At 38.5% G+C, this 115,343-nt stretch carries 90 protein-coding genes and 9 pseudogenes (1 of these 99 running past the window's edge); 50 read left to right on the forward strand and 49 right to left on the reverse strand.

The genetic code is table 11. The features are described from left to right. Positions 1-250: 250 nt before the first annotated feature. The 17 genes from ACFIN0_RS02100 to ACFIN0_RS02180 form a co-directional block, all read right to left on the reverse strand. On the reverse strand, positions 251-1,018 hold the full coding sequence (locus ACFIN0_RS02100; RefSeq protein WP_375701811.1) for a type IV secretion system protein: 768 nt from the start codon (positions 1,016-1,018) through the stop codon (positions 251-253). Beyond that, on the reverse strand, positions 1,015-3,486 hold the full coding sequence (locus tag ACFIN0_RS02105; protein WP_375610335.1) for a VirB4 family type IV secretion/conjugal transfer ATPase: 2,472 nt from the start codon (positions 3,484-3,486) through the stop codon (positions 1,015-1,017). Before ACFIN0_RS02105 ends, ACFIN0_RS02100 begins: the two co-directional genes overlap by 4 nt. Positions 3,487-3,488: 2 nt before the next feature. Beyond that, on the reverse strand, positions 3,489-3,797 hold the full coding sequence (locus tag ACFIN0_RS02110; RefSeq protein ID WP_375610334.1) for a type IV secretion system protein VirB3: 309 nt from the start codon (positions 3,795-3,797) through the stop codon (positions 3,489-3,491). Positions 3,798-3,809: 12 nt separating this feature from the next. Next, entirely contained in the window at positions 3,810-4,118 is a 309-nt protein-coding gene (locus ACFIN0_RS02115; RefSeq protein ID WP_375649698.1) for a conjugal transfer protein, read from the reverse strand. A gap of 125 nt (positions 4,119-4,243) precedes the next feature. Then, entirely contained in the window at positions 4,244-4,564 is a 321-nt protein-coding gene (gene trwL / locus ACFIN0_RS02120; RefSeq protein WP_375701812.1) for a VirB2 family type IV secretion system major pilin TrwL, read from the reverse strand. Positions 4,565-4,680: 116 nt separating this feature from the next. Further along, complete coding sequence (gene trwL / locus ACFIN0_RS02125) at positions 4,681-4,995, reverse strand: VirB2 family type IV secretion system major pilin TrwL (RefSeq protein WP_375615003.1); 315 nt, start codon at positions 4,993-4,995, stop codon at positions 4,681-4,683. A gap of 114 nt (positions 4,996-5,109) precedes the next feature. Next, entirely contained in the window at positions 5,110-5,421 is a 312-nt protein-coding gene (trwL, locus tag ACFIN0_RS02130; RefSeq protein WP_375615004.1) for a VirB2 family type IV secretion system major pilin TrwL, read from the reverse strand. A 127-nt stretch (positions 5,422-5,548) separates the two neighbouring features. Then, the gene (gene trwL / locus ACFIN0_RS02135; protein WP_375612569.1) at positions 5,549-5,872 is read right to left on the reverse strand and encodes a VirB2 family type IV secretion system major pilin TrwL; all 324 of its coding nucleotides are present in this window, start codon (positions 5,870-5,872) and stop codon (positions 5,549-5,551) included. Between the two features lie 56 nt (positions 5,873-5,928). After that, positions 5,929-6,255: a VirB2 family type IV secretion system major pilin TrwL gene (gene trwL / locus ACFIN0_RS02140; protein WP_375612570.1), complete on the reverse strand. Its 327-nt coding sequence runs from the start codon at positions 6,253-6,255 to the stop codon at positions 5,929-5,931. Positions 6,256-6,312: 57 nt separating this feature from the next. Further along, positions 6,313-6,630, reverse strand: coding sequence for a VirB2 family type IV secretion system major pilin TrwL (trwL, locus tag ACFIN0_RS02145; protein WP_375612571.1), 318 nt, complete (start codon positions 6,628-6,630; stop codon positions 6,313-6,315). Between the two features lie 56 nt (positions 6,631-6,686). Continuing rightward, a complete protein-coding gene (gene trwL / locus ACFIN0_RS02150) occupies positions 6,687-7,004 on the reverse strand; it encodes a VirB2 family type IV secretion system major pilin TrwL (protein WP_375612572.1) in 318 nt (105 codons plus the stop codon). Between the two features lie 128 nt (positions 7,005-7,132). After that, on the reverse strand, positions 7,133-7,444 hold the full coding sequence (gene trwL, locus ACFIN0_RS02155; RefSeq protein WP_375615007.1) for a VirB2 family type IV secretion system major pilin TrwL: 312 nt from the start codon (positions 7,442-7,444) through the stop codon (positions 7,133-7,135). A gap of 76 nt (positions 7,445-7,520) precedes the next feature. Next, the gene (gene trwL, locus ACFIN0_RS02160; protein WP_375615008.1) at positions 7,521-7,838 is read right to left on the reverse strand and encodes a VirB2 family type IV secretion system major pilin TrwL; all 318 of its coding nucleotides are present in this window, start codon (positions 7,836-7,838) and stop codon (positions 7,521-7,523) included. 135 nt (positions 7,839-7,973) lie between these two features. Further along, a complete protein-coding gene (gene trwL / locus ACFIN0_RS02165) occupies positions 7,974-8,294 on the reverse strand; it encodes a VirB2 family type IV secretion system major pilin TrwL (protein WP_375649716.1) in 321 nt (106 codons plus the stop codon). Positions 8,295-8,438: 144 nt separating this feature from the next. Next, the gene (trwL, locus tag ACFIN0_RS02170) at positions 8,439-8,756 is read right to left on the reverse strand and encodes a VirB2 family type IV secretion system major pilin TrwL (protein WP_375701813.1); all 318 of its coding nucleotides are present in this window, start codon (positions 8,754-8,756) and stop codon (positions 8,439-8,441) included. Further along, a complete protein-coding gene (gene korA, locus ACFIN0_RS02175) occupies positions 8,719-9,018 on the reverse strand; it encodes a KorA family transcriptional regulator (protein ID WP_015857010.1) in 300 nt (99 codons plus the stop codon). The genes trwL (ACFIN0_RS02170) and korA overlap by 38 nt, the downstream gene beginning before the upstream one ends. A 117-nt stretch (positions 9,019-9,135) precedes the next feature. Then, positions 9,136-9,765 carry a TrwN protein gene (locus ACFIN0_RS02180; RefSeq protein ID WP_375701814.1) on the reverse strand — a complete coding sequence of 210 codons (630 nt, stop codon included), beginning with the start codon at positions 9,763-9,765 and terminating at the stop codon, positions 9,136-9,138. A 743-nt stretch (positions 9,766-10,508) separates the two neighbouring features. Between ACFIN0_RS02180 and ACFIN0_RS02185 the strand changes: the two genes are divergently transcribed. Then, positions 10,509-10,796, forward strand: a complete 288-nt coding sequence (locus ACFIN0_RS02185) for an H-NS family nucleoid-associated regulatory protein (protein WP_015857007.1) — start codon at positions 10,509-10,511, stop codon at positions 10,794-10,796. A 1,539-nt stretch (positions 10,797-12,335) separates the two neighbouring features. On the opposite strand, the gene ACFIN0_RS02190 is transcribed toward ACFIN0_RS02185, so the two are convergent. Next, a complete protein-coding gene (locus ACFIN0_RS02190; RefSeq protein ID WP_375610322.1) occupies positions 12,336-13,613 on the reverse strand; it encodes a ubiquinone biosynthesis hydroxylase in 1,278 nt (425 codons plus the stop codon). A gap of 743 nt (positions 13,614-14,356) precedes the next feature. Between ACFIN0_RS02190 and ACFIN0_RS02195 the strand changes: the two genes are divergently transcribed. The 9 genes and pseudogenes from ACFIN0_RS02195 (at position 14,357) to ACFIN0_RS02235 (ending at position 32,128) form a co-directional block, all read left to right on the forward strand. After that, positions 14,357-16,798 carry a DNA translocase FtsK 4TM domain-containing protein gene (locus tag ACFIN0_RS02195; RefSeq protein WP_375701815.1) on the forward strand — a complete coding sequence of 814 codons (2,442 nt, stop codon included), beginning with the start codon at positions 14,357-14,359 and terminating at the stop codon, positions 16,796-16,798. A gap of 707 nt (positions 16,799-17,505) precedes the next feature. Then, positions 17,506-17,772, forward strand: a pseudogene (locus ACFIN0_RS02200) (DNA translocase FtsK); the annotation flags it as partial. A gap of 121 nt (positions 17,773-17,893) precedes the next feature. Next, positions 17,894-18,502, forward strand: coding sequence for an outer membrane lipoprotein carrier protein LolA (locus ACFIN0_RS02205; RefSeq protein ID WP_375701816.1), 609 nt, complete (start codon positions 17,894-17,896; stop codon positions 18,500-18,502). A 33-nt stretch (positions 18,503-18,535) separates the two neighbouring features. Beyond that, positions 18,536-19,351: an exodeoxyribonuclease III gene (locus ACFIN0_RS02210; protein WP_375701817.1), complete on the forward strand. Its 816-nt coding sequence runs from the start codon at positions 18,536-18,538 to the stop codon at positions 19,349-19,351. 61 nt (positions 19,352-19,412) lie between these two features. Continuing rightward, positions 19,413-20,894, forward strand: coding sequence for an efflux transporter outer membrane subunit (locus tag ACFIN0_RS02215; RefSeq protein ID WP_375606599.1), 1,482 nt, complete (start codon positions 19,413-19,415; stop codon positions 20,892-20,894). Beyond that, the gene (locus ACFIN0_RS02220; RefSeq protein ID WP_375606598.1) at positions 20,891-22,117 is read left to right on the forward strand and encodes an efflux RND transporter periplasmic adaptor subunit; all 1,227 of its coding nucleotides are present in this window, start codon (positions 20,891-20,893) and stop codon (positions 22,115-22,117) included. The genes ACFIN0_RS02215 and ACFIN0_RS02220 overlap by 4 nt, the downstream gene beginning before the upstream one ends. 3 nt (positions 22,118-22,120) lie before the next feature. Then, entirely contained in the window at positions 22,121-24,109 is a 1,989-nt protein-coding gene (locus ACFIN0_RS02225; protein WP_375701818.1) for a MacB family efflux pump subunit, read from the forward strand. 1,707 nt (positions 24,110-25,816) lie between these two features. Continuing rightward, positions 25,817-30,769, forward strand: coding sequence for a DEAD/DEAH box helicase (locus ACFIN0_RS02230; RefSeq protein ID WP_375701819.1), 4,953 nt, complete (start codon positions 25,817-25,819; stop codon positions 30,767-30,769). A 1,209-nt stretch (positions 30,770-31,978) separates the two neighbouring features. Then, entirely contained in the window at positions 31,979-32,128 is a 150-nt protein-coding gene (locus tag ACFIN0_RS02235) for a hypothetical protein (RefSeq protein WP_375606595.1), read from the forward strand. Between the two features lie 3 nt (positions 32,129-32,131). Here the strand turns inward: ACFIN0_RS02235 and ACFIN0_RS02240 are convergent, their stop codons facing one another. The 6 genes from ACFIN0_RS02240 to ACFIN0_RS02265 form a co-directional block, all read right to left on the reverse strand. Continuing rightward, entirely contained in the window at positions 32,132-32,800 is a 669-nt protein-coding gene (locus ACFIN0_RS02240) for a YdcF family protein (protein ID WP_375606594.1), read from the reverse strand. Positions 32,801-32,803: 3 nt separating this feature from the next. Further along, positions 32,804-33,757 (reverse strand): cell division protein FtsX, encoded by a 954-nt coding sequence (locus ACFIN0_RS02245; protein WP_375606593.1) that lies wholly within the window; start codon positions 33,755-33,757, stop codon positions 32,804-32,806. Then, positions 33,750-34,409, reverse strand: coding sequence for a cell division ATP-binding protein FtsE (ftsE, locus tag ACFIN0_RS02250; protein ID WP_273723097.1), 660 nt, complete (start codon positions 34,407-34,409; stop codon positions 33,750-33,752). The genes ACFIN0_RS02245 and ftsE overlap by 8 nt, the downstream gene beginning before the upstream one ends. Before the next feature lie 532 nt (positions 34,410-34,941). Beyond that, on the reverse strand, positions 34,942-36,885 hold the full coding sequence (gene acs, locus ACFIN0_RS02255) for an acetate--CoA ligase (RefSeq protein WP_375701820.1): 1,944 nt from the start codon (positions 36,883-36,885) through the stop codon (positions 34,942-34,944). Between the two features lie 637 nt (positions 36,886-37,522). Next, complete coding sequence (locus ACFIN0_RS02260; protein WP_375701821.1) at positions 37,523-37,816, reverse strand: hypothetical protein; 294 nt, start codon at positions 37,814-37,816, stop codon at positions 37,523-37,525. Positions 37,817-38,915: 1,099 nt separating this feature from the next. Then, on the reverse strand, positions 38,916-39,605 hold the full coding sequence (locus ACFIN0_RS02265) for a YggS family pyridoxal phosphate-dependent enzyme (RefSeq protein WP_375701822.1): 690 nt from the start codon (positions 39,603-39,605) through the stop codon (positions 38,916-38,918). 165 nt (positions 39,606-39,770) lie between these two features. Here ACFIN0_RS02265 and leuS point away from each other — a divergent pair, with 165 nt between their 5' ends. Continuing rightward, on the forward strand, positions 39,771-42,413 hold the full coding sequence (gene leuS, locus ACFIN0_RS02270; protein WP_375701823.1) for a leucine--tRNA ligase: 2,643 nt from the start codon (positions 39,771-39,773) through the stop codon (positions 42,411-42,413). Then, positions 42,400-42,996 (forward strand): hypothetical protein, encoded by a 597-nt coding sequence (locus ACFIN0_RS02275; RefSeq protein WP_375610312.1) that lies wholly within the window; start codon positions 42,400-42,402, stop codon positions 42,994-42,996. Before leuS ends, ACFIN0_RS02275 begins: the two co-directional genes overlap by 14 nt. Here ACFIN0_RS02275 and fsa read toward each other — a convergent pair. Beyond that, positions 42,993-43,646, reverse strand: a complete 654-nt coding sequence (fsa, locus tag ACFIN0_RS02280) for a fructose-6-phosphate aldolase (protein WP_375701824.1) — start codon at positions 43,644-43,646, stop codon at positions 42,993-42,995. The genes ACFIN0_RS02275 and fsa overlap by 4 nt on opposite strands. A gap of 680 nt (positions 43,647-44,326) precedes the next feature. Between fsa and ACFIN0_RS02285 the strand changes: the two genes are divergently transcribed. The 4 genes and pseudogenes from ACFIN0_RS02285 to ACFIN0_RS02300 all read left to right on the forward strand — a co-directional run. Next, positions 44,327-44,452, forward strand: coding sequence for a hypothetical protein (locus tag ACFIN0_RS02285; RefSeq protein ID WP_375610310.1), 126 nt, complete (start codon positions 44,327-44,329; stop codon positions 44,450-44,452). Positions 44,453-45,365: 913 nt separating this feature from the next. After that, positions 45,366-45,488, forward strand: coding sequence for a hypothetical protein (locus ACFIN0_RS02290; RefSeq protein ID WP_375608608.1), 123 nt, complete (start codon positions 45,366-45,368; stop codon positions 45,486-45,488). Positions 45,489-45,635: 147 nt separating this feature from the next. Beyond that, complete coding sequence (locus tag ACFIN0_RS02295; protein ID WP_375701883.1) at positions 45,636-47,843, forward strand: primosomal protein N'; 2,208 nt, start codon at positions 45,636-45,638, stop codon at positions 47,841-47,843. A 129-nt stretch (positions 47,844-47,972) separates the two neighbouring features. Next, positions 47,973-48,156: pseudogene (locus tag ACFIN0_RS02300) on the forward strand (hypothetical protein); the annotation flags it as partial. An 892-nt stretch (positions 48,157-49,048) separates the two neighbouring features. On the opposite strand, the gene ACFIN0_RS02305 reads toward ACFIN0_RS02300, so the two are convergent. Continuing rightward, positions 49,049-49,267, reverse strand: coding sequence for a hypothetical protein (locus tag ACFIN0_RS02305; protein ID WP_375701825.1), 219 nt, complete (start codon positions 49,265-49,267; stop codon positions 49,049-49,051). A 739-nt stretch (positions 49,268-50,006) separates the two neighbouring features. On the opposite strand from ACFIN0_RS02305, the gene atpH reads away from it, so the two are divergent. The 7 genes from atpH to ACFIN0_RS02340 all read left to right on the forward strand — a co-directional run bounded on the left by atpH (position 50,007) and on the right by ACFIN0_RS02340 (position 57,920). Beyond that, the gene (atpH, locus tag ACFIN0_RS02310; protein ID WP_375606584.1) at positions 50,007-50,591 is read left to right on the forward strand and encodes an ATP synthase F1 subunit delta; all 585 of its coding nucleotides are present in this window, start codon (positions 50,007-50,009) and stop codon (positions 50,589-50,591) included. Continuing rightward, positions 50,591-52,126 (forward strand): F0F1 ATP synthase subunit alpha, encoded by a 1,536-nt coding sequence (gene atpA, locus ACFIN0_RS02315; protein ID WP_375606583.1) that lies wholly within the window; start codon positions 50,591-50,593, stop codon positions 52,124-52,126. Before atpH ends, atpA begins: the two co-directional genes overlap by 1 nt. A 20-nt stretch (positions 52,127-52,146) precedes the next feature. Continuing rightward, positions 52,147-53,058: a F0F1 ATP synthase subunit gamma gene (locus tag ACFIN0_RS02320; RefSeq protein ID WP_375701826.1), complete on the forward strand. Its 912-nt coding sequence runs from the start codon at positions 52,147-52,149 to the stop codon at positions 53,056-53,058. Between the two features lie 19 nt (positions 53,059-53,077). Then, positions 53,078-54,703, forward strand: coding sequence for a F0F1 ATP synthase subunit beta (atpD, locus tag ACFIN0_RS02325; RefSeq protein ID WP_375701827.1), 1,626 nt, complete (start codon positions 53,078-53,080; stop codon positions 54,701-54,703). 109 nt (positions 54,704-54,812) lie between these two features. Next, positions 54,813-55,229 (forward strand): ATP synthase F1 subunit epsilon, encoded by a 417-nt coding sequence (atpC, locus tag ACFIN0_RS02330; RefSeq protein ID WP_375606580.1) that lies wholly within the window; start codon positions 54,813-54,815, stop codon positions 55,227-55,229. Between the two features lie 24 nt (positions 55,230-55,253). Continuing rightward, positions 55,254-56,882 carry an MFS transporter gene (locus tag ACFIN0_RS02335; RefSeq protein ID WP_375606579.1) on the forward strand — a complete coding sequence of 543 codons (1,629 nt, stop codon included), beginning with the start codon at positions 55,254-55,256 and terminating at the stop codon, positions 56,880-56,882. A 30-nt stretch (positions 56,883-56,912) separates the two neighbouring features. Beyond that, a complete protein-coding gene (locus tag ACFIN0_RS02340) occupies positions 56,913-57,920 on the forward strand; it encodes an HlyD family secretion protein (protein WP_375701828.1) in 1,008 nt (335 codons plus the stop codon). A gap of 701 nt (positions 57,921-58,621) precedes the next feature. On the opposite strand, the gene ACFIN0_RS02345 is transcribed toward ACFIN0_RS02340, so the two are convergent. Next, entirely contained in the window at positions 58,622-58,906 is a 285-nt protein-coding gene (locus ACFIN0_RS02345) for a hypothetical protein (RefSeq protein ID WP_375701829.1), read from the reverse strand. A gap of 850 nt (positions 58,907-59,756) precedes the next feature. Between ACFIN0_RS02345 and ispG the strand changes: the two genes are divergently transcribed. The 3 genes from ispG (at position 59,757) to ACFIN0_RS02360 (ending at position 64,025) form a co-directional block, all read left to right on the forward strand. Next, entirely contained in the window at positions 59,757-60,998 is a 1,242-nt protein-coding gene (gene ispG / locus ACFIN0_RS02350) for a flavodoxin-dependent (E)-4-hydroxy-3-methylbut-2-enyl-diphosphate synthase (RefSeq protein WP_375701830.1), read from the forward strand. 500 nt (positions 60,999-61,498) lie between these two features. Beyond that, positions 61,499-62,650 carry an MFS transporter gene (locus tag ACFIN0_RS02355; RefSeq protein WP_375701831.1) on the forward strand — a complete coding sequence of 384 codons (1,152 nt, stop codon included), beginning with the start codon at positions 61,499-61,501 and terminating at the stop codon, positions 62,648-62,650. Positions 62,651-63,425: 775 nt separating this feature from the next. Further along, on the forward strand, positions 63,426-64,025 hold the full coding sequence (locus tag ACFIN0_RS02360) for a hypothetical protein (RefSeq protein WP_375701832.1): 600 nt from the start codon (positions 63,426-63,428) through the stop codon (positions 64,023-64,025). Between the two features lie 1,714 nt (positions 64,026-65,739). On the opposite strand, the gene ACFIN0_RS02365 is transcribed toward ACFIN0_RS02360, so the two are convergent. Further along, on the reverse strand, positions 65,740-66,642 hold the full coding sequence (locus ACFIN0_RS02365) for a polyprenyl synthetase family protein (RefSeq protein ID WP_375701833.1): 903 nt from the start codon (positions 66,640-66,642) through the stop codon (positions 65,740-65,742). 424 nt (positions 66,643-67,066) lie between these two features. Between ACFIN0_RS02365 and rpmF the strand changes: the two genes are divergently transcribed. From rpmF to ACFIN0_RS02380, 3 genes and pseudogenes are all read left to right on the forward strand, one after another. Beyond that, the gene (rpmF, locus tag ACFIN0_RS02370) at positions 67,067-67,246 is read left to right on the forward strand and encodes a 50S ribosomal protein L32 (protein ID WP_005774555.1); all 180 of its coding nucleotides are present in this window, start codon (positions 67,067-67,069) and stop codon (positions 67,244-67,246) included. A 131-nt stretch (positions 67,247-67,377) separates the two neighbouring features. Continuing rightward, positions 67,378-67,572 carry a hypothetical protein gene (locus tag ACFIN0_RS02375; RefSeq protein WP_375701834.1) on the forward strand — a complete coding sequence of 65 codons (195 nt, stop codon included), beginning with the start codon at positions 67,378-67,380 and terminating at the stop codon, positions 67,570-67,572. A gap of 1,284 nt (positions 67,573-68,856) precedes the next feature. Beyond that, positions 68,857-69,598 (forward strand): annotated as a pseudogene (locus ACFIN0_RS02380) (tyrosine-type recombinase/integrase); the annotation flags it as partial. A gap of 906 nt (positions 69,599-70,504) precedes the next feature. Here the strand turns inward: ACFIN0_RS02380 and ACFIN0_RS02385 are convergent. The 3 genes from ACFIN0_RS02385 to ACFIN0_RS02395 all read right to left on the reverse strand — a co-directional run bounded on the left by ACFIN0_RS02385 (position 70,505) and on the right by ACFIN0_RS02395 (position 73,342). Beyond that, on the reverse strand, positions 70,505-71,089 hold the full coding sequence (locus ACFIN0_RS02385) for a CarD family transcriptional regulator (RefSeq protein ID WP_273790499.1): 585 nt from the start codon (positions 71,087-71,089) through the stop codon (positions 70,505-70,507). A 303-nt stretch (positions 71,090-71,392) separates the two neighbouring features. Then, the gene (fdxA, locus tag ACFIN0_RS02390) at positions 71,393-71,734 is read right to left on the reverse strand and encodes a ferredoxin FdxA (RefSeq protein WP_015856977.1); all 342 of its coding nucleotides are present in this window, start codon (positions 71,732-71,734) and stop codon (positions 71,393-71,395) included. Positions 71,735-71,755: 21 nt separating this feature from the next. Continuing rightward, the gene (locus ACFIN0_RS02395) at positions 71,756-73,342 is read right to left on the reverse strand and encodes a hypothetical protein (protein ID WP_375701835.1); all 1,587 of its coding nucleotides are present in this window, start codon (positions 73,340-73,342) and stop codon (positions 71,756-71,758) included. Positions 73,343-73,919: 577 nt separating this feature from the next. On the opposite strand from ACFIN0_RS02395, the gene ACFIN0_RS02400 reads away from it, so the two are divergent. Continuing rightward, positions 73,920-74,831, forward strand: a complete 912-nt coding sequence (locus tag ACFIN0_RS02400) for an RNA polymerase factor sigma-32 (protein WP_142415995.1) — start codon at positions 73,920-73,922, stop codon at positions 74,829-74,831. Between the two features lie 304 nt (positions 74,832-75,135). Here the strand turns inward: ACFIN0_RS02400 and ACFIN0_RS02405 are convergent, their stop codons facing one another. Further along, positions 75,136-76,698: a M48 family metalloprotease gene (locus tag ACFIN0_RS02405; protein ID WP_375701836.1), complete on the reverse strand. Its 1,563-nt coding sequence runs from the start codon at positions 76,696-76,698 to the stop codon at positions 75,136-75,138. A 146-nt stretch (positions 76,699-76,844) separates the two neighbouring features. Here ACFIN0_RS02405 and ACFIN0_RS02410 point away from each other — a divergent pair, with 146 nt between their 5' ends. The 5 genes and pseudogenes from ACFIN0_RS02410 to rimJ all read left to right on the forward strand — a co-directional run bounded on the left by ACFIN0_RS02410 (position 76,845) and on the right by rimJ (position 80,952). Next, the gene (locus tag ACFIN0_RS02410) at positions 76,845-77,480 is read left to right on the forward strand and encodes a thiamine diphosphokinase (protein WP_375606569.1); all 636 of its coding nucleotides are present in this window, start codon (positions 76,845-76,847) and stop codon (positions 77,478-77,480) included. A 100-nt stretch (positions 77,481-77,580) separates the two neighbouring features. Then, a complete protein-coding gene (locus ACFIN0_RS02415) occupies positions 77,581-77,967 on the forward strand; it encodes a hypothetical protein (protein WP_375606568.1) in 387 nt (128 codons plus the stop codon). Next, positions 77,967-79,829 carry an ABC-F family ATP-binding cassette domain-containing protein gene (locus ACFIN0_RS02420; RefSeq protein ID WP_375701884.1) on the forward strand — a complete coding sequence of 621 codons (1,863 nt, stop codon included), beginning with the start codon at positions 77,967-77,969 and terminating at the stop codon, positions 79,827-79,829. The genes ACFIN0_RS02415 and ACFIN0_RS02420 overlap by 1 nt, the downstream gene beginning before the upstream one ends. A 45-nt stretch (positions 79,830-79,874) precedes the next feature. Continuing rightward, positions 79,875-80,068 (forward strand): annotated as a pseudogene (locus tag ACFIN0_RS10255) (ABC transporter ATP-binding protein); the annotation flags it as partial. 320 nt (positions 80,069-80,388) lie between these two features. Continuing rightward, a complete protein-coding gene (gene rimJ / locus ACFIN0_RS02425) occupies positions 80,389-80,952 on the forward strand; it encodes a ribosomal protein S5-alanine N-acetyltransferase (protein ID WP_375701837.1) in 564 nt (187 codons plus the stop codon). A gap of 533 nt (positions 80,953-81,485) precedes the next feature. On the opposite strand, the gene ACFIN0_RS02430 is transcribed toward rimJ, so the two are convergent. Then, entirely contained in the window at positions 81,486-81,746 is a 261-nt protein-coding gene (locus ACFIN0_RS02430) for a DUF2312 domain-containing protein (RefSeq protein ID WP_005774567.1), read from the reverse strand. 261 nt (positions 81,747-82,007) lie between these two features. Between ACFIN0_RS02430 and ACFIN0_RS02435 the strand changes: the two genes are divergently transcribed. Together ACFIN0_RS02435 and pyk are read left to right on the forward strand one after the other, a co-directional pair. Next, the gene (locus tag ACFIN0_RS02435) at positions 82,008-82,496 is read left to right on the forward strand and encodes a DUF1036 domain-containing protein (protein ID WP_375610295.1); all 489 of its coding nucleotides are present in this window, start codon (positions 82,008-82,010) and stop codon (positions 82,494-82,496) included. Continuing rightward, positions 82,493-83,929 carry a pyruvate kinase gene (pyk, locus tag ACFIN0_RS02440; RefSeq protein WP_375701838.1) on the forward strand — a complete coding sequence of 479 codons (1,437 nt, stop codon included), beginning with the start codon at positions 82,493-82,495 and terminating at the stop codon, positions 83,927-83,929. Before ACFIN0_RS02435 ends, pyk begins: the two co-directional genes overlap by 4 nt. Positions 83,930-85,394: 1,465 nt before the next feature. Here pyk and ACFIN0_RS02445 read toward each other — a convergent pair. Both ACFIN0_RS02445 and ACFIN0_RS02450 read right to left on the reverse strand, forming a co-directional pair. Next, on the reverse strand, positions 85,395-85,778 hold the full coding sequence (locus ACFIN0_RS02445) for a cell division protein ZapA (RefSeq protein WP_375636496.1): 384 nt from the start codon (positions 85,776-85,778) through the stop codon (positions 85,395-85,397). 12 nt (positions 85,779-85,790) lie between these two features. After that, the gene (locus tag ACFIN0_RS02450) at positions 85,791-86,066 is read right to left on the reverse strand and encodes a DUF4164 domain-containing protein (protein WP_005774573.1); all 276 of its coding nucleotides are present in this window, start codon (positions 86,064-86,066) and stop codon (positions 85,791-85,793) included. 334 nt (positions 86,067-86,400) lie between these two features. Between ACFIN0_RS02450 and tkt the strand changes: the two genes are divergently transcribed. From tkt to ACFIN0_RS02480, 6 genes and pseudogenes are all read left to right on the forward strand, one after another. Then, on the forward strand, positions 86,401-88,407 hold the full coding sequence (tkt, locus tag ACFIN0_RS02455) for a transketolase (protein ID WP_375701839.1): 2,007 nt from the start codon (positions 86,401-86,403) through the stop codon (positions 88,405-88,407). A gap of 203 nt (positions 88,408-88,610) precedes the next feature. Continuing rightward, positions 88,611-89,618 (forward strand): type I glyceraldehyde-3-phosphate dehydrogenase, encoded by a 1,008-nt coding sequence (gene gap / locus ACFIN0_RS02460; protein ID WP_375701840.1) that lies wholly within the window; start codon positions 88,611-88,613, stop codon positions 89,616-89,618. 513 nt (positions 89,619-90,131) lie between these two features. Then, entirely contained in the window at positions 90,132-91,325 is a 1,194-nt protein-coding gene (locus ACFIN0_RS02465) for a phosphoglycerate kinase (RefSeq protein WP_375701885.1), read from the forward strand. 111 nt (positions 91,326-91,436) lie between these two features. Continuing rightward, positions 91,437-92,468 carry a class I fructose-bisphosphate aldolase gene (locus tag ACFIN0_RS02470; protein ID WP_375615023.1) on the forward strand — a complete coding sequence of 344 codons (1,032 nt, stop codon included), beginning with the start codon at positions 91,437-91,439 and terminating at the stop codon, positions 92,466-92,468. A gap of 757 nt (positions 92,469-93,225) precedes the next feature. Next, positions 93,226-93,567, forward strand: a complete 342-nt coding sequence (locus ACFIN0_RS02475; protein ID WP_375610290.1) for a hypothetical protein — start codon at positions 93,226-93,228, stop codon at positions 93,565-93,567. Positions 93,568-94,639: 1,072 nt separating this feature from the next. After that, positions 94,640-94,932, forward strand: a pseudogene (locus ACFIN0_RS02480) (integrase arm-type DNA-binding domain-containing protein); the annotation flags it as partial. Between the two features lie 1,178 nt (positions 94,933-96,110). Here the strand turns inward: ACFIN0_RS02480 and ACFIN0_RS02485 are convergent. Next, positions 96,111-97,901 carry an ABC transporter transmembrane domain-containing protein gene (locus tag ACFIN0_RS02485; protein ID WP_375615981.1) on the reverse strand — a complete coding sequence of 597 codons (1,791 nt, stop codon included), beginning with the start codon at positions 97,899-97,901 and terminating at the stop codon, positions 96,111-96,113. A gap of 190 nt (positions 97,902-98,091) precedes the next feature. On the opposite strand from ACFIN0_RS02485, the gene rpmE reads away from it, so the two are divergent. Continuing rightward, entirely contained in the window at positions 98,092-98,313 is a 222-nt protein-coding gene (gene rpmE / locus ACFIN0_RS02490) for a 50S ribosomal protein L31 (protein ID WP_005774581.1), read from the forward strand. Positions 98,314-98,789: 476 nt separating this feature from the next. Here the strand turns inward: rpmE and ACFIN0_RS02495 are convergent. Further along, positions 98,790-99,104 (reverse strand): annotated as a pseudogene (locus tag ACFIN0_RS02495) (integrase arm-type DNA-binding domain-containing protein); the annotation flags it as partial. Positions 99,105-99,276: 172 nt separating this feature from the next. Here ACFIN0_RS02495 and ACFIN0_RS02500 point away from each other — a divergent pair. From ACFIN0_RS02500 to ACFIN0_RS02510, 3 genes and pseudogenes are all read left to right on the forward strand, one after another. Then, a pseudogene (locus tag ACFIN0_RS02500) lies at positions 99,277-99,524 on the forward strand (ABC transporter); the annotation flags it as partial. Positions 99,525-99,916: 392 nt separating this feature from the next. After that, complete coding sequence (locus ACFIN0_RS02505) at positions 99,917-100,042, forward strand: hypothetical protein (RefSeq protein WP_375701841.1); 126 nt, start codon at positions 99,917-99,919, stop codon at positions 100,040-100,042. 310 nt (positions 100,043-100,352) lie between these two features. Further along, on the forward strand, positions 100,353-101,906 hold the full coding sequence (locus tag ACFIN0_RS02510) for a hypothetical protein (protein WP_375701842.1): 1,554 nt from the start codon (positions 100,353-100,355) through the stop codon (positions 101,904-101,906). A gap of 469 nt (positions 101,907-102,375) precedes the next feature. Here ACFIN0_RS02510 and ACFIN0_RS02515 read toward each other — a convergent pair. The 10 genes and pseudogenes from ACFIN0_RS02515 to ACFIN0_RS02560 form a co-directional block, all read right to left on the reverse strand. After that, positions 102,376-103,062, reverse strand: a pseudogene (locus ACFIN0_RS02515) (inositol monophosphatase family protein); the annotation flags it as partial. Positions 103,063-103,070: 8 nt separating this feature from the next. Next, positions 103,071-103,862 carry an inositol monophosphatase family protein gene (locus ACFIN0_RS02520; RefSeq protein WP_375701843.1) on the reverse strand — a complete coding sequence of 264 codons (792 nt, stop codon included), beginning with the start codon at positions 103,860-103,862 and terminating at the stop codon, positions 103,071-103,073. Between the two features lie 11 nt (positions 103,863-103,873). Beyond that, a complete protein-coding gene (gene efp / locus ACFIN0_RS02525; protein WP_375606557.1) occupies positions 103,874-104,449 on the reverse strand; it encodes an elongation factor P in 576 nt (191 codons plus the stop codon). 480 nt (positions 104,450-104,929) lie between these two features. Beyond that, positions 104,930-105,280 (reverse strand): annotated as a pseudogene (locus tag ACFIN0_RS02530) (helix-turn-helix domain-containing protein). Further along, positions 105,241-105,423: a hypothetical protein gene (locus ACFIN0_RS02535; protein WP_375606555.1), complete on the reverse strand. Its 183-nt coding sequence runs from the start codon at positions 105,421-105,423 to the stop codon at positions 105,241-105,243. The pseudogene ACFIN0_RS02530 and the gene ACFIN0_RS02535 overlap by 40 nt, the downstream one beginning before the upstream one ends. A 196-nt stretch (positions 105,424-105,619) precedes the next feature. Then, positions 105,620-106,018 (reverse strand): hypothetical protein, encoded by a 399-nt coding sequence (locus tag ACFIN0_RS02540; protein WP_375610286.1) that lies wholly within the window; start codon positions 106,016-106,018, stop codon positions 105,620-105,622. Positions 106,019-106,645: 627 nt separating this feature from the next. Next, positions 106,646-107,014 carry a helix-turn-helix domain-containing protein gene (locus tag ACFIN0_RS02545; protein ID WP_375610285.1) on the reverse strand — a complete coding sequence of 123 codons (369 nt, stop codon included), beginning with the start codon at positions 107,012-107,014 and terminating at the stop codon, positions 106,646-106,648. 605 nt (positions 107,015-107,619) lie between these two features. Further along, positions 107,620-108,663 carry a tetratricopeptide repeat protein gene (locus tag ACFIN0_RS02550; protein ID WP_375701844.1) on the reverse strand — a complete coding sequence of 348 codons (1,044 nt, stop codon included), beginning with the start codon at positions 108,661-108,663 and terminating at the stop codon, positions 107,620-107,622. A gap of 1,290 nt (positions 108,664-109,953) precedes the next feature. Continuing rightward, positions 109,954-110,352, reverse strand: a complete 399-nt coding sequence (locus ACFIN0_RS02555; protein ID WP_375610283.1) for a hypothetical protein — start codon at positions 110,350-110,352, stop codon at positions 109,954-109,956. 632 nt (positions 110,353-110,984) lie between these two features. Beyond that, positions 110,985-111,353: a helix-turn-helix domain-containing protein gene (locus ACFIN0_RS02560; RefSeq protein WP_375701845.1), complete on the reverse strand. Its 369-nt coding sequence runs from the start codon at positions 111,351-111,353 to the stop codon at positions 110,985-110,987. 538 nt (positions 111,354-111,891) lie between these two features. Between ACFIN0_RS02560 and ACFIN0_RS02565 the strand changes: the two genes are divergently transcribed. Further along, complete coding sequence (locus tag ACFIN0_RS02565; protein ID WP_375701886.1) at positions 111,892-112,038, forward strand: antitoxin; 147 nt, start codon at positions 111,892-111,894, stop codon at positions 112,036-112,038. Between the two features lie 93 nt (positions 112,039-112,131). Then, entirely contained in the window at positions 112,132-112,326 is a 195-nt protein-coding gene (locus ACFIN0_RS02570) for a type II toxin-antitoxin system RelE/ParE family toxin (RefSeq protein ID WP_375701846.1), read from the forward strand. Between the two features lie 278 nt (positions 112,327-112,604). Here ACFIN0_RS02570 and ACFIN0_RS02575 read toward each other — a convergent pair whose 3' ends face one another. Then, complete coding sequence (locus ACFIN0_RS02575; RefSeq protein WP_375701847.1) at positions 112,605-113,360, reverse strand: TIR domain-containing protein; 756 nt, start codon at positions 113,358-113,360, stop codon at positions 112,605-112,607. Between the two features lie 311 nt (positions 113,361-113,671). Continuing rightward, the gene (locus tag ACFIN0_RS02580; RefSeq protein WP_375701848.1) at positions 113,672-114,334 is read right to left on the reverse strand and encodes a thiamine phosphate synthase; all 663 of its coding nucleotides are present in this window, start codon (positions 114,332-114,334) and stop codon (positions 113,672-113,674) included. Between the two features lie 365 nt (positions 114,335-114,699). Here ACFIN0_RS02580 and ACFIN0_RS02585 point away from each other — a divergent pair, with 365 nt between their 5' ends. Continuing rightward, positions 114,700-115,343 carry the 5' portion of an OpgC family protein gene (locus ACFIN0_RS02585; protein ID WP_375701849.1) on the forward strand. Its footprint extends 499 nt past the window's final position, so 644 of the gene's 1,143 nt are visible here — the first part of the coding sequence; its start codon is at positions 114,700-114,702; the stop codon falls past the right edge of the window.

A 115,343-nucleotide genomic window follows, 5' to 3' on the forward strand; every position in this document is an offset into this window, starting at 1 on the left:
ACATATGTTTTTGTTATCTGATCAATTTTATTGAAAAGTTGCGTGAACACTGTAAAGTCCATGGAATTCCTCTTTAACGAATTTTCAACTTTTTATATGATTTTTAAGCATTTTTCGTTGAACTTTTTAAGGATAAAATGAAACTTCGTAGACCTTTTCGATCTATGAGAGAGAATTGAGTATTACGCATTAACGTTTTCTTTTTACGAGCATACAGGGAAATAATATACAAAATGTTATTATAAAAGCTTTACCTAATAAATCTTATGGTAGGCATTTTCGTGTTTTTACTATTCAAAATTTTTATGTTATGCTTATCTTTCTGTTGTTTGATAAGTGTATGTTCAGCATTGCGTAAATGTGTAACCATTTGTAGTTTTGCTGTTTCATTTTGTAGCATAGCAAGCATTCCAACTATATGTGCTTGTAACTCGGCAATACTTTTTAGATCTTTTGTTGTCGTGATTTCTTTTAATAGTTCTTCAATTTGCTGAAAACGATTGTTTGCTTCTTGAAAAGTTTTTAAACTTACGGCTTTATCAGTGATGGCTGCATATTGGATGCGCTTGTTGATAAAACTGCTAGATTCATGGATAGTGACAGGAATTTCTTCTTCTTTTAAAATATTTTCAAGTGATGTAGATAGAGCAGAAGTTTTATTTCTATTGTAGAGATTCTCTGGATTTTTGAGAAAAAAGCTACTGTGATCTGTTTGTACATTTTTAAGCTTTTTAGTGTCGAATTTTTGGCTTCCCGTTATAGATTCGTGTATCTTTTTTGTTTCCTCAAGTTGTTTTTTTAGCATATCGAGAAGTTGGGCATCAGGTGGCGCTTTCTTTTGCTGTGGAGTTTTTTTAGGCTTTGATCTATTTGAAGATGACTTTCCAAAAAAATTGGGCCACGTCGTTGGGACTGATGCTCCCAAATCCGCCGCCCCAGCGCCCCAAACCCAAGCCATCGCTGGGTTTGAAATCCCTAAAGTTATTACAACTACTATTGAAATGACCTTTTTTTTCATGTTTCCCTCCTGTCATTTTTTGCGTGCTGTAAGAAAATTGGCAACCATATTGCTGGATCATCACCAACTTCTGCGATAATGCTTTCGGCTAACTCTGCGTTATCAGGCGTTCCTGATAACACCAAGAGCTCGTCACTAAAATCGTGTTCGATGGTTTTTCCATCGCGTGTCAGATGGAATTTACCAAGATTCAGTTCTGCAAGCGCAGATTGATCACCCTGCTTAATGAGGAATTGGCGACTAAACTCACCAAGTCCTTTAACGAGTTCAAATTCGGCATCTGTTAGTTTAAAGCCTTTAGTATAATCTTCATAATTTGCTTTGGGATTGGCTAGAAAAATGTAAGTTGCACACTGTTGAATGAGTGTTTTGGCAATATTACTTTCCAAGGCATCGCTAGGCTCTTGTGTTGCATAAACAAAAATACCATTTTGTTTACGGATAGTCTTTTGTTTATTTTTCGCTAAATCTTCAAAGTACGGATCTTGCAAAGGCTTCCAAAACTCGTCAAAGATATACATAAATCGCTGTCCGCTAATCATGCCTTCTGTGCGGTAAAGCAAATACATCATCACTGGAGTGCGAGTTTCAAAATTATCTAAGAATTCCGTGATATCAAAGCCGTAAATTTGATGTGTTGAGAGATCAAGAGCATCATGGGGATTATCAAACAACCACCCATAATCACCACCTTCACACCATTTTAGTAAGCGAGCATGAACAGATGGGTGAGCATTATAATCACTTAAACGTGGATTTGGTAAAAATTGTACTAGAAAGGACAAACGACGGAGTGATCGGTCAATGTTAGCACTCATAACAGACATAACTGCTTTGTTAATTTCTTCTTCGTCGTGATGCGTGACTTCACCACCAGCTTCTGCCAATTTTTTAACAAATTGTTTCAGAAAAATAAGATTTTCTTGTGTGGGTGGGAGTTGGAAAGGATTGAAACCACTTTTTCTGCCTGGCTTGAATGTTAAATATTTTCCACCCATCGCCCGAATGGCAATTTCCATACCACGATCTTTATCAAAAACAACAGTTGTCGGCTTAAATTTTTGTGCTTGTGCTAACAAAAAGCCGAGTAACACGGTTTTACCCGAACCAGATTGTCCGATAAGCGCGGTATTACCAAGTAAACGTTTATCTGTCGAGTCCTCTTCAAGTTTGGAGGCATGAAAATTGAAATAAAGCGGCGTTTTACTGGTTGTTTTAAGAATTGTGACGGCTGGTCCCCATGGGTTGCCAGTGGGTTTTCCTGACATAAAATTATGAAAAGATGAAAATGATAAAAAGTTCAATGATGTAATCGGAGCAGGACGCGGTCTCCATTTCCAATTGCCAGGAAGTTGTGCCCAATAGCCAGCCTCTATTGCTAAGTCTACAGGTTTGGGCAGTACCGCAACGTCTAGTAATGCTGCACTTGCTTTGGCCATATGGTCGCGAACTTGTTGAATTGTATCACCATAGATCGTCAATGTGCAGTGATGTTCTCCCATGACAAAATGCCCACTGATAAGCTGGTTTAGTGCTTCGTCAATTTGTTCAATTTGGCTCGTTGCCACATCTCGTGCATCAATCAGATTACGCTGATGCCGTTGTAAATAATCTTTAGCAGCATGTCGGGAGAGAACTGAAAAGCTCTGCGTCAATACGAACTCGAAGTCACTTTCCAACAAAACATTCAATTGTCCTGGTTTGGTTGTTGCATCATATTCTTTAATTTCCAGCATTCCAAATCGACGCATTCCACTGGTTGTTCGCAGTTCACCAAGAGCGCCCCATTTTGAGAAAAAAGGTCGATTGACAGACATATAGTCAGCAAAACGGTCATGGCAAATTGGCATAGGGCGATATTCACCATTGACAAGCATTCCAAGGAATTCAAGTGCAGAAGAATAAGCATGCCCATTTTTTTCATAAGCACCAAGAAGTTCTGCACCGTAACGGTTTAAAGATTGACCTAAAGTACGATTGATGTCATTGAGTTCTTTTATACATGTGTCTTGTCGCATCTTTTTTTGATCAAGCGTTTCACGTTCATGCTTAGAAAAGAACGACATAATTTTATCCGCTATCGGTTGAAAAATGACAGTCAGATATAAATCATTGACCATCAAATTATAACCAGTAAAGCTTTGTCGATATTTTTCATCAAGCTGATAGCAAAACATTTGATCAAATGTTGAATCAGGATATTCATAAACACGGCGGCGCACAATATGTGCCCAAAATGATAAATTGGCCGATGCAAGCCCCCGTAGAGTATTGTTAAGCTCTTTTATCCATTGAAAAATATCTTCTTCTGAAGCGCTTTGATGCGAACGCCCGTCAATTTTCCAAATTGACAAATATTCCGCATTTTTAGTAGAAATAATCGTATCTGTAATATGATGTGAATAAGGCAGAAACAGGCTTACAGGTGCCTCTGATGCAAGGCGTTTGCTGCTTTCAACAGCTGTCATGTTTATCTCCTTTTACTATAATCAGAGGGACTATAACTTGATGCGCCCCAAAAACTTTTGTTGCGATTGCGAAATTTAGTATCGATCCATAACCACCAGATACGAAACGCCTTATCATCGTTTTTAGTAATTTGCACCATAATAAACCATAATGGAGGTGCTATAATCCACAAAAAGATACTTACTGTCATAGCAATAACAGCAACCCCCATAACCATAATGATAAATGGCATCATGGGGACACCCCATATCGTTGGAACACGTGTTGCTCCCTTGAATAGGGGGAATTCTTTTTTTTCTTGCGATTTCATGAAATGTTCTCGTCACTGGAGGTGAAATAATATGTGGCTGATATAAAAAGCTGCACCAGCAATAATGACACTGAATGCCCATCGCATAAATGTAGCTTTTGCGATAATGCGAAATATATAAATAAGCAAAAGTAATAAAAGCATGATAGCAGCAACGATAGGAATAATTATACTTAATCCATATTGCATCCCTATGAAAACATCTAGACTCTTTGTTTCCGTCTGAGCATATGCAGATTGAGTTATTAATAACATAATAAAAGTTATAAAAATATCACTAATCTTACATATTTTTGATTGAAGTGTATTTAACTGTTTCATATCTTTTATCCCCTTTTAATTAAAGTTGCTATAAATAATATTCCTTTTTTCGTAGTGTGAGCGATATTATTACTGGTAAAAATCTATAATCAACGAACATTAAAAACATTACGTATTATACTAATTTATGCTTGACCTGTAAATAGCAATTTAGCAAGTTGGGTTGCCGAGCCAGCAATGACAACGCCGATTGCCCACCGTACAAACGTATCTTTTCCTATGTAGCGGCCTGCGTAACCAATTGCTAAGCACAAAAGTATCACGGCAGCAGCAACAGGAATAATGTGATCAATAAGATCTGTTTTTAGAGCACTTAAAGCTTTTTCAGCAGGAGCTAATTTTGCATTTGCATATGCAGACTGTGTTATAAAAAATGCAATTATAGCTGCAGAAATTACTATGATTCTGTTGTTATTTTGTGTTTGGACATTAATTAAGTTTCGCATATCTTACTTTCATGAATATTTTATATTTTTTAAAATAAACAAATTACTATCTTTATATATTACAATTAGAAAATATAAACTCTTAATTTAAAAACATTATGGATTATATCAGTTCATTAGTTACCTGTAAATAACAGTGTAGAAAGCTGTGTTGCTGAGCCAGCGATGACAACGCCGATCGCCCATCGTACAAACGTATCTTTTCCAATGTAGCGCCCTGCATAAGCAATTGCTAAACACAAAAGTATAACAGCAGCGGCGAGAGGGATAATCGTTTTTAAGTCATTTTGGAGTGCATCTAACGCCTTTTTTGCAGGATCTAATTTTACATTTGCATATGCAGGATTCATTATAAAAAAGGCACTTAGAGCTGCAGAAATTACGATAATTTTGTTATTATTTTTTAATTTGAGATTAATTAATTTTTTCATATTTTACTCTTATCAATACTTTGTATATTCTGAATATAAACGAAATATCACATAATATGTTTAAATTTATCAAACATAAACTCTCACATTATAAACATTATGTATTATAAAGACTCACACCTGCCCCTTGAATAACAGGCTCGCAAGTTGGGTTGCTGAGCCAGCGACGACAACGCCAATCGCCCACCGTACAAATGTATCTTTTCCGATGTAGCGTCCAGCATAACCAATTGCTAAGCATAAAAGAATAACGGCAGCAGCAACAGGAATAATATTAGTAGTAAGATCTGTTTGCAGAGTTTTTAAAGCATCTTCAGCTTTTAGTTTTGCATACGCAGGATGTACTATAAAAAATACACTTATAGCCAAAGAAATTGCTGTGATTCTGTTGTTATTTTTTAATCGGAAATCAATTAATTTTTTCATATTTTACTCTTAATTAATGCTCTTATTAATACTTTGTATTTATTATTATAAAATATATGAGATTCTCATATGTGTATAATAATTAGATATAAAACCTTATGATAAAAATATTATGCGTTATATAGACTTACGCTTGCCCCTTGAATAACAGGCTCGCAAGTTGGGTTGCTGAGCCAGCGATGACAACGCCAATCGCCCAGCGTACAAATGTATCCTTTTCTATGTAGCGGCCTGCGTAACCAATTGCTAAGCATAAAAGTATAACAGCAGCAGCGACAGGAATAATATTAGCATTAAGATCTTTTTGGAGTTCTTCTAAAGCTGTTTTTGCAGGAGCTAAACCTTGTACTTGGGCCCATACGGGATGTGTTATAAAAAATACAGTTATAGCCGTAGAAAGTGTAATAATTTTGTTATTGTTCTTTGATTGGAAACTAATTAATTTTCGCATATTTCTCTCATTAAGACTTTAAATAACATTTTGTATTATAGTTGTCATCTTTAATTTTAACTAACTGCACCTTTGAATAATAGCTGAGCAAGCTGGGTTGCTGAGCCAGCGATGACAACGCCGATCGCCCACCGTACAAATGTATCTTTTCCGATGTAGCGTCCCGCATAACCAATTGCTAAGCATAAAAGTATAACAGCAGCAGCGACAGGAATAATATTAGTATTAAGATCTTTTTGGAGTTCTTCTAAAGCTGTTTTTGCAGGAGCTAAACCTTTTGCTTGGGCCCATACGGGATGTGTTATAAAAAATACAGTTATAGCCGCAGAAAGTGTGATGATTTTTTTATTGTTCTTTGATTGGAAACTAATTAATTTCTGCATATTTCTCTCACTAAGATTATAGACAACATTTTGTATTATAGTTTTCATCTTTAAACTTTAATTAACTGCACCTTTAAATAACAAGTTCGCAAGTTGGGTTGCTGAGCCAGCGATAACAACGCCGATTGCCCATCGTATAAATGTATCCTTTTCGATGTAACGCCCTGCATAGAGAATGGCTAGGCATAAAAGTATAACAGCAGCAGCAACAGGAATAATATTAGTAGTAAGATCTGTTTGTAGAGCTGTTAAAGCTTTGTTTGCAGGTTCTATTGCTGCACATGCAGGATTTCTCATAAAAAATATAGTTACAGCAGCAGAAATTGCTGCAACTTTGTTGTTACTTTTTGGCTGGAGGTTAATTAATTTTCGCATATTTCTCTCATTAAGACTTTAAATAACATTTTGTATTATAGTTGTCATCTTTAATTTTAACTAACTGCACCTTTGAATAACAGTTGAGCAAGCTGGGTTGCTGAGCCAGCGATGACAACGCCGATTGCCCATCGTATAAATGTATCCTTTTCGATGTAACGCCCTGCATAGAGAATGGCTAGGCATAAAAGTATAACAGCAGCAGCAATAGGAATAATATTTTTAACAAGATCATCTTGCAAAGTGTCTAGAGCTTTTTTTGCATTTTTTAATTGCACTGCATATGCAGGATTGCTAATAAAAAGTACAGTTAAAGCAGCAGAAATTGTTATAATTTCATTATTATTTTTCTGGAAATTAGTTAATTTTCTCATATTTAGCTTCATTGATTTATCATAAATATTTTTTCTACGAAATAAGAAACAATTTCATTGATGTATAATGAAAGCATTGAAATCCAAAGTTTCTTTTACAAAAAATATTTCTTATTCCAAAAGATTTATCAGTTAGGTTTAAATAATAAACCAGCAAGTTCAGCTGCTGAACCCGCGATAACGACACCAATTGCCCACCGTACAAATGTGTCTTTTCCGATGTAGCGTCCTGCATAACCAATTGCTAAGCATAATAGTATAACAGCAGCAGCGAGAGGGATAAGCAACTTTAAGTCATCACGGAGTTTTTCTAAAGCACCTTTTGCAGTTGTTAATTGTTGAGCGTACACAGGATTGGACATGAAAAATACAGTTAAAGCTGCAGAGGTTTTAGTCGCTTTATTCCGAATTATTGTTTGAAGAACTTTTGATTGTTTCATATTGTTTATCTCAATTTAGATTTCGTTTTAGGATAAAAAGATATTTTACACAGCATGACTTTAATAGTCATTTTTATTACGCGCTTTTGAATAACATATTTGCAAGTTCAGCTGCTGAACCCGCGATAACGACTCCGATCCCCCATCTTACAAATGTATCTTTTCCGATGTAACGCCCTGCATAACCAATTGCTAAACATAAAAGTATAACGGCAGCAGCAATAGGGATAAGCGTTTTTAAGTCTGTTTGGAGTGCAGTTAAAGCGTTATTTGCAGGCTGTAGAACTACTGCTTGGGCTAAAACAGGATTGGACATGAAAAATACAGTTAAAGCTGCAAAGGTTTTAGTAGCTTTATTCCAAATTATTGTTTGAAGAGTTTTTAATTGTTTCATATTGTTTATTCCAATTTAGATTACAGTTGGTATAAATAAGTTCTTTTTTGATATAGTTTGTTATTTCACTAAATAAAAATACAGAAATCTAAGTTTCTTTTTATAATAGACACACTTAGTGTTTAATAAGATTTATCAGTTAGGTTTAAATAATAAACCAGCAAGTTCAGTTGCTGAACCAGCGATAACGACACCAATTGCCCATCGTACAAATGTATCTCTTCCGATATAGCGCCCTGCATAAGCAATTGCTAAGCACAAAAGTATCACGGCTGCAGCGATAGGAATAATTTCTTTCAAGTCTTTTTGGAGCGCGTTTAAAGCTGTATCTGCGTTTTTCAAACCTTGTGCTGCTTGAGCCCATACGGGATTGTTCATAAAAAATACAGTTAAAACTGCAGAGGTTGCTGTAATTTTGTTATTATCGTTCAATTGAAAATTGATTAATTTTTTCATATCGTTCAACCTTATAAAATTGTATTTGGCGCAAGTAGTTTTTCCATGAAATAGGGATAATTTCATTGAATTGATGTGGGATAAAAGTATTAAAGTCTAAAATTCTTTTTTCATGAAAGAAATACTTCGTGTTTAATGGATTTATCAGGTAGGCTTAAATAATAAATTTGCTAGTTCAGCTGCTGAACCCGCGATAACGACACCGATTGCCCACCGTACAAATGTGTCTTTTCCGATGTAGCGTCCTGCATAACCAATTGCTAAGCATAAAAGTATAACTGCAGCAGCGATAGGGATAATCGTTTTTAAATCTGTTTGGAGTCCCTCTAAAGCCTTTTTTGCAGGATCTAAAACCGCTGCTTGGGCATATGTGGAATTGGTCATAAAAAATACAGTTAAAGCTGCAGACAATGCAGCAATTTTATTACGAGCTGTTGTGTGAAGAATATTTAATTGTTTCATGTTCTTTATCCTGATTAAGATTAAAACTCCCACAAATGACCCCTCGTTCATGAAGAAACTTAAAAAGATATTTTGGATCAGCCCAAGTTCTTAGTTTTCCTCTTTGTGTAAGTAACGTATATTTATTTGGCTTTCCGGTGATTGGATCATCGGAAATAAACGTGAAATACCATTCTCTTTCTGAAAGCATCACGACTGTAATCTCACGTGCTGCTTTTTGACTAAATGCTATATCAACGCTGTTTTGTTCTATCATTTTCATTATCTTTGCCCTCAATTAGAAGAGATTTTGTTCAATCTTACTAATTAGAGCTTTAACATTTTCTTATCTACTTTTCATTATAATATCCTATCAAAATTCTGGGGTTTCGTGAAAATATCAGTCATCACTCAGCGATCTTCTCGATGAAGAAAAATCTTCAGCTGAAAAAGCATCGTGGGCGCTACTTTCTTTATGTGTAAATGCATCTTCCTCTCCTTTTGAAGAGAGAGGAAGAGAATCTACTTTAGTTGTCTGTTCTGGTTCTTCTTTTTTAAGCTTTATAGGCTCGTGCAAGCCTTCATTTCCTCGTACAGCAGCTTTTACTCCAATATATGAAGTAATTTTTTGCATACGGGTATGGTTTGAGTTTTCTGTATTGTAAAAATTCAGCACAGACTGCAAAGTCGCTTTTTCAAAGATGCACTTTGATGTTGTTTGTTCATAGCAGTAAGTTAAAACGCTTTGTACAGCTGTAATATTTCTGCAAAAATCAAACGCATCAAAAAGAGAAAACAATTTCACATTTCCAACATCAATTTGCCCTAAAATTATGTTAAAATTATGTTCGCTCTGTTTAACTGTTGCGATTGTTTCCTTAAACTGAGATGATTGATAGAACAAGTTATCTTTATCATCTGTTACATAGATATTGTCCCGCGCTTCTTGTTCGGCGATAACTGAAAATGTTATGGGAGGCGTATTGGATATGTATGCAGCAGCAAAAAATGTGAAATCTGGAACAATCATTAGCAATACACCTTATTATAAAGAATTTTATTAATACAAATGCTAATTCTGTGTTGTGCTTTTTCTCGTTGTCTTTTGATTTTATAAATTTGCAGAATGAGATTGTTTAGCTTAGAATATTCCTTGTGATTATTGCTTTGTTCTCTTCTAAGAATATTTCTAATATATGCGAATATCCAACTAACAAGATAAAAGTGTGGAATAAAATAGAGCACATTACGCCAACCAATATTATTGGAATCACGAAGAAAGGCGTTGCTTTTAAAAAATAATAATCTTTGATACTGTATTGAAGCTGCTTGTTTTATATAATTCTCTAGTTGCAAAAATCTTTTCAAAAAAAATTTATACGAAGTAAAAAGCCGTTGTGTATGAGGGGAGGTTTTCCTGTCATAATGAACTACACTATCATTATACAGAGAGGGCTTGTTCTTTGTTGCGCATTGCCATAACTTATAGAGTGACGATTTATATTTACTTTTGACTACTGATTCATAAGAGTCAGAGAGGTGCGATGGTGTTTGAGCACTGCATTTAGTAGTTCCAGCAACTGAACTGAAAAAAGATGCAGTGGCGGTAATTGATATACCAATAAACAGTTCTTTGTGGCTCAAAGCACATCTCCGTCAAAATGATATATGTATCGTAATTTTAATTTCGATAATAAATGGACAGAAATTGTCTATAATTGTGTTTAAAATATGACAAAAAGAAATTCTTTTTTTGCAAGGGGAGTAATTAAGGTGAATGATCTCAAAAATATGAATTTTGATGAACTACAAGAGATGCGTACACAAATCGATGTGGAATTAAAAAAACGGCAAGCAAAGGAAAAGCAAAATGCGCGACGAAAAATTCTTGAAATTGCTAATGCCCATGGAATTGATATCGCTGATCTTGTGAGCAAAGAGCGCCATTATAGAAATCCCAATAACCAATGGGAATTATGGAATGGGCGTGGACGTAGACCTAAGTGGATTAAAGAGTGGTTGGAGAATGGGTATACACTTGATGAACTCGAAGTAACGTAACACGTATGCGATATTTATAAGATAAGGGAATACCAAGGAATGTAAATGCAAGAAGTATGCTTTTTTGGGTAATTTGATTGTATAAACATACTGAACGAATATATTAAAGTATTGAGTTACAAAATACAATGATAGGGAGCGTGAAAAAGTTTATTTAAATGCAAAAAGTCTTTTTATTATAATCTGGCAAGCATAATGATGATGCCAGATTAGGAATATTGTAATTGCTTTTGGCATTTGAGAGAGCGGGATATTTTACTTCTTTTTATAGTTTTATTGATTCTTTACAAAAATGGTCGAAATGACAATAATTTATTGCATAGGGATTTTAACTCAATATGTAAAATGATAATTTTAGCAATTAATATGTTAATAAATTAGCATACTTATATTTTTGAAATACTGTTTTTTAGAACAAGCCTGATGTTATAGATTTTGTTTGGTCTTTTTCTGTAAGATTATATATGAGGCATTTACTTTATTTATCGTTCGTTTAGTTGAGATGAGTGAGTATGTAGAAAAATGGAAAATTTTTATGGCTGTTATGGGTTTTATAGAATTTATGACATATTTCTGAGCGTTTGTGATTAAAATTCATTTATGAGCGTTTATGAATAATGAATAAAGAGCGTATTTGAAAATAAAAGGATTGGATCATTTCTATTGCGGTTTATCTTCTTTTATGGTGTGAAATAGGGGGTGATATGCAGGTTTACAATTGTGTGTGACGGTATAGTGTACGGAACACTTTTTATATATTGGAATATTTTTTCTAAAGTCGTGTGGCATTCCACAATAAGTTAAAGAGTTTGTCTGAGAAGCAGAATGTCCCAAACCGAATACATTTATGTTTCCAATTTACGTGCTTTTTTAAAAGAAAAATTTTTCAATGCAATTAAGCTTATTTTATGGCGCTTTTCTTGAATAGTATAACGTAAAAGTCCCTATGATCATATAAAATCCATTGTACACCACCATTTTTACTTCGATAAAAAGTGTATGCCGGTGCCATTATACACTTTACTCGCCTCCAATGTTGCTAAAGTCCTTAGTCCTTGAGAGAGGGAGTCTTTGTATTACTTTGTTTAATTGTTTTTATTTATACGATACTCTCACTTGTGATGTGCAAGCGAATGATTTTGATTGCTTCAACATGAGAGAGATTTGAAACAAGGGTATTTTATGATCTTTAGACTTTTCACTCAATATGAGAACAATGAATTTATTATTATAAATAAAAGTGTTGTGTACTAAAAAGTCTTGTTTATTTTGTTATGCTGTGAAATGGCTTCTTTTAAGTGGTGATATAAGGTAACCTCTTTGAGACATTAAACGTTTTTTTCAGTGCATGGTGAATATTCTTAGAATGTAGCTTGCTTGTCGAGTCTTATGTTGAGTGAAATATGGGGGGAGGAAGTCAAGAAAAAATTACTCGACAGGAATCCGGTTTGTAAACAGATTGGATGAGATAGGAATTTTTTGTTCTTTAAAGGAGGAAGGCAAAGGTTGTAAAAAAAGTGAAATAGTATGAATTTTCGCTTAAAGTGGGAAGCCGTGTAGAAGACGTGGGGCATTTGGAGTGAGTCCGGCAGCTTCTTGAATGAAGTATTTTTTTATTTTTGGCGCTTGATTAATGATTCCAAGGCCGGTATCGCGGAGCATCCGTAAAAGAAGGCTATCATTAGAAAAGAGTTTATTAAGCCAATCATTGCTTAAAGCCATACGGACAATTTCAAAACGTCTCCAGCTTTGATAGCGCTCTAAAGCTGTGAGAGAGCCAATGTCAAGACCTAGTCGTGCTGTTTCAATAATCACTTCAGCCAGCGCAGCACTATCGCGTAATCCTAAATTGAGTCCTTGTCCTGCAATGGGGTGGATGGTATGGGCGGCATCGCCAACGAGAGCAAAACGTGGTTTAACGCATTGACGTGTTAAAGAAAGGCTCAAAGGAAAAGCTTGACGTTCGCCATTCCAAGAGAGTTTGCCTAATCGATGGCCAATACGTCTTTCGAGTTCTGTTTCAAAAATAAGTGCATCCGCTTTGAGATAATATTGCGCAGTTTTATGATCTTCATTCCACACAATGGCGGATCGGTTGCCTTTAAGAGGGAGAAGAGCAAAAGGACCGGCAGGTAAAAAATGTTGAATTGCTTGACCATTATGGGGTTTTTCATGTTCAACTGTGCAGATGATTGCTGTTTGTTTATAGGGATGAGAAAAGTTTTTAAGACCTGCTTTTTGGCGTAATTTCGAATGGGCTCCGTCAGCTGCAATAAGCAATTTTGTTTGCCAAACCTCTTCATTATTTAAAGTGACGGTTGTATGTTGGTCTTCTTGATGAAAATCAATGACACGTGTGTTTGTAATAACAGGGATATTGAGATCTTTGACACGTTTTTTTAAAGTATTGATGAGTTCTCTATGCTCTACCATGGCAGCAAAGGGCTCACCGGGATTAATGTCGCCTTCAAAGGTTAAAAGAGTGGGTTTGACCGGATCATTTGTGCTTGTATCTGTGATGATCATTGAATGAATGGGTTGCGCATAGGGTTTTACAGATTTCCAACATTGTAATTGTTTTAACATACGAATAGAAGCAGCAGCAAGGGCAATGGTTCGTATGTTAGAAGCAGGGGTATCTCCTTGTGGAGCAGCATCAACGATTTTTATTTTCAGATTAGGGGCTGTTTGCTTGAGTGCTATCGCTAGGGCTAAACCGACAGCCGCCCCTCCTGCAATGAGCAGATCACATTGTTTAGTTTTATGAGATTTAATTTTTTTATTGGGTTGTACATCTTTATTGCGATTAGAACACACAATACTTCTTCCATTGTTTATAGTTTGCTTTCTTTTAAAAAGAATATCTTTTTACATTGCCTAAAATATCTTAACTTTTACTTTTCTCTCTGCTTTACAAAAACGAGATTTCTTTTTAACGCCAATCTGATAACAGATTGGTTTTTCAGAGTTTTTCTGCTTAATCATTTATGTGATTCATCTTACAGATTTATCGGATAAGCTTTTTTAAATATCTTCTTCAATTCTTTTTACACTTGGTTGATAAAAAAGAAAACTAAAAATAAACAAAGATGGTCGTGTATTTTTTTAAGTTGTGTGAGTTACTTCAGTATGCTTGTCCTGAAGGGGGACATTTCGTTAGTATGATAGATAAAAATAGATAAAAATTGTGGTCATTCGTGATGGTTAAAACAGTATTCATATTTCGCCATTATCATGATGTAGCGTAAAAAATATTATTTTTTTAAGAAGGTGCCTATAGCACCCATGTAACACTTTACACATAAGGTGTTTTTTGGTTGATCGTGTGATAAATATTCAGGGAGAGCTTTTTGTGCGCCTTATGAAGGATTATCTCTTAGGGTGGTGGTATATGAATGATATGAAGTGGTTAGAAGGTAGAACGCGCTAGATAAGAAGTCGGATTGTTTACAGGCTATTTGTTTACAAATTGGTACAGAGTTTAAGCTTCATCCTTTTTTAAGAGAGAGAGGGAGTTATAACTCTTTAAAATATGAAAGTTTTGTATTTGGAATTGATAGATGCACCGAAGTTCTTCTCCTTATGATTCATTAGAAGTGCGAAATTCTCAAGGTTCGCGTCTTATTGAGATGTTTTTGCGTCAGATAGGAGTATTTATTGGGCTCGGGCTTTTGGGCTTTATTATTTTTTGTGTGTTTGCTTTGGCGACGTGGAATGTTGCGGACCCATCTTTAACTCATGCAAGTACAAATGAGGTTACAAACCTTATGGGGTGGATGGGGGCAATTTTTTCAGATTTTATTATGCAGTTTTTTGGCTTGGCAAGTCTTTCTGTTTTGTTGCCACCGTTATTTTGGTCTTTTCTCTTGTTGGCGCAAAAGAATATCTACAATTTGACTTTGCGCTTTTTTTTATGGGTGCTATCAACGATTTGTTTTTTAATTGCTTTTGCTCTTATGTCACCTATTGCTTCTTTTACTTATTGGCCATTGCCAATGGGATTGGGAGGGGTTTTAGGAGATAAAGTTTTAAGTGTTGCTTCTTCAGTCTTTCCTCTTTTTCTTTCTCCTCCTTACACGGTGTTTTTCAGTGTTGTTTTTATTCTTTTAGGTTTTTTCACCGCTGCTTTTGCTGGTAATGTAATATGGCGGCGTCGAACAAAGAAAAGAAAAGAAAAAAACATTCCAAAAGACGAAATCATTAATCCAGTCTTTGAGTTGGAAGAAGATACGGAATATGCCGCAGAGGAGGATCGTGAAAATCATGGTTTTTTTGCGACAACTTGTGGCGCTCTTTTGCATCTTTTTTATTTTTTACAAGCGCGTTTTTTTCGTTTATTCTGTTTCAAAAGGCGTTTTCAGAGTAAAGGGCAAGGAAAGCCATTTGATCGGATTGAGCCAACTTTTTTAGGTGAAAAAGTAAAGCGTGAGGAAAATAAAAATAAAGCTTATGTTTCTCCTGTTAAAAATCGAAAGTCTTTAACAGCTTCTTCAAATGGTGGCTTTGTTCTTCCACTTGTAGATTATCTTTCAGTTCCACCACCGTCTGTTAGGGATGCAAAACTTTCTCCTGCTGTTTTAAGAGCAAATTCTCAGGAGCTTGAAGGGGTTTTGTTAGATTTTGGGGTAAAAGGAAAAATTATAGATGCTTGTCCTGGACCGGTGGTAACTTTGTATGAATTTGAACCGGCTGCTGGCATTAAGTCTTCCCGTATCATTGGTTTGGCAGATGATATTGCACGCTCGATGCGTGCGATTTCTGCTCGTGTTGCTGTAGTTCCAGGGCGCAATGTGATTGGAATAGAATTGCCCAATACAAAGCGTGAGATGGTTTATTTAAGAGAAATTGTGCAAGCGCAGGAATTTATTGAAAGCAAAGCAAAATTGGGGCTTGCTTTGGGTAAGACAATTGGGGGAGAAGCTGTTATTGCGGATTTAGCAAAAATGCCTCATCTTTTGGTTGCTGGTACAACAGGATCAGGAAAGTCTGTTGCTATCAATACAATGATTTTATCTCTGCTTTATCGGATGACACCTGAGCAATGTCGTCTCATTATGGTGGATCCAAAAATGCTTGAACTTTCGGTTTATGATGGCATTCCTCATTTATTAACACCGGTGGTGACAGATCCTAAAAAAGCCGTCATTGCTTTAAAGTGGGCTGTTCGTGAAATGGAAGAGCGCTATAGTAAAATGTCAAAACTAGGCGTTCGTAATATTGATGGGTTTAATGCGCGTCTTAGAGAAGCTGCAAGTCAGGGAGAGACAATGGTGCGGACAATTCAAGTTGGATTTGATCGCGAGACCGGTGAGCCTCTTTATGAAACGGAAACACTTGATTTTAGTCCTATGCCCTATATTGTTGTCATTATTGATGAAATGGCTGATTTGATGATGGTTGCTGGGAAAGATATTGAAGGAGCGGTTCAACGTTTAGCACAAATGGCACGTGCTGCCGGTATCCATGTAATTATGGCGACACAGCGTCCTTCCGTCGATGTTATTACTGGTACGATCAAAGCCAATTTTCCTACACGCATTTCTTTTTCTGTGAGTTCCAAAATTGATAGCCGAACAATTTTAGGCGAACAGGGAGCTGAGCAATTATTGGGACAAGGAGATATGCTCTTTATGATGGGAGGAGGACGTATTCAGCGTGTGCATGGGCCTTTTGTTGCGGATAATGAAGTGGAGCAGGTTGTTGCGCATCTCAAAGCGCAAGCACGACCTGATTATTTAGAAACAATTACGCAAGAAGTTGAAGAGGATGGTGCTGATGTTTCTTTGTCTTCTCCTTCAGAAGATGATCCCTATAGTCAAGCTGTTGCTATTGTGCTTCGTGATCGTAAGGCCTCGACCTCTTATATTCAACGCCGTTTAGGCATTGGTTATAACCGTGCTGCGACATTGATTGAGAGGATGGAAGAAGAAGGTATCATTAGTCCAGCAAATCACGCAGGGAAACGAGAAATTTTAGTGCCTGCTGAAGAAGAGCGCTTTTGAAAAATCTTGATAGTTGTTTTTTATAATACCTTGTAAAACAAGTGTTTATCCTATTGTATCGTAGAAAGTCTGCATTTTCATATACCAGCTCTCAATTTGCGATAGCTCTTTGGTACTTGAGACTCCTTATAAGGGGATTCTTTATCTTATATAACTTTTATCCATACACCAACCTTGCTTGTAATGTGCAAGCAAATGATTTGAATTGATTCAATATGAGAGAGTATGTGATGAAAGAATCTTATTGTATTTGGCGTTATGATTTAAGTTAAAAAGATAAATTATTATAAATCAATATCTTGGTATAAAATAATGTTATTGCGAGTATAGGGGTGTAAAAGCATGTAAGACTTGATATTTTAGTGTCTTTTTAAGTGCGCTCTAAATATTTAGGGCAAGGCTGATCTCTCGAGTTTTAATATAAATGAATTATATGGGGTGGGAAGCTAAGTGAAATTTGCTAAACTCCAAACTGTTTACAGAGCGGTTCTGATGAAATTTTTTATTCTTTTGGGCGAGAAGGAAGTCAAAAAAGTATTTTTGATACTTAAAAGAGCTTTCAGGTTTGCGAGTAATATGTTTAGTCCTTAATCCATTATGTCTTGACTATAATTTATGTTGCTTCATAGATTAGGGGTGGAAAAGAATATATTATGCGTTTAGAAAAGCGGGAAAATTGGATGCTTTCGGAAACTTAAACGCAGACTGATTATTTGGAAACGATATCGCAAGAAATAAAAAAGGATGTTTCTTTAGCTTTTTCTTTAGCAGATGATTCCTATTGTCAAGCTGTTGCTATTATGCTTCGTGATCGTAAGGCTTCAACTTCTTATATTCAATGTCGTTTAGGCATTGGTTATAACCGTACCGCCACATTGATCGAAAGGATAGAAGAAGAAGGCATCATTATTAGTCCAGTGAATGATATGGGTAAGCGAAAAGTTTTGGAGATTGTCGAAGAAGAATACTTTTAAAAATCTTTTGATATTTTTTTCAAACAATATCTTTATCTTATAAAGAATGGTATTTATTCGTCGTTGATTACTTAAGTTATGAATTATAAAGCCAATTAAGTATTGCTTGGGAGCATTTTTTATGAAAACGTCTTTTTTGTCGCAAAGAAGAGTCTTTGGGTTTGTGGGGATTATTGTCTTTTGGTGTTTAACTTTTCCTGCTTTTTCGCAAGCCTCTAATAAAATGGCAAAGGCGCAGAATGTTGTGAACCACTTTGCGGCAATCAAAACAATGACAGGTGATTTTATTCAATTTAGTCCAAAGGGAAAGATGTCTCAAGGAACGTTTTATCTAGAGCGTCCAGGGAAAATTCGTTTTATTTACAAGAAAATGCCTTTACAGATTATTGCAGATGGTCAATTTGTGGGCATTAACAATCGAGCTTTGAATACTTGGAACTTTTCCCAACTTTCGCAAACGCCAATGAAATTTCTGTTGGATGATAAAATTGACGTATCTTCTGGGCGTTTGTTGGCCTTTCGTGAAGATCCTGGGGCCGTGACGATTGTTTTGCGTGATCAAACGATTGGGGTAGGGCAAATAAGGATGGTTTTTGATTCTCAAGGTTCTGCTTTGCGGCAGTGGACAATTGTTGACCAACAAAATTTGGAAACTACTGTGCAGATTATGAATGTGCAGACAGGCGTTCGATTCGCTAATGGAATGTTTAAACTTCCTTCGCAGAAATGAAGAAATAGTGTCACGTTATTGAGATTGAAACAGATGTTTTTTCGTATTGCGACTTGGAATATTAACTCTATTCGTTTGCGTCTTGCACAGGTTTTTCAGTATTTGGAACTCTTTTCCGCAGATGTATTGTGTCTACAGGAAACAAAATGTCCAGATGCTTTATTTCCAGTGGAGGCTTTTGAAGCAGCGGGTTATAAGCATATCGCATTGAGTGGACAAAAATCTTATAATGGGGTGGCTATTGTTTCTCGTTTGCCTTTTAAAAAGGTAGAAAAACGTTTTTTTTGTCAAAACCAAGATTGCCGTTATATCTCAGTTATTGTGGAAGCCCATGGGAGAAGCTTGCGGATTCATAATTTTTATGTTCCTGCTGGGGGAGATATCCCTAATGCTGATGTGAATGAAAAGTTTCGTCATAAGCTTGATTTTTTAGAAGAAATGTCCTCCATTCGTGCGGACCAAGGCGATGGTCTTTCTTCTCTTTTGGTGGGAGATTTAAATATTGCTCCTTTGGCAGAGGATGTTTGGTCTCATCAGCAATTGTTGAAGGTTGTAAGCCATACCCCCATTGAAACCGAGAGTTTACAGGATTTGTGTTGTCAAGGTGGGTGGGTTGATCTTATGCGGTTGCATATTCCTGTTCCTACTAAACTTTACACATGGTGGAGTTATCGTGCACGCGATTGGGCGCTTACGGATTACGGGCGGCGGCTTGACCATGTTTGGTCCTCTCCAGATTTAGCGCCTTTTGTTGTAGATCTTTCGATTTTTCGTGATGCGCGCGGATGGGAACGTCCTTCAGATCATATTCCTGTGCAAACTGTATTTGATTTTTCACGTCAAGTTTGAAATAAGAGGTAAATAAAGTATTAATATTAAATAATGATTCTGAAAGAATGCGGGAGACTGGATGTATATCAGAAATCTCAAATGGGGCGCTTCTCGTGGATTATTTTTTAGTGTCTTGTTGTGTTTGCTTTTGTCAGGATGTATGGTTGGTCCTAATTACCAGAAAACATCTTTTCGTGTTCCAGCAGTTTGGGGAGAAAAATCTGCACAGACTGCAGGGCAGCCCGTTGCGCTTGCCGGATGGTGGCGGCATTTGAATGATCCTGTTCTAGATGCGTTAATGGATTACGCGATTTCTGGAAATAATAATGTTGCTGTTGCTAAAGCTCGGGTACGTGAGGCGCGTGCGGGTTTAGGACAGGTTGTGGGAACTCTTTTGCCAAATGTGTCCAATTCAATTTCAGGAACCCGTAGTCGTTCTGGACAGTCTGATGCATTATTCAACCAGTATAGTAGTGGTTTTGATGCAAGCTGGGAGCTTGATTTTTTTGGTGGGCATAAACGTGCGGTTGAAGCAGCGCGTTATGGCCTTGATGCGGCTGTGGAAGATATGCGCGCTACCATGGTGACATTACTAGGAGATGTGGCAACAAATTATGTGCAAATGCGTGGTTGGCAACAAAAGTTGTTTATTGTGCGGCAAATTGCTGTATCACAACGTAAAACTTATGAATTGATGCGCGCTAGATTAACAGCTGGTGATGTTTCTGAGCTTGATGTTTCAAATGCGCAAGCACAAATGGCAAATACAGAAGCAGATATATCACAGATGGAAGCGAATTTAGCAATGAGCGTTCATCGCCTTTCTGTCTTAACTGGTCGTGTGCCTACGGCATTGAAGGATCTTTTACAAAAAAATGCTAAGCATGCAAAGATTCCACAACCACGCTGGCCGATACCAGCAGGAATTCCAGCCGATATTTTGTTAACACGTCCAGATTTACGACGGGCAGAACGTCAATATGCGCAAGCGACAGCACGGATTGGTCAACGTGAAGCAGATCGTTATCCATCACTTACTTTAACAGGTAATATTTCGACAGCAGCAACGGCAATTGATCAGTTATGGAAAAATTCAACGATTGGCTGGTCTTTTGGACCTGGTCTTCGTTTTCCTCTTTTTAATGGAGGTCAGGTCGAGGCTTCTATTGCGGTAGCGCGCGCGCAGCGTGATCAAGCTTTTATTACTTATCGAGCTGCTGTGTTGGAGGCTTTAGAAGATGTAGAAAATGCGCTTGTAAGATTGACGAAGGAACATCAACGCTTAGAAAAGTTAATCGTTGCGAATAAAGCTTCTCTTCATTCCTTAAAACTTTCACGGAGCCTTTTTGAGAATGGAAATACTAGTTTTCTTGAATTGTTAAATGCTGATCGCTCTTATTATTCTGCACAAATGGCGCTTAAAGATAGCCGTGTTTCTTTGGTTACGCAATATATCACGTTGATGAAAGCGTTGGGGGGGGGCTGGGATGGCGTTGTTGATGTATCGCGTCCAGAAGTCGTTGATAATGCACCTCGTTCGCGTGCAAAGGTAGGGAAATGAAAAAAAACTTACTCAAAAATTTCATTACAAAACACAAAAAACTTTCCTTCTTTTTAACTGCTATATTTCTCATTTTCTTGTTGTTATGGTTACGTTCTGTTTTTTTTGGAACATCTACTCCAACTTATATAACCGCGGTGGTGAAACGTGGGGATATTGAGGAAAGTGTTTTAGCTTCTGGTCTTGTACGTCCTTACCGGTTGGTGGCTGTTGGTGCGCGAGCAACAGGGCGTGTGGTGTCAATGCATGTTTCCCCTGGGAGTGTTGTGAAAGAAGGCGATCTCTTGGCAGAAATTGATCCTACAGATCAGGAAAATGATTTAAAAAGAAAAAAAGCAGCATTATCGCATTATTATGCGAGTTTGGTAGAACAAGAAGCCTATCTTTCTCTTGCACAAAAAAATTTAGAGCGTCAGAAAAAAATGATCGAAACACGAGCGATTTCACGGGCGAACCTCGATGAGGCTGCGACACAGGTGAAAATACGCGAGGCGCAAATTGAACAACTTCGTCAACAGATTGTGCAAGCACAAATTGATGTGGAGAGTGCAGAGGTTAATTTAGGTTATACACGCATCACTGCCCCTTCAGCAGGAACGGTTTTGGCAACAGTTGTGGAAGAAGGGCAGAATGTGAATGCGGTTCAGTCGGCGCCAACAATTGTTATTTTGGGTGATTTATCAAAGATGACGATCAAGGCGCAAATCTCAGAAGCAGATATTCTTAAAGTCCGAGCTGGACAACCACTTTATTTTACAGTTTTAGGTAATTCACAGCGTCGTTATGAAGGCGTTTTAGAAAAAGTAGAGCCGGCTCCTGAAGCAATTCGTGCTGATGTGAGTATTAATCCTGGTATGGTGAGTGGTTCTAGTGCTTTAATATCATCGGCGATCTATTACAATGGAATTCTACATGTTGATAATGCGGATAATTTTTTGCGAACCTATATGACTGCTCAAGTTCATATTATCTTAGGGCGCGCGCAGAATGTCTTGTTGGTTCCAAGTGATGCTTTACGCGATGAGACAAGAGAGCGTAAAGCATGGGTTTCTGTTTTAGTGGGGGAAAATAAGGTGGTTACTAAACAGGTGAGCGTTGGGTTGAATAATAAGGTTATGGCAGAGATTGTTTCAGGACTTAACGAGGGTGATGTCGTCGTCACCAGTTCGTCTGATGGAGTGATGCCAGAGTCTTCTAACATGCATAGCGAAGACGAGAGTTAAAGCATGAGCACAAATCAAGCAGATGCCGTCTTCGTCTTGGAAAATATTGTGCGCAAATTTCCTGCCGGCGAAGCGTTTGTTACCGTTTTGAAAAACATCAATCTTACCATTGAACGTGGTGAAATGGTGGCAATTGTAGGTGCTTCCGGTTCAGGTAAATCGACCTTGATGAATATTTTAGGCTGTCTTGACCGTCCAACTTCTGGCCGTTATTGGATCTCTGGTAAAGAAACAGCTTCCCTTTCTGCGGATGAATTGTCGGCTTTGCGACGTAATCATTTTGGTTTTATTTTTCAGCGTTACCATTTGTTGAATGAACTGACAGCTCTTGGTAATGTTGAAATTCCGGCTATTTATGCGGGATGTGCCGTGGAAGCAAGGAAACAGCGGGCACAGGATCTTTTAACGCGTTTGGGCATGGGTGATCGGATAAATCATCGTCCAAATCAGCTTTCTGGTGGTCAGCAACAACGTGTTTCTATTGCTCGGGCGCTCATGAATAATGCGGAGGTCATTCTTGCAGATGAACCAACTGGTGCATTGGACAAAAAGAGTGGGCAAGAAGTATTGCATATTTTGGATGAACTTCATCAAGAGGGGCGTACCATTATCATTGTAACCCATGATATGCAGGTAGCTGAAAGAGCAGAGCGTATTATCGAAATCAGTGATGGGGAAATTATTGCTGATAAGCGGTCAAGGGGTGGAAAAGCAAAAGTTGGTAGAAAATCTCTTCAGGAACAACAAAATCTAAAAGGCCAACAAAAACTGGGCTTTTTTCGTTCTTTTGTTGAGCGATTCCGTGAGGCGTTTGTGATGGCTCTGTTGGCAATGAATGCACATCGCATGCGGACTTTTCTAACAATGCTTGGGGTGATTATCGGTATTGGGGCGATTATTGCTATGGTAGCGTTAGGGAATGGTACACGAGAGAAAATTCTGGAAAATTTTAAAAGTTTAGGTGCTAATACATTAACCATTTTTCCTGGCAAAAGTTTTTCTGATCCACAAGCAGAAAAAATAACCAGTTTGGTTGAAGCTGATGCAGAAGCTTTATCTGGATTACCTTATGTTTCTGGTGTAACACCACAGATTTCAGCAAGCTCGAAAGTACGTTTTGGTGCAGTTGAAGTCAATGCTGTCATTGCGGGGGTGGGAGAACAATTTTTTCAGACACAGGGGCTCAAAGTTTTCAAAGGACAGTTTTTTGATCACAAGAGTGTCCATGATCGGGCGGTTGATCTCGTGATTGAGAAAGAAGCGTTGTCTGTTCTTTTCCCCCATAGCCATGAAAGCCCCCTTGGAAAGGTGGTGCATGTGGGTAATGTTCCAGCGCGTATTATTGGTGTTGTTGATTCGCAAAATAATGCAAGTGGAGATACATCAAATACCTTACAGCTTTATTTACCCTATACAACAGTGCAGACGCGTTTTCTTGGTACAACAGAAGTTCGTGCAATTACCGTTAGGATTGCTGATGATATTGATTCACATTTAGCGGAGACTATGATAAAACGTTTTCTCATTATGCGGCATGGCGGGGAGGATTTTTTCATTAGAAATTCTGAATTTTTCCGTGAACGTATCATGGAGAGTACAAATATTTTAACACTTTTAATTTCTTCAATTGCAGCTATTTCCCTGGTTGTGGGGGGTATAGGGGTGATGAATATTATGTTAGTCACTGTTTCTGAGCGGATCAATGAAATCGGCGTGCGTATGGCAGTTGGTGCACGACAAAGTGATATTTTACAGCAATTTCTCATTGAGGCGATTTTGGTTTGTGTGATTGGTGGTGGTTTGGGAATCTTGCTTGGACTTTCTATCGGTGGCTTGTTTCTTCTGTTTAAGGCACCTATCCATTTGGTTTATACTATTGAATCGATCATTATGTCTCTTACTTTTTCAACCCTCATAGGAATATGTTTTGGCTTTTCTCCAGCGCGGCAAGCTTCACGGCTTGACCCTGTTGTCGCTCTTTCACGCGATTAAGCTTTATTAATTTGGGCATGTTTGTGGAGATGCTTTACACTTAGATGAAGCGTTTATGAAGCAAAAAATGAATGGGAAAAGTTTAGTATTATTTGCTGCTCTATTTTAGAAAACGCTTTGTTCATTAAGTGGAGCGTGTCACTAGAGGTAAGCGTTTTATAGCGCACCACATCATGTGAGATATGGTAGGCATATAAGCCTTCTTGAGGCATTAAATGTTTTGAGAATGCATGATGAATATTTTAAATCTTTCTTGTCGAGTCTTATGGAAGTAAATCCTATTAAGGAGAAGTTAAATGGAACCCGTTAAAACGAGATTGCTTGCAGACTGAATTTTGTTAAAAACCCTCCTCTTCTGAAATGTGAAGAGGAGGACAAATGAAATATATGGTGCGACGATTCTTAAGATTTAATTTAAAAAGAGGCGGGGGAAATGAATAGTATATCTGCTAACAAACAAAAGAACAAAAAAGAAGGTTGATGCCAAAAACAGCTTAAACCTCCGTTCTTCCAAAAAAATGAACTGGTATCGAGATAGCTGAGCAGTTTAAGAGGTTTCGTTTAGTATTTTTAAGATTTTCGGAAAAGAGGTTATAAGGATTTCTCACTTTTAGTTTTGCAGAGGGTGGTGCAAATTATAGGTGTTTAGGTTTATGCAAATAAATTATGATCGTGCTTAAGTTTTAAAATGTGATCTAAGATACAGCCATTTTCTGTTCCTTTATACGAGTAGCTTAGCTTCTTTAGAATATTTTGTTTAAGGCATCGCTTTTTTCTGCCATATCTCATGATTTTGGAGCTGAAGGATAAACAAGCCATTTGAGTTTCTAGGGTAAGGATGCCGTCAGATACTCGGTAGGGGGCGTGATCTTAAGAACTAATACCGTGAGATGCGGGTTTGATTTCATGAGTGTGGTGAGGACGACAAAAAGTTTGAGAGGCGGATGGCTTCTTATGTTGAATGATGTATGAATGAAAAGGGCTTTCATTTATTGAAAAAGAATAAGCTCATATTCAGCAGGTGTGAGATGAAGTAAGAGAACACCGTAATACCAAGCTGCAGTTATGTTGCTAAAGAACATAATGGCGCTAGTGATGAGCAATGGTATGTCTAGTTGGTATGGTATTCTTCCTCCTGCTACAAGTCCGATACATATAAAAAAGAATTCTAAAACCACCCGCTATAAAGTATAAGAAGCGAATAATTAGTCTACGAAAGAACAAAAGACAAAGAAATATTTCAAAAATCAATATTTTGAATATCACGACTAATATTTTGCGTATTATAGTGGAATTATATGCATGATCGTTCGTAAAATGCGCTGTTTTGTGTGTGGAGTTTCTTCCTTGGTGTCTTGTGTGTTCGCAGGTGTCCTATCCATTTCCTCCTCTCATTCTTAAGCTAAATCCTAAAATTATTGCGCACTTTATTGTGTATTCTTAACAAAAGGCAAAAAATATTTTCAAAATCATCACGCCTTACCGTTTATTTCCATAGGGATATAGACATCAGTAAATGCATCATATGATTTGGGGGATACTCAAAAGGATCAAAAGATTTTCTCTTGTTGGTTTAATTAAACATAGAAGAAATGTTTTAAAATCAAGCAATTTTAAGCTTTTTTTAAGTTTTTTGGGTAGAACAAGAGGCATTGACGAATTGGTTTAGATTCGATAGTTGAAGGTATTTTTCATTGGGGGGGAAGCATGACGCTGCAATCGCTTTTACAGACCTATCGTGATCAAGCGCGTACCGAACGAGATAAAGGAACGTATTTTGAGCGTTTTGCTCTTGCTTATCTGACACATGATCCTCTTCAGTTTGGGTGTTATGAAAAAGTTCAAACCTTTAAAGATTGGGCGCATGAAAATGGTTGGGATGGTCGGGATACTGGTATTGATCTTGTGGCAAAGATGCGTGATGAAGAGGGGTTTGCAGCAATCCAATGTAAATTTTATGATGCAGCATATCGAATTAGAAAAGCAGATATTGATAGTTTTATTTCGGCATCAGGAAAAGCTCCGTTCAAGCGGCGTGTTATTATAGATAGTACTGAACGTGCTTGGAGTGATAACGCTGAAATAATGATACGGGGGCAGGATATTCCTGTTATACGGATTAATCTTTCCGATATACAACAAAGTCCGATCCGTTGGGAAACTTTTGCAGCCCAGGGCAAAGTTGTTTTGGAGGATAAAAAGAAGCTGCGTCCACATCAGCTGGAGGCATTGCGTGATGTGCGTGCTGGGCTTGCTCAAGCAGATCGGGGTAAGCTCATTATGGCTTGTGGGACTGGTAAGACATTTACCAGTCTTAAAATTGCTGAGGATTTGGCAGGTGAAGGCAAGTTTGTTTTGTTTCTTGTTCCTTCTTTGGCGCTGATGTCACAGACGGTGCGTGAATGGACAACGGATGCAGGAATTGGATTGAGATCCTTTGCTGTCTGTTCTGATACACAAGTGGGAAAGCGTCGTAAAAATAGTGATGATGTTGCTGAAATTGATGTGTTTGATCTTGCTTTTCCGGCGACAACTAATGCGGCTAAACTTGCAGATCAGGTGGGGAAGAGTGTTGCAGATAAGATGACCGTTGTGTTTGCAACCTATCAATCTATTCAGGTGATTGCTGATGCTCAGAAAAACTATGGTTTGCCAACATTTGATCTTATCATTTGTGATGAAGCGCACCGTACAACAGGGGCAACGCTGGTGGGAGAGGATGAATCCAATTTTGTTAAGGTGCATTCCAATGATGTTATTCGCGCCAAGAAGCGCCTTTATATGACAGCGACACCACGTATTTTTGGTGATAACGCAAAAAGTCGCGCGAATGAAGTTAATGCTGCTCTTGCTTCGATGGATGATGAAAAGCTTTTTGGTAAAACACTTTTTTATCGGGGTTTTTCATGGGCAGTACAAAATGATCTTTTAACAGATTATAAGGTTATTGTCTTAGCAATGGACGAAAAATTGGTCAGTTCCGCTGTTCAGAAGCGCCTTAGTGATAGCGATTCTGAGCTTATTCTTGATGATGCAACGAAGATTATTGGCTGTTATAAGGCTTTGACAAAACAAAATATGAAGGCTGATGTTGGTACGGATTCATATCCTATGCATCGTGCTTTAGCGTTTTGTAAAACTATTCAAAGTTCTAAACTCGTTCGTGATGAGTTTTCTGCGGTTGTTAGAGAATATCTTGATTATACGAAAGAGGATACAGAAAATGAACATTTTCTGAAGTGTGAAATTGAGCATGTTGATGGCACTTTCAATGCAAAGGATCGTGGTGCATTACTTGATTGGCTGAAAGCTGATAGTGGGGATGATATTTGTCGTATTTTAACCAATGCTCGGTGTTTGTCTGAGGGGGTGGATGTTCCCGCTCTTGATGCGATCATGTTTTTAAATCCACGCAAAAGCCAGATTGATGTTGTGCAAGCGGTTGGGCGGGTGATGCGTCGCTCTGAGGGTAAAAAGATGGGATATGTCATTTTGCCAATTGGTATTCCTCTTGATACTCCAGCGGAACAGGCTTTGAACAACAATGATAAATATCGGGTTATCTGGCAAATTTTAAATGCTTTGCGTGCGCATGATGATCGTTTTGATGCGACGATTAATAAGGCATCCCTCGGGCAAGATATCAGCAATGTGATTGAGATTATTGGTGTCACGCAGAGCACTGAGTTACAGGCTGTTACGGCTGTTGTAGATAATCTTCCACTACGCACACAACCAGCACGAGCGGGAATTGGAGCACCGGAATATGATTTAACTCGTACAGAGAAAGTAGAAGGGCAGCTTTCTTTCTGCGTAGATGAACTTTCTCGTGCGATTTTGGCAAAGATCGTTAAGAAATGTGGGACACGTGATTATTGGGAAGATTGGGCGCGCAATATTGCTGAGATTGCTAAGAATCATATCATGCGCTTAACAGGTATTCTGGCAGAGCCAGATACTGAGGCACGTCAAGCCTTTGACAGGTTTGTGGCAGAACTGCGTGATGATTTAAATGATGCGATTACAGAGGCTGATGCGATTGAGATGTTGGCACAGCATATTATCACGCGTCCTGTCTTTCAGGTATTGTTTGAAGGCTATCAGTTCACACGGGAGAACCCTGTCTCGCGTGCTATGCAGCGTATGCTTGATGTACTTGATGAGGCAAATCTTGATAAGGAATCCAAAGATCTCGAGAAATTTTATGCAAGTGTAAAATTACGAGCCAGTGGCATTACGGATCCAAAAGCAAAACAGAAGTTGATTGTAGAGCTTTATGATAAGTTTTTTCGTTATGCTTTTCCACGCACTGTAGAAAAACTAGGCATTGTTTATACCCCCGTCGAGGTTGTGGATTTTATTTTGCACTCTGTCAATGATGTCTTAGAGCAAGAATTTGGGCAAACGCTTGGCTCATCTGGTGTGCACATCATGGATCCCTTTACAGGAACGGGGACTTTTATTACGCGGCTTTTACAATCGGGTTTGATAAAGCCAGAAGAAGTGAAGCACAAATTTTCTCGTGAAATTCATGCCAATGAAATTATGCTTTTAGCCTATTATATTGCAGCCATTAATATTGAGATGACCTATCATGGTCTGATGGGGGGCGATTATGTTCCGTTCGAGGGAATTTGTTTAACCGATACATTTCAGCTTTATGAGCAAGAAAAAGACCTGATCAGTGATTTGCTGGTGGATAACAGCACTCGTCGTTCACGCCAAAAGGAATTGGATATTCGTGTTATTGTTGGTAATCCCCCTTATTCTTCCGGGCAAAAAAGTGAAAACGACAATGCACAAAATATTGCCTATCCTAAATTGGATTGTCGCATTCGTGAAACCTATGCCGCTCAATCTAAAGCAAGCAATGTTAATGGACTTTATGACAGTTATATTCGTGCCATTCGCTGGGCAAGTGATCGCATCAAAGACTGTGGTGTTATTGGCTTTGTAACAAATGCAGGTTTTATCAATGGATGTTCTATGAGTGGTTTACGAAAAGAGTTGTGTGAGGAATTTTCCAGCATTTATATTTTCAATTTACGGGGAGATATTCGCAAAAATATGATGAGCAGAGGAGCTGCTCAAGAAGGACAAAATGTTTTCGGCAGTGGAAGCATGACAGGAATCGCTGTGACACTATTTGTTAAAAATCCAAATGTTATGGAACATTGTAAAATTCACTATTACGATATTGGTGATAATCTCACGACAAAAGAGAAACTATGTGCACTTCAGCGGTTGGGTAGTGTTGGCGGCATTAAGCGTGAACATGGCTGGCAGATAATTACACCAGATGAGCATGGTGATTGGCTGGATCAGCGCAACAATGATTTTGAAAAATTTCTAGCCTTAGGTGATAAGAAGGGCAGTGATAAAAGGCTTTTTGAAAATTTTTCTCGTGGTATACAAACTGGTCGTGATGCTTGGACATATAATTTCAGTTGTGAAGCTCTAGCCAATAATATGAATAATATGATTACTTTTTATAACAGTGAAGTAGAGCGTTTTAATAATGCCTACACTCACGCTGATCGCAAGACGCGTGCGAATGCTGTGAACGGTTTTGTTAACACGGATGCCAAAAAGATTAGTTGGAGCCGTGCACTTAAACAACAATTAGCTAAAGGAAAGGTTTTTGAACTTAAAGAGACGTGCCTTATTCAGAGTTCATACCGTCCTTTTGCACGACAGTGGCTCTATTATAATCGTGCTTTTAATGAAATGATTTACCAAATGCCGCGTATCTTTCCTTTAGAAAAAACATTTGAAAACAAGGTGATGCAAATTACAGGGATAGGAGTAAGTGATTTTTCTATCCTAATGACTAAAGACATACCTGATCTTAATGTAATGACTGCTAGTCAATGTTTTCCAAGGTATGTTTATGAAGATATTGTATCCTTGAGAAAGGAAGAAGATCAGGTTCATTTGTTTGCAAATTTTGCAGAGGAAAGCAAAGAAATTGGTTTGCAGCGGCGTGATGCACTCACGGATGAAGGATTGGCTTATTTTAAGGCAGCTTATTCTGGCGAAATGATAACAAAGGATGATTTGTTTTATTATGTTTATGGGATTTTGCATTCTGAAGATTATCGTGCGCGTTATGCGCATAATTTATCTAAACAATTGCCGCGTATTCCAACAGTTAAAAAGGTAGAGGATTTTTGGGCTTTTGTTACAGCGGGGCGAAAGCTTGGTGATTTGCATATGAATTATGAAGAGGTTGAACCCTATCCCGTTACCTATAAACAGGGTGATCCAAGAACTTGGGTGATTTCTGATGAGAAGAGTTTTTATCGTGTTGAAGCAATGAAATTTGCTGGTAAGCGTGGTGCTATTGACAAAAGCACCGTGGTTTATAATACGCATATCACGATGCAGAATATTCCTCTTGAGGCTTATGAGTATGTGGTGAGTGGCAGGAGTGCTCTTGAATGGGTTATGGAGCGGCAGGTTGTCAAAACGGATAAAGCGAGCGGACTTGTTAATGATGCCAATCGCTATGCTGTTGAAACGGTGGGTAATCCAGCTTATCCATTGGAATTGTTTCAGCGGGTTATTACTGTAAGCTTGGAAACAATGAAAATTGTTCGTAGTCTGCCAAAATTGGAAGTGCGAGAAACTGAAAAAGTTAAGTTATCCATTGTGCGGTAAAAAAGTGTTGAGTCGTAACAAACTGGCACTATCACACACCTTGCCAGCTCGTGGGTATTGTGACAGCCCTTGGCACTTGAGACAAGTCCATAAGAGGCATGTCTTTCTTTTACAGTTTTACGCTGCGCAGGCTCTCTTCCTTTGTGATGTTCAAGTCCTGTGTGATGTGCAAGAAAATGGTTTTGATTGATTCAATAGAGAGCAGATTTGAAATGAGAGAATCTGATGATATTGAGAGCTCTCATTCAAGTTGTAGCGTAATAAATTTTCATTATAAATCAATATGTTATATGTGATAAAGCACCTTAGGCAGTGAGGTCGCTAAAATTATGACGCATGAGCTTTAGCGGCAGTGATGAATATTCTCAGGCAGGGTTTTCTTATCGAGCTTTATGTGAGTAAACCATATAAATGGGGACGCTGAGTGGAACCTGTCCAGAGAAAGTGGATTGTTTACAAATCGTTGCTAATAAGAATCGTCGCCTTTTGAGATGTTGAGAGGAAATGACAATTCTCATGAAATCTGTCTTTTGAGGTGTTCTGATATTGAAGTGAGCAGGTGGAACGCGTTAGACAAGAAGCTGAGTTATTATTGTTTACAGATCAATAGAGTTTAAAAGTTTTCGTTCTTTTTGGGAGAGGAAACCAGACAAAAGGTGATCTTAGAGAGCGAAATGATTTATGCAAAATATATTGCTATAAAAAGTGTGGGATGTTCGTGGCAGTGTTCGTTTTGAACTTATTCCTATCTGTGATCTAAAATGCTTTTATGAAGACGCTTTGTAGAATGAAGAGATTGTTTTTAATATATTGATTTATAATGACTGTTTAACGTTCTCTCTCTTGAACAAGAATTCTAAGGATCATAAATTTTCTTACTTTTAGGCTTTTAAAATGACTGCCTTGCATGTCATATGAGGTTGGTATGTTCGTGTTTAAGAAAGGCGTAATGTATGCCTCTTACCAATCATCCCAAGAGGTTTAAGAGCAATCGTAATACTTGAGAGGCGGCAAAATATAGGGTGGGGCGGTTTGCATTTTTTATGAAGGGTAAGACAGTGGTATAAATAGATTTTTGTGACAAGTCTGTAGATCCTATGGCTGTCTAGGGGCTCTATTTACAAGAGCTGTCTTCTATATTGGGGATGGCATTAGATAGATCACGTGTTGTGAGATCAAGTTTGGGATGTAAGAGATGTTTTTTGGTGAATGTGCAAGACAGTGACACGTGTATCGGGGCGTTGTGCTTTGTATGGGGAGAAGTTCTGGCGTGCTTTTATGGCGGTAATTCGTGTGGAAAGGTATGGAGAGAAGGGTAAAGCAGTCAGAGGGTGGCAAGGTTTAAAGTCACAAGAATAAAGGTCAGAAGGCGGTTCTGATATAGACTTGCAGTGTTTTAATATATTGGAATATGAGAATGCGGGCTTGCCTGATCTGTTGTATTGTGCTTTCAGCTTTGCTCTTCTTCACAGGATAAGCAATGAAATGGATATCAGGCATGAGATATTTAAGTTCACGCATCGAGCGCCACACATGGTAATCATGGGTGACGATATAAAGGGTTTTATAGTGATGCTTTTTGATCCAAGCGGCGCTTTCTTCGGCGTTTCCTCTGGTGTTAATCGCTTGATGCCCAATGTCAATACAACAGGAGATAAGCCGTGGGGTAATATGCATGTTATGCATGAAACTCTTCAGGTTGGTTGTGGTGTTTACACCACTGATGAGGAGTCGTGAACCAAGCCCCTTTTGTAAGAGATGAAGTCCTGTCTCTATTCGGTTTTCTCCGCCTGTAAGCACGATAATGGCATCCGCTTTGGGGAGAGGCGTTGGGGGGACAAGTCGTTCGGTTTTTTCAGAAAAAATAATAAAACCGCCCCAGAAAATGAAAACAGTGATTGCAAGAGTAAGGGTTGTTGGTGGAAAATAGCGAAATAAAAGCCATGGAGACCAACTATTATAGTGGGGCCGTTTTGGAAGAGGACGTTCTAAATTGTTTTGCGTCAATGAGTTGAAAGTGTTGTGAGTCATAAATTAAAATAAACCGTTTTCACATTGATCGATTTTTTTCAGTTGCGCTAAAATAGTCATGCGATTTGTAAGGGTGGTGAGAAAAGAAACGAAAATAATAAGCAGAGTGATTTTGCCATAAGGAACGGAACTTATGGAAATATGTCCTAATAAAGCCGTTATTTGGCTGGCTTCTGCTCTTCCCAAGTTATAATTTGTCCAGAGACAAAAGGCTGAAAACAGAAAGATGCTTGTGAAACCACCATATAAAGCACCGCGCAGTGCCGTTTTAAAAAAATGCCAATCAAATTGACGCGCAATGAAAAGGGTTTCAGTGCCAAGAAAATATAGCACATTAATAATATGGGTATTTTCTGCCAATGCATTGCGGGTGGCAAAAATGATGGTGAGGATTAGAGAGCCTAGAACCAATGCTAAAATTGAAAAACCGATAAAAACCGTGGTGTATGCCATGGTCGCAAAACGATGGACCCAAACACGGTGATCATCAAATTGACCGCCTGGAATTTGAGTTTTAATGGCATGATTGATGGCAGCAAAATTGATTTTTTCATCTCTTTTCAGAGTCACAATGATGAGGCGGGGAAGGGGAAGTTCATTGATATTGAAGCCTGTTCCAAGCCATGGCTCTAGTAATTTTTCTGTAGCTTTTTGGTCAACAATTTTTGCATCTTGTACACCAGAAAATGTTTTAACCAATTGTACGGCATCACGGAGTGCTTTGTTGATATCAACATTGTCAACGGGGCGTATTTGTATTGTTGCTTCATAGCTAATCTGATTACTCCAATTTTGGGCGGCATGTTGGACTAAATCAACACCGATTAAGGTGAGACTTGAGAGAAATGTCATAATTGCAATCACTGCAACCAGCGCTTTTCCAGAAATATTGCTACTGGGAATAATCGCTGTTGTGTTTTTTTTATTACTTGTAAAAATGGGGAAAGACTTATTCATGAATCGTCATCCGTCCATTATGGAGAAGCATACGCCGTGCTGCAACTTGTTCCATTAAGGCAATATCATGGGTGGCAATGATAACAGCTGTTCCAAAACGATTTAATTCAATAAACAAACGGAGTAGGCGTTTTGCCAAGGGAGGATCGACATTTCCTGTTGGTTCATCCGCAAGGAGGATTTCAGGCTGGTCAATGAGCGCGCGTGCAATAGCTACCCTTTGTTTTTCTCCGCCGGAAAGAACCGGTGGTAAAACATGAATGTGATCTCCCAGACCTACCCAACAGAGAAGATCTTCCACTTCACTGCGATAGGTTGCTTCTTCTTGTCCTTTTATGCGTAAAGGCAAGGAAACATTTTCATAAGTGGTCATGTGATCAAGGAGACGAAAATCTTGAAAAACTACACCGATACGTTGTCGTAGCGCAGGGAGCTCTTGTCGTTTGAGCAATGCTGTGTCTGTTCCAAAGAGATCAATATGACCGCGGGTGGGTTTGAGTGCCAAAAACATAAGACGCATCAGCGACGTTTTCCCTGCTCCAGAGGCACCTGTGAGAAATTGAAATGATCCAGGAGGAATATGAAAGCTAATATCACGAAGGACCTCAGGGCCCATTCCATAGCGTAGGCCGACATTTTCAAAATGAATCACTTTTTATTATTACTCCTGATTTTATATTGCATCATTTATTCTAAGAACTCTTACTTTCATTGCTTTAGATTTTTGTTGTAAGCTTACTTATTTTAGATTTCATGGTTTTCAATATTTTTTATACACCCTCGTTATAGATAAATATTTTTGCTCAAGAATATTATCACTTATACTTTCTTTTTTTAGCTTTGTTTATGATTTTAGCAGGAATTTCAAAGTGATTCTAGCATAAACATCAGAACTATTTTTCCTTCTTACTCAGAGGTTTTTTTGCACTGAGTGGACATTGGGTGATTTTAAAAAGCTATATTGCTCTTTTTATCTTACTTTCTTATTCTTGTTCGTATCCCAATCCTGAGGTTTTGGCTTAAATTATTTCTTACCTCTCATGAAGAAAAGCGTTTGTTGTTAGAATGATTGAGCTTTTCATGAATTGTTTTGTTTTTTATTATCCTCGGTGGTTTTCGTAATAATGCTGAGATAATTTTAGCAAAAAACAAAAACCACCGTATGTTGTATTTCGTCGTGTTTTTTAGTTTTGTCGGTTGGCAATCAGATCTTCAACAACTTGTGGTTCGGCAAGGGTTGAAATATCTCCGAGAGTATCAAAATCGTTTTCAGCGATTTTTCGTAAAATACGTCTCATAATTTTCCCTGATCGTGTTTTGGGAAGCTGCGGAGCAAACTGAATTTTATCCAATATGGCAATAGAACCTATTTCTTGTCTCACATGCTTGATAAGGTCTTTTTGCAATTCTTCACTTGGCACTGTTCCTTCCATGAGGGTCACAAAACTATAAACTCCTTGTCCTTTAATGGGATGCGGGTAACCCACAATAGCTGCTTCTGATACAGCGGGATGAGAAACAAGGGCTGATTCAATTTCAGCGGTTCCTAACCTGTGCCCCGAGACATTGAGTATGTCATCAACCCGTCCTGTGATCCAATAATAGCCGTCACTATCGCGCTTACAGCTATCGCCTGAAAAATATTTTCCTTTATAGGAGGAAAAATAAGTTTGAATAAAGCGTTCATGATTCTTATAAAGTGTGCGCATTTGTCCTGGCCATGAATCACTGATACAAAGATTGCCTTCTGCTTCACCTTCTAAAACATTGCCTTGGGCATCAACAATTTGGGGTTGAACACCAAAAAAAGGACGTGTGGCCGATCCTGCTTTGAGGGGTGTTGCACCGGGCAAGGGTGTGATCATATGTCCTCCTGTTTCCGTTTGCCACCATGTATCGAGAATCGGACAACGGTCATTTCCAACTGTATGATAAAACCATTCCCATGCTTCTGGGTTAATAGGTTCGCCTACCGTTCCTAAAAGACGTAACGACGTCCTGTTTGAGTGTTCAACAAACGAATTTCCTGCTCCCATTAAGGCGCGGATAGCTGTTGGTGCGGTGTAGAGTGTATTGACTTGATGCTTGTCGACAATTTCCCAGAATCTGCCTTTGTCAGGAAAGGTTGGTGTGCCTTCAAACATTAAAGTGGTCGCACCATTACATAAAGGTCCATAAACCAAGTAAGAATGGCCGGTTATCCAACCAATATCAGCTGTGCACCAGTAAACTTCATCGGGGTGGTAATCAAAAACATATTGGTGAGTCATCGAGGCAAAAATAAGATAGCCTGCTGTGGTATGCAAAACACCTTTGGGTTTGCCGGTTGAGCCTGAAGTATAAAGAATAAAAAGTGGATCTTCAGCATTCATGGGTTCTGCTGGACAGTCTCTTTGGGTATGAGCTATCTCTTCGTGGTACCAAAAATCACGCCCCTCTACCCATTGAATGGGGCCACAAGTTCGCCGTATAACCATGACTTGGTCCACATGCACATTTTGGCGCGCGGCTATCTCAATGGCATGGTCAACGTTGTCTTTTAAGTTAATCCGTTTGCCGCCACGCAAGCCGTGATCAGCGGTAATCATAAAGGTTGATTCACAGTCAACAAGGCGTCCTGCTATTGCTTCAGGAGAAAAGCCTGCAAAAATAACCGAATGAATGGCTCCAATGCGGGCGCAGGCAAGCATGGCATAGGCTGCTTCGGGAATCATAGGAAGATAAATGGTTACTTTATCGCCTTTCTTAATGCCACGACTTTTCAAAAGATTAGCAAAACGACAAACGTGTTCATAAAGTTCGTTATAGGTTATTTTTTTATCATGATAAGGATTATCCCCTTCCCAAATGAGCGCGATTTTGTCTCCATGGGTTTTCAGGTGGCGATCAATGCAATTATAAGCTACATTTGTTACCCCATCTTCATACCATTGAATCGATACATCTCCGTTAAAAGAAGTGTTTTTTACTTTTGTAAAAGCTTTAAACCATTCAATGCGTTGACCATGTTTTGCCCAGAAGCTTTCTGGATCATCGATGCTTTCTCGATACCATTGTTGATAAGTTTCCTCATCGAGTAAAGTATTTTTTTTGATCTCTTCTGATATTGGATAAATTTTTTCGGTCATGTTTCCCTCATTTTATTGTTTAGAAAAATCTGCCTCTGTATTTTTGTATGGTTATATTTTGGCAGAGTTTTCCCAAAAGCTTTTCATTATGAGGTTAGACTAAATGACAAAGATTAGAATAGTCAATTTTTAAATCTGATACGTTTTTCTTAAAAAGGTATTTTATGCTTTTAGGATATTCAAATATGGCAAAGGCTATTGCGGTATAGAGCTTTTTATAAAAGCATAAAGATATTAAAAACATATCCCTATAAAGGAGAGGGAATGAGAATGCTTTTTAAAAGAATAAATTTACTAAATATTAATATAAACCAAAATATCTACATAAACTATAAAAAATAATGAACATAATTACTGTATATAATGTTGTTTTTATAGCTACTTTCCAACTGTAACCACCAATTTTTTAAAACCAATAGCATATATAGGGATGAATACAAAGAGAATGAAAAACAGCCTTATGATTTCGTAACGAATATTCATTATAAAAAAACCTGATTATAAGAGGTGATCCACAATAGATATCCCTGAAAAATATTTTATCCAAAGATGTAGATATTTAACTTTGGTATATTCTTTCAAATATATTTACAAAACTACTAATTTCAGAGATATCTTTGTTGCTATTCTCTATAAATTAGAACCGACAATTCCAAGCTGATTGTCCAAATCCGTAAAGAGCACCTCCAATGAGTCCCCCTCCAAAACCTACAACTCCACCTGTAAGAGCACCTTGTAGTCTTCCAAACAGATACCCTCCTGCTGCACCTGTTAGTTCTCCCTCAGTTGCTAGTTGAGTGGAGTGTGAGAACATGTCATTAGCAAAACCACTAACGCTACATGCATTTCCATGAGTAGGTCTTGAATTGTGCGAATGACCAAAAGAAGGCTTTGTCACCATATGACCGAATGTATTGAATGAACCAAACATATTAATTCTTCTTAATTATCTACATTAAAAGTAGTATCAAAATGATACATTTCAAATGGCTATCGCGTATTTTTAGAGAAATGTCAAAGATAAATTTTAAAAATGTAAATAAAAATACTGTATAAATAATAACTATAATATGTATACATGAAATATTCTTCTTAAGAAGATAATAATATTATTTACAATATTTTAAAATATAAGAAATATTCCCTGTTTTTCCTTAATTAAAGTTTAAAATCAGAAAAATTGCGCATATGAAAAGTTGAAGTTTTTCTATTTGTTTACGAGAAATATAAAGAGATATCGTTATTGAAATCTGCTTTGTTGCTATTGTTTTTCTTGCATGTATTATGCGCACATGCGTGGGATTCGTTCTTTTATTTTTCAGGCGGATATTGACCGTATTTTACGCTTTGTAGAGCATAGAAAGTCTCTATGCTATCGTTGACTTTATAGATTGCTATCATGTTGTTTAGCGCGGTTCTTGGTGCTCTATTGGGTATTTGAGATGTTTATTTTGCTCAAGTGGCTTACATGAAAGAGTTTTGTTACTGTATTATGCAGCCATAAGCTTTTTTTATCTACTTTACACCATTGGCATATGGGGAAATTGTGTGCGCGTGTTGGGGAAGTTAAGAGAATTCGTGGTTTTTAATGGAGATCATTGCGATGATCTTATTAAATATTCTTTTGTAATTATTTATTTCGCGACAGTTTTTTCATTCATGCGCAACACCTCTCTTATCATTTTGCCTTTATATAAGGATTTATTTTTTACGTTGCTTTTGCTGGAGAGGCGGTCAGAGGGGAGTAAAGTAGAGCTAATGTGCGAGAATATAAGAGCCAAATTGTAACGCTATCTTGAAGCTATTGTATGTGTTGTGGATGTGCCGGTAAGAAATTTGAGAAGACCAGCTTTTTTGCTTATTTTGCTAACAGGATGAAAGAGGGACTGGAATCTTTTTTGCTAGAATTGCTCTTTTATTGATATTGAAGGAAATATTTTTTTTCATTTCTGCTGTTTTGGGCTTGTTCGTAGAATTTTCAATGGGAATTTATATGAAGGGGGAATGAATTTATATGAGAGGAAATTGCTTTACACAGGGCGTTTTCCAAATAAAGCAGAGCCAATGCGAAGGACGTTAGAGTCAAACTGTAGAGCGGTTTTGAAGTCACTGGACATACCCATGGAAAGCTTTGGAAGACCTGCTTGTTTTGCTAATTTTGCTAAGAGCGCGAAATAGGGGCCGGGGTTTTCATCGACAGGGGGAATGCCCATAAGTCCGATGATATCAAGTCCATAGTTGTTTTTGCATTGGTTGACAAAAGATATAGCTTCTTGTGGTGTGATACCACTTTTTTGCGATTCTAAGCCAATGTTAACCTGAACATAGCAGGGAAGATGCCTTTTTTGCTTTTGCATTTCCTCCATCAAAACTTTGGCTATTTTTGCACGATCAACCGTTTGAATGACATCAAAAATCTTTACAGCTTCAGCAGCTTTATTGGACTGTAGGGGGCCGATGAGATGAAGTTTAATATTTTCAAATTGTTGACGTAAAGCAGGCCATTTTTGTGCTGCTTCTTGTACACGGTTTTCTGCAAACAAAGATTGTCCTGCTTGCAAAAGGGGTCGTATATCAATAGCAGAAACAGTTTTTGAAACAGCGATAAGTTCAATTTCTTCTACAGGGCGTTGTAACTCTTGACATGTTTCAGCAATATCTTTTTGAAGGTTTTGCCATGCTTCAATGGAAGGGGCATCGAGGGGCGTTTGTGTATTCATGTTTTTGTGCTTTACCTTTTTTGTTCAAGAGTTGGTCGTTTTTTTTAAAGTTTTATAAAATACTTAGGGAAATATTTCACGAAAATGTTGACGATGAGGTTAATCCATGATCAAGCATAATAAAACAAGTTTTTGGTTCTGTTTTATTAAAAGAGTATAATGGGAATGACGATTGAGCATTATAAGATAGGCGAACGCTATAATCCACGTGCGAGAGAAAAAAAATGGCAAGAAATTTGGGATGAAAAGAAAATTTTTCAGACTGTCCAAGAAGATGCTCGTGAAAAATATTATGTTTTAGAGATGTTTCCTTACCCTTCTGGCCGTATTCACATGGGGCATGTGCGCAATTATGCCATGGGAGATGTGGTTGCACGCTATAAACGCGCAAAGGGGTTTAATGTGCTTCATCCCATGGGGTGGGACGCTTTTGGGATGCCGGCTGAAAATGCTGCTATGCAAAATAAAGTGCATCCTAAAACTTGGACTTATCAAAATATTGCGGTCATGCGCGGGCAATTAAAACAATTAGGGCTCTCACTCGATTGGGCACGTGAATTTGCAACTTGTGATGTGGAATATTACCACCGCCAACAAATGTTGTTCCTTGATTTCTATCAAAAGGGGTTGGTAGCACGTAAAGTGGCTAAGGTGAATTGGGACCCTGTTGATCATACTGTTTTGGCCAATGAACAGGTTGTTGATGGACGGGGATGGCGTTCTGGTGCGTTGGTGGAACAACGTGAGTTGACCCAGTGGTTTTTCAAAATTAGCGACTTTAGTGAAGATCTCTTGGCTGGGCTTGAAGAGCTGAACCAATGGCCTGAAAAAGTTCGCACCATGCAAAAAAATTGGATTGGAAAATCACAAGGTTTGCTGATTCGTTGGGCTTTAAAGTCGGCGGGTGATGCTGATGATGTTTGTGAGAAATTTGATGAGGTTGTTTGTTATTCAACGCGTCCTGATACACTGTTTGGCGCTTCCTTTTTGGCTCTGTCTGTTGATCATCCTATTGCACAAGCTTTGGCAAAAAAAGACAAAACGTTGAGTGCTTTTATTGAAAATTGTCGGTGTGGTGGAACGACAACGGCAGCACTTGAAACAGCTGAAAAACAAGGGTTTCTCACGCCCCTTTTGGCTGTTCATCCTTTCGATTCAACAGTACATATTCCCGTTTATATCGCGAATTTTGTGCTTATGGACTATGGAACAGGGGTTGTTTTTGGTTGTCCAGCTCATGATCAGAGAGATTTCGATTTTGCGCGTAAATATGATCTTCCAATAAAACCCGTGGTTTTGCCAAAAGGAGAGCAAGCAGAAGATTTTGTTATTACTGAAACACCTTATACGGGTGATGGGGTGATGATCAATTCTAGTTTTTTGGATGGTTTGACACCCCGACAAGCTTTTGAAGAAGCTGCTAAAAAGCTTGAAAAACAAATGCTCAATGGGCAACCGCAAGGGAAGAAAACAGTGCAATTTCGTTTGCGTGATTGGGGGATTTCGCGTCAACGTTATTGGGGGTGCCCCATTCCCATGATCCATTGTACAACTTGTGGGGTTGTTCCTGTTCCGCGTGCTGATTTGCCGGTTGTATTACCTGATGATGTTACTTTTGATCAACCAGGAAATCCTCTTGCACGGCATGAAACATGGCAGAATGTTACTTGTCCTTCCTGTGGTCAACCTGCCAAACGCGAAACCGATACCATGGATACATTTGTTGACTCTTCTTGGTATTATGCACGCTTTACGGCTCCTTTTGCGCAGGGACCTGTTGACAAACAAGCAACAGCTGAATGGTTGCCTGTGCAACAATATATTGGTGGAATTGAGCATGCCATTTTGCATCTTCTTTATGCACGCTTTTTTATGCGTGCTATGAAATTGGTCGGTCATGTGACGGTAGATGAGCCTTTTAAGGGGCTTTTTACCCAAGGTATGGTGGTGCATGAAACCTATCGAGATGGTAAAGGGTGGGTTTCTCCAGCAGAAATTTCGATTGTTGAAAAAGATGGAAAGCGTCAGGCTTATAAATTAACCGATCAAAGTGAAGTGACGATTGGTTTGATTGAGAAGATGTCTAAATCAAAAAAGAATGTTGTTGATCCTGACGATATTATTGCATCTTATGGTGCTGATACTGTGCGCTGGTTTGTGTTGTCAGATTCTCCCCCCGAGCGGGATGTTATCTGGACAGAATCTGGTGTTGAAGGGGCTCATCGCTTTGTCCAGCGTGTTTGGCGCCATGTGGCTGTGAGTGCTTCTGTTTTAAAGGATATATCCCCTTGTGCAGGGCATCAGGGGGCGGCTTTGGAACTCTCAAAAGCAGCCCATCGTACGCTCCACGCTGTAGAAGATGATTTGGAAAAATTCGCTTTTAATCGGGCTATTGCACGCCTTTATGAATTCTTGAATATTATGGCACCGTTGTTAAATAGGATAGAAAGTGTTGACGATGAAATGAAAGCTTCTTTACGTCAAGCTATGGATTTTTTTCTTGCCATGATTGCACCAATGATGCCTCATTTAGCAGAGGAATGTCATGCGGCTTTAGGGGAAGAGACTTTAATGTCTACGCTTGCTTGGCCTGTTTATGATCCTGCATTAATCGTTGAAGAAAGCTATACTTTGCCGGTGCAAATTAATGGTAAAAAACGTGGTGAGGTGAGCGTTGCAGCAACAGCGAGTGAGACGATGATTAAAGAAGCGGTTTTGGCTTTAGATTTCGTACAGGCGCAGCTGATTGAAAAGCCTATGAAAAAAATCATTGTTGTTCCAAAAAGGATTGTGAATGTCGTTCTTTAAAAGTTTTCTGCTTGTCGTTTTAGCTGGTGTATTCACACTGTTGTGTGGATGCAAAGTTGAGCCGCTTTACCGTCAGGAGTCGCAGAGTTCAATGGCGATGAATTCTGCTTCTTATGGGAATTCTTCTTCTGGGCAAGCTTCTTTGGGGCTTGCGCAAAAGCTTGCTTCTATTGTTGTGGAAGAACCTTCGGATCGTTTTGGTCAAATGGTGCGCAACCATCTGCTTTTTCTTTTGTATGGAAATGGTGGTAAACCTTCTCTACCTGCTTATCAATTGGCATTGCAGATATCCGTCTTTACAAGAGAATCGATGCAGATAGAGGTTGATTTCGAGAAAAAGAGAAAGGGACGACCTTCTGTTGGAACTGTTATGAGCAGAGCTTCTTACACTTTGCAGGATATGAAAAATATGCCTGTTGCAAAAGGAACAGCAATGATGAATGCATCTTTTGAACGCCTTCGTCAAGAATATGCAACGCTGCAAGCAGAAGAAGATGCAAAAAAACGTGTCGCGGAAGAGTTGGCTGAACAGATCTTTTTGTTACTTTCAAAAGATCTTTCCAATAAAACTTCTAGCCATTAAACAATATTTTGTCCTGTTTTTTTCCAGTCGTCGAGGAATATTTGCAATCCTTTGTCGGTGAGAGGGTGTTTGACCAGTGCTTTTAAGACTGCTGGTGGAACTGTTGCAATGTCAGCACCACTGAGTGCTGCTTCTTTGACATGATTAACGGTGCGGATTGAAGCGGCCAAGATTTGTGTTTCAAAGTTATAGTTATCATAAATTGTGCGAATTTCATGAAGCAGTTCACTTCCATCATTTCCACAATCATCAAGTCTCCCAATAAAAGGTGAAACGAATGTTGCACCTGCTTTGGCGGCTAATAAGGCTTGATTGGCTGAAAAACAAAGTGTGAGATTTGTTTTTAGTCCTGCTGCTGTGAGGGCTTTACAGGCTTTTAATCCATCGAGTGTTAAAGGAAGCTTGATACAAATATTGTCGGCAACCTTTGCTAAAACAGCCGCTTCTTTCATCATGTCTTCAAATTGAGTTGCTGCAACTTCAGCAGAAACAGGTCCACGAACAAGGGCGCAAATTTCTTTTGTAACATCAAGAATATTGCGTCCTGATTTTAGGATAAGAGAGGGATTGGTGGTAACACCATCAACAAGGCTTAAATTCTGTAACTCTTGAATTTCTTCAATATTGGCGCTATCCACAAAAAATTTCATATCTAACCTCTTCTTTTTAGCTTTTATCCTATTTTTTGTTATGCGCTATTGTTGACTGCAAAAGCAAGAGAAAGAATTAATATCTGTGTAAAGAACAAGAATGCTATGATGTTAATCATATACTCGTTTTCGGTAAAGAAATACGATTTATCGTTTTCACACCCATTTCATAGCGTTGCTTGTAATAAGGTATAGAATTCATTGTGTACCAACATTTTTGCGTAGCGGTATTTTTATACTTATGAAAATAGGCTAGCATTATCACACACTTTGCTCATTTCTTATTTGCGATTGCTCTTGATATTTGAGTGTGCATCATAAGATACCTTCGGTACGTTTAACCTTATTTTTGATGAAAACGAATGGATTCATTGTGTCGTAATAAAACACCATTGAAGAAGGCATGTAAAATTTTACGCATGAAGTATTTTATATGGTCAACATATTGATTTATAATGATAAATAATTGTTTAACTTGAATTATAACGCCAAAGACAGAAAGATTTTCTCATCACGTATTTTGCTTTATATTGAATCAATTAAAATCACTTGTTTGCACGTCATAAGAGCGGCAGAATGTGGGGAATAAGTATTTCAGAAAGTACTCAAGATGCTTCTTATGAATTGTTTCAAGTGCTAAGGGGGGGTGTTGCAACATCCATGAGCTGGCAAGGTATGTGATGGTGCTGGTTTACTCCTTTGTGAAGCGTAAAGATGGTGGTGATCAGTGGATTTATCATTATACCATTCATGGTTTGCGTTGCGAAAAGGGCGTGGATTTGTATGAGAGTTTGATAAATATTTAGAGAAAGGAGCTGTATCTTATAAATTAGCTTACTTTAGGAGGGAGATATGAATCACATAAAGAGGTTGTAAGTCCGTTTAGGAAGCAGGATTATTTACAAAACATTATGTACAGGACATTATTTATAGATCGGCGAGGTTAAAAATCTTCATTTTTGAAATGTGGCGAGGACCCTCAATGACTTATGATCATTGGAAGTTCCATAAGATGATGAGAAAAATGGGCTAAAATAGCGTTTAATGTCTTAGAAATTTCATTGGAAAGATCTTTTGACAATAAAAATCTGTATAAACAATTTTTTAACTCTATACTTTTGTACTGTATTGCATTGATTTATAAAGATAATTCACTTTTTGTATGTTGAATGAGAACGCCGAATATCGTAGATTCTCTCATTCTAAACCTGTTTGATGTTGAATCAATAAAAATCATTTTCTTGCGGGTGATAAACGGGAAGAGCCGTGGAGAGTGAAACTGTCCAAGAAAGAAGAGAAAATACCTTTTATGAATCATTTTAAGTGCCAAGGGGCTTGTTGGCAACATCCACGAGCTGGTAAGGTGTGTGTTGGTACCGGCTTATTGCTTGTATTGTTGTTGCGTAGTTTCAACTAGGTTGAAAAATGTACGCATTGTTTTCACACTTTGGCATGAAGCAAGACAAATATTGCGATGGTTTTGCGCACTATTATCCCACCGGTACTCAAAAACATGGCGTACTCTCTCATTAATAAAGATTTACAAATGTTCCTCGATGGGTTTGAAATGAGAAAATTTATCGTATTGAGGGGTTCTCATTCAACATACAAAAAGTGAATTATCTTTATGAATCAGTTTATTGAGGATTAAATTGAAACATGAGGCGCAAAAAAATAAAGTTTTTGTGTTAAGAATAAGTTGCACTATGGGATAGTGTTGTGGAGGGGTATACTTACGATATCATGTTGAATGTTTATAGTAGATGGGCTTTATTTGCACTGGAGAATGGCGCTGGTTTTTTTGCTATAGAGGATGAGATTGGTTTTTTGTTGGTGCTTTGATGATGGAATGAGTGTTTAAAAGAATTTTTGTGAGAAAAGTGCTGTGATAGGGGGGAAGATTGAATCCCGCAATGAATTTTAATTAAGAGTATTTAAAGATAGGTATAGACCTGTTGGTGCTCGAGGGGTTGTAGATTGGTTAAAAAGATGAATTCAAACATGATGGAGGAAAAGATTGTATCCGTATTGGTTCCTCTTCCTGTTGCTCACCCTTATAGTTATAAAGTTCCATCTTCTATGGAGGTGAACGTTGGGTCTTTTGTTCGGGTTCCGGTGATGGGGCGTGAACTTTGCGGTTTTGTTGTGGACGTTGAAGAAAAGAGAGCCGATGGGCAAGGGGCTGCACCTGTGGCGCGTGAAAAATTACGCTTTCTTCTTCATGTTTTTGATTGCCCCCCATTAAAGACAGAAATGATCACATTTTTGCGTTTTGTTAGTCGCTATACAATGGCACCTTTTGGTCTTGTAGCGCGATTGGTTTTGTCTGTACCGGCTGCTTTAGAGCCGGAAGCGCAGATGCTGGGGTTGCGATATTGTGGTGGAAATGTAGAACGTCTCACACCAGCGCGATCGCGGGTTTTGGAATTGGTGCGTAATGAGAAGATATGGACACGTTCTGGTCTGGCACATGCGGCTGGAACTTCGGTTTCTGTTGTTGAAGGTTTAAAAGCTCTAGGGGTTTTCGAAGATGTTATGGTTCCTGCTCCTGACCTTGTGGAAATGCCTGATCCTGATTTTTGTCCTCCTCAGTTGCAGGGAGCGCAAAATGAAGCAGCAACAGTATTGCGGGAAGGTGTTTTATCTTCTCAGTTTAAAGTTTTTTTGCTTGATGGTGTGACTGGATCTGGAAAGACAGAAGTTTATTTTGAAGCGGTTGCTCAAGCCTTCAAAGGGGGTAAGCAGGTTTTAATTTTATTGCCGGAAATTGCTTTAACACAGCAGTTTTTAGATCGTTTTTATGCACGCTTTGGCGCTGCGGCAGCAGAATGGCATTCTGATTTGACGCCACGTCGTAGAGAACGCGTCTGGCGGCAAGTTGCAGAAGGGCGGGTGCGTGTCGTTGCGGGGGCTCGTTCGGCACTTTTTCTTCCCTTTCATGAGCTTGGCTTGATTGTTGTCGATGAAGAGCATGATAGCGCTTATAAACAAGAAGAGCGCATTTTTTATCATGCGCGTGATATGGCTGTTGCACGGGGCTCTTTTGAGCATTTTCCTGTTATTTTATCCTCAGCCACACCGTCGATTGAAAGCCAAGCCAATGTTTTAAAAGGGCGTTATCAAAAGGTGCATTTACCATCCCGTTTTAAAGAAGTCGCACTTCCACAGTTGCGGGTGGTTGATATGCGTCAAGGAGGGGTGCAAAAGGGGCGCTTTATTTCTTTTGCTCTTGAAAGAGCTTTAAAACAAACGCTTGATAAGGGTGAACAAGCTCTTCTTTTTCTTAATCGCCGCGGTTATGCACCTTTAACTTTATGCCGAATTTGCGGACATCGTTTTCATTGTAACGATTGTTCAAGTTGGTTGGTAGAACATCGCGCGCAAGGGCAACTGAAATGTCATCATTGTGGATATCATCAACCGCTTCCTGAAGCCTGTCCTGAATGTGGAACTTTAGATCATCTTGTAGCTTGTGGACCGGGTGTGGAAAGAATTGCAGAAGAAACAAAAATACTTTTTCCACAGGCACGATCATTGATTCTTTCAACAGATCTTAAAGGGGGAATTGGGCAGTTGCGAAGCGAATTGCAAGCCATTGCCAATGGCGATGTGGACATTATTATTGGAACACAGTTGGTCGCTAAAGGACATCATTTTCCCAAGCTCTCTTTGGTTGGTGTTATTGATGCTGATCTTGGTCTTGCCAATGGCGATTTACGCGCAAGTGAACGTACCTATCAGCTGCTTTCTCAAGTTACCGGAAGAGCAGGGCGTGTGGGATTGAAGAGTTTAGGATTATTGCAAACCTATCAACCAGATCATCCGGTTATAAAAGCCTTACTTTCATGTCAACCAGAAGATTTTTACACACGTGAGATTGCGGCACGTCAGCATTATCATTTGCCTCCCTATGGGCGGCTTGCCTCTTTGATTGTGTCGGCACAACAGCGCCAAGAAGCAGAATATTATGCGCGAGCATTGCGTCAAGCAGTGCCACGGGAAAAAAATATCTCTGTTATGGGACCAGCAGAAGCGCCTTTGGCTCTGGTTCGGGGGCGTTATCGTTTTCGGCTTTTGCTGCAAGGACAGCGCTCTTTTGATATACAAGGGTTTATACGTGTAATGCTTAGTGGTATACCCAAAATGCCCAGTTCTGTTCGAGTTCAAATTGATATTGATCCACAAAGCTTTTTCTAAAACCAGTATAGCATAAAGTGAAGGTCTCTTTGCTTAAGGTGCTTTACTTGAACTCTTATTATTATTCAGAATAAGCATCTAAGCAGCAAAATATGATATATGTACATTGCATTAAGCAGCGCCACGGGAAAAAATATCTCTGTTATGGGACCAGCAGAAGCGCCTTTGGCTTTAGTTTTGGGGCGTTATCGTTTTCAGTTTTTGCTGCTTTTTTTATTTTAGGAGCAATATTCTTTGGATAAGGGGGCAATGCTTGGCGGTATACTTCAAAATGCCCAATTCTGTTCTGGTTCAAATTGATATTGATCCATAAAGCTTTTTCTAAAGCCTGCGCAATATTAAAATGAAGGGTGTGGATTTAATGAAGATCGTGTTTTTGATGTTGTTTGACAGTCAAATCTCATACAGCAGCATGTAACAGAAAATAAAATGTTTTTGTTCTGTACGAGTCGTTTTGATGTTATGCCCAATTAGAGTGAAAAATATTATATCTGCTTTATTTATCTTTGATGAGAACACAGATTCATTTTGGAGCGTAAGGGTAAAAATGAGCGTCTATCGTTACCATCTTTTTATTTGATTTTATTGTTTTTAAAAGCGTTCATAGCAATATTTTTTATCATGGAGCTGTTCCAGTTCTTCACGCTTTTATTACCCTCATTTTTTAATGGGGTTGCGTTTTTCATGCAAAGCAGAGCAACCAAAACAGAATATTATTGTATTGTTACATTTATATGCTTGTTTAAGTAAATGTTTCTCAGTACGCTCGAATTCATTTTACGATGTTATCTGTGAATAATATAATGTAAGGGCTTTCATGAATGCAGAAGCCGTTAGGGAGTACCACCTTTATTTTATAAAGTACCGGTTGGCACCAGTATATTATTTTAGCTCTTAGTCTTACAAAAGCTCTTGGTCCTTGAGAGCGTTTATAAGAGATGTTTTTTCTTTAATCATTTTATCCATCTTCCTTACCTGTAATGGAGCAAGGGAATGATTTTGATCAAAGGATTTGAAATGAGAGAATCTTACGATGTTGGGGTCAGTATGAAGAAAGAAGCATTATCATTATAAATCAATGCATTGTATATTTAAGTTGTATATTTAAAAAGTGTTTTTAAAAGGAAATAATTTGGTGAAATGTTTTCAGAAGCGTGGGTATTTGAAGAAAAAAGATCAAATTTTTCTTAATTTTAAGAGGGATATCAGTTATTTTTCTTGCTTATGAGTTTGAAATAACACATTTTTTCAGTCGCAGTCGCAGTCGCAGTCGCAGTCGCAGTCGCAGTCGCAGTCGCAGTCGCAGTCGCAGTCGCAGTCGCAGTCTTGTTTATAAGGATAATGTATTGTTTTGTATGTTGAATGAGAGTTTCGAATATCGTAAGCTTCTCTCGTTTCAAACCTGTGTATGTTAAATCAATCAAAATTATTCGCTTGTACATAACAAGCGGGAATTGAGTATGTGGAGTGAAACTATAGAAGATAAGGAGTAAAAGTGCTTCTTATGAATCGTCTCTAATGCCAAGGGCTGTCGCAATATTGGGAACTGGGCAAAGTGTGTGGTGTGGGGAACGCTTGTTTCTTCATAAGCGTAAAGATGGGGGCTCAATGGATTTACTGTTATACCATTTATGGGTACTGTCATAAATGGGCTTGGGAGCTTTGAGAGATGTCTCTTTAAAACAAGCCTGTTAAATTGCAACCCAATGGCGTTCTGTTCTCGTGAGGGATGTAATCCCATTCTAGAACGCAATAAACAAAAGTGTGAGGCAATGCATAATTGCTTCTCGCGAAAGCTCTTGTGGTGATAAGAGGGTGATCTTTAATGTTAAGTAGGAACCGTTTTTTGGGGGTGGAAAGAGCATTGGGAGTAAAATTAAAGAGAGTGAAAAAAATCGCTCAGAGAATGTCAAAAAGAGGCATAAAAAAACTGTGATGCCATCCTGTATATCTAAAAAAATGCTTTTTAAAAATATTTTGAATATTTTATTAAAATTTTTAAAAAGCAGCGATTTGTGGTGTTGCGAGTCAGTTATGTCTATGCTAGAAATCAAATGATTTTTGTTCTAAGTTTTAAGAAGAAGATTCTTAAAATAGAGAGTGTCTGTTTCATTTCATCTGATAACTATCAGAGAGTCGCTCAAGGGAAAGAGGCGGTATTTCGTGTCGGATTCATTTTCTCTCATACCGCTGCCGTTGGTAGATCAACGCTATGCGCAAGCGCTTTTTGATTGCGTTCAAGAAGCGGGGAACGTTGAAAAAGTTGAAAAGGCAGTGGAAAAAATTTTGCTTGTCTTGGAGCAAAATGAAGATTTAAAACGCTTTGTGCTCAGTCCATTCTTTTCAGTCAAAGAGCAAATTAAGGTGATGCAATCTATTTGTGAAAACATCAAATTTGCTGATAAAAACGCAGGACAGGTTATTGGTGATTTTTTACGCGTTATTGCAGCAAACCGTAGGCTTAGTGCCGTATTTGGTATTTTACATGCTTTTCAACGTTGTGTTGCACGCGCTCGTAATCAAGTAACAGCACAAATTATTTCTGCGCGCTCCTTAAGTTCTCAACAAAGACAAGAATTGTGTGAGGCTTTGGAAAGTGTCGTCGGGGGAAAAGTTTTGCTACACATCATTGTGGATCCAACGATTCTTGGTGGATTAATCGTTCGTGTGGGGGCGTCTCAAATTGATACGTCCCTTCTAACAAAATTGTCTTCGCTTAAGCTTGCATTGAAAAAAGAGGTCAGCTGATGGATATTAGACCATCTGAAATTTCAAAAATTCTAAAAGAGCAAATCAAAAACTTTGACCAAAAGGCTGAGGTTTCAGAAATTGGTTGGGTTCTCTCTGTTGGGGATGGTATCGCCCGCGTTTATGGTTTGGATAATGTCCAAGCAGGGGAAATGGTTGCTTTTCCAAACGGTGTGCGCGGTATGGCTCTCAATTTGGAAATTGATAATGTTGGTGTGGTCATTTTTGGCTCAGATCGCGATATCCGTGAAGGGGATTGTGTAAAACGATTGGGTGCTATTGTGGATGTTCCTGTGGGTCCCGCTTTGCTTGGGCGTGTGGTTGATGCATTGGGAAATCCTATCGATGGTAAGGGACCCATTAAAGCAACAGAACGTCGTCGTGTTGATGTTAAGGCGCCTGGAATTATTCCGCGTCAGTCTGTGCATGAACCGATGTCGACCGGATTGAAAGCGATTGATGCACTCATCCCCATTGGACGGGGGCAGCGTGAATTAGTGATTGGTGATCGCCAGACAGGAAAAACAGCGATTTTGCTCGATACATTTTTAAACCAAAAGCCTTTTCATGAAAAAGAGGCTGGACGAGAGCAAGATAAAGTTTATTGCATTTATGTCGCTATCGGTCAAAAACGTTCGACGGTGGCGCAGTTCGTTAAAGTTTTGGAAGAACGTGGAGCACTGGAATATTCTATTATTGTGGCGGCAACCGCTTCTGATCCAGCGCCATTGCAATTTATTGCGCCTCTTGCCGGATGTGCTATGGGCGAATATTTTCGTGATAATGGGCAACATGCTTTGATCGGTTATGATGACTTGTCAAAACAGGCGGTGGCTTATCGTCAAATGTCTCTTTTGTTACGTCGTCCTCCAGGTCGTGAAGCTTATCCGGGAGATGTTTTCTATCTTCATTCGCGTCTTTTAGAGCGGGCTGCGAAGTTGAATGCAGAAAATGGATCTGGGTCTTTGACAGCTTTGCCAGTCATTGAAACGCAAGCAAATGATGTTTCCGCCTATATTCCTACAAATGTGATTTCGATTACGGATGGGCAAATTTTTCTGGAGACTAATTTGTTTTATCAAGGAATTCGTCCCGCTGTAAATGTTGGTCTTTCTGTGTCGCGTGTTGGTTCTGCTGCACAAATTAAGGCGATGAAACAGGTTGCCGGCTCGATTAAAGGTGAATTGGCGCAATATCGTGAAATGGCAGCTTTTGCGCAGTTTGGCTCTGATTTGGATGCGTCAACCCAGCGTCTGTTGAATCGAGGAGCACGCTTGACTGAGCTTTTAAAGCAGCCACAATTTTCTCCACTCAAAACAGAAGAACAGGTGGTGGTTATTTTCGCGGGTGTGAATGGCTATCTTGATTCTCTAGCGGTTTCTGATGTTGCGCGGTTTGAGCAGGGGCTTTTGGTGCTTTTGCGGAGTGATTATCAAGATCTCTTAAAGGCAATTGCCGAGCAAAAGCAGTTAACAGACGAGCTGAAAGATAAGTTGATGACGGTTCTTAACACTTATGCGAAAAATTTTTCGTGATGAATTAATGGAATGCTTGAATGGCCTCACTAAAGGATCTTAGAGACCGTATCGCTTCGGTTAAAGCAACACAAAAGATTACTAAAGCTATGCAGATGGTTGCAGCAGCAAGGTTACATCGTGCACAAGAGGCGGCGCAGTCTGCTCGTCCTTATGCGAAGAGAATGGCTGATATTTTGACCAGTGTCGCTGCTGATGTGGATGGTGTTGATGCACCTGCTCTTATGCGAGGCACAGGGCGAGATGATGTGCATCTCCTGGTAGTATGTACTGCTGAGCGCGGTTTGTGTGGTGCTTTTAATGTGCAAATTGCTCGTCGTGCACGTGAACAGATTAAAGCACTGTTGGCATCTGGTAAAATAGTGAAAATTATTACCGTAGGTAAAAAAGGTGCGGATATTTTATCGCGTGATTACAAAGGTTTGATAATTGATCACATCGATTTGCATGCTGTAAAGCGAATTAGTTTTGCAGAGGCGGTGATGATTAGTCAACGGATTGTTGATTTATTCAATGATGGCGCTTTCGATGTCTGTACGCTGTTTTATTCTGAATTTGTTTCCGTCATTAATCAGCGACCGACAGCTTTTGGTTTGATTCCAATGATTGCTCCAAAAGCAGTTGTTGAGGCAATAGATGTTGTAGAGCAAACCGATCATAGTAAGGGATCTCAATCGATTGTTTATGAGTATGAACCGGATGCTGCTTCTCTTTTAGAGACGCTTGTGCCACGCAATCTTTCGGTGCAAATCTTTCGGGCTTTGTTGGAAAATGTTGCTGGTGAAATGGGCGCAAAGATGACGGCTATGGACAATGCATCGCGCAATGCAGGTGAAATGATTAATAAATTGACGGTGGCTTATAATCGTCAGCGTCAGGCACAGATTACGACAGAATTGATCGAAATTATTGCGGGCGCTGAAGCGCTTTAAATGGAAAAGGTAAGGATTGATGGTAAAAGCAGTAACCTCAAGCAAAGGAACAGAAAAAGGTGAAAAAAAGAAACCAGTTGCTCGTTCCAGCGTGAAAAAAGCCGCTTCGAAATCTCAAGCGGGTGTTAAGGCTTCGTCTGCATCTGCGCGTAGTGCAGCTAAAGATACGCCTGTAAAAAAAGATATATCCGCAAAAAAAGAAGAGCAGGAAAAAGGCGCTGTTGGTGTGATCAAGCAGGTTATTGGTGCTGTCGTTGATGTGCAATTTGAAGGCGCATTGCCAAATATTCTCAATGCTTTGGAAACAGAGAATTTAGGCAATCGTTTGGTGTTGGAAGTTGCTCAGCATTTGGGTGAAAATACTGTGCGTACGATTGCTATGGATACAACTGATGGTCTGATGCGGGGCCAAAAGGTTGTGGATACAGGAACGCAAATTAGCGTTCCTGTAGGAGAAGCAACATTGGGACGTATTATGAATGTGATTGGAGAGCCGGTGGATAATGTGGGACCAATTCCTGCAACTAAAACGCGTTCTATTCACCAAGAAGCGCCTGAATATGTTGAGCAATCAACGGTTTCAGAAATTCTCGTCACTGGTATTAAAGTCGTGGATTTGTTAGCTCCTTATTCTAAAGGGGGTAAAATTGGCTTGTTTGGTGGTGCTGGTGTTGGAAAAACCGTTCTCATTATGGAACTTATAAACAATATTGCAAAGGCACACGGTGGTTATTCTGTATTTGCTGGTGTGGGAGAACGTACGCGTGAAGGAAATGATCTTTATTATGAAATGATCGAAAGTCGCGTGAATGTGAATCCAAGAGAGAATAATGGTTCAACGGAAGGGTCAAAATGTGCGCTTGTTTACGGACAAATGAATGAACCCCCAGGAGCACGTGCGCGTGTGGCTCTTTCAGGATTGACAATTGCGGAAAGTTTCCGTGATGAAGGACAAGATGTTCTTTTCTTTGTGGATAATATTTTCCGTTTCACGCAAGCAGGAGCTGAGGTATCTGCTCTTTTAGGGCGTATTCCTTCTGCTGTGGGGTATCAGCCAACTTTGGCAACGGATATGGGGGCTTTGCAAGAACGTATTACCAGTACAAAAACAGGCTCTATTACCTCTGTTCAAGCAATTTATGTTCCTGCAGATGACTTGACAGATCCAGCACCGGCAACGTCTTTTGCCCATTTGGATGCAACGACAGTTCTTTCGCGCTCTATTGCTGAAAAGGGAATCTATCCAGCGGTTGATCCGCTTGACTCTTTCTCGCGTATGTTGGATCCATTGATTGTGGGGGAAGAGCATTATACGGTTGCTTGTCAAGTGCAAACTATTTTACAACGTTATAGGGCACTTCAGGATATTATTGCTATTCTTGGAATGGATGAACTTTCTGAAGACGACAAATTGCTGGTGGGACGGGCACGTAAAATTGAACGTTTCCTTTCGCAACCTTTCCATGTGGCGGAAGCCTTTACTGGTTCACCGGGAAAACTCGTCCCTTTAGAAGAGACAATCAAAGGTTTTAAAGGTCTTTGTGCTGGCGATTATGATGATTTGCCAGAAGCTGCTTTTTATATGGTTGGTTCGATTGATGAAGCACTTGAAAAAGGAAAGCGTCTTATGGCAGAGGCTTCTTAGTAGGAAATTTCTTATTAAGAAGAAAACTGTCATGAATATTTTGTCGTTAAAAAGGACGAGTCGTTGAAAAAAACGGAAAGTCCTTATATCGGGTATTGTGGAGACTTTTGTGGAAAACAATAGAGAAGAGCATTTTTTGTTTGAGCTTGTATCGCCTGAAAAAATTGTGTTTTCAGATCAGGTCGTGTCTGTTGTTCTTCCTTCAGCCTCAGGTTCTTTAACAGTTATGGCGCATCATGCGCCATTGGTGGCAAGTATTGTGTTGGGCAGTGTTCGTGTTCGCACTTCTTTAGGTGAGAAATTATTTGCTGTATGTGGAGGTGTTGCAAATATTACCTTTTCAGGCTGCTCTTTATTGGTAGAGCATGTTGTGGCTGTAGAGCATCTTTCTTTTGATGTATTAGAACAGCAGATTTTGCAAGTTCAAGCGACGTTAAAGGGGGGAGCAAGTGATGAGGATAAACATAAAATAGAGGCTTTTTTCCAGCAATTGTCAGCTGATGGTTCTTCGTTGATAGAGGCGTAGCAAGGGTAGACAGGAAAAGGTGACATGAGCGGGAAAAAGAGTACGGTTGTGTCTGCTAAAAGGAGCGGAAAACCTTTTCCTCGTCCTGGTCGTGTTTTTGCAGGGCCTTTGCCAAAGTGCTTTGTTTATATTTTGGCTTCTCTTATTTTGCAATGGGCTTATGGTTTAGGGGCTAATATTGTTCAGTCTAACATTGTCCATCTGACCGGTGATTTTCACGCAACTTTGACCGAGACAACATGGTTGGTAGCGGCCTATATGGCGCCAAATGTAAGTATAGCAATTATGTTGATCAAAATTCGCTATCAATTTGGGTTGCGCGCTTTTGCTGAATTATCAATCCTTGGCTTCGTTTTGGTTTGTGTTTTACAGCTCTTTGTTACGGATTTGCGTTCTGCATTGATTATTCGCTTTTTTGCTGGGATTGCTGCTGCACCTTTGGCTTCGCTTGCTCTGCTTTATATGATGGAGGCTTTTGCTCCAGCAAAGAAGTTTACTATTGGTCTTAGCTTGAATTATATGAATGCTGCTTTAGCGGCACCTTTATCACGTTTGATTTCTCCTGATTTGCTGGAACATGGTGGTTTTTCCAGTCTTTCCGCGCTGGAAATGGGATTGGTTCTCATCAGCTTGGTTTGTATCTATACTTTGCCCCTAACGCCTGTTGTTCGCAGTAAGGTGATTCAAAAGTTAGATTGGATAAGCTATGGTTTGATTGCTCTTGGTCTTGGATTAAATGCCGTGATTATGTCTGTTGGCATATTGTATTGGTGGTATGAAGCACCATGGATTGGTTGGGGGCTCGCACTTGCCATTTTCTCATTGGCTATTGCTATTATTATTGAGCTTAATAGAGAAAAACCGTTGATTGATCTCCGGTGGATTTTCAGTAAGGAAATGGTCCAATCTGTTTTTATTTTATTTATCTTTCATGTTTTCTTGTTAGAGCGGTCAAATTTGCCCGTAGGCTTTTTTAATCTTTTTGGTTTGCTTAATCGTGAAATGGCGCCCATGTATCTTGCTGTGGTACTAGGTATTTTGTTAGGGGGAGCTGTTTGCGTCTTTTTTTTACGAGCGGGGCGTGAGGATTATTTTTATTTGTTATCTTTGGGTTGTTTGGCGCTGGGAGCTTATTTAGATAGTCGTGTAAACCATTTAACGCGTCCGCAAGATATGATGTTGAGCCAAGGATTGGTGAGTTTTAGTTATGCACTGTTTTTGCCGCCTGCTCTTTTCAAAGGGTTTGTGCTCGCTGGTGAGAGAGGTCCGCGTTATGTTTTAAGCTTTATTGCTGTTTTTTTGTTAACGCAAGTGACAGGGGGATTGATGGGGTCTGCTTTTTTTGGCAGCCTACAGTTTTATTTTGCCCATAAGAACTTTGAGTCTTTAACACAAAATATTGTTGTTACTGATCCACTTATTTCTGGTGAGATGAATACTTTGTTTTCGCCTTCTTATGGTGTCTCTGTTCCCAATGGCTTGGGGAGTGAGCAGGGTACTTCTATGTTGATAGAAAAATTTAAGTTAACAGCAAATATTTTTGCTTATGATGACGTTTTTAGGCTTTATTTTTATATTTCAATGATTGCATTCGTTATTTTTCTTGTCACAATGATTGTTAAGTCATGCTCTTTGCGAGCATTAGAAAAGTAGAGTAATGTCATAGAAAGAGGGGTGCAAAAAATGATAAAAGCATTACGATCAAAAGCTACAATTATTGCATTCCTATCAGGTATTACGGGTGTTTTACTGATTTTATGGGCTTGGAGACTTCCTCCTTTTGTGAGTCACATCCAAATAACGGATAATGCTTCCATTAAGGGCAATGTTACGCTGGTTAGTTCACAGATCTCTGGGGTGATCGCGCGGATTTATGTGCAAGATTATCAACGCGTTGAAAAGGGAATGCTGCTCTTTGAGCTCGATGATTCTCTTTTTCGTCAGCAGCTTGCACGGGCACAGGCTATTCTCGATTCAAAAAATGCAAAACTAGCAAGTATTGAATTGCAAGCACAGCTTTTGCAGGGCGAAATTAATGCTGCAGAAGTCGAATTGGCGCGTTCACGAGCATTCTCCAATATTGTCCCTGAAAGTAAAAAGTTAGGTTTTGGTGATACGGCAAGTTCTGTTTCTCGTCCTCTTTCACAACTTTTGACGGCATTGGAAACAAAACGACAATTGCAAAAACAATTAAATCTTGAACGGCAAAGTTTACAGTCAGAAATTGCGGGAGCAAAGGTGAGTGTTGAGTTAGCAAAACTTAATCTCGATCACACAAAGATTTTATCTCCTCGAACAGGCTATATTGGATTAGTTGGAGCGCGGGTAGGGCAATATGTTATGCCGGGGACACAATTGGTCTCTGTTATTTCTGATGATATTTGGATTATTGCTAATTATAAGGAAACGCAACTTTCTCAGATGCGTGTGGGACAACCGGTTGTTTTTTCTGTTGATGCATTGAACAACAAAAAGTTAACAGGGCGTGTGGTTCGTTTTGCACCTGCTACAGGCTCAGAGTTTTCATTGTTAAAAACAGATACAACTATTGGTAATTTTATTAAAATTGCGCAACGTATTTCAGTACGGATTGCTTTAGATCCTGGGCAGGAAGGAATTGAAAAGCTCATCCCTGGGATGTCCGTGGTTACGTATGTAGATACTTCGCAACGGGTCGATTCTGGAGGATAAAATTTTGGGTTTTTTCAGTTTAATTTTTATGCCACTTTTTTATAGCAAGTGGGTATTCACGTTGGAAGATTTCGTTTGGTTTTTTATGATACATCTTTTAAAGCTCTTAAAGTTCTTATTTGTTATGCTGTAAAATAATGCTTTTTAGAACATTAAAGCGCATGCATCTTTACTCACTTCCATTTCTTTTGAACTAACTCGGTAGGGGGATGGAGTATTGGAAGCTTTGCCTGTGGTTTTGCACAACACTGTCCTTTGAGGTGAGGTGATACGAACCACATGGGTGGACAGCGGAAGAGTCTGCGAGATAAAAAGTTGGATTATCCTGTTATGCCGTAAAACAGCGTTGTTTAGAGCGGTGATATAAGGCATGACAAGCTTTACATATTAAGTGTTTTTTAGATATCTTGATCAGTATTCAGGGCAGGGCTTGTCTATCGCGCCTATAAAGTGAACCGCGTAAATGGTCAGCAGGTGAAGCCTGCCGAGAGATGCTGGACTGTTGACAGTCCGGTGACTGGTAGGAATCTCCATTCTTTGAGGTGTGGGGAGGAAATCAAAGACGGATGAGGCGGATGAAAAACTTATCCTTTTGGGAGAGGGCGTAAAGTTAGGAGGAAGACGTAAAGTTTATATTTTGTAAACCATAAAAATGCCCGTTTTGAGTCGGGCATTAAAAGGGGAGGTTGTTGCTTGTGTTATTAATTTTTACGGATCAGCAAGAAGCTTACTAAAACGACTCCTGCTGCTAATGCGAGGGTTTTTTTAGGATTTTCTTTCGCTTTTTTCTTTAATTCTGTAGCATGTTCGTTGAGGTGATAAAGTGCGTGACGGCCTTTTTGTTTCCATGTGTTAAACAGCTCAGAAATGTTTTCAAAGCTATCATTTTGAGAACTCCAATAATTTACGGGAACCAGCTCTCTTTTTAATTGTGCTATACGTTTTTTAATTTTAGCATTTTTTCTATGGGGTGGAAATAGACACATTTATTGACTCCTTCATATGTTAAATTGTTGCATGATCGTTGGAACTGTGTTTGGGGTTTTGCTATAACGGCTTGAAAATTGAAAGGTTGCATTGATCATGCCGCGCGTGGGTGAGATGATAGTTAAGAGTTTGGGTTTAATGAGGCATTTTTTAATGTACTCGAGTTCATTTCGTGATGGTGTTTGTTAAGGATGTAAGGTAAAAATTTTTACAAAATGGTGTAAGGTTCATTCATAAAGATGGTGGGCGATGTCTTCATTTTTTTGTTTGTTTAAAGTGTTGGGATAACTTTTGGCACTTGAAATAGTTTATAAGAAATTTTTATCTATCTATTCTCTTGTGGCTGTAGGGAGTGGCATTGATTGATTCAATTAAGAAGATTTAAAATGAGGAAATCTTACGATATTTGGGTTTGCCATTTAAATTTGTAAAAATAGATTATTACAAATCAATATGTTGGATTAATTTGGCGATGTCTTTCATGCATTTTTAAAAATTGCGCTTTGTTAGGCGTTATCTGTTGTGTTGTAAAACACTGTTTTGTGATGACATTGATGTAAGGTATCGGCATGCAACTTAAAAATACAGTATTGTCTCTGTTTTGTTTCAGTTTCTTTTTGAAGCAACCAAGTGTAGAAGTATAAACTTGAACAGAAGTAGTAGAACTTATCCGGTGCGTCTATAGAATGAATCCACCTATGAATTGTATTGCATCAGTGTTAGTAGGTAGAACCTTTTGAGAGCAATCTGTTAAGATTGGTGGGTGGTATAATTTTCGTCCTTTGAGGCGCGGAGGAAGTCGATATAAACGATGATTGATAGCGCAGGTTTTAAAAATTTGAGGACTTGATGAGTACGACCTATCCTTTATCTAAACCACTTGAGCGTCGTCGGTCTGTTGGTGTTGCTGTTGGTGATGTGATCGTTGGGGGGAAGAGCCCGATTGTTGTCCAGTCAATGACCAATACAGATACAGCGGATGTTGATGCAACTGTTGCGCAGGTTTCTGCTCTTTGGCAAGCTGGGTCTCAATTGGTTCGGATTACTGTTGATCGCGATGAAGCAGCAGCTGCTGTCCCAAAAATACGGGAGCGATTGGAGAGGTTAGGTTTTTTTATCCCATTGGTGGGGGATTTTCATTATATTGGTCATAAGCTTTTATCAGAGCATCCTGCGTGTGCTGAGGCGCTTGCAAAATATCGCATCAATCCTGGAAATGTTGGCTTTGGTGCAAAAAAAGATCGCCAATTTGCGGAAATTATAGAGATTGCTTGTCGGTATCATAAACCTATTCGCATTGGTGTGAATTGGGGTTCTCTTGATAATGCGTTGTTAACACGGCTTATGGATGAAAATGCACAGCAAGAAAAACCCTTATCTGTGGCTGAAGTGATGCGGGAAACTGTTGTTCAGTCGGCTTTGCTTTCGGCTGCTTTAGCAGAAGAGTTAGGATTGGGACGTGATAAAATTATTCTTTCTGCTAAAGTGAGTGATGTCCAAGATCTTATTGCTGTCTATATTGCCTTGGCAGAGCGTTGTGATTATGCACTCCATTTGGGTTTGACAGAAGCAGGGATGGGAACAAAAGGGGTTGTGGCTTCTTCGGTGGCTTTGGGCATTTTATTACAGCAAGGGATTGGCGATACGATACGAATTTCATTAACTCCTGAACCTGGTGGTGATCGAACACGAGAAGTCAAAGTTGCACAAGAACTTTTGCAAGTAATGGGGTTTCGACAATTTTTGCCTGTTGTTGCTGCTTGTCCTGGATGTGGTCGCACGACCTCGACAGTATTTCAGCAATTGGCACAAAAAATTGAAGCGGATTTACACAAAAATATGCCCGTTTGGCGTGAAAAATATCCTGGGGTTGAAAGTTTGAAGGTGGCTGTGATGGGATGTATCGTCAATGGACCGGGGGAGTCAAAACATGCGGATATTGGAATCTCTTTGCCTGGAGTGGGGGAAAGTCCAGCGGCACCTGTTTTTATTGAGGGACAAAAGGTAAAAACTTTGCGGGGTGATCACATTGCTGAAGAATTTGAAGCGCTTTTGAGTGATTATATTCATACACGCTTTGGGCAAGGTTGAGGTAAAAATCGCATAAGGTTGAAGTAAAAAGGGTGTGTCGTTTTTTTAAACAAGCTGTCTTCAATTTGAAGAGGGTGCTGTTGTGTGCTGCTTTAGCTATGGTCAATACTGTTGTTGGTTGCTTATTATTTTAGGTAAAACCAGATGATATGCCTGTTTTAGAATGAGAAGCTTATGAAGGATATTAATGAGCTTGAGTGTGTTAAGACTATTAAGAAAAATGATATGAATACTTTAATAGATCCGTAAATGTTGTTGCTGGTTTTTGGGCTGCTTTTGAGACAGTGAAATATTTAGCGGATTTTGACAAATGTCAAATTATAGAAAGAACATTGTTTATTGATTTTTTAGGCATTTTCCCAGAATTTTTCGGGGTATCAAATTGATAGGATTGGAGATCCTTATAGCGGTTATTGCCCTATTTGTCGTGAAATATAAGCTTTTTATATTGATATAAAATGATGTATATGGTGCCTTTTTGGGTGTTATTGGGGGAATGCATGACCAGTATATTAGCATTTGGATTTTTATTTAACGGTATAAGAATTTTAACAGGTGCCTTTATTGTCTTTTATATGCTTGAAAAAGGGCTAACTCTTATTGATATCGGGATCATTAAGTCGTTTCAGGCTTTTATTATGATGGTTACAGATATTCCTCTGGGATATTTTGCCGATAGAAAAAGTTATAAAATATCGATTGTTTTGGCAGCGGCTTTTGCTGCTACATGGCTATGTCTCATGGGATTTTCTACAAGCTTTTACGGTTTTCTTTTAGCAGAATCTTTTAATGCCTTATCGCTGACATTGATTGCGGGGGCTTATAATGCTTTACTTGTTCAATATGCAAAAGCAAAAGTGACATCGACTAAAAAAGTGCTGGGAGCGAGCTCTCAATATAATTACATCGGCATGTTTATATTCAGTTTAATCGGTGCATATTTTGCTGATTATTCAAGCCAATATATATGGTATATCGCGGCGTTTTTAATGTTGATGACAACACTATTTGGTTTGTTTTTTCTTGATGACTTGAAGGGGGAGAAAAAACCAAATAAAGTGAATTCTCTCATTTGTGAAGCTAAGGAAATGTTGTCTATTTTTATTAAAGTTCCTTATATTTCTTTATGCTTTTATTTTTCATTGATTTTTTTCAATATATTCTCGCAGTATTGGCAGTGGATATTTAAAGATCATCATATTAATGTCACTTATTTTGATCTTGGTGTGACATTTTCATTGATATTGCTCTCTCAGCTCTTGGCTAGTTTTCTCTTTACAAAACTAAGTGAAAGAGTGAATTTTATTTTACTGTTGTTTCTTTCGGCTTTACTGATTTTTACCATTGCTTTTTTTGAACCGAAAAAAGAAATTGCTATCATTTTAGTCTGTATGATTTTTTATCTCATTAAGTATACATATCTTCGTGTAGAAGTTGTTTTGCATGATAGTATTAGTGATCATTTCAGGGCTACATATGAATCTTTCTTGTCAACCGTTGGAAGATTGAGCCTCTTGGTATTTTTTTACATGAGTGCGTATATGGTCGATATGTTTGGCTTTTTCTCGCTCGTTTATATTTTTGCTGTTTATTTATTGATTTACTTGTTGGCAGTGTTTTTTTTAGAAGGAAATCTCAAAAAAGCTCTGTGAGAATATTTACTTATCATTATCACGCATGTCTCATCGGGCATTATAGTGGATCAAGGCTTTGATTTATAAGTCTTATCATTGTTTTCATGTTGAATGAGAAAGCTGAATATTGTCCGTTCTTCTTATTGCAAATCTATGTATATTAATCAAAATCATGTTTCTTGTACATTATAAGTGGGCGTAGTGTAAAAATCATAAAAAAGAAGTAAAAAGGCTTCTCATGAATATTCTTGAACGCTAAGAGTTGTTGGCAAGATGAGAAGCTGATAGAGAACATGATTGTACCGGATTATATACTTATTAAGGAATGGTGATAGTGCACAACAATTTTCCTGTTTTCGCTTATATTTTTCGGAAATGTCTTGCTACGCAGTGTTTAATAAGCGGGAGGACAATTCTAGCCTGTCCTAATCGGATTTCCTCATGATCGATTTTATTGTTGGTATAGTTAGCGGATTTTACCATTGCTTTTTTTAAAATACACATCATCTTATTGAAATGTTTTCTTACATCTTTCATTCTTATTTAGGGTATTTTCTCTTTGGTTGCAGAGTGAACTCTGCATGTTCTGACGTTAGAAAATACTTTCAGATAGTAAAGAAAACCTATTTGTACGGATTTTGAATGATCCCTTCTTCTTGGAGAAATCATAAAACTAAAAACAGCAATATCGTTAAGTATAATTTGATATAAACAAAAATAAATAAACACATATTGATATATTTAATAGAAATCTGTTAAGTTCTACAAATTATAGTCATTAAAAGGTAAAGCGATGAAATCGTTATCTATAACGCCTATTATAACATTTATAACTCTTTTTTCTGTATTTGTATTGTTAGGATGTACGCGTGTAGATAGTCTAGAGCAGTACAATAAACTTTACGAAGAATATATCAGTGAAAAATACGAGACTTTTGAACATTTTCAAAAGCAAGAACAAGCAAGAAACTTCATCTATAGTCGTGGCTATCAGAATATAGCGCCAAAATTTGATATTATATGGCATCGTCACATACTTATTGTTTTATGTGGACGCTTTGTTAATTTATTGCGTGGTGATTATAATGAGGAGATGTCATGGGCAATGTTACCCAATGTCATAAGCAGTTTGCGTTATGACTATAACTGGAAAGAAAGCGATTTTATTTGGGCCTATAATATGTCTATGAATTCTACTGACCCCATGATTGATTACGCGAAAAAATTTCTTAATTCTTCAAGCGGAAATGGCATCAGTTCTACAATACAAATTATTGATCTCGTGTCTAGTATGAACGCTGGTCATAGTGAAAATACTAGAAAAATAGCACGTTTTTGCAGAGGGCTCCACACGATATATAACATGATGCAACCAAGAGGAATTTACAAATGACATTTAACGAGCAAAGTTCTCTCGAAGGATATTAAATGGCTATACTACTCTTGATAATCGTGGCATTTTCTTGGCCCTGTTGCATGTTTGTTTATTATGGCTTCAAAAGGTGGACATATTTTCCAGCTTTGGCAACAGGTATAGGTTCATTTACAATGATGCTTTTCATCTTAATAAGAAAACTGCACTTAAAGGAGCAAATTTGCACTTGGGTTGAAAAACGACTTATCACAAATTAGATTGCGCTTTTATATATAATAATAAGGACTTTTTTTATCTTTCTGTTGCAATGATCATTCTCTGTTTAATTTTATCAATTCTCTTTTTATGTGATGAATTGAATCAACGAGATAAAGAGCGTGATGAATTAAAGTTGTATAGTGACCATGATTATTATTAAATTGAAGTTATTACACACTTTTGTAAATAAAAATGTTTCTGCTTTTGAAGGAGCGTGCCGACACAATCATTCACTTTGCTAGCTCCTAATGTTGTGGACAGCCCATGGCTTTTAAGCCGGTTCATAAGAGGCATTTTTTAGTCCTTTCTTTGATGTTTTGCTCCACACGGCTTTTCCCGCTTGTGAGGTGCAAGCAAGTGATTTTGATTGATTCAATATACACAGATTTGAAATGAAAGAATCTTACGGTATTTAGGGTTCTTATTCAAGTTGAAAAACATGAATTATCATTATAAATCAAATGTTTTATATCTTTCTTGCTAAGAAAAGAGAGATCGGTAATAATATTTTTTTTTCGTGTTATTGAAATTGATGACTTTATTTATCCTGTTATGCCGTAACATACCGTCATTTGAAGGGTAGTGAAGGTATCCTGTTTGATACATTAAGTATTTTAAGAAGTGCATGGTGAATATTCTTAAGTCTTGTTTATCGCGTCTTTAGTTTAAGTGAATCGCATGCGTGGAAAACGAGAGAAACCTACTCGGTAGGACACTAGACTGTTTACAGAGTAGATTAGGTTAAAAGATTTTGTTCTTTGAGGGTGGCATAAAAATCAAAATAGCCATTATGTTCATTTTTTTCTGATATTTTAAATACGAGTTTCAAAAAAATGATGCTTAAACTAAACAATCAGCACTTTTGTAAAAGTGTTTTTAGAGAGCAACAATACACGAGTGAATTTACAGAATGTAACCATATTTGATCTTTTACAACAAGATAGCGTGGAAAGGCATAAAAATTACGACTCTTTACTGAGGGCATTGTACTTCTACGGTTGGCAATGAACAACAGATGATTTTGATAAGGCTACAAAGCCAATCGGCATTTTTATTGTCTTTTGCGGGTTTATAAAATGCTCTGTTTTATATTTATTCTGTTTATTTTTTACCTTATCGTTAGAAGATTAAAGATATAAAGGAGAAACGAGTTTCTTTCTTTACGGTTGTTTTTTTATTCGGCTTTAAAGCATCCATGGCGATATCTTTTAAAGCCTGAATATTACGCATTGCTTTACCGTTTTTGTTTCTTTCATTCTTTGATGAGTGGGGCGTTTTTCAAGCACAATAGGATGCCTAGAATGTATTTGTGTTATCAATTCACGCGCGCTTGTTTTAATGAAACACCTCTCAATATTTGGCACATCCATTTCATGATAGGAGCTATAATGCAGACCTACGATATTGAAGTCTCTTTGAAAAGTCTATTATGCATTCAACAAAGATGAAGGTGTAAAAGTAGGGCGGGTGAAGTTTAATTTTTGCGTGTTGCACTAAAGTGGGCGACTTGTTGGAGCGGTTTTGCTTTGGTGCCAAAAGGATGTAAAAGTGCTTCTGCTTTTGTAATCAGTTCATCGCGTTTTTTTTGTGTTTCTTTAATGCCATAAAGGCGAATAAAAGTGGCTTTTTGTGCCGTTTTATCTTTCCCAGCCGTTTTTCCTAGGGTTTGCGTGTTGGCGGTGACATCAAGAAGGTCATCAGTTAATTGAAAGGCTAAACCAAGATAGGTACCAAAATCAGTAAGCTTTTCGGTTAATTCTTTAGATGCATTGCCAATGATGGCGCCTGCTTGGCAAGCAAAGCTTATTAGGGCTGCTGTTTTCATGTGTTGTAGAGTGATGATGTCAGTACTTTCTTGCGGTCTTTTTTCAGCTTCAAGGTCTAGCATTTGTCCACCTAACATACCGCCAAGTCCTGCCGATTGTGCAAGGGACGTGATCAGCTTGATTCTAATATCTGTAGATAAAGTACTACCTTTATGAGCAATGATTTCAAAGGCAAATGTTAAGAGGGCATTGCCTGCTAGAATTGCTGTTGCTTCATCAAATGCTATATGGACGGTGGGTTTTCCACGCCGGAGTGTATCGTTATCCATAGCGGGAAGATCATCATGAATGAGCGAATAACAATGGACACATTCTAAGGCACATGCAACATCAAGAGAATGTTCTACAGGGACGTCAAAAAGTGTAGCACTTTGAATTACAAGAAAAGGACGCAAGCGTTTTCCACCGTTCAGCACACCATAGCGCATGGCTTTGATTAAGTTTTTAGGGCGTGAAATTTCACCATTTTGGATTTGATCACTTAACAGGGTATCAAGCCGTTTTTCAACGGTTTCTCTATGTTTTGCAAGAAGGGTGGTAAATTCGTGCATTCTTGCTTCCTTTGTTTTTACAAAAATGAAATTATGAAATTTAAAGAGAAAGGTTGTCGCTTTTTCTTGTTTTCATAAATTGGCGTCATTTTTTATTAAAAATCAACTTCTCTTTTTATCCGTATCTCTACTGTATGCGCTAATCCCTTTTGAAACCAAATAAAAATTAAATGAAGGTCTTATAAAAAAGCTTTCATTGGTGTATAAAATTCTCAAATTTTGCAGTGTTTTTGATATTCATTTGATTATTGTGACACCATTTTTGATAACAGGAAGGTCATTTTTGGTAAGAGGGGGATCATTTTGACATTGCCTCTTCTTTTTTATCAGTGTATAATATCCTCAAATTTTATGGTGTTTTAAATGAAGCATTGTCATTTTTGACATTGCTTTTTCTGTTTTAATGGATTTGGAGTGTCTTTTTATGGCTGTACCTAAACGAAAAACCTCTCCAGCGAAGAGGGGCATGCGCCGTTCGGCTGATGCTCTGAAGGCGCCGACTTATATCGAAGATAAAAATTCTGGTGAATTACGTCGTCCTCATCACATTGATTTGAAAACGGGAATGTATCGTGGACGTTCTGTTTTAGTGGTTAAAGACTGAGCGTTTTCTTTCTTTTCCAGAGGTCAACTTCTTTTATTTCATCGATCAATGCGCGCTTGGGGCGTGCATTTTCGCTTTAAGATGAATGTTGAGGTTCCCTTGCGTCGTCTTCTATCGATGTGGAACAGGGAATGTATCGTGGGCGTTCTGTTTTAGTGGTTAAAACTTTAGCGTTTTCTTTCTTTTCCATTGGTGAACTTCTTTTATTTCATCGATCAATGCACGCTTGGGGCATGCATTTTCGCTTTAAGATGAATGTTGAGGTTCCCTTGCATCGTCTTCTATCGATGTGGAACAGGGAATGTATCGTGGGCGTTCCGTTTTAGTAGTTAAAACTTTAGCGTTTTCTTTCTTTTCCATTGGTGAACTTCTTTTATTTCATTAGTGAATGCATTGGGTAAGATGCGTTTTTCACTTTTTCTTGAAAACATGTGTGGGATAAAGTTTTTCTGTAGAAAAATGATTCTATTGTGGGAGATGATTGTCTTGTTTTCTTGAGAGGCTATAAAGGATTGCTTGTATCAGTGTCTTTTATGATGACTTCGTTAAGAGCTTGGGTATTGATATAAGTTAGCTCAGTAATAGAATCATTTTGTATCACACTTAATCTTTATTGACCGTAGAGAGAATCCTATTAGACCGTTAAATATCGTCTTTAAGGCGGTTGATCCATGTAAGGCTTTAAGCATAAAGCATAACGGTGTTTTTTATGAGAATATTTAAGGCAATGGTTTGTCTATAGACTTATATTGTGACATGTGATTCTCCTTAAAAAATAGAGATCGACATTACATTGATTTATAGAGATCATTTGTTGTTTTGCGCCTTAAATGGAAGATCTATCGTAGGATTTTCTCATTTCAAATTTTTCCCTATGTTGAATCAATGACAATCACTTGCTTTTCGGTCACAAGTGGGGCTGGCATGTGGGTAAAAACTCTATAAAAAAGGAAAAAATGTCTATAATGAATATTTTCAAATGTAAGAATTGTTGTAACATTGGGGTTAGGTGTATGCTGATATCAGCGTGCTTTCTTATGAGCAGAAAAGAGAAAACCGTTACAAGACAAAAGCTATACAGATTCAATAATCTTTAGTGCTTTTTATGATAAAGGTATATGAGACTCTTCTATAAATATCACGCTGTCTTTTCATATTTTTGAACTAAGAATTTTCCATATATTTTTCGTATTTTTGTGAATATAAGGGATTTGTTGGGAACAGCTTGTAAAAATAAGTAAACTTAAAACCAAATATGTTATGTGTGGGGGTAGCAAAGTATTTTACAAAGCCGGTACGTTTTTCCAGTTCATAGCTGGTTTATGAATGATTTTATGGTGTTGCTTACCTAAGTTTATGATTTTTTGTTATCTGTTCATCACTAGACAACATATTGATTTATATATATAATTCAGTTTTTTCATATTGGATTAGACCCCCGAATAACGTAAGATTCACTCATTTCAAATCGCTCTATCTAAAATTAATCAAAACCGCTTGCTTGCACGTCACAAGTGGGATGAGTGTGTGGATAAAATTTGTATAAGAAAGAACTAAAAATGGTTCTTATGAAGAGTCTTAAAAGCCAAGGGCTGTCGTAACACCCACGAGCTGGAAAATATAATGATGGTACCGGCTTGCTTCTTCACAAACGTAAGAGATGGGGGTGGTCAATGGATTTACCGTTATACCTTTCACGGGGGCCGCGAAATGGGCTTGGGAGCGTTGCGAGATGTTTCTTTAAACAAGCCCGTGAATTGGCAATTGGGTGGGGTGCTGTTTTACGTGAGGGGCGTGACCCCATTAAAGAACGCGATAAACAAAAGTGTGAGGCAATGCGTAATCTCCATTATTTAAAAAACATTGCTCTAGATGCTTTTGAAAGCCGTAAAGCTGAATTAAAAAATGATGGTGAAGCTTGTAATTGGTTTTTACATTTACGCCTCCATATTCTCCCCAAATTAGGCTGTCTACCCGTTTCAGAGATTACGCAAACAGAGATACGCAATACCCTTGCCTCTATTTGGCATGCAAAAGCTGTAACAGCAGATAAAGCACTGAAGCGTCTTAATCGTTGTCTTAAGCATGCGGTTGCTTTGGGTTTGGATGTTGATTTACAAGCAAAAAAAGCACGCGCACTCTTAGGCAAACAACGTCATAAAACCACTCATAGACCAGCCATGGATTGGAGAGATGTTCTTTCCTTTTATAAGTTACTCTGTAAAACACAAAACATAACACAATTGGCTTTGCGTTTGCTTATCCTGACAGGCGTTCGTATTAATCCTTTGCGTCATATTCGTGAATCAGATTAAAGATGATATATGGACAATTCCTGCTGAGAATATCCAATCTTTGGCGGTTTGCTTGAAACAGAGATTGAGACTTTTAAGAGTTCTATGAATCATTCTAGATTTTTTTGTGTCCGATTGGAGTAAGAATATTGCGTATATCTCCTAATCTCTGAAATAAGAAACCTCATTTGGGAAAAGTATGAAATTGAAAGGGCAATGCTAACGTTCATTTTTATTGTTATTTTTTAAGTGAGCTTTACTGCTTTCAAAAGTATTTGGAATGCCTTTTACAGAATGGAGATGATGGTTTTAGTTCATGTTTTTTTTATCGCGTTCTTTAATGGGGGGAATGCTTCTCATGCAAAATAGAGCGCCCAAGACAAAATATGCTTATGTTGTACTGTCACGCTTTTTTTAAAGGAATATTTTTCAATATTTGTGGCATCCATTTTATGACGGCGTTTTTGAATGTTATAATGGTTTTGTAGAAGGGTAAATGGTAAAGTCTCGGGTGTAGTGTATAAACGGCACTATGCTCTTTACGCTTAAATAAAAAAGCAAGCCCCCGCCCTTACACATCTTGCCAGATTCCAATGTTGGTATATCCTTTGGTGCTTGAGACAGTATCTCACTCTTTTTATACAGTTTTTACCCACAGATCAGCTCCTCTTGTGATTGACAAGCAAGTGATTTGATTGCTTCAACATGAGAGCAATTTAAAATGAGAAATCTTACCATATTCAAGATTCTAATTTAATATGAATAATGCTAGATTATGATGATTAATCAGTTTGTTATCTATGAAGAAAGAAAATAAGGAGGAGGAATTTGTCGAAAAGTTAGATTGTTTATAGATTGGCGCTGGTTAAGAAACTTTGTCCTTAAGGGCAGAGAGGATGTTAAAAAATAAAACCAGCTTTTCGCTGGTTTTATCGAAATATCATCATTATGATGAAAGAGTGTATTATGCAGCGTAGACAGCTTTACTGTTTTCATCTGTTTCTTCTCTCTCAGTTTTAAACTCGCGTTCCGGCTTGTTGGAGAGATGCATCTCTATGAGATTGATAGCTTCTGTTTCAGAAAGACTATTGATAACCGCAATTTCACGGGCCATTCTTTCAAGAGCAGCTGTATAAAGTTGGCGCTCAGAGTAAGATTGTTCAGGCTGTAGATTAGAGCGGAAAAGATCACGGACCACTTCGGCGATACAAATAAGATCTCCTGAGTTGATTTTAGCATCATATTCTTGTGCACGACGTGACCACATGGTCCGTTTAACGCGTGCTTTTCCACGTAAAACTTTTAAGGCACGTTCGACAGAATCACTAGCAGATAATTTACGCATTCCAACGGAAAGGGCTTTTGCAATGGGGACTTTGACATCCATCTTATCTTTCGCGAAATGAATGACAAAAAGTTTTAATTTATGTCCTGCAACTTCTTGATCTTCAATCGCTATAATTTGTCCTACTCCATGCGTAGGGTAGACGATATATTCAGAGGTTGCAAATTCTTTGGTCTTGGAAGACGTTCCATGTTGGGATGCCATATTTTAGTTTACTCCCTTATGATCAACAAATGTATCGGAAAACAGGTTATAAACCTGAGGGTTGAGTTTTCTTTAACCAAGTATATTGTACCAATTAAGTGAGCATAAAAGCCGAGTACTTTTAAATCAAAAAAAAATACACCGCTTTACTATAACAAGCAAAGAAAAATACTTAGAAAGATGATCATGTTAAAATAACACTAACATCAAAATTTAAAAGAATCAATCATTTCGCTTAAGGATTTTTTATTTTTACAAGAGAAGTCTTTCAATCGTTGAAGGAGGAGAGTGTACACTTTATCATTACTCTTCGCCACTTCCTGGATTTTCTGAAAAATACTTTTCTAATTTATTTGGAACACCATCCATTTCTTTTGCTTGAGGAAGAGGATCTTTTTTGGTGGTTAGATTAGGCCATTTGTTTGCATAATGAAGATTGAGTTCTAACCACTTTTCTAATCCTGGTTCTGTATCAGGTAAAATCGCTTCTGCTGGGCACTCTGGCACGCAAACACCACAATCGATGCATTCATCGGGGTGAATAACAAGCATATTTTCCCCTTCATAAAAACAATCAACTGGGCAGACTTCAACGCAATCCGTATATTTGCAGTGAATGCAGTTGTCGGTTACTACGTGGGTCAAGATCAAACTCCATTTGTTACTTTAATTCTCTTTAGAGGAAAGTGTGTGCGTGTTTTTATGATTGGTGAGTTGATCGCGTAGTACAGCTAGTTTCGCAAAAGGTGAATCAGGATTAAGGCGCTTTTCTTTTTGAAAGGGCTTATGATTTGCATGTTTTCCTTGGGATTTGTGGAACTTATGAGAGCGTTTTGCTTGTGATGGTGCTTCTTGAGGGGAATTTTCATTTTTGTATTCCGCTTTTTTTACAGCGTTCTTCGATTTATTTTGCCACTTATTTCCTAATTTATCACGTTTTTTTTGTGCATGGTGGGGAAATTGATGCTTATAATGCCATAACAAAATAACTTTATCTTCTTCTGTAGAGCGAGGGGATTTGGCAAAATTCCCAACAGGTTCAGCTGCTGGTAAGCGATTGGTTTTATGGAGATGTTGTTCAATACTAGAGGATAAAGTGTTTGGGAATGAGGTATTTTTTTCTTCTCGTGTTGTTTCTAAATCGCTTATTGTTTGCCATTGACTTCCAACGCATTCTGCTGCAGGAACATCTTGCTTTGTCTCATTGACAGGGGAAGAGGCTTGGTGTGCAAAGAGATTTTGTTCAAAAACAGTATTGCTTATGCTGTACGATTGATAACCAAGTCCTTTGAGGATTTCTTCCATATCGTTTCCATTGGCCCCAAGAATGGACATCATGGCTGGTGTAACAAAAAAACTTTTGCCATCATAGGCTCCATCGGGTTTAGGATCACTTCCTTGTTTCCAATGAAGTGCGGGACGGATGAGATTGGCAAGACGTTCTAAAATATCAATCCGTACAGCACGTTGTCCTAAGATTCGGTAGCCGGCTAATTGATAAAATTGGCGGTTATAGGTAGGATCAACAATTAAAGAGGTTCGACCAGCAGATAATGCTGAAAAAACTTCACCCAAACCAGTTTGATCTTGTCCCGCATTTTGAAGATTCCACAGGAGAGTAATGGCTTGAACCGGAGCAGGTTTAAGCATTCCGGCAACATAGATATGAAAAGCGCCAAAACGCACGCCTAGACGCCGAAGAACGGCACGTGATTCTTGCGCAAGGTTTTTGACAATGTCTAAGACTTCGCGGCGTGGTAAAATCCCTAAAGAGTTAAAAAGTTGTGAAGCAAGACTGTTTGTTAAATCCGTTAAATTATCAGCATTGCGCAAATCAAACAGGGGTTTTAAAGTCGTTTCAAAATGAAAGGTGACAAAGCGTTCTAATCGTTTCACAACGTTATTGCGGGATTCTCCCGTGAGTTGTTCATCTGCTAAAACAATCAGTTTTGGTTTGAAAAAATCTTCTGTTGCTACAAGTTGTCCTACGGGTTGACCAATCCAGCGCACAATTCCATCAGAACTGAGGGTAAAATCTCCATTTGCACAAGCACAAAAACGTGTCGCGCGTTTGGAAAAAGCAAGAATCAAATTCTCATTCTCTATTTCTGTCGAAATTTGCTTCCCAGCTATTTGATCGGTACTGTTTTTGTTGGCATAAAAACGAAAACCTTCAAATTTACCCCTTCCGTGTTTTTCAATGAGAATATCATCTTGAAGAATCTCATTCTGTTGAACAATCTTGCTATCCATGATCATTTTCTTTCTCAGTGTGGCACTGGTCAAAAGCTTTTTGCGATAATTTCATAATGGTGCTCTTTCTTTAACACGTTTGTTGCGTTTGCTTCAATCACTCTTGTCATTTTTTGCTGTTTCTTTGCGCCTTTAAAACTTGAATGATTCTTTTTTCATTCAGTTTTCATTCAGTTTAGATGCTTTATATTTGCAAATTACACTTATTAGTTGTATTGTAAAGCTGAAAGCATAAATAAATTCTTCAATTTAAAAGGAAACGGAACCGGTTATCAAAAAACGGCATTTCTTTTGCATGATCACTTTATTTTTTTGCTGTTTTGTCATGAAAAGTGAAGAGAAAGTTTTTTCAAATATTTCATAGGCTAAAAGGCATATTGTAAAGGCATTTTGCAGGTGAAATTGTGTCTTATGACAAGAAGTTTTACCATGACAGTAAAAAAAACAATTGCGATTATAAAATTACACGTTAAAGTAGTGGTCACAGAAGTTAACAACTTTTGCGTTCTTTTTAAGCGAAGAACAATGATGTCGTTGCCAAATCAATTTTGATAAATTTTAATCGCAAGGGGTTATTATGGGTAATCTTTCAAATGCTGTTTATAAAAGCAGCAAAAATTATAGCGATGCAGACAAAAGCTTAGGACGTAATATGATGCGTTCTGCTATGCAAGCACCTTATCTTGAACGACAAAAAGAGCATGATTTGGCTCTGCGGTGGAAAGACAAACGCGATGATGATGCCATGCATCAAATTGCAGCGGCTCATATGCGTTTAGTGATTGCTATTGCTAATCGCTTTAAGCGTTTCAAAATGCCATTGGGGGATTTGGTACAAGAAGGGTATGTGGGACTATTGGAAGCAGCTGCACGTTTTGAACCTGATCGGGAAGTGCGTTTTTCAACGTATGCAACATGGTGGATACGTGCTTCTATCCAAGATTATATTTTGCGAAATTGGTCAATTGTTAGAGGGGGAACCAGTTCTTCGCAAAAAGCACTTTTCTTTAATCTTCGGCGTTTGAGAGCAAAACTGGTGCAGGATGATAGTGCTTTATCGAAACAGGATATTTTTCGCACAATCGCTGAAAAACTCGGCGTTTCTGTGCGTGATGTTGAAACCATGGATTTTCGTTTTTCCAGTTCTGATAATTCCTTGAGTGTTTCTGTTTCTGAGAACAGTGATAATCCCATTGCAAAGATGGATGTGTTGGTGGATGAGAGTCCTCTTCCTGATGCTTTAATTGAGCAAGTCATTGATGGTCAACGGCGTACACAATGGCTTTACGATGCGTTGCAAATTCTCAACGAACGGGAGTTGGAAATTATTCGCTTTCGTCGCTTAAATGAAGAGGGTGCGACTCTCGAAGTTTTGGGTGAAAAATTAGGAATCTCGAAAGAGCGCGTGCGTCAAATTGAAGCTAGGGCTTTGCAAAAATTGCGTTCCGCTCTCCTTACGATTCATTCAGAAGATGCTTACGATATATAAGCAGTGAAAGGCTTTTGGGGGGGAAAGAGAATATATTAAGTGGGGGCATATGAGAATATGATAAAGTCAGTTTTAGGGGGTGTTCATATTTGTTTAGGAATATGCCTCCTTGGGGGCGCTACTGATAAACAGAGGAAGATAGGGGGCACAGTTAGTTGGAGGAAATATATATCAAACGGAGGCCTATAAAGGCATGATGAAGTTGGATTTTAAAGTGTTCCTCTTTATTTTCGAATATGCTTTAAGGGGGAGGGCGTGATACAGACAGAAAAGAATCAAAACTGTAACGGATGAGAAGAAAGGCTTATTCTGTAATAATTTTCACTTTTGTACCTGCGGGTAAAGTTTGCGTTGGTGAGAGGGCGTTGAGGATGCGAAAGAGTTTTTCTTTATATGGTGTGTATTGCATTTTATCTGCAAGATTGGCAACGGTTTCTCCTTGTTTAACACGAACAACACGGATTTTTAAGGGCTGCAATTTTTTTAACTGTGAAGATGAAAGAGAATGAAAGCTTTGTAGCGTTTTTTGGGCAACCTCTGCAAAATTTCGAGAATTATATGGAGCGGCCGTCAAAAAACGAAAGATGTGGTTGTTGAATGGAATGACAACCACATCAAATTGCCATTGATCATTGGTAGCATGGGCCCGCGCTCCAAGTAAACTTTGGCTTTGAAAACCTTGACTTGTAAGTCCTTGAATTGTGATGGGGCGGATAGATGATTGGTCTAGACCGATAATCCAGCCGCTTTTCAAATAATCAATCGCAGATATTTCAGCAGGATGTGGGATAGCGTCAAAACGAATCGCAATTTTATCTGGTCCACTGGCCCAAACAGTGTGTGCTGAATGTTCTATTGTAAAATTGTTTGGAACAGAAAAAGCTATGCGCAATTGTGGGTGAATAAATTGGTTGCCTCGTACAAAACCTGTATAAAAGCCTCCTCCAAAAATTATGCCATCAATGCTTTTGAGAAAAGAATCATGATCGGATATTTTACTATTCCCTTTACTGATTTTACGCGCTTTTTCTATCGCAAGCCGAATGCGTTGAGGGGTAGTTGGGTGAGAAGCTAAAAAATCTAGAGAGGCATTTTGGGTGCCAGAGATATTACGCAAAGCACTATAGGCTTCCATTGTTTGAAGAAAGCGCGGTGAAGCAAAAGGATCATATCCTGACTGTTGGAGCATTTCGAGTGCAAGGGAGTCAGCTTCCAGCTCTTGATTGCGGGAAAATTGCGCGAGTTGTTGCTTGTTTTGCATAGGGTTATGAAGTTTTTTGCCAATAGAAGAAAGAAGACGTGAAGACATGTGATTTGTCATCTTTAATTGGGCTTCTTTTTGCAGGCGTAAAATGCCATGATTGGCTCTGATATGTGCTATCTCATGGGCTAAAATGGCTGCAACTTCTGAAGAATCATTGGCTAATGCCAGCATGCCACGGGTGATGTAGATCGAACCATTGGGGAGCGCAAAAGCGTTTACAGTTTCTGAGTTTAAAATTGTTACAGAATAGCTTTGATGAGAACTATGTGATGCAACTGCCAGTTTACGGACAATCTTTGCTAAAAGGTGTTCAAGTTTTGCATTATGATAAGCGCCATCATACATTTGTAAAATACGTGGGTGTTGCAGAGCGCTTAATGTGACATAGATATTGTGATTGTTGACACTTTTGATAGTTTTAGAAGAAATGGAAGAAAGCCTGTTATTTTGAGAAAGGGGTGTATGACAAGCCGAAAGGAGAAGTGTTAAACTTATGAAAGTTGCTTTATACAGGCATGAGTGAAAAAGAAAATTGCGGTGAAAAATGGGGTGCGTTGGACCATGGTGCACATTATTTCTGCGGAGTAATTTGGCAAATTGCATTTGTATCTTTGTATCGTATGTTTCTTTAAGAAAGGCATTAGGAGTAGGGATTCGTTTGGCTATATCACGCTTTTTGTTTATAAAAAATGACTCTCACTTATAAAAGATGCACTGTAAAGAAAATTTTGTGAAAGGCAAAGTATGGCATGACAACATTTACGATATTATTAAATGGGGATGTTCATATCACTGATCGTTTGCTTAATCAAATTCAAAACAGTCGGGTAATTGCTGCTGATGGTGGTATGCGTCATGCGGCAGCGCTTAATGTGATGCCTGAGTTGTGGTTAGGGGACTTTGATTCATCAGATGAGAATTTAATACGTCAATATAGTCATGTTCCGCGTGAAGTTTTTCCTTCTGATAAAGATATGACAGATAGTGCTCTGGCATGTGAAAGAGCGCTGCAAAATGGCGCTAAAAAGCTTATTTTATGCGGTGCTTTGGCAGGGAAGCGAAGTGATCATAGCCTTTCTCATATGACGCAAGCGTTGATGATGGCTGAAAGGGGTATTTCAGTGTTGTTGACAAGCGGTTTGGAAGAAGGTTGGCCGGTTTTGTCAAAACCTTGTTCGTATGATTTGCCTAAGGGATGTTTGTTTAGTATTATCGGTTTTTCTGATTTAAAAGGTTTAACGCTTAAGGGAGTAAAATGGCAAATTTGTGACAAAAATGTGTCATTTGGCTCTTCTTTAACACTTTCTAACCGTATTTGTGGAACCTTTTCTTGCCATTTAGGTTCTGGAAAAGCTATATTGTTAGCGTCTGTGCCTATTCCATAAAGCTCTTCCAATATATTTTGAATAAGGCAGAGGGGGGCCTAGTGATGAAGTGCCGACATAAACGATATATGTATTGATCTTGAGAAGGAAAGGTTTTGATATGTTAAAATCAATTTTTAAAGTGGCCGTTGTTTCGGCCATTGGTTTCAGTTCAGTCGCTTGTACTACAAACGATGAACGCGTTGCACGTTACGGCGTAGGAGGAGCAGCAATCGGTGCTTTGGCTGGAACTGCTATTGGTGGAAGTACGCCTGGAGCAGCACTTACCGGTGCAGCATTTGGGGCTTTGGCTGGAACAGTAACAGGTGCAGCTGCAAATCAAAGAAAACAACAAAGACAGGCATCACAATTGTGTACGTATCGTGGTCGTAGAGGGTATGTTTACCAAGCACCTTGTGGGCAGAGAGTTTCTGTTAGACAATTATGTGCTTACCGTGATGCAAGAGGGGTGATGTATAAAGCACCTTGTCCGCGCCGCGTTCGTTAATGGCGGTGCCGCTTCTGCGGCTTGACCGCATTTTCTTAAATTTTGGAACAACACCTTTGCTCAATCAAGCTTCTTTATCGGTTGAGCAGGGGGCGCGTATCGCGCTGGTCGGCCGTAATGGTTGTGGAAAATCGACCCTGTTAAAAATTGCCGCAGGAATATTAGAACCTCATGGTGGCGAAATTTTTCGCCACCCGCGAGTGACGCTCCGTTATGTCTCACAAAATCCGGATTGTTCAGGATTTGAAGATATTAATGCCTATATGGAAGCGGGGCTGGACGATACATCTGATGTCCAGTGGATCAATACGCTTCGCACAAATTTAGGGTTTTCGGGGACGGAAAAATTGGAAACGCTTTCGGGAGGCGAAAAGCGGCGTGTTTCGTTGTTACGGGCCATTGCTGCAAAACCCGATATTTTGTTCTTAGATGAACCAACCAATCATCTTGATTTACCAACTATTGAATGGCTGGAAGCTGTTTTGGCTTCTTTGCGTTCAGCGATTGTGGTGATTTCCCATGATCGGCGATTTTTAGAAAATGTTACGCGGTCAACGGTATGGCTTGATCGTGGCACAACCAAAAGACTGGAAAAGCGTTTTTCAGAATTTGAAAATTGGCGTGATAAAGCACTGGAAGAAGAAGCCATCGAACAGCATAAATTGGGGCGCCAAATTGCTCGTGAAGAGCAATGGTTGCGTTATGGCGTGAGCGCACGGCGTAAGCGTAACGTACGGCGCTTAGGCGAATTAAAAGACTTAAGACAGCGTCATCAAACCTATAAAGGGCAGCCAGGAAATGCACTTTTGACAGCAGCGAAAAGTCATGATTCTGGGCAATTGGTGCTTGAAGCAAAGAAAATTTCAAAATCCTATGGTGAGCGCATGATCGTGAAAGATTTCTCTTTGCGCATTCAGCGTGGTGATCGAATCGGTTTGGTAGGGCCCAATGGTATCGGAAAGACAACGCTCCTTTCTGCATTAATTGGGCAAGAAACCGTGGATAGCGGAACGGTGAGGCATGGCTATAACCTCTCTATGGCATTGCTTGATCAGCAGCGTATTTTAAATGAAGAAGAAACTTTAGCGCATTATTTAACGGGAGGAAGGGGAGATACTCTTGTGATCAACGGGCTGGAGCGGCATGTCGTTTCTTATATGAAAGACTTTTTATTTTCACCTGAACAAGCACGCACTCCCCTTAAAGAATTTTCTGGGGGAGAAAGAGCACGCCTCATGCTTGCACGACTTCTTTCTCGTCCTGCAAACTTTTTGATTCTTGATGAACCCACCAATGATTTGGATATGGAAACTTTGGATTTGTTGCAAGAATTTATTGCTGATTTTGCGGGAACTGTATTGTTGGTCAGCCATGACAGAGACTTTTTAGATCGTACTGTAACGCATATGTTGGCACCTCAAGGTGATGGTCATTGGGTTTTGTATGCGGGCGGCTATAGTGATATGATGGCGCAAAACCAGCATGCTCTTCGCTTACAACGCAAAAGAACAGAATTATCGCAACGTAAAGCACCTTCAAAATCTCATACGGGAGAGCTTTCAAAGCAGGACACATCAACAGATGATCGCTTGATAGGGCGAGAGAAAAAAACACGAGGTAAATTGTCTTATAAGCAGGTTTATGCATTAGAAAAATTGCCTGAAGAAATTGCTGTTTTGCAGGACGAAATCAAAAAAATTGAGCAAGAACTCTCTGATCCAGCCCTTTATCGCAGTGATAAAGAGCGTTTTGAGCGTTTATCAACAACGTTGGAAAAAAAGAAAAATACTTGCACACAAAAGCAAGAAGAATGGCTAGAACTTGAAATTTTACGCGAAGAAATGGAAGCGTGTTCACGGTAATATCTAAAATTTTAAAAGATTTGTATTGCATCATCGCTTTTCTTTGATTTGTTACAAGAGTTTGTGGCTGATTTAGCGGGAACAGTGCTGTTGACGAGTTATGGCAGAGACTTTTTAGATTGCACTGTAACATATAGCACTTCAAGGCGATGGTTATTGGGATTTGTATACGGGGGGACAGTGATATGATAGCGCAAAACAAGCATGCTCTTCGTTTACAAGGCAAAGAAACAAAACTACCTTTGCCGTAAGTTTTTTCAAAATTTCGTATATGGAAGTACGCCAATTCCATTGCATACCTTGCCAGTCCCCAATGTTGCTTGCAACTCCTTTGGAATTTGAGATCATTCGTAAGAAACATGCCCTTGTCTTTACCTTATACTTTAAACATACCACCCCCGCTTATGATGGAAAAGCAAATGATCCTCATTAATTCTAACGTAAGAAGTGTTGTGATGAGAAAAGCTTACTGTATTCGATGTTATGATTTGAGTTTAAAAATGATGATTTGTTAGGATAAATCAACATGTTATTGTAACATTTCTAGGAGGAGAAAATGATGGCAATTAAAACAAAGCGAACAATTTCCACATTGATCGGTTTAGAAGATGCAGCTGAACTGTCTTCTTATTTCCTCCGTAATGCGAATCACCTACGTCCTTTTGAACCTGTTAGATCTGATGGTTACCACAGCCTAACGGCTTGGGAAACACGAGCCAATGCATTTGCTTGTGAAAGTGCAAAGGGACAAGCATACCGATATGCCGTACGATTAAAAAATGAAAACACAATTATTGGTGTTGTGAATTTTACAAATGTGATTCGGGGTGTTTTTCAAGCCTGTCATCTTGGTTTTTCTCTTGATGAAAAACAACAAGGAAAAGGTCTTATGTTTGAGAGTTTATCGGCTCTAATACGCTATATCTTTCATATTTATCATCTGCATAGAGTGATGGCAAATTATAGACCTGAGAACATAAAAAGCGAACGTTTATTAAAACGCCTTCATTTTGAAAAAGAAGGCTATGCTAAAGACTATTTGATGATTTCTGGAAAATGGAGAGATCACATTCTAACCTCTCGAATCAATGATCTGTATGAGTCCGTTAATAGATTCGAATAAAGTTTTGTTAAGGGTCTTTTTATCAAATGTGTAAATATGCTGCACTTTTCCCTATCCTAAAAGACGAAGATCCTTAACCACCTCTTCTTTTGTAAACAGTTCAGACTCTCGTTTAGCGGATTTCAACTGCTGACCGCTTTCATATGTTTCTTTTCGTAGATAATAAATTGATTTATCATCATAATTCATTTTTTTCAATTTGAAGAGAGTCCTCAATATCGGAAGACTTTCTCATTTCAAATCTCTAGATGTTTAATCATAAAAACACCTCTCTTGCACATCACAAACTGGGTTGGCATAGGTTGGCATACAAGTGAGGGTTTATGTGGATAAAAATGATTGAAGAATAAGAATAAAAATTCTCTGTATAAATCCTTTTAAATGTGAGGGCTGTTACAAATATTGTGTATTCTGTGACCGATAGTCTCGTTACAAGTTACACAAACTGCTTATTGTTTGGGTGAAATTTTTATACATTCATTTGTTTTTTATATTTTCTTTTCTTAAGAAAATTTCCAATGTTATCAATGGCTTTAATTCATACCAAGCGCATTTTTATATAGCTCAATGATTGCTTCTTCTTCCATTCGTTCATGTTCTTCTTTTTTACGCAGCCGTATAATGCTTCGAACAGCTTTACTATCAAAACCAGAGCCTTTAAGTTCAGTGTAAACGTCTTTAATATCATCAGAAATGGTTTTTTTCTCTTCTTCTAGTCGTTCAATACGTTCGATAAAAGAGCGTAATTGGTTTACGGATATAGCGTGTGTTTGATCGGTTACTGTATCGTTCATTGTATTTTTCTCCAAGTTATATATTTAAGTTGTTTTTCGACGACGAATTTATGTTAAAAAAGCTTGAAAATAAAAAGTAAGTCAAGCTACACAGTTTTTTTACAAATTGACTTTAAATATTTTGTAAAATTTTTAAGATATATGCATTGATAAAAGGGCTATAAAAAGAAAAATATAAAAATATACGTTTTAGATTTGAAAAGCTTTAAAAAAAGAAATGTGTAATTTGTTTTGAGAATTTGGCATTATAGAGGAAGTTTTGTGATTTTAAAAAAACGATATTGGGTGCTTCAGAAAGGATTAAAAGTTTTTCTTTTGAGCATTTTGCTCTTGTTTCCCCTTGTTGTTTTTGCAAAAGCTGACTTTAGGGTTTGTAATACAACTCAGCAGTCTGTAGGGGTTGCTCTTGGATACCGTACATTTTCAGGGTGGGTGAGTGAAGGCTGGTGGACTGTGCCAGTGACGGAGTGTAAAACTTTAATTGAGGGGCCTCTTGCTTCACGGTTTTATTATTTTTATGCGGAAGGGGCACAAAAAAAAGGGAACTGGGCAGGCTCTGTGACCATGTGTGTACAAGATAGCCAATTTACTATTCAAGGGGTTCATGATTGTTTCCCTCGAGGATATCAAAAGGCTGAATTTAAAGAGATCGATACCGGAAATCAAACCAGTTGGATGGTACAGTTGACGGATGAGTCTTTGTTAAACAATTCAGTTATACCTTCTCTTTCAGGAAATTCTTCACCGTGAAACGTGCACGTAAAGTAAAAATTATTGCAACTCTTGGTCCATCTTCTTTTTCTCGTTTGATGATTGAGAAGCTTTTTAGGGCAGGGGCAGACGTTTTTCGTCTTAATATGAGCCATACTGATCGTGATATGATGTGTGATTTGGTCAAGTCTATACGAGAAGTTGAAAAAACAGTTCGACGCCCCATAGGTATTTTGGTGGATCTTCAGGGGCCAAAACTGCGTGTGGGACGTTTTGCTAAGGGGCAAGAAGATTTGCGTGTTGGGCAAAGCTTTACATTAGATAATCGTGATGTTCTTGGTGATGCACAGCGTGTTTTTTTCCCTCATGAGGATGTATTTTCGGCTGTTAAACCAGGGGACCGGTTGTTGATTGATGATGGAAGGGTGGAACTGCGTGCGCAAGTTTGTGATGATCACTTTGTACAGTGTCGCGTGGTTGCTGGTACCCGTATTTCTGATCGAAAGGGTGTCAGTTTTCCCGATACAATTTTGCCTTTTGATGCGATGACGTCAAAAGATAAGGGGGATCTTCAGGCTCTTTTACAGCAGCCTGTTGATTGGGTTGCTCTTTCTTTTATTCAACGTCCAGAAGATATTATGGCGGTGCGTCAATTGACGAAAAGTAAGGTGTCTTTGATGGCTAAAATCGAAAAGCCTCAAGCCTTGGAGCATATAGAGAAAATTATTGATGTATCTGATGGCATTATGATTGCACGGGGTGATCTCGGAGTGGAAATGCCTTTGGAAAAGGTCCCTGCACTTCAGATGGAGTTGATAAAAGCTTGTCGTTTAGCAGGAAAGCCTGTTGTGGTGGCAACACAGATGCTTGAATCAATGATCACATCTCCTGTTCCCACACGCGCAGAAGTGTCGGATGTTGCTACAGCAGTTTATGCAGGAACAGATGCGGTGATGTTGTCTGCTGAATCTGCTTCTGGTTGCTATCCTGAAGAAGCTGTGCTTATGATGGACCGAATCGCGCGGCAAATCGAACAAGATCATACTTATGCCGCTCAGGTTTGGGCACAACATCCAGCACCAGAATCAACAGGAACGGATGCGATTTCTCTTGCTGCGTGTCAGATTGCTGAAACACTTGCTCTATCCGCTATCGTTGCCTATACGGCTTCAGGAACAACGGGGGTGCGCGCCTCTCGTGAACGCCCTAATAGACCGATTATTGCTTTATCTCCCATTGTGGAAACAACACGGCGTTTGGCTCTCGTTTGGGGGCTTCATTGTGTGGTCACGCAAGATGCACGGAGTTTAGAGGATATGGTTGATCGTGCAGCAGCCATTGCATTTCAGGAAGGTTTTTGCAAAGGGGGAGATCGCTTCCTTGTGACAGCTGGTGTTCCCCTTGGAACGCCTGGTGCGACAAATCTCTTGCGTATTGCTTCTGTCTCTCAAGATGGAACGAAAGGGATTTGAGCCGTTTACGCATGGTGTTTTTTCATGCGCCTTTGAACAGGCTTTAAAAACAACGGCTGTTCGTCTTTTGTGAATGCCTCCATAGACTCATTATTCTTTTATCTCCTATCGTAAGATAGCAAGATATTGCGTTAGGTCGTCCAGTTTGGTGATGGGAGCAGATCCGGTGATATTGTCTTTTGATTTTGTTTTAGTTCTGAGGAAGCTGCTTTTACGGTAGGGCATTTAATGGGAGCCCCCTTTTTATTTCATTGAGGCATATTGGGAATTGCTTTATTGATGTTTATACGAGCGAGATGTTCATTGATAATGAGAATTTATTCTTTTTCTTTTTGGATGAGAGCCTTGAAATTGTTCTCATTTTAAACTTTTGCAAACAGAATTGAATAAAGTTAAAATTATGTACCTAAAGAATCGTACTGGTATGTTATAAGAAAAAGTGATGGGTGAATGTGTTTTTAAATATGCTTTGTCGGGGCATTTGCAACATATTGATTTATAATGATAATTTATCGTTATTAAACTTGAATTAGAACCCCGAATACCGTAAGATTCTCTTAAATTTATTTATGTTTTGTTAATCATAACTCTTTGCTTGTACGTCATAAGTGGGTGGGACATGTGGGTAAAAATTGTACAAGAAAGGCATACTTCTTATGAAGCGTTTCAAGAGCCAAGGGGGCTGTTGCAATATTGAGGGCTGACTATAATGATGATGCCGACTTGCTCTTTCTTTTATTAAGCTTGGAGATTTTGAGGGGTGGGGAGAGAAATATGGATTATTTGTTATAAGGATAAAGATGTCGGTAAAGGATGGTTTCAAGAGCTATTGTTGTTTATGATGTTTGAGGTTGTATGAGATTAACATACTCTTTGGGTTTGACTTTTTTCCTGCTCTAAAGGATGAAAATACTTAATTCACGCTGGTTTATAAATGATACGGTTCTTTTCGGTGGGTTTCATCGGATGGACATTTCAGGCGCAAAGACTCTATGGTGCTTATATTATCAAATAGCGGTGTTTTACGGTATAATAGATAAGGTTATTTTTTAATATATATTGTATTATCTAGGGGAAAGAATTTTTTGGCATGCATTCATAGGGAACATGAATATAGCTCTTTTTTTCGAAGGGTGCTTTATTTGTTTGTTGTTGTTGTCATTTATATGATTTTTTTTACAATGATGTTGGTTTTGTTATCTTATTGAGCTTTTAAAAGACATCTCATTTGAAATGTGGTGATATAAGGTAGCCTCCTTGATATAGGAAGTGTTTGTGCGGAGGTGAAATATTCAGGGTAGGGCTTTCTTGTTGAGGTTTAAGTTAATCCCATAAGTCGTGAATAGCTGGAATCCTTCCTATAAAAAACCAGACTGTTTACACACTGGTGTGGGTTTTAGGATTTTTGTTCTGTAAGGTGTGAGAGGCAAGTCAAATCTTGGTTTATTACGCGCTGATGTACTTTTTAGAAATCTTCCTGTTCTTGTTCTTGAATGTTTGTGCAGTTTTGATCATCTTTGAGCAATTGGTTGGTGAGATTTTCAATGCGTTGTGTGGTGTCACGCATAATTTTCCCCATGGTGCGGTCTCTTTCGTTGTGGAGTCGTAAAAGAGTATTGTAGTCTTCTTGTAATTTTTTATTTTCTCGTTTTATTTCTTCCATTTCATCAATAATCATTATGCCAGCCATAACCGATAAACGATGGTCGCCAATTTCACCAAAATTGTTCTTTAAATGTGTGATATATTGATCCAATTGAGCAGCAAGCGCAATAAGACGACGTTCCTGTCCTTTGTCACAAGCCATGCGATAAACTTTACCATCAATGGTAACGGAAACAGTTTCCATACATTCAAACCTTTATCTATCAATGACAACACGAATTGTTTCCATTGCTTTAATAAGACGTTTGGAAACTTCTTTGTTTACGGACTCTAAGCGTTCAATTTGGGCTTCAGCTTTGTCAAGCGCTTGGGCAAGATGGCTGCGGTCAGCATTCATTCGTTGGATTTCTTCTTCCCATTCGTTATTTTTATCAATAACGGCATTGCGGTTTATTATGGTGATCTCTAAAGTTCTAAGTGCCTTTTCTAGGTGCTCTAAAGCATCTTGTAGAACTGTAGTCTCTTGGTTCATTGCCTTTATCCTTTGGGTAATTGTATCCTTTATCAATGTGTTATGCAAAAACGAATCACTTTCACTCTTGTGTTGTGTGCATTTTATTTTTAAGGATATAGGATATTTTAGCAAGCAAAGCAGGGGATAGATATAAATTAAAAGCTGGATTTTTTGCGCGTATTGGCATAAATGACATGGATATACAGAACGCGTGAGGGGAATGTTATTAATATTATTGAAGTGGTGGCAAAAAGTCTCACGCTAAGGATTAGAAAATAGTATTTCTTGAGAACTTTAAGAGAATACGGAAAAAGCAACAGAATAACGTATTTAACGAAATGGTCGATTATTCATGACAAACACCCACCAACAGAATCAGATGGCCAATGCTATCCGTTTTCTTGCTATTGATGCGATTGAAAAAGCAAATTCTGGTCATCCAGGCTTGCCAATGGGAGCCGCCGATATTGCTACGGTTCTTTATACAAGATTCCTTGCTCATGACCCCAAAAAACCTCGCTGGCCTAACCGTGATCGTTTTGTGTTATCAGCAGGACATGGGTCTATGTTGCTTTATGCTCTCTTGTATCTTTCTGGTTATGAAGATATTGGCATTGAAGATCTCAAAAATTTTCGCCAATTAGGAGCAAAGCTTGCTGGGCATCCAGAATATGGGCATGTGGCGGGAATCGAAACAACGACTGGTCCTCTCGGACAAGGATTGGCTAATGCCGTGGGGATGGCTCTTGGAGAGCGTTTGCAAAATGCTCGTTTTGGTGATCTTATCAACCATTACACTTATGCGTTGGTGGGCGATGGATGCCTTATGGAAGGGATATCTCAAGAAGCACTTTCCCTTGCCGGTCATTTGAAACTCAATAAGCTTATTGTGTTGTGGGACGATAATAATATTTCTATCGATGGAGAGATTTCCCTTGCTGACAGTACAGATCAGATTGCGCGTTTTAAGGCATCTGGTTGGGAGACACATAAAGTCAATGGGCATGATCAAGCAGCAATTGCGCGAGCTATTGAGGCGGCACAAAATTCCGATAAACCAACTTTGATCGCTTGTAAAACAACAATTGGTTTTGGAGCACCCAATAAAGCGGGTACCAATAAAGTTCATGGTGCCCCTTTGGGTGCACGAGAAATCACTGAAACCCGTATCGCTTTAGGGTGGGATGCTGAGCCTTTCGTTATTCCAGCCGATATTCTCGATAATTGGCGCTTGGCTAGTCTCAATGCTGCTAAAAAACGTCAAAAATGGGAAGAAAAATTTGCTGATCTTCCTGTTTCAGAGCGTGTGGAGTTTGAAAGATTGATGCGGGGCGATCTCGTGGGCGGATTTGATGGCGCTATCGATGCTTATAAACAGAAATTGGTTGAAGAGCGCCCCGTTGTTGCTACGCGTAAAGCTTCGGAAATGGCTCTTGAAGTGATCAATGAAGTCATTACGGAAACCATTGGTGGTTCTGCCGACCTAACAGGGTCCAATAACACAAAAAGCAGCCAAATGAAAAGTATCTCTGCAGATGATTTTTCAGGGCGCTATCTGCATTATGGAATTCGCGAACACGCAATGGGCGCTATAATGAATGGGCTTGCTCTTCATGGAGGCTTTATTCCTTATGGGGGAACATTTTTATGCTTTTCTGACTATATGCGTCCCGCTATGCGTTTGTCTTCTCTTATGGGGTTGCGGGTGGTTTATGTCATGACCCATGATTCTATTGGTCTTGGTGAGGATGGTCCTACCCATCAACCTGTGGAGCATTTGGCTTGCCTGCGTTCCATGCCTAATCATCTTGTATTTCGCCCTGCTGATGCCATGGAAACAGTCGAATGTTGGCAATTGGCTTTGAAAGCACGCAGAACACCTTCTACCTTGGCTTTGAGTCGACAAAATCTACCGCTTTTGCGTCAAGAGTATGAAGAAGAAAATCTCTGTATGCTTGGTGCTTATGAATTATTAACAGCTAGCGATGATGCACAAGTGACGCTGTTTGCTTCTGGTTCAGAATTGCAAATTGCAGTGGAGGCACATGCGGTGTTAGAAGAAAAAGGCATCCCAACGCGTGTGGTTTCTGTGCCTTGTTTTGAACTTTTTTCTCAACAATCTCTCTCCTATCAGCGTGCTCTCATTGGAGAGGCACCGATTAAAATTGCTATTGAAGCTGCCGTCGGCCAAGGATGGGAACTTTTTATCGGCTGTGATGGTGTGTTTATTGGTATGGAGGGCTTTGGGGCAAGTGGAACAATTGATACCCTTTATGCGCATTTTGGTATTACTTGGGAAAATGTCGTTGCGACCGCAGAAAAAGAGCTTGGAAAGATCAAAGAGGAAAAGACAAAATGACAACTTGTGTTGTCATGAGTTGGTTTGGTCGTAGGGCGTCTATACTGTACAGTGTTGTGGATGATCTTGTGCATTATTGTGGATAAGTAAGTGATTAATCAAGATATTGACGTTATAGGAATTAATGATTTGGGATTGATGAAATACCTATTTATTGTGTTTTAAATGGTGTGCTTTTAAAAATTGATGAGGAAACATGTGAAATGACGGTTCGTGTTGCAATTAATGGGTTTGGTCGTATTGGACGCAATATTTTACGTGCGCTTGTAGAAAGTGGACGACAAGATATTAAAGTGGTTGCAATTAATGATTTGGGATCGGTGGAAACAAATGCCCATTTGTTGCGCTATGATTCAGTTCATGGGCGCTTCCCTGGAACTGTTGAGGTGGTGGGGGATGCTATTGATGTGGGAGGTGGTTTAATAAAGGTATGCGCAGAGCGTGATCCTGCTCAATTGCCTTGGAAAGATTTGGATATCGATATTGCTTTGGAATGTACGGGCATTTTTACTGCGCGTGATAAAGCAAGTGCTCATTTAGATGCGGGGGCAAAGCGTGTTCTTATTTCTGCGCCTTCTGAAGGAGCAGATCTTACGGTCGTCTATGGGGTTAATCATCAATCTTTAAGCAGCGAGCATCGCGTTGTTTCAAATGCTTCTTGTACAACCAATTGTTTGGCGCCTGTTGCACAAGTTTTACACAACACGGTGGGCATTGAAAAGGGCTTTATGACAACAATCCATTCTTATACGGGTGATCAACCTGTGTTGGATACAATGCATCGGGACCTTTATCGTGCACGTGCGGCAGCTCTTTCTATGATTCCTACCTCAACAGGAGCGGCAAAAGCTGTGGGATTGGTCTTGCCAGAATTAAAGGGATTGCTTGATGGTGTATCGATTCGTGTTCCAACCCCTAATGTTTCTGTGGTTGATTTGACATTTATTGCTAAGCGTTCCACAACAATCGAAGAAATTAATACAGCTATTGCTGCTGCTGCACAAGGTTCTTTGAAGGGTGTTTTGGACACTACAGAAGAAAAACTCGTGAGTTGTGATTTTAATCATAATCCTCATTCAGCTATTTTCCACAATGATCAAACCAAAGTGATTGATGGTAAGCTCTGTCGCGTTCTGGTTTGGTATGATAATGAATGGGGCTTTTCTAACCGTATGAGTGATACGGCTGTGGCTTTTGCTAAGACAATATAAGAGGACCTCAGGGTCCTCTTTTTATAGGGAAAAGTCTCATTTTTGTGCAATTTTGAGAAAAACAGATAGAGGCTGTTGTTCTCATGCGCTAGGGAGAAGAGCTATTGAAACATTGATGATGTGTTTTGTTTTAATACTGGGTCAATACGTGCTTTTAAAAGCTGAATAAAAGAATAAACTTTGAAAAAGCAAGATCTGAACGAGATACCTTTTGAGAAAACGTTAGAAAACAGGAGATGTAAACTCTTTTTCCTAGAAGTAAAAGGAAGCTTTAATAGAGATCAAGTTGAGCCAATGCATTTGTTTGCCACAATGGAATATGAAGATTAATAGCAATGGTGGGCTTTTGTACATTTGACGATAAAAGCTTTGGATTTTTATTAAGCAAAGGGTGAGAGATAGGCTGTCGTGGATCTCTTGTAAAAGCAAAGAGGGGATAAGTGGAAAGAAAAGTGGGCAGGGTTGTTGGATGCGTTTTTATTTGAAATAATGGAAAGTGAAGAGGAAGCAGTGATGGGGTTTCGTACACTTGATGATGTTGATGTTTTGGGCAAACGTGTTCTTGTGCGCGTGGATTTTAATGTTCCTATGGCACTGGGCAAAGTTTGTGACGAGACACGTCTTGTACGACATAAAGAAACACTCGTTGAGCTACAAAAGCGTGGTGCTAAACTTATTCTGCTTTCTCATTGTGGTCGCCCCAAAGGAAAGGTAGAGCAAGAGTTTTCACTCCGTCCTGTTGTGCAAGTGTTGGAAAAGATCATTAATCAGCCGGTTGCTTTTGCTCCGGACTGTATCGGTTCGGCGGTGCAGGTTGCAGTTGAGTCATTACAAAATGGTGGTGTTTTACTGCTTGAAAATGTTCGTTTTCATTCAGGGGAAGAAAAAAATGATTGTTCTTTTGCAGAAGCTTTGGCTCATAATGGCGATCTCTATGTTAATGATGCTTTTTCAGTTTCTCATCGTGCCCATGCTTCGGTAGAGGGCATAACGCATTTGTTGCCTTCTTATGCAGGACGCTCTTTGCAAGGTGAATTGCAGGCATTAGAAAAAGGATTGGGCAATCCAACACGTCCTGTAATTGCCCTTGTGGGAGGTGCCAAGGTTTCTAGTAAGCTTTTTGTGCTCAATCATTTGGTGGAAAAAGTTGACTCCTTAATTATTGGTGGGGGGATGGCTAATAGTTTTTTAGCGGCGCAAGGTATCCATGTAGGAAAGTCTCTGTGTGAACATGCATTGATGGAAACAATTAAAAAAATCATTAAAAAAGCGCAAGAGTGTCAATGTAAGCTTCTGCTCCCTCAGGATGCTGTCGTTGGATTTCGCTTTGAAAAAGATGCACCACATCGTCTCTATGACATTGAAGATATTCCACAAGATGGCATGATTATGGATGTTGGTGCACGTTCTATTGCGCATATCAATGCTGCAATTGATGAAGCTGCTACCCTTGTGTGGAATGGACCCCTTGGTGTTTTTGAGATGCCTCCCTTTGATAAGGGAACAATTGCCGTGGCACGCTATGCAGCAGAACGTAGTCAAAAAGGGAAACTGGTTTCAATTGCGGGAGGAGGCGATACGGTTTTCGCTCTTAATCATGCTGGTGTTGCCAATGATTTTACTTATCTCTCGACTGCTGGAGGAGCTTTTTTGGAATGGATGGAAGGTAAGATTTTACCTGGCATTTTTGCCCTTATGCAAGCTTAAATGTTTATTTAAAGTGCAGCTAAAAAAAGAACTGTGTGTTGTTGTGTAGAGTATATCGCGCGTGGTGCGCACTTTTGGAAAATTTAAAGACAAAATAAAGAGGATTTTTTTATGAACGAACGGCTTGAAGATATTGCACTTTCTTTGGTGTATACAGGTAAAGGTATTTTAGCAGCAGATGAAAGTACGGCAACCATTGGCAAGCGTTTTGAAAGTATTGGTGTTGAATCTCATGAAGATAGTCGCCGTGCTTATCGTGAAATGCTTTTTAGCGCAAAAGAAGCTATGGAAAATGCCATTTCTGGAGTCATTTTATTTGATGAAACCATTCGGCAAAAAGCATCAACTGGACAAATGTTGACGGATCTTATTCGGGATTCAGGCGCTTTGCCAGGCATTAAAGTTGATACGGGAGCCAAACCATTGGCTGCTTTTCCGCAAGAGACAATTACCGAAGGGTTGGATGGTCTTCGTGAGCGGCTAAAAGACTATTACGCTTTGGGAGCACGTTTTGCTAAATGGCGGGCGGTAATTGCTATTAATGCCGATACTTTGCCAACAAGAGGGGCCATAAGACAAAATGCACAAGCTCTCGCACGCTATGCTGCTTTGTGTCAGGAGTTGAATATTGTGCCCATTGTTGAACCGGAAGTGTTAATGGATGGACCGTCGTGTGGGCATTCCATTACGCGTTGCTTTGAGGTGACACGCGCTGTTTTACAGGCTGTCTTTAAAGAATTGTTTGAAGCCCGTATTCTTTTGGAGGGGATGATTTTAAAGCCCAATATGGTGATTGATGGCAAGGATGCACGCAAGGCTAGTGTTGAAGAAGTTGCTGAAAAGACCGTCCAGGTGCTTAAACAAACGGTTCCTGCTGCTGTTCCAGGAATTGCTTTTCTTTCTGGAGGACAGTCCGATCAGGAAGCAACAGCGCATTTATCTGCCATGAATTCTTTAGGCTCATTGCCTTGGAAATTGACCTTTTCCTATGGACGCGCATTGCAAGCAGCAGCCTTAAAAGCATGGGCTGGAAAAGATGAAAATATTGCTGTTGCACAGAAGGCATTTCGTCATCGGGCTCGGATGAACCATCTTGCGGCCTTGGGACAATGGACAAAAGAACAAGAAAAAGCGTGCGATTGAAGCACAAGCTCTGTTCTTAAATGCGGGGAGATTTTTCATATTTCTGCGTGATTTTTGGTGCCCTCATCATGATAAAAATGGCGGGGGCGTTTTAGGCTTGAAAGCTTTTTCAGAGAGTTTTTTCCTTGGACCTTTTAAAAGCCTTTAATGGGTGCTATCGAGAGATAATATTGCGGGAGAGGTGCAATTTCGAGAAGCGGAGATAATGCTAGGAAATTTGTGAATGCACAGCACTTTAGTATGGTGTCATTCATGAGGTGGTACTTGCTTTTTGCGTGAAAATCATAAAGCTCATACTGTATTGAAGAGTTTGATATTGTGATATTTTTTCTTTTTCATGTTATCATTACTTGTCATCAGCAGAATTTATTTGATTGCAGTTTTAAAGGTGGATTAAGCGGGTAGATTAGAGAGTTGCGATTTCTGAGCGGATTGAAATACAGCTTATGAAGCTTTTCTGCGTCAGGATAGCTTCCTCTTCAATGGGGGTAGTTTTTCTATTGGCGAACGAATTGAATAACTCTTGCGAAAGAAAATAGATTTGCTCCTCAATAAAACACCTATTTTTTCGTTAAAATGAATAAATTTTTCTTGTATTTTTTGATGATATAATTAAAAATAAATAGCTTCATAGCATCTTGGCTTAAAACGGGGGGGAGTTGTGGACGGTATATCTTCTAAAAATAACAGTATATCTTCTAAGAATACAAGCATCAAAAGAAAAAATCGATACGTAGAACAGAGCTTTTCTGCAATTATGATGCGAAAATTGTGCAATATGGTGCGTAGGGTATTCGAAGGGATCTTTACAGTATTTACTTTCACAATTTTTCTTATCCTGTTCAGCATACGTGGACCGGTTCATGCCGTACTAAGCTTCTTTGCAGGTGCGAGTGGAATAACGTGCTTTTTCTTTTTTGTCGGATACTACTTACAACGCCGCGAAGCAACAGCAGATGAGGCCGGTATATCGCTCACATTACTTTTAGCAATTGGTGAAGGCATTTTTTCTATTTGCTCCCTGTATGCTGCGTGGGGTTACGACGCTCTCTTATTCCGTTTAGCACCTCCTGGGTATGTTCTTATTCTCCCTGAATAAATAGGGTGCAATTCGTTTGCATACAAATCAAAATGAGAGGCTGTCTGCCTCTCAAATTCTTCATAATCGCTCTCCAAAATAATGACATCAGACCCGCGTTTTTAATGAAGGGACTAAAAAGCCTTGGGTCCTTAAGCCTCAAGGCAACCCTTTACAAGGGCGGTGCGCCTAACGGCATCCTTGATTAAGACACCCAAACGGCTTATGAACAAACTCTCTTATTAAGCCACATCATCTTTTATTCTTCTCATGCAGCTCTGAAATCATGATATAAGGGGAAAGCTTCTCATCGTGCCTAAATGGTACCTTATCGTGTGTTAAATGGAAAAATGAGAAAAAGCATCTTTATGCAATATAATCCAATTATGATTTTTTGATTTAAACATAAAAGACTTAAAGCCTTCGACAAGACTGATACGATAAAAGGGAGTAAATCGCCTATCCTTAGAAACTAAGACATATTCTCGGTGCTCTTGATATAGTTATATCACCAAATGATTTTTGAATGACTCATCCTTTTGGCTCTATCCGCTAAAAGGTCATTTTGAGGGTTCTTGGTTAATGAATGTAAAGAAAAATTAGCACATAATATTTCGCTTTGCTGGTATAGATGCTGAATGAGTTAATTATCTAGAGGATTACTGAAGAGGGAGCGCTAAAAAATGATGAAAATCCGCTGCACTTCGATGAATTTGTGATTGAAGATATAATCGTAGAACTTGGCTTATCTGTTCTTGAAACAGCTGAATGATTTGAAATGGTTAGGGTGTGTATTTTACACACACTTGGCTCGCTATACAAAAAAATTATGATTTTGTGCAAGCTTTAAAACATAAAGACCCTAAAGATATATCATATTTGCACAATACATTGATTTATAATGATAATTTAGCATTATTTATATTGAATTAGTCGCCCGAATAACGTAAGATTTTCTCATTTCAAATCTGTTTATCTTGGATCAATCAAAACCATTCCCTTGCACATCACAAGCGGGGCTGGTGTGTGAGTAAAAACTATAGAAGAAAGGAGACTACAAATGCCTCCTATGACCCCTCTCTAGTACCAAAGGCTGTCGCAACATCCACGAGTTGGCAAAGTGTGTGATGGTGCCGTCTTGCTTCTTCACAAACGTAAAGATGAAGGTGCTCAATAGCTTTACCGTTATAGCATTCATGGACACCGTCGCGAAATGGACTTGGGTACTCTTTGAGAGATATATCTTTAAAACAAGCCCATGAAACTGCAACAAAAGGGCGTTCTGTTTTCCGTGAGGAACAAAATCCCATTAAAAAACGGAATAAACAAAAGTGTGAAGCAATAAGCAATCTCCATTATTTAAAAGATATTGCTCTAGATACTTTTGTACACGTTCCTATCATCGTTAAAATGCCTTCTTAAAGCACGACAGGAGGTGCTATAAAATGAGGGCTGTAAATATAAATGATGGGATTGTGGGGCTTGGAGGGGATGAGAAGATAGTGTACAATCAAAGCACTCTATCCTTACTTTTATAGGCTATGACTGGAAGAGAGAGTTGGAGAGACGATTTATAAACAAAGAGAAGGTGTTTTTAGGTTGCATGTCTTCAAGAAAAGACAGTGGTCGTGGTGATATTTACAAACAATAAATTTAATAAAATTTTACAATTTTGCCAAAAGCGGGTTTATTACAAAAGCTGTTGCTCATACGCGCTCACACAAAAATTATAGAGACACCCAAAAACGCTAAAAAATCTTTGCTCTTTTTCAATAATAAGAATCTGCAAACAATGTTCAAAAAATGTTCGTTTTTTAAAAGAGAATAAAAGGATACTCTTACAGATGAGAGAAGCGTATTTATAAATTACAGCTTGTCATGATTTTCGGTAAACACTATTGTTTAGAGCGCTGAGATAGAGGGCATGAAAAATTTTTCATATTAATTTTTTTTAAAGAGTGGGGTAAGTTTTTAGGGTAGAGTCTATCAAGTAAGCTGTATAAGGGACTCAAGCAAGCGAGCACCATTATTAATCTTTGCCAGCGTATATTCTTTTGTCAGCGCCCCAATGTTTTGACAGCTCTTGGAACTTAAAGGGGTAAGAGAGGCTTTTGCTCCTTTCTTGTACCGTTTCACTTCACACGCCAACTCTGCTTGTGATGTGCAAGCAAAAGATTTTGTTTGATTCACTATGAGAGTTCAGCATAAGAAAATCCTATGGTATTAGGATTTCTCACGAAAAATAATAAATTATCTTTATAATAAACAACATGACGGTTTTATTATGAAGAGAGTTCTTTATACACCTTAATCATAGAGATTAACTTGGCATCGTTTTATATTCTGTACATAGAAGCGTTTTTATAAAAATGATCTACCTTATGCAGAAAAAAGAACAACCTGTAATTCAAAAAGAAACTGCCTCAATTCTTGCTCCTCTTTTTCATCTTAATTCTTATCCCTCTTTTTTCCATGAGCCCTTAAATTAATAATCCTCTGCCTGTAAAGCGCGGTATTCACGCCCAAGTACTGCTGCCCAAGTACTGCTCTTGTATCAAGATCACTCACTCAGGTGAAAATTGCAATTTTGCGAGATAGGCATAAACGCCATTTTTTGCCACAAGCTCGGCATGCGTTCCTTCTTCCACAAGGGCGCCTTTATCCATAACAAGAATGCGATCTGCTTTTAAAATTGTTGCCAAACGATGCGCAATGACCAATGTTGTGCGGTTTTGCATCAATCCTTCTAAAGCGTCTTGCACCAACTTTTCACTGTTTGCATCCAAAGCCGATGTTGCTTCATCAAGCAGCAAGAGAGGTGCATTTCTTAAAATTGCCCGCGCAATACCAATGCGTTGTTTTTGCCCCCCAGAAAGCATGGTACCGCGTTCTCCTACTTGCGTATCCAAGCCATCTGGTAAAGCTTGAATAAATTCAAGTGCATTAGCCGCTTTAGCAGCAGCAAGGATTTCCTCTTCATGGGTATTTTCAGTTCCAAAAATAATATTATCACGCAATGTTCCATCAAAAATAGCAACATCTTGTGGAACATAGGAAATTGCACTGCGTAAATCTTGTAAAGAAAGGCGATTAATTTCCATGCCATCCAACCGAATTGTTCCACTTATTGGATCATAAAAACGAAGGATCAAAGAAAAAATGCTGCTTTTTCCTGCTCCAGAAGCCCCAACAAAAGCAACCGTTTCGCCTGCTTTTACAGAAAATGAAAGCGAGCGTAAAACCTTCTCTTGTGGTCTAGAAGGATAGGTAAAATCAACTTGATCAAAAACAAGTTCACCTCGAACAGGTTGCGCCAATGATAAAGGATTTTTAGGTGCTACAATAGTAGGTTGTTCTTGTAACAATTCGGCAAGCCGCTCAGCAGCACCTGCTGCTTGGATTAATTCTGCTCCCAATTCCGATAATTGCGCAAAAGTAGAAGCTCCAAAAACCGCATAAAGGACAAATTGCCCTAATGTCCCTCCTGTCATCGTTCCATTCAAAACATCGCGCGATCCGATCCATAAAACAGCAACCACACTGCTAAAAACCAAAAAAATTGCAAACCCCGTAAAAAAGGAGCGCAAGATCACAGAAGCACGTGCTGTTTGAAAAGCACGTTCTATCAATTGTGAAAAACGTATTGTAACGAGTTTTTCAGCGGTAAAAGCTTGCACAGTGCGAATAGCACTTACCTGCTCTGTAGCGACAGCATTAGCATCTGCGAGACGATCTTGCGCCGCGCGGGTACGAGAGCGAACTTTACGTCCAAAGACCACCAAGGGAATGGCCACAATAGGAATAGCAGCCAGAACCAGCAAAGATAATTTAGCATTGGTGATCACCATCATCACGACGGCTCCGATCACGATAATCAGCTGACGCAAAGCGGTAGAGGCGGTAGAGCCCACAGCTAATTTTATTTGTGTGGTATCGGTTAGAAGCCTTGAAACAATCTCTCCTGAATGTGACCGATCAAAAAAAGCAGGAGAGAGTTTCATAATATGGACAAACACATCACGCCGTAAATCGGCAACAATCCGTTCTCCTAAGGTGATAACACAGTAATAACGGGCTGCTGAAGCAAAAGCGAGAAACAAGGCTAAGATAAACAAAATTCCAAAGTAAAAATTGATATGTCCATGGCTTGAAGTAGAAAACCCATGATCAAACATTTGGCGGATAGCCACAGGCAAAGCTAATGTGACAAGAGCAGCAACAGATAACGCTAGAAAAGCAAAGATAAACAACCAACGATAGCGCAAAAGATAAGGAACAAAAATTGCAAGCGAAGAGAATGAAGATTTTTTATGGGAAGATTTCGTAGATTTTTCTGAATGATAATGTAACATTATAAAATTTCGCTCACTCTATTAAATGATTTATAGCACTTGATACAATGATGTATCTTGAACACTTGTTTTTTGATGCGTGCTCGGCTATAGGAATAAATACTTTAAATCAGTGTATCAAAAAGACAAAGGAAGCGCACTTAAAAAAACGAGTAAGTGTTCTTTCATTCTATAAACGCAAAAGGTTTGACGCATGAAAGCGAATATTCATCCCAACTATCACAAAATTACCGTTGTAATGACGGATGGAACCCAATATACGACGCGCTCCACTTGGGGAAAAGAAGGCGATACTCTTAATCTAGATATTGATCCAAGAACGCATCCGGCATGGACAGGTGGCTCCCAAACACTTGTAGACCGTGGTGGTCGTCTTTCTAAATTCAAAAATCGTTTTGGTAATATTGGCATGTAAAAGCCTCCTTCTTATGGGGTACAAAAATTTTAAACAAAACGATTGCAAACGATGGTTTTTTTATCCTGTCAAAGAGTGCACTTTAAATATTAATTCAAAAACGCATCCGACATAAACAGATGGGTCTTAAACCCTTATAAATCATTGTGGTTGCGTTTTTTTAATTCAAAAATCATTTTGAAATACACGCATACACCCCTTCTCATAGCGTATAAAAATCTCAGATAAAATAATTGCAAACTTTTCTTCTTTTTTAGAACTGAACATACCCATGGAGAGGAAATTTTTGCCGCTTTTAAAGCTGCCAATGCATTTGAATTTATTCAAGCTTTACCAAACGTCTTTGATACGCAAGGAGGAGAACGCAGTACCATGCTTTCTGGAGGGCAAAAACAACGCATTGGTATTGCATAGGCGATTTTAAGAAATACAGCCCTCTTAACTGCAAGCCAGCACCATCACACACTTTGCCAGCTCAGAGCAATATCTTTTAAATAATGGAGATCGCTTATTGCCGCACACTTGTTTATTCCGTTCTTTAATGGAATTTTGTTCCTCACGGAAAACAGAACGCCATTTTGTTGCAGTTTCACGGGCTTATTTTAAAGATACATCTCTCAAAGAGCATCCAAGTCCATTTCGCGACGGCGTCTATGAATGCTATAACGGTAAAGCTATTGTGCACCTGCATATTTACGCTTATGAAAAAGCAAGCCAGCAGCATCATTATATTTGCCAACTCGTGGATGTTGCTACAGCCCTTAGCACTTGAGACGATTCATGAGAGGCATTTTAAATCTTTTCTTAATAGTTTTTTATTCACGCGGGCTCTCCCCGCTTGGTACGTGCAAGAAACATAGTTTTGATTGATTCACCATGGAACCGATTTGAAATGAGAGAATCCTACGGTATTCGGGATTCTCATTCAACATACAAGACAATGAATTATTATTATAAATCAAAGTATTACTACTTGATGAAACAACATCTGCTTTGGATGAAAACAGTGAAAAGTTGGTGCAAGATGCCTTAGAAGGGTTGATGCAAAATCGTACAACCTTGGTCATTGCCCATCGTTTGGCAACAATTTTAAAAGCGGATCGTATTCTCGTGATGAATAAAGGCTCTCTTGTGGAAGAAGGAACACACAACTCATTATAAAAAATAATGTTTATGCGCATTTGGCTAAACTGCAATTTTCATCTGAGTAAGTGATCTTGATACAAGAGCAGTATCTTTAAGGGCATAAACAGCACTCTTTTCAGATAGGCTTATCAATTTGAAACTCTCATGGAAAAAAGAAAGGCAAGCTTTAAGGTGTTTTTCTTTTTTAACGGGCTGTTCTTTTTTCTGCCTGAGATGAAGCATTTTTATAAAAATACTTCATCTGTGTACAGAATATAAAATAATATCCAGTTAAATCGCTATGGACTATTAAGATGAGCAAGGAGTTCTCTTCATAACAGCACTGTCACGTTGATTTATAATGATAACGCATTGTTTTTCATGAGAGATCATGAATACCATAGGATTTTCGTATTTCAAATTTGGTTATGTTAAATCAGTTAAAACCATGTCTCTTGCATATACCAAGCAGGGAAGATTGCGTGAAGTAAACACTTTAGAAAGAATAAGTCCTCTTCATGAAGCGTCTCAAGTTTTAGGGGCTGTAATAACATTAGGGGTTAGGAAAGTGTATGATGATGTCGATTTACTAAAAAAGAGCTGATAAATGAGCAGAGAGACACTTTTTATCAATTTTACAAAACAAGGTGAGCACGCAGCCATGTTTTGCTGTGTTAGGCGTTTGAGTACTTTGAACCAATATTATGGGAGTGCATTTTAAGAATTATAAAGCTCTTTTTTAAAGGGCATAAAGCATAAGAGTAATACAATTAAATACAAATTGTTTTATTTTACCAATAAAAATATCTATATTTTGTGTATTGTTTTTACTAAAATATAATATGTAGTGATTTTCAAATCAGATATACACATATTGATACAATATCGAGGGATCGATAAAAGAGCTGCGTTAAATGTTGGTGAGAATAAAAGCAAGAATGAGTGAATTGGGCGAAGTGGTAATGGGCTTCATATTACTGATAGTCATAGGGGCAATCGCTATCATAGGAATGGTTATATTAAACTATCTTTTTGAGGTTGTGGCAGAGGTTTTTGTGGAGGTTATGAAAAAGGTGTGGAAAGGATTCGGAGATACAATTTTATTCATTATCATACTCGGTGTGCTTTGGTTTTGCGAATTTTCAATGGAGACTTTATTAAGTGTGGCAGTTATAGCCTATTTTGTGGAAAGTTTGATGCTGGCGTTCGCAAATAGCCATAAAAAGCAATTAATTGAACAACTTGAGCAATGTGAGAAATTATGGCAGCTAAAAGATCGAGAGTGTGCGATATACCAAGATATTATTGCACAATGGGATCAAAAGCTTTTTGAAAAAACCCAAAGAATACCCAAAAAATGGATTAAACAATGGGATGAAGAAGTAAAGGAATGGGAAAGGAGTATATTAGAGATAAAAAAAATTGGATACATTTCTGAATCTTATGAATCTAAAGAACAGCAGCATCCAATGGTGCAAGATATTTGTGCTCAAGGATATGTAGATATATTTTTTCTCTATGAAAAGGCGCTGGAAGTAGAATTTACTGCTGAGCACATCGAAAAAATAAATGAATTAATGATGCGTCCAATTTTTAAAGAAACTTATCCTAAAGTTGTGCGATTCATGAGACAGAATGGCGTCACATTACGAAAGTTTGTGGACCCTTTGACGAAAAAAAAGCGCTATAAGCCTACAATGCTCTTGTTTCATTGGTGGTTATATATGATTGATGATATGATTACAGCTGAATACGAACAGCAACAAAAAGATATAGCTTTACAGCGCCATAAAGAGTTAAAAGCGGAAATTGGCTTTGAAGATAATATAGAAGGATACATGTCTGAAGATATAAAAGTAAGCATGTTTGAATATAGAGACATAGAAAGAGACAGACCTAAATATACAGAATATGAGATGCTAGAATCTATAGACCGGTGTGGATGTTTTCTGTCTCATAATTACCGACTACTATGCATTTGTAAAAAGGGGCTTCTGTTATTCTTGTATGATGTTTCCAGTGATTATAAGGCGGCAAGAGAAACTTTTATTTACTATAAAATGCTTATTGATACGATGAAAGAAGGATATATTGCCTTTGATAAAAGTTGTTGTTACTCAACGGTTGAAAGGGCAATGGAGGTTTGTAGAAAGAAAGATAAAGAAGAGAAAAAAGACCTAGTCCTTGATGAAAAGATACCAACATTTGAAGAAGCTTACAAATTAGGCGTTAAAGAGTGGATGAAATCATCAAATGAGACATGCGATAACCGGTTGATCTTTTGGGAGAAGCTTACCACACAAACAAAATTACAAGTTATCTTTGGGGATGAGAAGGTAAAGGTACTGGAAGAGGCTATTGATAAAAATAAAGAACAGTTTGAGAATGAAATACAGGCAGCGGTTCTCGCAAATAACTATTTGAAGTGCAATAAATCTTATGCCTATTTGATACATACTTTGGAATAATGCTGAAAAGAAGGAAAGGCTGGTAACAATTGTATGAATTAATATATTAATGGAAATTGGCATAATTGCGTATTTTTGTGAAAAGAGAATAGAGGTATATGCCGCAGTTCTTACCAAAAAGGAGAGAGTGGGCTCTTCTAGAGTCAATTTTTTTGCGCGCAGTGTAAGAGTGATCTCTCAAGAGAAGTAGGAGAGGTTTTTGCCTCAGGTGCGATAATTGCTTTTTGGGGCGTTTGGTTATGATGTTTTTTTGTTTATTGCCTTTTTCAGTTTGTTTGCAGGGGAATTTGAATAACAGAAACGTCAATAAGGTAAGCTATTGGGGATTGCTTTTGTGGGGGCTTATAGCAAGTATGTTTTTTGTCACTATCTCATTCGCGAGTTTCTATCGTTTTCTGTAAGAAAATTAAAAACTCTCTCTTCATGTGGTTTTTTAAGATTCTAAGGGTTTTGTAAAAAACTGTAAGAATTAAATGCCTTTTTTGAGGGTTTTTTCTAATTTTAGGCGAATATGTTCATTGCCGGCAATGATATTTTTTTTGCGAAATATATTGTTACCGCCTTCTTTATCGGTGACAAAACCACCGGTTTTGCGAACCATCAATATTCCTGCAGCCATATCCCAAATTTGCAAGTTATCTTCCCAAAAGCCATCGGTTCTGCCAGAAGCAACATAAGCTAAATCAAGAGCAGCAGCGCCAAAACGGCGCAATCCAGCAACTTCCATCATCACATTACGTAATTCAATAAGATAGGTTCCATGATTTGGGCGACCAAAATGAGGCATGCCTGTGGCAATGACACAACCTTCTAGTCTGCGTCGAGCAGAAACGCGACAGCGCCGGTCGTTAAAAAAAGCACCACACCCGGCGTTCTGCGGTGAAGAGTTCATCACTCACGGGATTGTAAATGACACCAGCAACGATTTTTCCTTGGCTTTCTAAGGCAATGGAAACAGCAAAAAAAGGAATGCCATGGAGAAAATTTGTAGTACCATCTAAAGGATCAACAATAAAACGATGTTGTGAATCTTCTCCAATGATTTCCTCAAACTCTTCCATCAGAAAACCAAATTTGGGGTGTGCTTTGCTTCATTCATTGATAATATTGTTTCCGCTTTGCGATCTGCTTGGCTGAGGTAATCTGTTGGATTTTTTTTAAGACTTAAATGCCTTTTTTGAGAACTCTTTCTAATTTTAGGCGAATGTGTTCATTGCCGGCGATAATATTTTTTTTACGGAATATATTGTTGCCGCCTTCTTTATCAGTGACAAAACCACCGGCTTCACGAACCATCAGTATTCCAGCAGCCATATCCCAAATTTGCAGGTTATCTTCCCAAAAGCCATCGGTTCTGCCAGAAGCAACATAAGCTAAATCAAGAGAAGCAGCACCAAAACGGCGCAATCCAGCGACCTCCATCATCACATTACGTAATTCAATAAGATAGGTTCCATGATTTGGGCGACCAAAATGAGGCATGCCTGTGGCAATGACACAATCTTCTAGTCTGCGTCGAGCAGAAACGCGACAGCGCCGGTCGTTAAAAAAAGCACCACACCCACGTTCTGCGGTGAAGAGTTCATCACTCACGGGATTGTAAATGACACCAGCAACGATTTTTCCTTGGCTTTCTAAAGCAATGGAAACAGCAAAAAAAGGAATGCCATGGAGAAAATTTGTAGTACCATCTAAAGGATCAACAATAAAACGGTGCTGTGAATCTTCTCCAATAATTTCTTCAGACTCTTCCATCAGAAAACCAAATTTGGGGCGCGCCTTGCTTAGTTCATTAAAAATAATTTTTTCCGCTTTGCGATCTGCTTGGCTGACATAATCTGCAGGTCCTTTCAAAGACACTTGCAAATTTTGCACTTCACCGTAATCACGTACCAACGAGCGTCCTGCTTTCATTGCAGCTTGCACCATGACATTCATGACTGCAGAATGGGCCATTGTTTATTCCTTTATTTATCTTTTTCATTTGCACGACGCAAATAAATCAACTCATTGGTGTCTACAATGATACGTTCACCAGCATTCATAAAGGGAGGAACAAGAATCCGAATCCCATTTTCAAGAATAGCGGGTTTATAAGAAGCTGTAACTGTTTGTCCTTTAAGTGCAGGATCGGCTTCAGCAATCGTGACAGCAACCTGATCAGGAAGTGAGATGCCGATAGGCTTTTCTTGATAAAGTTCAACTGTGACAGTCATCCCATCTTGGAGAAAAGCGGCACGTTCACCAACAAAATCCTTTTGGAGTTCAAGTTGTTCATAAGATTCTGAATCCATAAAGACCAAAGCATCCCCTTGTTGATAAAGAAAGGTGAAATCTTTTTGTTCAAGGCGCACGCGTTCAACTGTCTCAGCAGCACGAAATCGTTCATTAAGTTTTGTACCATCAATCAAATTTTTCATTTCAACTTGGTTAAATGCACCACCTTTTCCTGGTTTTACAGCGTTACATTTAACAGCAACCCATAAGCTCCCTTGATGTTCGATCACATTACCAGGACGAATTTCATTGCCATTAATTTTCATCGTTTCTATCCAATTCTATTCTTGCAAAAAGAACTCTCTTGTTGTCTTTATGGCACTTTTCTTTGCTGCCTTTAACAGTCAAGCTCTTTTTTTATTTTCGGGTTTACCCCCCCCTTGTTAGCCTTGCGGCTCTCTCCATAATCCTTGTATGCTCTTCATTGTCTTTGCTTATGGGCGTTGCAGAAAAAAGTACAAAAGGACCTTTATGTATTTTTGCTTTTCAGTTCTTTGCAAGACCATAAAAAGTGCTCAGACGCAAGCTTTTTAAAAATTTACACAAACATTTTTTGGGATTTTGGGGAAATTTATCCCGTTGTGTCGTAAAATATCATCATTGATGGCAATGATATAATTGATGGTAATGATATAAGTTCCCTAAAACCATGAGGTGTTTTTAATTAAGAATATGTGATGAATATGTGAATACGGAGTTTGTATGAGTGTCTCATGGGATAGAGCGTGGTGTGTTATCGTATGATGTTAGCTTTCGTTTTGATCAGAGATCCGCTGTAAAATGGCTCTTTGTTTTATCGAGGTTAGAACTCTAAATCTTTTGAGCAGCAGGTATTCTTTTGTACTTGATGCGATTTCATCATGAGAGTACGGGGGCAGTTGTTTTGTTAAGATATCAGCATAGAAAAAGAGAAGTGGAACATTTGAGATAGCGGCAATTTATTTTAAACGCCCTATGCTGACACGATTTAATCCGTTTTCATATTTCTGGATTTGTTGGAAAGTGGCACCTAAATGTTGACCTAATGTTTTTTGAGACATTTTAAGCATTTTTCGTCTCAAACGAATTTTTTTGCCAATGAATTTGCCACTGAAAATGTCGTTATAAGGATTTTTACCAAGACCCTAGAAAATGCTACACGGGATATAGAAAACTCTTCAGCTGCTTCAATCACAGATAGTCCAAGTTTTGCATTTACATCTTCGCGTAACAATTCGCTAGGGTGTGGGGCATTTTTCATTATTTTTAGTATTCTTCTTTTCTTAAATCTTAAAGCTATAATTTACACTATTTTGTATTGTCACAATCTATAATAAAATTTATCCACTCTGGCTAGAATGAGGGTTTTTATTGAGATGCAAATCTCTTTGCCTTTCGCAAGAGCTTTTAAGTCTTTACGTGTAAAATATAGAGAATGTTTACATTAAATAGCGGGTTCATTTGGGCTGAGTACTTATATGAGCACGTAGTTCTCCGTTCACACTATACTGAAAAAGAGACACTATAGTGCTACTATTTAATTTTATTCTATACCTCAAATTCACACCCATGTTTTGTTGCTTTTGAGGTTGATCTGTATAGATCACATTATATCCATTCCGTCGCAACAGATTGATAAATAAAGGAGTAAAGTTGTCTGCTGTATTATTTTTCTTTATAAGAAATGTGGTTGTAGCTGGTGGTAGAGGTCTCTTGATATAGCTAATAAATTTGTTAGCAACTAATTGTGCCTGACGCTTTGTAAGACTTTGATCAACATAATTTGATGAATAATTGCCTACAGATGCGCAACCAGCCACCAACACAACCGGTGACAGCAATAAATATTTTAACATCTTTAATTCCCCTTACTTATTGTTGCTCTTTATTTGCGAAGCTCCTCTTCCAGAAATAAGAGCAACTTTACTTATAGCCATTAACAACATATCGGTATCTAATCAATAGGTTAATTAATCAATGAATAGTGGTTTCAGCTGTAAAGGCTGCTTGAAGTGCTTCTGGTGGCGTATATTTTAATAAACTGCTGCTTTTAGTGATTATGATAAAAAAGCAATTTTTTGCGTTTGCATGTTAAGATCATGTCCTCTATCTATAAAATGATGCGTTAGGTTCTGTTTCAGATCGACCAAAAAAATTTTCAAGCATTGCTTTTTGAGGGCTATCTTTTTTTTAATACGTATGAATGCTTATTCTGTTTTCTGTAAAATACTATCGTTTGAGGTGTGGTGTTTGTAAGGCATCAAATTTTGTACATGTGATGTTTTTATGAGAGTATGTGGTGAATATTTGAGGGAGAGCTTGTCCGGATAATCTTGTGAAATGAACCACATAAAATGGGAAGCTAAAAGAGTTCTGTTCTGAGAAGACGGATTGTTTCCCAACTGGATAGGGAAGGGGCTTCTGTCCTTTGAGGGGTGGGAGGCAAGTTAAGAACAGAGAGTGTAGCGCCCTATATTATGATGTTAAAAGCTTTCATTTTGATCAGAGAGTAATTGTAAAATGGCTTTCTGTTTTATCGAGGTTAGGACTCTAAATTTTTTGAGCAGCAGATATTCCTCTGTACTTGATATAACTTCATCATAAGGGTACGGAGGCTGTTGTTCTGTTAAGATATCTGCATAGAAAAAGACAAGTGGAACATTTAAGATATCGGCAATTTCTTTTAAACGCCCTGCGCTGACACGATTTAAGCCGTTTTCATATTTCTGGATTTGTTGGAAAGTAACACCTAAATGTTGACCTAATGTTTTTTGAGACATTTTTAGCATTTTTCGTCTCAAACGAATTTTTTTGCCAATGAAAATGTCGTTATCAAGATTTTTGGCTCGCATTTTAAAGCCCCCGCCGGTTGCGAGCGCCCTCGCGTTGGTATTCCGGGAGTCTAAAAACACTGACCTCGAATCAGCATTTTGCTTTTAGTGCTTAAAGCACCTGGACATAGCAAAATCTCCCGGAATTCCGGGATACCCGCAAAGCGGGGTAAATTTATGTACGAGGTTTCGGGTTTTTAGAGCCCTATTGGTCGTTGCGTATGCGACCAAAACACCTTTCAATATGTAAAGTAATTTCGGAGGCTTGGCAATAAAAAATAGTTTTTTAATGAGAGTTGGCGTGTTTTTCATCCAAGCAAAAAGAATGAAAAAATAGAGCTTGCGGAATTTTCGGGATAGCCTAGCTCTTTTGCTTATTGGATATTGTTTGCTTAAGCAAATGATACCAGTGCGTTTTCTTTACCAATGAAAATGTCATTATCAAGATTTTTGGCTCGCATTTTAAAGCCCCCTCCGAGTGCGAGCGCCCTCGCATTGGTATTCCGGGAGCTTGAAAATACTGAATCCGAATCAGCCTTTTTGCTTTTAGTGCTTAAAGCACCTGGACAGAGCAAAATCTCCCGGAATTTCTATAAATTTTATCTTTTTGAAGCAGAGAGGAGTATTTAAAAAACAGGAAGGAGCTTTATTGCTTCTTTGTGCGCTTTTTCTAGTTGTGCCTTATCCATGCCTTGGAGCATTATTTCAAGATCAGGGGCTTGCATTTTTGCCTCCTTTGCGAGCATATACCATGCTGCTGCCATGATTATATCGCCTTTTGTTCCTGTGCCATCTCGATAAAGTCTTGCAAGGGAAATTTGTGCCGGCGCAATCATGTTGACGGCATTTCTTTGAAGTAAATGAAAAGCACGGTGAAAATCTGTTTCTCCTCCACGTCCCTGTACAAGCCATTGCGCTAAAAGAAGTTGAGCTTCTAAGTGGTTGTTTTGAGCCGCTACCTCCATGAGCTTACGGGCATTACGATCATCCTTTGGTCGATTTAATGTGCCTAAAGACAGAATTTTGGCAGCAGAAACAGCAGCTTCAGCATCCCCAAGAGCAGCACCTTTTAAGTACCATTTTAAGGCTTGCTCTATTGCTTCATTTTCACGACTTTGGGAAGAAACACCAGGGAGAGCTTGTTTTTCACGTGAGGCTTTATAAAGAAGCAGTTGTCCATAATAAAAATAGGCTTCCTTGACGCCTGCATTGACAGCTTTTCGAATAAACTGTTCACCAAGATCTTGATTTTGTTTCATAAAATGACCATCAAACAACATAAGCCCATAGCGTAATTGTGCTTGAGGTTCCCCCTGTTTTGCTGCACGCTCAAACCATAAAGCCGCACGCGCACCGTCAACAGGAACAGCGCATCCTTCCATATAAATTCGGGCAAGAAGAGTTTGTGCAAAAGGATCATTTTTTTCAGCACGTCGGAGTGCTTCACGAAAAGCTTTTAAATAATAACCTTGAATGTAATAGTCATAGGCTTGGTCATAATCTCCAGCTTTTAAAGGCTGAAAAGGTTCTTGTGTGTTTGACGCATCTTGAACCGTATTGAAAGAACGTTCAAAACTTGAGAATTCTTCAGTATTTCCAGAAGAATTTACAACAGAATTTGCAAGCCCAATCATTCCTAAGATAAGCAGCTTAACGCTTCTCTTGATCATGGTGTTTTCTCCTCATTACCGAACAGAATTTTCACATTTTTCTTTCATCATATCAAGTATGAGCAAAGAATTATCTTGCGTAAAAATACTTATTTTCAAGGACATAAATTTATATTGCGGTTTTCTCTCCCGCATTAAAGTTGTAAAAGGCTGAAAAATCGCTCCCCATTTGAACAACAGCAAAAATTTCCATAGATCTCTGTCCACCACCTTGCTCATTGGAGATTACGAGGGTGAGAGTGTGGCTTTTTATCAGCTTTGTTACAATGACTTATTAAGTGAGAGGTTGTATATCTTGTTTTTGCCTAAAACACTGTTGTTTAGGACAGTGATATAAGGCGTAGTAAATTTACTATATCAAGTGTTTTTGGTGAGTGTGATAAATCTTCAAGGTGCTTATCCATAAAACCCTATGAAGTGAACCGCATGAGGGATCAAGCAATGAAAACTAGTCCTAAGAGACGCTGAACTTTTTACAGATCGGCAACTGTAGGAGCTTTTTTCCTTTGAGGAGTGAAAGGCAAGTATGTGCATACCATTGTTTATGAGAAAAACGACGATTTAGCATCCATTTTAAAAGTTTAAAAGCCCAATGGCTTTTTCAAGTTTAACGGAGGATATTTTTAAAGTGCTCCAATAACAGCTATAATTTTCTTTACACAAGCGCAAAGCATTGCAATAGCTGTTGTAAACTCCGTTCGTTCATCATAGCACCATAACAATTAGCAATGAAAACCACAAAACCTCCGAATTGTGGTATGCTAGAATTATGGTACACTAAATGAGAAGCAAAAAACGTTAAAAATATCCTATTTCTACAAAATTTCTTTTGAATAAACCACCGTGGATAAATTACATTGGAAACTATCCATTTTTTATTACTATGATATTTTAAAAGGTTCTTCTATTAGTGCAGTTGGACAGTGTTTTTTGCCATTGTCTTTCCTTTTATTTTTAAAAAACTCATTTTTTGCAAACAGCGGACTATTCAACTGCTTGAATCACTAAATAAACCAAGTTTTGCATTTACATCTTCGCACAATAATTCACTAGAGTGTGGAGGATTTTTCATTATTTTTTAATACTCTTCTTTCCCTTATACTCAAACCTAAAGTCATAACTTATTTTCTCGTACGTATTGTTTCTCATATCGTGATGAAATACAGAAAAATTTGTTCATTCTGGCTAAAAAACAAGAGTTTTTATTGAGGTGCAAATCTCTTTTCTTTAACAAGCGCTTTTAAGTCTTTACGTCTAAAATAGAGAGAACGTCCACATAAAATAGCGGGTTCATTTGGGCTGAGTACTTATATGAGCACGTGGCTCTCCATTCACGTTATACTGAAGAAGAGACACTATCGTGCTACTATTTAATCTTATTCTATACCTCAAATTCACACCCATGTTTTGTTGCTTTTGAGGTTGATCTGTATAGATCACATTATATCCATTCCGTCGCAACAGATTGATAAATAAAGGAGTAAAGTTGTCTGCTGTATTATTTTTCTTTATAAGAAGTGTGGTTGTAGCTGGTGGTAGAGGTCTCTTGATATCGCTAATAAATTTGTTAGCGACTAATTGTGCCTGACGCTTCGTAAGACTTTGATCAACATAATTTGATGAATAACTCCCTACAGATGCGCAACCCGCCACCAACACAACAGGTGACAGCAATAAATATTTTAACATCTTAATTCCCCTTATTTATTATTGCTCTTTTTTGCGAAGCTTCTACACCAGAAATAAGAACAACTTTGCTTATAATTTTACTAGCAATATGTTAGTTTCCACTCAAGCGGTAATTCATCAATAAATAATGGTTCCAGCCTTAATTTCAAGGCTTCTTGCAGTGCCTCTTGCTGCGTCTATTTTAAATAAACTTTTGCTTTTAGTGATTGCGATAAAAAAGCAATCTTTTGCACCTACATGTTAAGATCACATCCCCCATCATATAAAATGATGCGTACACTGCTCCAGATCAACCAAATAAATTTTCAAGCATTGCTTTTTGAGAGCTAGCCTTTTAAAAAATACGCATGAGTGCTTATCCTGTTGTACTGTAAAATGCTATTGTTCGAGCTGTAGTACTGTAAGGCATAAAACTTTTCCCATACAGTATTTTTATGAAAGTGTGTGGTAAATCTTCAAAAGAGGGCTTGTCCATACAATCTTGTGAAACGAACCATATGAAATGGGAAGCTAAGAAGAAGCAGTTCTTGAGAAACAGGATTGTTTACCAACCGGATAGGAAAGGGATTTTCGTCCTTTGAAGTGTGGAAAGAAAGCCAAGAACAGAGAGTATAGTGCTCTGTATCATGATGTTAAAAGTTCTCATTCTGATCAGCGAGTAACTGTAAAATGGCTTTCTGTTTTATCGAGGTTAGAACTCTAAATCTTTTGAGTAGCAGATATTCTTCTGTGCTTGATGCGATTTCATCATGAAGGTATGGGGGCTGTTGTTTTGTGATGATATCCGCATAAAAAAAGGAAACTGGAACATCCAAGATATCAGAAATTTCCATTAAACGCCCTGCGCTGACACGATTTAAGCTGTTTTCATATTTCTGGATTTGTTGGAAAGTGACACCTAAGTGCTGACCTAATGTTTTTTGAGACATCTTCAACATTTTTCGTCTCAAACGAATTTTTTTGCCAATAAAAAGATCAATATTAAGATTTTGAGATTGCATTTTTCCCCGCCGGTTGCGAGCGCCCTCGCATGAGTATTCCGGGAGCTTGAAAATACTGAGTTCTAGTCAGCCTTTTTGCTTTTAGTGCTTAAAGCACCTGGACATAGCAAAAACTCCCGGAATTCCGGGATACCCACAAAGTGAGTTCATTTTTACGCTAGAACTTAGGGTTTTCAAGGCCCCTTTGGTCGTTGCGTATGCGACCAAAACATCCTTTAATTCATAAAGTAATTTCAGGACATTTACAATAAAAATAGTTTTTTACTTACAAAATTTGTTTTTTAATGAGAGGCTATCTGCCTCTTAAACCTCTCTGGAATGATTACCAAAATCATGACAACAGCCCCCGTGTTTTTTGAGAGGGTTAAAAAGCCTTAAGTTTTAAGATCAAAAGAACTTTGGACGCTTAAAAGTTAAACATTTTCAATTCGCTAATATTAACAACATAGCCAAGAGTAATTCTCTTCAATATTCAGGAATAAAAAGGACATATGTTATAAAGATCACCCTTTCTCTGCTAATTTCAGAGTTCGAAACCATTGAACAGGAAAGCAGCTACACTGCATGGCTGCGCGATAAGGTAGCGAGAAGTCTTGCAAATCCATATCCTCCTATTCCGCATGATGAGGTTATGGCTGAAATGGAAGTTATAATCAGTCAGCTTGAAGCTGAACAGAAAAAGTGATGCTTCCGGTTGTTTGGTTGTCTTCGGCGCGCGACGATTTGCGTCAGATTTTAACTTATATTGCTCGCGAAAATCCATCTGCTGCGCTGCCGAATGAAAAGGTTTTTGGAAGCATCCGTACTGCCATTGGCTGAACATCTATATTTATACAGACAGAGTGAGAAGGTATTAGGATTACGAGAAATTGTAGCGCATCCAAATTACCTTATATTGTATCAAGTAGCTGCACATCAAATCGAAATTGTAGCTGTAGTACATGCCCGACGTGAATTTCCTATTTTTCTTTAATCTAATCAGAGGCTATCTGCCTCTTAAACCTTTCTGGAACAATTACCAAAATCATGACAACAGCCCCGCGTTTATCAAAGAGACTAAAATGATCTTCTACGGTAGTGAATTTACACGCGGTCTCTTCATTAAAATTTGCACAATCGCTTGCTGTTTGAATAAGAGTGGGGGGATTGATCGTTTCTCTGTGCTATAGGATGTGTGTCTGTGGAATGTGGTGGGGTGCCTTGTGGTTTTGGGCGTGCGCTTTAAAAAATAAACATAAGCATTATTCAAATTTACTTTAATGCATGAGTAACTTTCTTTTCATCTAATTTCTTTGCATCTAAATTGAAGCCGGCTTCACATAGTCGATGAGAAAGATCTTTAAGTGTTTCTTTTACGTGTTCTTTAAAAGGAAGGTATATAATTCCATTAATATCTGAAGGGAGTTCAAGGTCTTGTTTTTTTAGAATAGCGACATTTTTGCGAGAAAGCGCAGACATTAACATGCCCATTTCGAAAATAACGTTTTGTCTCGCACGGGGTTGTGCTGCTTTTTTGCCGGCAGATTTGGCATAGCCTATATCATCGGGAGTAAGCAGCACAATACCAAATTTTATGAAATCGCTACAGATTCCTTTTTCTAAAGCTTCAATGATGGTTAAGCCATTTCCGCCAGTATTTTGTAAAATGTATGGTTCAAGATTAAAATCATTAAGAATAGATGTAAGTTGCTTTAGGGCAGTACGATCATGACCATGAACGATAAAAATTTTTTTATTTGAAGGATTGGAAGCAGTTTTTGAGGAAGGAATTGTTGATGTTTCTTGTATGTGTTTAACCAAAGCTTTTTCTAGATTTGTCACAGCGGATTCTTTGCCTTGAACGTTGATTGTTCCTGTGCTTTCATACCAATTAATAACGCCTCCTTCGGAGGTTTTGATCTGATATCCTTTAGAAGAATTAAGTGATAGAGACTTAATTTCTATGATTTTATATCCAGCTGTTTTAACTATATCTTTAAGGTCTTCGAAGGTGCCGCTATATTTCACTGTTTATATTCTTTCAATATCGCTGGTTATTAATATAAAATGTTGATTTATTTTTATAACTATTTGAATTTAAATAGCTTTATGATTTCATTTTCTTATACAATGCACAAAAAGAGACGGTCACCTTCCATTCAATTGATTGAAACGTGGGAAAACTTGACTAAATGATGGGAAATTTTACTGTGTGATGAAGCGATCTGATTGAATTATGAATAAACGAAACGAATTTTTCTCCTATTTGTATATGCCGTTATGTGCTCTATATAAGAAGCACGAAAGTTAACGCTTTATTTATAAATTCTCCTCCTATATTACAAGGGGGTTTTCTCACATTTTTCTTGCATTGTTTTAAGCAGTATTAAGGGGTTGTCGTTCCCCAAAATGACTTCTTCTACAGCAATGAATTCACATCCAGTCTTTAAGACTTCATCAAAGGTTGAAAAATCGCTTCCTGCTTGGATAATGGCGGGGGTTTGCATAATTTCTGCCCACCATGTTGCTAACTGGAGATTGCGGGGGTGCGCATGGGGTTTTTTATCAGCACCGAGTTTGCCAAACAGAAGGTAATCAACACCTGTTTCTGCTGCAAGCATAGCACTATGGCGATTGCGTAGATTGCCAAAGCCTATGATTTTTTGTTCCTTTTGCTGATTTTTGAAGCTTTCAAGAGCGTTAAGATCATCTTCTATGTGCAATCCATCAGCCTTTATGCGCCCAGCAATGCGGCTGTCACCCGCGATGAGAAGAGCGGCATCATTATTTTGAATATCTTCTGCGTAAATTTGCGCTTGTTGTTGCAAAAAAGAGCTATCATCTTTCAACTTTTCAGAATCATAGAGGATGACGCATGCAAAAGACTTTGTTTGCAAAATTTGCCGCAATAATGCGTGTGGGGTGTTGCGCCGAACATCAAGTGTTAAAATCAACTGAGGGAAAAGAGGTGGATCAATTGGTTTATTTTTTTGTTCTGTCATGTCAAATCCCTGTTTCTTAGAAAAAATAACGCTTAAAAATTAAAGTTTCATTTTATTATGCTTATTTGCGATGAAAGTGACTACCATTTTCACGTAATTTAAAGGATTTGTGGGTGTGTGGAAGCATGTTTATGAGAAATGAGAGTGTTTTTAAGCATAATATGTTGCCTTTTTGTTGTGATACACGTATGGACGCTTTTCGTTCTTTTGCCTTTAAAAAACTTTTGCTTTAAAAAAAATAAACGCTTAAAATGAAACTTGACACTTAAAAATTAAAATTTCATCCTGTTCATGCTTGTTGGCAATAAGGGTAACCACTATTTTTATGGGACTTCAAGGGGTTTGCAACGTGTGGGAGTCCACTTATGAAAGATGAGGATGTTCGTGAGCATAATACTCAACTTTTTCACCGTGATACACGTATTGATGTTTTTCGTTCTTTAGCCTTATTGACAATTTTCATCAACCATATTCCCGGAACTCTCTATGAGTCTTTTACTCATAGAAATTTCGGTTTTTCTGATTGTGCAGAAGTATTTGTTTTGCTTTCAGGGGTTTCATTGGGGTTAAGCTTTCATGCGCGGTTACAGCAAAAATCCTTTGCTTTTATTATCCGAAAACTTTGGTACAGAGCTCTGCAGCTCTATGGTGCATACCTTTTTACGACTTTTGTCACGTTAAGCCTTTTTTTAGGGGCATTTTTCTTATGGCGAACAGAAAAACTTTTATCAATGAACAATGTAGGACTCTTTTTTAAAGAGCCTGTTATCGCATTTTTAAGTACCTTAAGCTTTGGGCACCAGTTGGGATATAACAATATTCTTCCACTTTATATCGTTTTGATGTTTTTTGCGCCTTTTATCCTTTATTTGAGTTGTAAACAGACAAAATGGCTACTTTTGAGTTCCTTGACACTGTATCTCCTCTGTGGATTTTATCAAATTGCTCCTCCTTCTTATCCTTTAGAGGGAAAGTGGTTTTTAAATCCTTTGTCTTGGCAATTCTTATT

Source organism: Bartonella sp. AA89HNZF (assembly GCF_042196905.1).
Taxonomy (GTDB): domain Bacteria; phylum Pseudomonadota; class Alphaproteobacteria; order Rhizobiales; family Rhizobiaceae; genus Bartonella.

Excerpts from the sequence above, each read along its gene's own strand:
- ACFIN0_RS02100 (WP_375701811.1), bottom strand. The coding sequence starts at position 1,018 with ATGAAAAAAAAGGTCATTTCAATAGTAGTTGTAATAACTTTAGGGATT.
- ACFIN0_RS02105 (WP_375610335.1), bottom strand. The coding sequence starts at position 3,486 with ATGACAGCTGTTGAAAGCAGCAAACGCCTTGCATCAGAGGCACCTGTA.
- ACFIN0_RS02110 (WP_375610334.1), bottom strand. The coding sequence starts at position 3,797 with ATGAAATCGCAAGAAAAAAAAGAATTCCCCCTATTCAAGGGAGCAACA.
- ACFIN0_RS02115 (WP_375649698.1), bottom strand. The coding sequence starts at position 4,118 with ATGAAACAGTTAAATACACTTCAATCAAAAATATGTAAGATTAGTGAT.
- trwL (WP_375701812.1), bottom strand. The coding sequence starts at position 4,564 with ATGCGAAACTTAATTAATGTCCAAACACAAAATAACAACAGAATCATA.
- trwL (WP_375615003.1), bottom strand. The coding sequence starts at position 4,995 with ATGAAAAAATTAATTAATCTCAAATTAAAAAATAATAACAAAATTATC.
- trwL (WP_375615004.1), bottom strand. The coding sequence starts at position 5,421 with ATGAAAAAATTAATTGATTTCCGATTAAAAAATAACAACAGAATCACA.
- trwL (WP_375612569.1), bottom strand. The coding sequence starts at position 5,872 with ATGCGAAAATTAATTAGTTTCCAATCAAAGAACAATAACAAAATTATT.
- trwL (WP_375612570.1), bottom strand. The coding sequence starts at position 6,255 with ATGCAGAAATTAATTAGTTTCCAATCAAAGAACAATAAAAAAATCATC.
- trwL (WP_375612571.1), bottom strand. The coding sequence starts at position 6,630 with ATGCGAAAATTAATTAACCTCCAGCCAAAAAGTAACAACAAAGTTGCA.
- trwL (WP_375612572.1), bottom strand. The coding sequence starts at position 7,004 with ATGAGAAAATTAACTAATTTCCAGAAAAATAATAATGAAATTATAACA.
- trwL (WP_375615007.1), bottom strand. The coding sequence starts at position 7,444 with ATGAAACAATCAAAAGTTCTTCAAACAATAATTCGGAATAAAGCGACT.
- trwL (WP_375615008.1), bottom strand. The coding sequence starts at position 7,838 with ATGAAACAATTAAAAACTCTTCAAACAATAATTTGGAATAAAGCTACT.
- trwL (WP_375649716.1), bottom strand. The coding sequence starts at position 8,294 with ATGAAAAAATTAATCAATTTTCAATTGAACGATAATAACAAAATTACA.
- trwL (WP_375701813.1), bottom strand. The coding sequence starts at position 8,756 with ATGAAACAATTAAATATTCTTCACACAACAGCTCGTAATAAAATTGCT.
- korA (WP_015857010.1), bottom strand. The coding sequence starts at position 9,018 with ATGAAAATGATAGAACAAAACAGCGTTGATATAGCATTTAGTCAAAAA.
- ACFIN0_RS02180 (WP_375701814.1), bottom strand. The coding sequence starts at position 9,765 with ATGATTGTTCCAGATTTCACATTTTTTGCTGCTGCATACATATCCAAT.
- ACFIN0_RS02195 (WP_375701815.1), top strand. The coding sequence starts at position 14,357 with ATGCACCGAAGTTCTTCTCCTTATGATTCATTAGAAGTGCGAAATTCT.
- ACFIN0_RS02205 (WP_375701816.1), top strand. The coding sequence starts at position 17,894 with ATGAAAACGTCTTTTTTGTCGCAAAGAAGAGTCTTTGGGTTTGTGGGG.
- ACFIN0_RS02210 (WP_375701817.1), top strand. The coding sequence starts at position 18,536 with ATGTTTTTTCGTATTGCGACTTGGAATATTAACTCTATTCGTTTGCGT.
- ACFIN0_RS02215 (WP_375606599.1), top strand. The coding sequence starts at position 19,413 with ATGTATATCAGAAATCTCAAATGGGGCGCTTCTCGTGGATTATTTTTT.
- ACFIN0_RS02220 (WP_375606598.1), top strand. The coding sequence starts at position 20,891 with ATGAAAAAAAACTTACTCAAAAATTTCATTACAAAACACAAAAAACTT.
- ACFIN0_RS02225 (WP_375701818.1), top strand. The coding sequence starts at position 22,121 with ATGAGCACAAATCAAGCAGATGCCGTCTTCGTCTTGGAAAATATTGTG.
- ACFIN0_RS02230 (WP_375701819.1), top strand. The coding sequence starts at position 25,817 with ATGACGCTGCAATCGCTTTTACAGACCTATCGTGATCAAGCGCGTACC.
- ACFIN0_RS02235 (WP_375606595.1), top strand. The coding sequence starts at position 31,979 with ATGTGCAAGACAGTGACACGTGTATCGGGGCGTTGTGCTTTGTATGGG.
- ACFIN0_RS02240 (WP_375606594.1), bottom strand. The coding sequence starts at position 32,800 with ATGACTCACAACACTTTCAACTCATTGACGCAAAACAATTTAGAACGT.
- ACFIN0_RS02245 (WP_375606593.1), bottom strand. The coding sequence starts at position 33,757 with ATGAATAAGTCTTTCCCCATTTTTACAAGTAATAAAAAAAACACAACA.
- acs (WP_375701820.1), bottom strand. The coding sequence starts at position 36,885 with ATGACCGAAAAAATTTATCCAATATCAGAAGAGATCAAAAAAAATACT.
- ACFIN0_RS02260 (WP_375701821.1), bottom strand. The coding sequence starts at position 37,816 with ATGTTTGGTTCATTCAATACATTCGGTCATATGGTGACAAAGCCTTCT.
- ACFIN0_RS02265 (WP_375701822.1), bottom strand. The coding sequence starts at position 39,605 with ATGAATACACAAACGCCCCTCGATGCCCCTTCCATTGAAGCATGGCAA.
- leuS (WP_375701823.1), top strand. The coding sequence starts at position 39,771 with ATGACGATTGAGCATTATAAGATAGGCGAACGCTATAATCCACGTGCG.
- ACFIN0_RS02275 (WP_375610312.1), top strand. The coding sequence starts at position 42,400 with ATGTCGTTCTTTAAAAGTTTTCTGCTTGTCGTTTTAGCTGGTGTATTC.
- fsa (WP_375701824.1), bottom strand. The coding sequence starts at position 43,646 with ATGAAATTTTTTGTGGATAGCGCCAATATTGAAGAAATTCAAGAGTTA.
- ACFIN0_RS02285 (WP_375610310.1), top strand. The coding sequence starts at position 44,327 with ATGGTGCTGGTTTACTCCTTTGTGAAGCGTAAAGATGGTGGTGATCAG.
- ACFIN0_RS02295 (WP_375701883.1), top strand. The coding sequence starts at position 45,636 with ATGAATTCAAACATGATGGAGGAAAAGATTGTATCCGTATTGGTTCCT.
- atpA (WP_375606583.1), top strand. The coding sequence starts at position 50,591 with ATGGATATTAGACCATCTGAAATTTCAAAAATTCTAAAAGAGCAAATC.
- ACFIN0_RS02320 (WP_375701826.1), top strand. The coding sequence starts at position 52,147 with ATGGCCTCACTAAAGGATCTTAGAGACCGTATCGCTTCGGTTAAAGCA.
- atpD (WP_375701827.1), top strand. The coding sequence starts at position 53,078 with ATGGTAAAAGCAGTAACCTCAAGCAAAGGAACAGAAAAAGGTGAAAAA.
- ACFIN0_RS02335 (WP_375606579.1), top strand. The coding sequence starts at position 55,254 with ATGAGCGGGAAAAAGAGTACGGTTGTGTCTGCTAAAAGGAGCGGAAAA.
- ACFIN0_RS02340 (WP_375701828.1), top strand. The coding sequence starts at position 56,913 with ATGATAAAAGCATTACGATCAAAAGCTACAATTATTGCATTCCTATCA.
- ACFIN0_RS02345 (WP_375701829.1), bottom strand. The coding sequence starts at position 58,906 with ATGTGTCTATTTCCACCCCATAGAAAAAATGCTAAAATTAAAAAACGT.
- ispG (WP_375701830.1), top strand. The coding sequence starts at position 59,757 with ATGAGTACGACCTATCCTTTATCTAAACCACTTGAGCGTCGTCGGTCT.
- ACFIN0_RS02355 (WP_375701831.1), top strand. The coding sequence starts at position 61,499 with ATGACCAGTATATTAGCATTTGGATTTTTATTTAACGGTATAAGAATT.
- ACFIN0_RS02360 (WP_375701832.1), top strand. The coding sequence starts at position 63,426 with ATGAAATCGTTATCTATAACGCCTATTATAACATTTATAACTCTTTTT.
- ACFIN0_RS02365 (WP_375701833.1), bottom strand. The coding sequence starts at position 66,642 with ATGCACGAATTTACCACCCTTCTTGCAAAACATAGAGAAACCGTTGAA.
- rpmF (WP_005774555.1), top strand. The coding sequence starts at position 67,067 with ATGGCTGTACCTAAACGAAAAACCTCTCCAGCGAAGAGGGGCATGCGC.
- ACFIN0_RS02375 (WP_375701834.1), top strand. The coding sequence starts at position 67,378 with ATGTATCGTGGGCGTTCTGTTTTAGTGGTTAAAACTTTAGCGTTTTCT.
- ACFIN0_RS02385 (WP_273790499.1), bottom strand. The coding sequence starts at position 71,089 with ATGGCATCCCAACATGGAACGTCTTCCAAGACCAAAGAATTTGCAACC.
- ACFIN0_RS02395 (WP_375701835.1), bottom strand. The coding sequence starts at position 73,342 with ATGGATAGCAAGATTGTTCAACAGAATGAGATTCTTCAAGATGATATT.
- ACFIN0_RS02400 (WP_142415995.1), top strand. The coding sequence starts at position 73,920 with ATGGGTAATCTTTCAAATGCTGTTTATAAAAGCAGCAAAAATTATAGC.
- ACFIN0_RS02405 (WP_375701836.1), bottom strand. The coding sequence starts at position 76,698 with ATGCAATTTGCCAAATTACTCCGCAGAAATAATGTGCACCATGGTCCA.
- ACFIN0_RS02410 (WP_375606569.1), top strand. The coding sequence starts at position 76,845 with ATGACAACATTTACGATATTATTAAATGGGGATGTTCATATCACTGAT.
- ACFIN0_RS02415 (WP_375606568.1), top strand. The coding sequence starts at position 77,581 with ATGTTAAAATCAATTTTTAAAGTGGCCGTTGTTTCGGCCATTGGTTTC.
- ACFIN0_RS02420 (WP_375701884.1), top strand. The coding sequence starts at position 77,967 with ATGGCGGTGCCGCTTCTGCGGCTTGACCGCATTTTCTTAAATTTTGGA.
- rimJ (WP_375701837.1), top strand. The coding sequence starts at position 80,389 with ATGGCAATTAAAACAAAGCGAACAATTTCCACATTGATCGGTTTAGAA.
- ACFIN0_RS02430 (WP_005774567.1), bottom strand. The coding sequence starts at position 81,746 with ATGAACGATACAGTAACCGATCAAACACACGCTATATCCGTAAACCAA.
- ACFIN0_RS02445 (WP_375636496.1), bottom strand. The coding sequence starts at position 85,778 with ATGGAAACTGTTTCCGTTACCATTGATGGTAAAGTTTATCGCATGGCT.
- ACFIN0_RS02450 (WP_005774573.1), bottom strand. The coding sequence starts at position 86,066 with ATGAACCAAGAGACTACAGTTCTACAAGATGCTTTAGAGCACCTAGAA.
- tkt (WP_375701839.1), top strand. The coding sequence starts at position 86,401 with ATGACAAACACCCACCAACAGAATCAGATGGCCAATGCTATCCGTTTT.
- gap (WP_375701840.1), top strand. The coding sequence starts at position 88,611 with ATGACGGTTCGTGTTGCAATTAATGGGTTTGGTCGTATTGGACGCAAT.
- ACFIN0_RS02465 (WP_375701885.1), top strand. The coding sequence starts at position 90,132 with ATGGGGTTTCGTACACTTGATGATGTTGATGTTTTGGGCAAACGTGTT.
- ACFIN0_RS02470 (WP_375615023.1), top strand. The coding sequence starts at position 91,437 with ATGAACGAACGGCTTGAAGATATTGCACTTTCTTTGGTGTATACAGGT.
- ACFIN0_RS02475 (WP_375610290.1), top strand. The coding sequence starts at position 93,226 with ATGATGCGAAAATTGTGCAATATGGTGCGTAGGGTATTCGAAGGGATC.
- rpmE (WP_005774581.1), top strand. The coding sequence starts at position 98,092 with ATGAAAGCGAATATTCATCCCAACTATCACAAAATTACCGTTGTAATG.
- ACFIN0_RS02510 (WP_375701842.1), top strand. The coding sequence starts at position 100,353 with ATGTTGGTGAGAATAAAAGCAAGAATGAGTGAATTGGGCGAAGTGGTA.
- ACFIN0_RS02520 (WP_375701843.1), bottom strand. The coding sequence starts at position 103,862 with ATGGCCCATTCTGCAGTCATGAATGTCATGGTGCAAGCTGCAATGAAA.
- efp (WP_375606557.1), bottom strand. The coding sequence starts at position 104,449 with ATGAAAATTAATGGCAATGAAATTCGTCCTGGTAATGTGATCGAACAT.
- ACFIN0_RS02535 (WP_375606555.1), bottom strand. The coding sequence starts at position 105,423 with ATGAAAAATGCCCCACACCCTAGCGAATTGTTACGCGAAGATGTAAAT.
- ACFIN0_RS02540 (WP_375610286.1), bottom strand. The coding sequence starts at position 106,018 with ATGTTAAAATATTTATTGCTGTCACCGGTTGTGTTGGTGGCTGGTTGC.
- ACFIN0_RS02545 (WP_375610285.1), bottom strand. The coding sequence starts at position 107,014 with ATGCGAGCCAAAAATCTTGATAACGACATTTTCATTGGCAAAAAAATT.
- ACFIN0_RS02550 (WP_375701844.1), bottom strand. The coding sequence starts at position 108,663 with ATGATCAAGAGAAGCGTTAAGCTGCTTATCTTAGGAATGATTGGGCTT.
- ACFIN0_RS02555 (WP_375610283.1), bottom strand. The coding sequence starts at position 110,352 with ATGTTAAAATATTTATTGCTGTCACCTGTTGTGTTGGTGGCGGGTTGC.
- ACFIN0_RS02560 (WP_375701845.1), bottom strand. The coding sequence starts at position 111,353 with ATGCAATCTCAAAATCTTAATATTGATCTTTTTATTGGCAAAAAAATT.
- ACFIN0_RS02570 (WP_375701846.1), top strand. The coding sequence starts at position 112,132 with ATGAAAAGGTTTTTGGAAGCATCCGTACTGCCATTGGCTGAACATCTA.
- ACFIN0_RS02580 (WP_375701848.1), bottom strand. The coding sequence starts at position 114,334 with ATGACAGAACAAAAAAATAAACCAATTGATCCACCTCTTTTCCCTCAG.